The organism is uncultured Ruminococcus sp., from assembly GCF_934476685.1.
Taxonomy (GTDB): domain Bacteria; phylum Bacillota; class Clostridia; order Oscillospirales; family Ruminococcaceae; genus Hominimerdicola.
Genome location: NZ_CAKSNX010000004.1, coordinates 1 through 115,343 on the forward strand (window position 1 = coordinate 1; position 115,343 = coordinate 115,343).

General features: G+C 38.6%; 106 protein-coding genes and 1 other annotated feature (1 of these 107 running past the window's edge). Of the genes, 70 read left to right on the forward strand and 36 right to left on the reverse strand.

Features of this window, described 5'->3' with window-relative positions:
• Positions 1–98 precede the first annotated feature (98 nt).
• The 9 genes from Q0E19_RS05585 (at position 99) to Q0E19_RS05625 (ending at position 8,414) form a co-directional block, all read left to right on the forward strand.
• Entirely contained in the window at positions 99–1,265 is a 1,167-nt protein-coding gene (locus tag Q0E19_RS05585) for a recombinase family protein (RefSeq protein ID WP_294408085.1), read from the forward strand.
• A gap of 89 nt (positions 1,266–1,354) precedes the next feature.
• Complete coding sequence (locus tag Q0E19_RS11915) at positions 1,355–1,546, forward strand: zinc ribbon domain-containing protein (RefSeq protein ID WP_365904750.1); 192 nt, start codon at positions 1,355–1,357, stop codon at positions 1,544–1,546.
• A 39-nt stretch (positions 1,547–1,585) separates the two neighbouring features.
• Entirely contained in the window at positions 1,586–2,026 is a 441-nt protein-coding gene (locus Q0E19_RS05595) for a hypothetical protein (protein ID WP_294408088.1), read from the forward strand.
• Between the two features lie 183 nt (positions 2,027–2,209).
• Positions 2,210–2,500: a helix-turn-helix transcriptional regulator gene (locus Q0E19_RS05600; RefSeq protein WP_294408089.1), complete on the forward strand. Its 291-nt coding sequence runs from the start codon at positions 2,210–2,212 to the stop codon at positions 2,498–2,500.
• Between the two features lie 15 nt (positions 2,501–2,515).
• On the forward strand, positions 2,516–3,886 hold the full coding sequence (locus tag Q0E19_RS05605) for an FxLYD domain-containing protein (protein ID WP_294408090.1): 1,371 nt from the start codon (positions 2,516–2,518) through the stop codon (positions 3,884–3,886).
• Positions 3,887–3,900: 14 nt separating this feature from the next.
• Positions 3,901–4,440, forward strand: a complete 540-nt coding sequence (locus Q0E19_RS05610; protein WP_294408091.1) for a zinc ribbon domain-containing protein — start codon at positions 3,901–3,903, stop codon at positions 4,438–4,440.
• Complete coding sequence (locus Q0E19_RS05615; protein WP_294408092.1) at positions 4,440–5,084, forward strand: zinc ribbon domain-containing protein; 645 nt, start codon at positions 4,440–4,442, stop codon at positions 5,082–5,084. Before Q0E19_RS05610 ends, Q0E19_RS05615 begins: the two co-directional genes overlap by 1 nt.
• Positions 5,085–5,354: 270 nt before the next feature.
• Positions 5,355–6,188, forward strand: coding sequence for a hypothetical protein (locus tag Q0E19_RS05620; protein ID WP_294408093.1), 834 nt, complete (start codon positions 5,355–5,357; stop codon positions 6,186–6,188).
• Between the two features lie 183 nt (positions 6,189–6,371).
• The gene (locus tag Q0E19_RS05625) at positions 6,372–8,414 is read left to right on the forward strand and encodes a type ISP restriction/modification enzyme (RefSeq protein WP_294408095.1); all 2,043 of its coding nucleotides are present in this window, start codon (positions 6,372–6,374) and stop codon (positions 8,412–8,414) included.
• Positions 8,415–8,567: 153 nt separating this feature from the next.
• Here Q0E19_RS05625 and Q0E19_RS05630 read toward each other — a convergent pair whose 3' ends face one another.
• Positions 8,568–9,716: a cellulase family glycosylhydrolase gene (locus tag Q0E19_RS05630; RefSeq protein WP_294408096.1), complete on the reverse strand. Its 1,149-nt coding sequence runs from the start codon at positions 9,714–9,716 to the stop codon at positions 8,568–8,570.
• A gap of 114 nt (positions 9,717–9,830) precedes the next feature.
• On the opposite strand from Q0E19_RS05630, the gene Q0E19_RS05635 reads away from it, so the two are divergent.
• The 5 genes from Q0E19_RS05635 to Q0E19_RS05655 all read left to right on the forward strand — a co-directional run bounded on the left by Q0E19_RS05635 (position 9,831) and on the right by Q0E19_RS05655 (position 15,268).
• Positions 9,831–10,613: an AraC family transcriptional regulator gene (locus Q0E19_RS05635; protein WP_294408097.1), complete on the forward strand. Its 783-nt coding sequence runs from the start codon at positions 9,831–9,833 to the stop codon at positions 10,611–10,613.
• Between the two features lie 234 nt (positions 10,614–10,847).
• Complete coding sequence (locus tag Q0E19_RS05640) at positions 10,848–12,230, forward strand: carboxyl transferase domain-containing protein (protein WP_294408098.1); 1,383 nt, start codon at positions 10,848–10,850, stop codon at positions 12,228–12,230.
• Between the two features lie 29 nt (positions 12,231–12,259).
• The gene (locus Q0E19_RS05645) at positions 12,260–12,622 is read left to right on the forward strand and encodes a biotin/lipoyl-containing protein (RefSeq protein WP_294408099.1); all 363 of its coding nucleotides are present in this window, start codon (positions 12,260–12,262) and stop codon (positions 12,620–12,622) included.
• A gap of 42 nt (positions 12,623–12,664) precedes the next feature.
• Positions 12,665–14,062: an oxaloacetate decarboxylase subunit alpha gene (locus Q0E19_RS05650; protein WP_294408100.1), complete on the forward strand. Its 1,398-nt coding sequence runs from the start codon at positions 12,665–12,667 to the stop codon at positions 14,060–14,062.
• Positions 14,063–14,140: 78 nt separating this feature from the next.
• A complete protein-coding gene (locus Q0E19_RS05655) occupies positions 14,141–15,268 on the forward strand; it encodes a DUF4317 domain-containing protein (protein WP_294408101.1) in 1,128 nt (375 codons plus the stop codon).
• A 70-nt stretch (positions 15,269–15,338) separates the two neighbouring features.
• Here the strand turns inward: Q0E19_RS05655 and yicI are convergent, their stop codons facing one another.
• Positions 15,339–17,684 (reverse strand): alpha-xylosidase, encoded by a 2,346-nt coding sequence (gene yicI / locus Q0E19_RS05660; RefSeq protein ID WP_294408103.1) that lies wholly within the window; start codon positions 17,682–17,684, stop codon positions 15,339–15,341.
• Positions 17,685–18,129: 445 nt separating this feature from the next.
• Positions 18,130–19,392, reverse strand: a complete 1,263-nt coding sequence (locus Q0E19_RS05665; protein WP_294408105.1) for a CapA family protein — start codon at positions 19,390–19,392, stop codon at positions 18,130–18,132.
• A gap of 200 nt (positions 19,393–19,592) precedes the next feature.
• Here Q0E19_RS05665 and rlmD point away from each other — a divergent pair, with 200 nt between their 5' ends.
• The 4 genes from rlmD to Q0E19_RS05685 all read left to right on the forward strand — a co-directional run bounded on the left by rlmD (position 19,593) and on the right by Q0E19_RS05685 (position 25,165).
• Entirely contained in the window at positions 19,593–20,765 is a 1,173-nt protein-coding gene (gene rlmD, locus Q0E19_RS05670; RefSeq protein WP_294408106.1) for a 23S rRNA (uracil(1939)-C(5))-methyltransferase RlmD, read from the forward strand.
• 27 nt (positions 20,766–20,792) lie between these two features.
• Positions 20,793–21,728, forward strand: a complete 936-nt coding sequence (locus Q0E19_RS05675) for a MoxR family ATPase (RefSeq protein ID WP_294408108.1) — start codon at positions 20,793–20,795, stop codon at positions 21,726–21,728.
• Between the two features lie 4 nt (positions 21,729–21,732).
• The gene (locus Q0E19_RS05680; RefSeq protein ID WP_294408109.1) at positions 21,733–22,929 is read left to right on the forward strand and encodes a DUF58 domain-containing protein; all 1,197 of its coding nucleotides are present in this window, start codon (positions 21,733–21,735) and stop codon (positions 22,927–22,929) included.
• Positions 22,930–23,035: 106 nt separating this feature from the next.
• On the forward strand, positions 23,036–25,165 hold the full coding sequence (locus tag Q0E19_RS05685; RefSeq protein ID WP_294408110.1) for a transglutaminase-like domain-containing protein: 2,130 nt from the start codon (positions 23,036–23,038) through the stop codon (positions 25,163–25,165).
• Between the two features lie 45 nt (positions 25,166–25,210).
• On the opposite strand, the gene Q0E19_RS05690 is transcribed toward Q0E19_RS05685, so the two are convergent.
• The 14 genes from Q0E19_RS05690 to Q0E19_RS05755 all read right to left on the reverse strand — a co-directional run bounded on the left by Q0E19_RS05690 (position 25,211) and on the right by Q0E19_RS05755 (position 39,511).
• Positions 25,211–26,980, reverse strand: a complete 1,770-nt coding sequence (locus Q0E19_RS05690; protein WP_294408112.1) for an ABC transporter ATP-binding protein — start codon at positions 26,978–26,980, stop codon at positions 25,211–25,213.
• Positions 26,981–28,744 (reverse strand): ABC transporter ATP-binding protein, encoded by a 1,764-nt coding sequence (locus Q0E19_RS05695; protein WP_294408113.1) that lies wholly within the window; start codon positions 28,742–28,744, stop codon positions 26,981–26,983. It lies immediately after the preceding gene.
• 395 nt (positions 28,745–29,139) lie between these two features.
• A complete protein-coding gene (locus Q0E19_RS05700; protein ID WP_294408114.1) occupies positions 29,140–29,994 on the reverse strand; it encodes an ATP-binding protein in 855 nt (284 codons plus the stop codon).
• Positions 29,995–30,104: 110 nt separating this feature from the next.
• Complete coding sequence (locus Q0E19_RS05705) at positions 30,105–30,353, reverse strand: hypothetical protein (RefSeq protein WP_294408115.1); 249 nt, start codon at positions 30,351–30,353, stop codon at positions 30,105–30,107.
• A gap of 2 nt (positions 30,354–30,355) precedes the next feature.
• Positions 30,356–31,495 (reverse strand): phosphodiester glycosidase family protein, encoded by a 1,140-nt coding sequence (locus Q0E19_RS05710; protein ID WP_294408116.1) that lies wholly within the window; start codon positions 31,493–31,495, stop codon positions 30,356–30,358.
• On the reverse strand, positions 31,492–32,544 hold the full coding sequence (locus Q0E19_RS05715; protein WP_294408118.1) for a bifunctional glycosyltransferase family 2/GtrA family protein: 1,053 nt from the start codon (positions 32,542–32,544) through the stop codon (positions 31,492–31,494). Before Q0E19_RS05715 ends, Q0E19_RS05710 begins: the two co-directional genes overlap by 4 nt.
• 133 nt (positions 32,545–32,677) lie before the next feature.
• The gene (sigE, locus tag Q0E19_RS05720; RefSeq protein WP_294408120.1) at positions 32,678–33,400 is read right to left on the reverse strand and encodes an RNA polymerase sporulation sigma factor SigE; all 723 of its coding nucleotides are present in this window, start codon (positions 33,398–33,400) and stop codon (positions 32,678–32,680) included.
• 18 nt (positions 33,401–33,418) lie between these two features.
• Positions 33,419–34,249 (reverse strand): sigma-E processing peptidase SpoIIGA, encoded by an 831-nt coding sequence (locus Q0E19_RS05725; protein ID WP_294408121.1) that lies wholly within the window; start codon positions 34,247–34,249, stop codon positions 33,419–33,421.
• Positions 34,250–34,387: 138 nt separating this feature from the next.
• Positions 34,388–35,797 (reverse strand): aminopeptidase, encoded by a 1,410-nt coding sequence (locus Q0E19_RS05730; protein ID WP_294408123.1) that lies wholly within the window; start codon positions 35,795–35,797, stop codon positions 34,388–34,390.
• A gap of 71 nt (positions 35,798–35,868) precedes the next feature.
• Positions 35,869–36,570, reverse strand: a complete 702-nt coding sequence (locus Q0E19_RS05735; protein ID WP_294408124.1) for a lytic transglycosylase domain-containing protein — start codon at positions 36,568–36,570, stop codon at positions 35,869–35,871.
• Complete coding sequence (gene coaE, locus Q0E19_RS05740) at positions 36,571–37,164, reverse strand: dephospho-CoA kinase (RefSeq protein WP_294408126.1); 594 nt, start codon at positions 37,162–37,164, stop codon at positions 36,571–36,573.
• Positions 37,161–38,180 carry an L-threonylcarbamoyladenylate synthase gene (locus Q0E19_RS05745; RefSeq protein WP_294408127.1) on the reverse strand — a complete coding sequence of 340 codons (1,020 nt, stop codon included), beginning with the start codon at positions 38,178–38,180 and terminating at the stop codon, positions 37,161–37,163. The genes coaE and Q0E19_RS05745 overlap by 4 nt, the downstream gene beginning before the upstream one ends.
• Before the next feature lie 2 nt (positions 38,181–38,182).
• Positions 38,183–39,262 carry a peptide chain release factor 1 gene (prfA, locus tag Q0E19_RS05750; RefSeq protein WP_294408128.1) on the reverse strand — a complete coding sequence of 360 codons (1,080 nt, stop codon included), beginning with the start codon at positions 39,260–39,262 and terminating at the stop codon, positions 38,183–38,185.
• 60 nt (positions 39,263–39,322) lie between these two features.
• On the reverse strand, positions 39,323–39,511 hold the full coding sequence (locus tag Q0E19_RS05755; RefSeq protein WP_294408129.1) for a DUF951 domain-containing protein: 189 nt from the start codon (positions 39,509–39,511) through the stop codon (positions 39,323–39,325).
• Positions 39,512–39,784: 273 nt separating this feature from the next.
• Between Q0E19_RS05755 and Q0E19_RS05760 the strand changes: the two genes are divergently transcribed.
• Positions 39,785–40,951 (forward strand): FprA family A-type flavoprotein, encoded by a 1,167-nt coding sequence (locus tag Q0E19_RS05760; RefSeq protein WP_294408130.1) that lies wholly within the window; start codon positions 39,785–39,787, stop codon positions 40,949–40,951.
• Positions 40,952–41,003: 52 nt separating this feature from the next.
• Here Q0E19_RS05760 and Q0E19_RS05765 read toward each other — a convergent pair whose 3' ends face one another.
• The gene (locus Q0E19_RS05765; protein ID WP_294408131.1) at positions 41,004–41,306 is read right to left on the reverse strand and encodes a hypothetical protein; all 303 of its coding nucleotides are present in this window, start codon (positions 41,304–41,306) and stop codon (positions 41,004–41,006) included.
• Between the two features lie 229 nt (positions 41,307–41,535).
• On the opposite strand from Q0E19_RS05765, the gene Q0E19_RS05770 reads away from it, so the two are divergent.
• The 7 genes from Q0E19_RS05770 to pyrE all read left to right on the forward strand — a co-directional run bounded on the left by Q0E19_RS05770 (position 41,536) and on the right by pyrE (position 51,399).
• Entirely contained in the window at positions 41,536–42,531 is a 996-nt protein-coding gene (locus tag Q0E19_RS05770) for a LacI family DNA-binding transcriptional regulator (RefSeq protein WP_294408133.1), read from the forward strand.
• 97 nt (positions 42,532–42,628) lie between these two features.
• Positions 42,629–44,083 (forward strand): sodium:alanine symporter family protein, encoded by a 1,455-nt coding sequence (locus Q0E19_RS05775; protein ID WP_294408134.1) that lies wholly within the window; start codon positions 42,629–42,631, stop codon positions 44,081–44,083.
• A gap of 223 nt (positions 44,084–44,306) precedes the next feature.
• A complete protein-coding gene (locus tag Q0E19_RS05780) occupies positions 44,307–45,755 on the forward strand; it encodes an extracellular solute-binding protein (protein ID WP_294408136.1) in 1,449 nt (482 codons plus the stop codon).
• A gap of 59 nt (positions 45,756–45,814) precedes the next feature.
• On the forward strand, positions 45,815–47,251 hold the full coding sequence (locus Q0E19_RS05785) for an extracellular solute-binding protein (protein WP_294408137.1): 1,437 nt from the start codon (positions 45,815–45,817) through the stop codon (positions 47,249–47,251).
• Positions 47,252–47,427: 176 nt separating this feature from the next.
• Positions 47,428–48,135, forward strand: coding sequence for a response regulator transcription factor (locus Q0E19_RS05790; protein WP_294408138.1), 708 nt, complete (start codon positions 47,428–47,430; stop codon positions 48,133–48,135).
• Positions 48,110–50,671, forward strand: a complete 2,562-nt coding sequence (locus Q0E19_RS05795) for a HAMP domain-containing sensor histidine kinase (RefSeq protein ID WP_294408139.1) — start codon at positions 48,110–48,112, stop codon at positions 50,669–50,671. The genes Q0E19_RS05790 and Q0E19_RS05795 overlap by 26 nt, the downstream gene beginning before the upstream one ends.
• 71 nt (positions 50,672–50,742) lie before the next feature.
• Positions 50,743–51,399, forward strand: coding sequence for an orotate phosphoribosyltransferase (gene pyrE, locus Q0E19_RS05800; RefSeq protein WP_294408140.1), 657 nt, complete (start codon positions 50,743–50,745; stop codon positions 51,397–51,399).
• Between the two features lie 282 nt (positions 51,400–51,681).
• Here the strand turns inward: pyrE and Q0E19_RS05805 are convergent, their stop codons facing one another.
• Together Q0E19_RS05805 and Q0E19_RS05810 are read right to left on the reverse strand one after the other, a co-directional pair.
• A complete protein-coding gene (locus Q0E19_RS05805; RefSeq protein WP_294408141.1) occupies positions 51,682–51,834 on the reverse strand; it encodes a hypothetical protein in 153 nt (50 codons plus the stop codon).
• A 94-nt stretch (positions 51,835–51,928) separates the two neighbouring features.
• Positions 51,929–52,510: a M15 family metallopeptidase gene (locus Q0E19_RS05810; protein ID WP_294408143.1), complete on the reverse strand. Its 582-nt coding sequence runs from the start codon at positions 52,508–52,510 to the stop codon at positions 51,929–51,931.
• A gap of 109 nt (positions 52,511–52,619) precedes the next feature.
• Between Q0E19_RS05810 and Q0E19_RS05815 the strand changes: the two genes are divergently transcribed.
• Positions 52,620–53,759 carry a stage II sporulation protein P gene (locus tag Q0E19_RS05815; RefSeq protein ID WP_294408144.1) on the forward strand — a complete coding sequence of 380 codons (1,140 nt, stop codon included), beginning with the start codon at positions 52,620–52,622 and terminating at the stop codon, positions 53,757–53,759.
• 85 nt (positions 53,760–53,844) lie between these two features.
• Positions 53,845–54,690 (forward strand): helix-turn-helix domain-containing protein, encoded by an 846-nt coding sequence (locus Q0E19_RS05820; RefSeq protein WP_294408145.1) that lies wholly within the window; start codon positions 53,845–53,847, stop codon positions 54,688–54,690.
• Between the two features lie 56 nt (positions 54,691–54,746).
• Here the strand turns inward: Q0E19_RS05820 and Q0E19_RS05825 are convergent, their stop codons facing one another.
• A complete protein-coding gene (locus tag Q0E19_RS05825) occupies positions 54,747–55,940 on the reverse strand; it encodes an ATP-binding protein (RefSeq protein ID WP_294408146.1) in 1,194 nt (397 codons plus the stop codon).
• Between the two features lie 231 nt (positions 55,941–56,171).
• On the opposite strand from Q0E19_RS05825, the gene Q0E19_RS05830 reads away from it, so the two are divergent.
• Complete coding sequence (locus Q0E19_RS05830) at positions 56,172–57,278, forward strand: SGNH/GDSL hydrolase family protein (protein ID WP_294408147.1); 1,107 nt, start codon at positions 56,172–56,174, stop codon at positions 57,276–57,278.
• Between the two features lie 2 nt (positions 57,279–57,280).
• On the opposite strand, the gene Q0E19_RS05835 is transcribed toward Q0E19_RS05830, so the two are convergent.
• Positions 57,281–57,715: a hypothetical protein gene (locus Q0E19_RS05835; protein ID WP_294408148.1), complete on the reverse strand. Its 435-nt coding sequence runs from the start codon at positions 57,713–57,715 to the stop codon at positions 57,281–57,283.
• Positions 57,716–57,902: 187 nt separating this feature from the next.
• Positions 57,903–58,137, forward strand: a binding site (T-box leader).
• Positions 58,138–58,203: 66 nt separating this feature from the next.
• Between Q0E19_RS05835 and tyrS the strand changes: the two genes are divergently transcribed.
• Complete coding sequence (gene tyrS, locus Q0E19_RS05840; RefSeq protein ID WP_294408149.1) at positions 58,204–59,424, forward strand: tyrosine--tRNA ligase; 1,221 nt, start codon at positions 58,204–58,206, stop codon at positions 59,422–59,424.
• A gap of 56 nt (positions 59,425–59,480) precedes the next feature.
• Here tyrS and Q0E19_RS05845 read toward each other — a convergent pair whose 3' ends face one another.
• The 4 genes from Q0E19_RS05845 to Q0E19_RS05860 are packed head-to-tail and all read right to left on the reverse strand — an operon-like array spanning position 59,481 to position 62,156.
• Entirely contained in the window at positions 59,481–61,085 is a 1,605-nt protein-coding gene (locus tag Q0E19_RS05845; RefSeq protein ID WP_294408150.1) for a DUF4173 domain-containing protein, read from the reverse strand.
• Positions 61,072–61,464: a DUF2809 domain-containing protein gene (locus tag Q0E19_RS05850; RefSeq protein WP_294408151.1), complete on the reverse strand. Its 393-nt coding sequence runs from the start codon at positions 61,462–61,464 to the stop codon at positions 61,072–61,074. The genes Q0E19_RS05845 and Q0E19_RS05850 overlap by 14 nt, the downstream gene beginning before the upstream one ends.
• A 12-nt stretch (positions 61,465–61,476) precedes the next feature.
• Positions 61,477–61,677, reverse strand: a complete 201-nt coding sequence (locus tag Q0E19_RS05855; RefSeq protein ID WP_294408152.1) for a helix-turn-helix transcriptional regulator — start codon at positions 61,675–61,677, stop codon at positions 61,477–61,479.
• A gap of 11 nt (positions 61,678–61,688) precedes the next feature.
• Complete coding sequence (locus Q0E19_RS05860) at positions 61,689–62,156, reverse strand: DUF2975 domain-containing protein (RefSeq protein ID WP_294408153.1); 468 nt, start codon at positions 62,154–62,156, stop codon at positions 61,689–61,691.
• A 327-nt stretch (positions 62,157–62,483) separates the two neighbouring features.
• Here Q0E19_RS05860 and Q0E19_RS05865 point away from each other — a divergent pair, with 327 nt between their 5' ends.
• The 7 genes from Q0E19_RS05865 to Q0E19_RS05895 all read left to right on the forward strand — a co-directional run bounded on the left by Q0E19_RS05865 (position 62,484) and on the right by Q0E19_RS05895 (position 69,060).
• Positions 62,484–64,280 (forward strand): L-fucose isomerase, encoded by a 1,797-nt coding sequence (locus Q0E19_RS05865; RefSeq protein WP_294408154.1) that lies wholly within the window; start codon positions 62,484–62,486, stop codon positions 64,278–64,280.
• Between the two features lie 23 nt (positions 64,281–64,303).
• The gene (locus tag Q0E19_RS05870; protein ID WP_294408155.1) at positions 64,304–65,773 is read left to right on the forward strand and encodes a rhamnulokinase family protein; all 1,470 of its coding nucleotides are present in this window, start codon (positions 64,304–64,306) and stop codon (positions 65,771–65,773) included.
• A 7-nt stretch (positions 65,774–65,780) separates the two neighbouring features.
• Positions 65,781–66,215, forward strand: a complete 435-nt coding sequence (locus Q0E19_RS05875; protein WP_294408156.1) for an RbsD/FucU domain-containing protein — start codon at positions 65,781–65,783, stop codon at positions 66,213–66,215.
• Positions 66,216–66,238: 23 nt separating this feature from the next.
• Positions 66,239–66,925, forward strand: a complete 687-nt coding sequence (locus Q0E19_RS05880; protein WP_365904690.1) for a class II aldolase/adducin family protein — start codon at positions 66,239–66,241, stop codon at positions 66,923–66,925.
• A gap of 142 nt (positions 66,926–67,067) precedes the next feature.
• Complete coding sequence (locus tag Q0E19_RS05885; protein WP_294408157.1) at positions 67,068–68,180, forward strand: bifunctional chorismate mutase/prephenate dehydratase; 1,113 nt, start codon at positions 67,068–67,070, stop codon at positions 68,178–68,180.
• Positions 68,181–68,193: 13 nt separating this feature from the next.
• Positions 68,194–68,667, forward strand: coding sequence for a 2-C-methyl-D-erythritol 2,4-cyclodiphosphate synthase (gene ispF, locus Q0E19_RS05890; RefSeq protein ID WP_294408158.1), 474 nt, complete (start codon positions 68,194–68,196; stop codon positions 68,665–68,667).
• A 72-nt stretch (positions 68,668–68,739) separates the two neighbouring features.
• The gene (locus Q0E19_RS05895) at positions 68,740–69,060 is read left to right on the forward strand and encodes a hypothetical protein (protein ID WP_294408159.1); all 321 of its coding nucleotides are present in this window, start codon (positions 68,740–68,742) and stop codon (positions 69,058–69,060) included.
• A 46-nt stretch (positions 69,061–69,106) separates the two neighbouring features.
• Here the strand turns inward: Q0E19_RS05895 and rlmH are convergent, their stop codons facing one another.
• The 5 genes from rlmH to Q0E19_RS05920 form a co-directional block, all read right to left on the reverse strand.
• Entirely contained in the window at positions 69,107–69,592 is a 486-nt protein-coding gene (gene rlmH / locus Q0E19_RS05900) for a 23S rRNA (pseudouridine(1915)-N(3))-methyltransferase RlmH (RefSeq protein WP_294408160.1), read from the reverse strand.
• Positions 69,589–70,374, reverse strand: coding sequence for an MBL fold metallo-hydrolase (locus Q0E19_RS05905; RefSeq protein ID WP_294408161.1), 786 nt, complete (start codon positions 70,372–70,374; stop codon positions 69,589–69,591). The genes rlmH and Q0E19_RS05905 overlap by 4 nt, the downstream gene beginning before the upstream one ends.
• Positions 70,367–71,188, reverse strand: a complete 822-nt coding sequence (locus tag Q0E19_RS05910) for an HAD family hydrolase (protein WP_294408162.1) — start codon at positions 71,186–71,188, stop codon at positions 70,367–70,369. Before Q0E19_RS05910 ends, Q0E19_RS05905 begins: the two co-directional genes overlap by 8 nt.
• Positions 71,189–71,270: 82 nt before the next feature.
• On the reverse strand, positions 71,271–72,557 hold the full coding sequence (locus Q0E19_RS05915) for a UDP-N-acetylglucosamine 1-carboxyvinyltransferase (RefSeq protein WP_294408163.1): 1,287 nt from the start codon (positions 72,555–72,557) through the stop codon (positions 71,271–71,273).
• Between the two features lie 396 nt (positions 72,558–72,953).
• Positions 72,954–74,237: an LCP family protein gene (locus Q0E19_RS05920; protein ID WP_294408164.1), complete on the reverse strand. Its 1,284-nt coding sequence runs from the start codon at positions 74,235–74,237 to the stop codon at positions 72,954–72,956.
• A 256-nt stretch (positions 74,238–74,493) separates the two neighbouring features.
• Here Q0E19_RS05920 and Q0E19_RS05925 point away from each other — a divergent pair, with 256 nt between their 5' ends.
• The 4 genes from Q0E19_RS05925 (at position 74,494) to gatB (ending at position 80,587) form a co-directional block, all read left to right on the forward strand.
• Positions 74,494–75,771, forward strand: a complete 1,278-nt coding sequence (locus tag Q0E19_RS05925; protein WP_294408165.1) for a diaminopimelate decarboxylase — start codon at positions 74,494–74,496, stop codon at positions 75,769–75,771.
• A 179-nt stretch (positions 75,772–75,950) separates the two neighbouring features.
• The gene (gene gatC, locus Q0E19_RS05930; protein WP_294408166.1) at positions 75,951–76,229 is read left to right on the forward strand and encodes an Asp-tRNA(Asn)/Glu-tRNA(Gln) amidotransferase subunit GatC; all 279 of its coding nucleotides are present in this window, start codon (positions 75,951–75,953) and stop codon (positions 76,227–76,229) included.
• Between the two features lie 20 nt (positions 76,230–76,249).
• Positions 76,250–77,701 carry an Asp-tRNA(Asn)/Glu-tRNA(Gln) amidotransferase subunit GatA gene (gatA, locus tag Q0E19_RS05935; protein WP_294408167.1) on the forward strand — a complete coding sequence of 484 codons (1,452 nt, stop codon included), beginning with the start codon at positions 76,250–76,252 and terminating at the stop codon, positions 77,699–77,701.
• Between the two features lie 15 nt (positions 77,702–77,716).
• A complete protein-coding gene (gatB, locus tag Q0E19_RS11920; RefSeq protein WP_365904696.1) occupies positions 77,717–80,587 on the forward strand; it encodes an Asp-tRNA(Asn)/Glu-tRNA(Gln) amidotransferase subunit GatB in 2,871 nt (956 codons plus the stop codon).
• Positions 80,588–80,641: 54 nt separating this feature from the next.
• Here the strand turns inward: gatB and Q0E19_RS05950 are convergent, their stop codons facing one another.
• The 5 genes from Q0E19_RS05950 to Q0E19_RS05970 are packed head-to-tail and all read right to left on the reverse strand — an operon-like array spanning position 80,642 to position 86,459.
• Complete coding sequence (locus tag Q0E19_RS05950; RefSeq protein ID WP_294408168.1) at positions 80,642–81,316, reverse strand: uracil-DNA glycosylase; 675 nt, start codon at positions 81,314–81,316, stop codon at positions 80,642–80,644.
• The gene (locus tag Q0E19_RS05955) at positions 81,316–81,534 is read right to left on the reverse strand and encodes a hypothetical protein (RefSeq protein ID WP_294408169.1); all 219 of its coding nucleotides are present in this window, start codon (positions 81,532–81,534) and stop codon (positions 81,316–81,318) included. Before Q0E19_RS05955 ends, Q0E19_RS05950 begins: the two co-directional genes overlap by 1 nt.
• A 20-nt stretch (positions 81,535–81,554) precedes the next feature.
• Entirely contained in the window at positions 81,555–84,266 is a 2,712-nt protein-coding gene (locus tag Q0E19_RS05960; RefSeq protein ID WP_294408170.1) for a transglutaminase domain-containing protein, read from the reverse strand.
• Positions 84,267–84,281: 15 nt separating this feature from the next.
• Entirely contained in the window at positions 84,282–85,472 is a 1,191-nt protein-coding gene (locus Q0E19_RS05965; protein ID WP_294408171.1) for a DUF58 domain-containing protein, read from the reverse strand.
• 18 nt (positions 85,473–85,490) lie between these two features.
• A complete protein-coding gene (locus tag Q0E19_RS05970) occupies positions 85,491–86,459 on the reverse strand; it encodes a MoxR family ATPase (RefSeq protein ID WP_294408172.1) in 969 nt (322 codons plus the stop codon).
• A gap of 188 nt (positions 86,460–86,647) precedes the next feature.
• On the opposite strand from Q0E19_RS05970, the gene Q0E19_RS05975 reads away from it, so the two are divergent.
• The 29 genes from Q0E19_RS05975 to Q0E19_RS06115 form a co-directional block, all read left to right on the forward strand.
• Positions 86,648–87,598, forward strand: coding sequence for a stage III sporulation protein AA (locus Q0E19_RS05975; RefSeq protein WP_294408173.1), 951 nt, complete (start codon positions 86,648–86,650; stop codon positions 87,596–87,598).
• On the forward strand, positions 87,574–88,065 hold the full coding sequence (locus Q0E19_RS05980; protein ID WP_294408174.1) for a stage III sporulation protein AB: 492 nt from the start codon (positions 87,574–87,576) through the stop codon (positions 88,063–88,065). The genes Q0E19_RS05975 and Q0E19_RS05980 overlap by 25 nt, the downstream gene beginning before the upstream one ends.
• Before the next feature lie 34 nt (positions 88,066–88,099).
• The gene (gene spoIIIAC / locus Q0E19_RS05985; protein ID WP_294408175.1) at positions 88,100–88,297 is read left to right on the forward strand and encodes a stage III sporulation protein AC; all 198 of its coding nucleotides are present in this window, start codon (positions 88,100–88,102) and stop codon (positions 88,295–88,297) included.
• Complete coding sequence (locus tag Q0E19_RS05990; RefSeq protein WP_294408176.1) at positions 88,297–88,683, forward strand: SpoIIIAC/SpoIIIAD family protein; 387 nt, start codon at positions 88,297–88,299, stop codon at positions 88,681–88,683. The genes spoIIIAC and Q0E19_RS05990 overlap by 1 nt, the downstream gene beginning before the upstream one ends.
• A 16-nt stretch (positions 88,684–88,699) precedes the next feature.
• Positions 88,700–89,830 (forward strand): sporulation protein, encoded by a 1,131-nt coding sequence (locus Q0E19_RS05995; RefSeq protein ID WP_294408178.1) that lies wholly within the window; start codon positions 88,700–88,702, stop codon positions 89,828–89,830.
• 1 nt (position 89,831) lies between these two features.
• The gene (locus Q0E19_RS06000; protein WP_294408180.1) at positions 89,832–90,329 is read left to right on the forward strand and encodes a hypothetical protein; all 498 of its coding nucleotides are present in this window, start codon (positions 89,832–89,834) and stop codon (positions 90,327–90,329) included.
• A complete protein-coding gene (locus tag Q0E19_RS06005; RefSeq protein ID WP_294408182.1) occupies positions 90,310–90,870 on the forward strand; it encodes a stage III sporulation protein AG in 561 nt (186 codons plus the stop codon). The genes Q0E19_RS06000 and Q0E19_RS06005 overlap by 20 nt, the downstream gene beginning before the upstream one ends.
• Before the next feature lie 24 nt (positions 90,871–90,894).
• Complete coding sequence (locus Q0E19_RS06010) at positions 90,895–91,440, forward strand: SpoIIIAH-like family protein (protein WP_294408183.1); 546 nt, start codon at positions 90,895–90,897, stop codon at positions 91,438–91,440.
• Between the two features lie 172 nt (positions 91,441–91,612).
• Positions 91,613–91,960: an Asp23/Gls24 family envelope stress response protein gene (locus Q0E19_RS06015; RefSeq protein WP_294408184.1), complete on the forward strand. Its 348-nt coding sequence runs from the start codon at positions 91,613–91,615 to the stop codon at positions 91,958–91,960.
• A 94-nt stretch (positions 91,961–92,054) separates the two neighbouring features.
• A complete protein-coding gene (gene nusB, locus Q0E19_RS06020; RefSeq protein WP_294408185.1) occupies positions 92,055–92,471 on the forward strand; it encodes a transcription antitermination factor NusB in 417 nt (138 codons plus the stop codon).
• Complete coding sequence (locus tag Q0E19_RS06025; RefSeq protein ID WP_294408186.1) at positions 92,471–93,424, forward strand: peptidase M22; 954 nt, start codon at positions 92,471–92,473, stop codon at positions 93,422–93,424. Before nusB ends, Q0E19_RS06025 begins: the two co-directional genes overlap by 1 nt.
• Complete coding sequence (gene xseA / locus Q0E19_RS06030) at positions 93,424–94,641, forward strand: exodeoxyribonuclease VII large subunit (RefSeq protein ID WP_294408187.1); 1,218 nt, start codon at positions 93,424–93,426, stop codon at positions 94,639–94,641. The genes Q0E19_RS06025 and xseA overlap by 1 nt, the downstream gene beginning before the upstream one ends.
• Positions 94,638–94,826, forward strand: coding sequence for an exodeoxyribonuclease VII small subunit (gene xseB, locus Q0E19_RS06035; RefSeq protein ID WP_294408188.1), 189 nt, complete (start codon positions 94,638–94,640; stop codon positions 94,824–94,826). The genes xseA and xseB overlap by 4 nt, the downstream gene beginning before the upstream one ends.
• Complete coding sequence (locus tag Q0E19_RS06040) at positions 94,819–95,712, forward strand: polyprenyl synthetase family protein (protein ID WP_294408190.1); 894 nt, start codon at positions 94,819–94,821, stop codon at positions 95,710–95,712. Before xseB ends, Q0E19_RS06040 begins: the two co-directional genes overlap by 8 nt.
• Before the next feature lie 41 nt (positions 95,713–95,753).
• Positions 95,754–97,610: a 1-deoxy-D-xylulose-5-phosphate synthase gene (dxs, locus tag Q0E19_RS06045; RefSeq protein ID WP_294408191.1), complete on the forward strand. Its 1,857-nt coding sequence runs from the start codon at positions 95,754–95,756 to the stop codon at positions 97,608–97,610.
• A 22-nt stretch (positions 97,611–97,632) separates the two neighbouring features.
• On the forward strand, positions 97,633–98,400 hold the full coding sequence (locus tag Q0E19_RS06050; RefSeq protein WP_294408193.1) for a TlyA family RNA methyltransferase: 768 nt from the start codon (positions 97,633–97,635) through the stop codon (positions 98,398–98,400).
• A gap of 6 nt (positions 98,401–98,406) precedes the next feature.
• Positions 98,407–99,294, forward strand: coding sequence for an NAD(+)/NADH kinase (locus tag Q0E19_RS06055; RefSeq protein WP_294408194.1), 888 nt, complete (start codon positions 98,407–98,409; stop codon positions 99,292–99,294).
• Positions 99,291–99,749, forward strand: coding sequence for an arginine repressor (gene argR / locus Q0E19_RS06060; protein WP_294408195.1), 459 nt, complete (start codon positions 99,291–99,293; stop codon positions 99,747–99,749). Before Q0E19_RS06055 ends, argR begins: the two co-directional genes overlap by 4 nt.
• A 14-nt stretch (positions 99,750–99,763) precedes the next feature.
• On the forward strand, positions 99,764–101,431 hold the full coding sequence (recN, locus tag Q0E19_RS06065) for a DNA repair protein RecN (protein ID WP_294408196.1): 1,668 nt from the start codon (positions 99,764–99,766) through the stop codon (positions 101,429–101,431).
• A 146-nt stretch (positions 101,432–101,577) separates the two neighbouring features.
• Positions 101,578–102,345 carry an FAD-dependent thymidylate synthase gene (thyX, locus tag Q0E19_RS06070; protein ID WP_294408198.1) on the forward strand — a complete coding sequence of 256 codons (768 nt, stop codon included), beginning with the start codon at positions 101,578–101,580 and terminating at the stop codon, positions 102,343–102,345.
• Entirely contained in the window at positions 102,342–103,007 is a 666-nt protein-coding gene (locus Q0E19_RS06075; protein WP_294408199.1) for a deoxynucleoside kinase, read from the forward strand. The genes thyX and Q0E19_RS06075 overlap by 4 nt, the downstream gene beginning before the upstream one ends.
• Before the next feature lie 13 nt (positions 103,008–103,020).
• A complete protein-coding gene (locus tag Q0E19_RS06080) occupies positions 103,021–103,920 on the forward strand; it encodes a phosphatidylglycerol lysyltransferase domain-containing protein (protein ID WP_294408201.1) in 900 nt (299 codons plus the stop codon).
• Positions 103,921–103,939: 19 nt separating this feature from the next.
• Complete coding sequence (locus Q0E19_RS06085; protein ID WP_294408202.1) at positions 103,940–104,485, forward strand: DJ-1 family glyoxalase III; 546 nt, start codon at positions 103,940–103,942, stop codon at positions 104,483–104,485.
• An 11-nt stretch (positions 104,486–104,496) separates the two neighbouring features.
• The gene (locus tag Q0E19_RS06090; RefSeq protein ID WP_294408203.1) at positions 104,497–105,087 is read left to right on the forward strand and encodes a 5-formyltetrahydrofolate cyclo-ligase; all 591 of its coding nucleotides are present in this window, start codon (positions 104,497–104,499) and stop codon (positions 105,085–105,087) included.
• On the forward strand, positions 105,080–106,612 hold the full coding sequence (mltG, locus tag Q0E19_RS06095) for an endolytic transglycosylase MltG (RefSeq protein WP_294408204.1): 1,533 nt from the start codon (positions 105,080–105,082) through the stop codon (positions 106,610–106,612). The genes Q0E19_RS06090 and mltG overlap by 8 nt, the downstream gene beginning before the upstream one ends.
• 8 nt (positions 106,613–106,620) lie before the next feature.
• Positions 106,621–107,838 (forward strand): U32 family peptidase, encoded by a 1,218-nt coding sequence (locus tag Q0E19_RS06100; protein WP_294408205.1) that lies wholly within the window; start codon positions 106,621–106,623, stop codon positions 107,836–107,838.
• 213 nt (positions 107,839–108,051) lie between these two features.
• Positions 108,052–109,035, forward strand: coding sequence for a site-specific tyrosine recombinase/integron integrase (xerA, locus tag Q0E19_RS06105; RefSeq protein WP_294408206.1), 984 nt, complete (start codon positions 108,052–108,054; stop codon positions 109,033–109,035).
• 239 nt (positions 109,036–109,274) lie between these two features.
• Positions 109,275–112,595: a glycoside hydrolase family 9 protein gene (locus Q0E19_RS06110; RefSeq protein WP_294408207.1), complete on the forward strand. Its 3,321-nt coding sequence runs from the start codon at positions 109,275–109,277 to the stop codon at positions 112,593–112,595.
• Between the two features lie 278 nt (positions 112,596–112,873).
• Positions 112,874–115,343: the 5' portion of a X2-like carbohydrate binding domain-containing protein gene (locus tag Q0E19_RS06115; RefSeq protein ID WP_294408208.1), read on the forward strand. The gene runs 665 nt beyond the window's last position; 2,470 of the gene's 3,135 nt are visible here — the first part of the coding sequence; it begins with the start codon at positions 112,874–112,876; its stop codon lies off the right edge, out of view.

Below are 115,343 nucleotides of genomic sequence, written 5' to 3' on the forward strand. Positions count from 1 at the left end.
GGTTATCTCTCTCCTGTTCAATTCAAAGCTTCCCATTCGGCTAAATAATTTCTGTACTATTTGGGGGTGACAATACAATTTCAAAGAAGATCCGTTCCATGGTACGCCAAAAAGGCAACAGCGGTCAGCATATCACATCAAAACTGCCTTATGGGTATTACAACACTCATGAGAACAAACAGGATTGGCAGGTGGATGAGGAAGCTGCAGAAGTTGTCCGAGAAATATTTGAACTGTATGTACATCATGCAATGGGAACAAAGCAGATCGCATTGCAGTTGCAGGCTGAAAAACGTATTGGAGTGGAATACCACAAGAAAATACGAAAAGGGATTGCGGTTACTGCTGAGAACATTTATTTGTGGAACAGCGGAACGATTGCTGCTATTCTCAAGCGTCAGGAATACATCGGTGATACGGTCAATTTTCGCACACAGATTGCTTCTTACAAGAATAAGACTGTGATCTACAACGAAAGTGACAAGATCAAGATTTTTCCCGACACACACCCTGCAATTATCAGTCGTGAACTGTTTCAGATGGCACAGGACAGACGTGAAAAAACAATACGTCATCCATCAAGACCGCATAAGTATCTTTTTGGTGATTACCTGTATTGTATGGACTGTCATGCAAGAATGCACGGCAGAAGATGTGGGACAAAAAGCGAAAACGCTCTTTATTGCTATGAGTGTACAACTTACAGGAAAAGCAAAGGGTGTTACTTCCACGGTGTTCCTGAGAAATATCTTGAAGCTGAGGTCTTACAAGCGATTCAGAGCGTGATCTATAAGGCAAATGCCAATCCTGATGAATTCTACAAGACCATTCAGAAACGTGTTGAGAAGAAGTCTGACGACTGTAAAGCGGTTATTTTGGCGGAGCTTGAAAAATCCCAGCTTCGTATTACGGAAATTGATAAGTACATTCAAGGCTTGTTTGAGGCAAAGGTCAGAGGTGAAATAGATGGCTCACTGTTTGCAAGCTTGAAAAGGACTTACGATGAAGAAAAAGAACAGCTTAACGCATTGGTTGCAGAACTCATAGGAAAACTTCATGAGAAAAATGAGTCTGTCAACAAGGTCAAGCTGTTTATGCAGGCAATCAAAAAGTATGATGCCGTTACAGAACTCACTCCGCAGGTATTGGCTGACTTTATTGAACATATTGAAGTCGGCAAATGTCAAAACACAAGTAAAAAGCTGCCTTTTTCCAAAAGAAATAACGCAGTTTCGGTGTTTTTCTGGGGTGTCGGCATCTTTTAATTGGGAAATGGTGAGTTCCCTAAGCGTATTACGACCAGTATTATGTGGATGGCAACCACGAGGCAATCATCAGCCCTGCGGTGTTCGACATGGTGCAGGCGGAGCTTGCCAAGCGCACGAAGGGCGGTTCACGGTACAGCGGAGTGAGCATCTTCTCCAACAAGATAAAATGCGCCGACTGCGGCGGCTGGTACGGCTCGAAGGTCTGGCATTCCACGGACAGGTACCGCAGGGTCATCTACCGCTGCAACCGGAAGTATAGCGGAGATGATAAATGTTAGACTCCCCACGTCACGGAGGAAGAGGTCAAGGCGGCTTTCGTGTCGGCGTACAACCAACTGGTCACGGAGAAAAAGGAGATCATCGCCAAGGCGGAGATCATCCGCAGGACGCTGTGCATCACCGATGCCCTGCAGGAAGAGAAAGGCAAGCTGGAGGAAGAGATGGCGGTGCTTGTGGAAATGACGCAGAACATCGTGGCGGAGAACGCCCGCGTTGCGCAAGACCAGGACGAGTACCAAAAACGCTACAACGGGCTGGTCAGGCGGTATGATGAAGCCAAGGCTCGGTACGATGAAGTGCTTGCAGCCATCTCCGCAAAGGAAGCGCAGAGCGAACGGCTGGTGAACTTCATCAAGACACTGAAAGCGCAGGACGGCACCATCAGCGACTTTGACGGCAGCCTTTGGGGCGGTATGGTCGAGTTCGTCACGGTGGGCAGGAACAAGGAAATCACGGTCACCTTCCGGGACGGCACGTAGATACAGGCATAACTGAATACGAGCATTCAAGGCACTCGGCTACGGTCGGGTGTTTTTTGTTGAAAAAAAGAAATATTGAAATATGCATAATGTGTAAATAATACACATAATGTATTGGCAGAACCCTTTTTGTGTGATACAATCCTATTATTATAGATGGAATTTTGGGGAGGTGAAAGATACGTGAATGAAGAAAAAAGGAATGAGTTGATTGTAAATATGACCGATAACCTTCCTACTCTTAGAAAGAAAATGGGAATTACCCAAGAGGGTTTGGCAGAGAAAATCGGTGTAAGCCGCAGTACAATCGCAACGATAGAAAGAAAAAAGAAAACAATGACCTGGAATATGTTTCTATCGCTTGTATTGATTTTTACTAAAAATAGTGAAACGGATAAACTGCTCTCTGTTATGGGAATTTATACAGATGAGCTGAATGAATTTATAAAGAATGATGGACCGGCAACTATATAGGATAGGAGAATGTATATGAAACAGGAGAAGATTATTATTGATGTGAATGCTCACATCACAAACATTGCATGTACGATAGGGGCTGATGGAGATGCTTCAAAGGCTTTGATATCGTTTGATAATCTTGGCTATGGGGTAATTACTGCCGTAAAGTTCAATGCAAGGGGCTTTAACTCTTTTGGTGATGTTGTTCAGATTGGAGAAAAGGATAGGTTCTTTCTTATAATCCAAGACATCAGCATTGAGAAAAATTCAACAGCTAAAGATCTAAAGGCAAAATTACCGAATGGTGATATTCGCCGTCTTGAACTGGAGGAATGTCAGATTTGCTATGCCGATGGCTCTGTGACAAGTTATGTCGGTAAAGATGACAGAGAGTTTGATGTTGATGTATTTGATGAATACGGTACTGATAAAGAATCTGTTGCGGCTATAAGAGACATCGTATCTGCTGATGCTAAATACGTACCGCAGGATTTTGAGGATGGATGGTTATGTAGTTGCGGGAGGTGGAACACGGCTGAACGCAGCGATTGTTCAAGGTGCGAGGTAAAGAAGCATACAATATTTCAAATTACGGATGCTGATTTCATCACCGATTTGATTGCCAAGCACCATAAGAATGAAGAAGACCGACAAGAGAAGGCACGTCAGGAAGCAAAAGAAAAAGAAAAAGCCACAAAAAGCAGAAATATTAAAATCGGAATCGGTGTAATTGTTGGGATTCTTTTGGCGATTCTTGTCGGACATGCGGCTATTATGTCGAGTAGATCAACATATCAATCTGAATCTGCTATGAAAGCTGCGTTGCAGGGAACCTATACACTGTATGATGGCTACAAGGCAAAATACCAAATCCATATTGATGGAGACACCGTTTATAAAAGATGGTGTAACCTTGGGAGCGACGATGATTTAGATTACAAAGTGACTTCTTGGAATTATAAGAATGGTACTGTGGATACATCTTACAAATCCATTATTGTCACCAGTTCCGGCGATATCAAGTACGATGGAGATATCTACGAAAAAGGTGGTTCGTGGTCATCCACCGCTGCAGGATCCTCTTATTCTTCAAGTTATTCTTCGAGTTACAATTATGAAAGCGGTTATTCTGTTTTGAAAATTACCGTGGACAGTGTTACAAGTAACTCCGGATATACGATTTGCACAGGCAGTGTAAAAAATAATGGAACGAAAACATATAAATATATTGAGGTGAAGGGAGCATTTAAGGATTCCAGCGGCAATGTGGTGGATACTGATTGGACATATGCAGCTGGCTCAGAAGGATTGGCTCCGGGAGAATCTACGACTTTTAGATTGTCTGTTACCAAAAAATCAAAGATAACTTCTTGCTCAGTGAGCTTGTTGGATTATGATTGATGGAGGTGGATTGTATGTTTTGCTTAAAATGCGGAGAAGCAATACCGGATGGAAGTTCTGTTTGCCCTCACTGTGGTGCTAATTTGATTGAAGAAGAAAAAGAGCAGGCGATTGTTTATGCATCGCAGAAAGAATCAGAAGAAGTAAGCGAACAGACGAAGACGCATAAAAAGATTCCCAAGGGTGTATTAGTGGGTATTGCGGCAATTGTGTGCGTTATTGTCATCGTCTTTATTGTAAATGGCATCAATCAGGCGAATCTAAAGAAGGCGTTAGTTAAGGAGTGGTATGATGTTGACGGCTCTATAATCAAGGTGCTTGATATAGATGAGGATGAAATGGAATATCGCCTTGAAACAGGTTATCGATGGATGGACACTTCACTCGGTACTTATGACTGGAAACCGGTTAGCGGAAATAAGATAAAAATAAAACGGTTTGGGGACAAGTATGAAACCTTTACTGTAGAGTTTAATGACGATAAGGATGTGTTGAAGATTTCGCCTGCAATCACAAGCACAGATTCAAGCGAAACCTGGTATCACTTAGACTAATGGGAAGAGATGAAGATAATATGTTCTGTTTGAAATGTGGAGAGGCGATACCAGACGGAAGTGAAAAATGTCCTTTGTGTGGTGCTGAATTGAAATCAGAAAACAGCGAACAGGCTGTGGTTTATGCCTCTCAAAAAGAACCACCGGAGTCTTCTGTTGTCAATGAAGCAGAGAACAATTTAAAGAAGTCGTTTATTGGAGTTATGATTGCAGCCGTTTGCTCGTTCATATTCTTGTCTATAAATTACATGAGTGTAAGCATAAAACTCCTGTATTATGGTTCCTCAGATACAAACTATACAGGATACTATCTGACAAAGTGCTTGGGTGGAACTGCAAGATTATCAGGTTTGATGGTCATACTTCTCATTATTGTCAATATAGCGACCATTATTACAGCGATCATCGGTATTAAAGGCTCGATGATGAATAAGGACAATTTGAGAAAAATAATACTCATAGAGGACATTCTTTACATAATATCAACTGTGGTTCCTTTGTTTCATATGATGAATCTTTTGAAAGAGTTTGATTCGTCTCTTTCATCAACAGGAATTGGCATTGGCTGTTATTTGAATATTGTGGTTGCTGTGTTTATGATTATTATGTACATTTCAATTTTTTCTAAAAAATTGCATGCTTGAGTGCGATATGCCGAGGCTGACCACCTCGGCATATTAATAATTTCGGTTGGAAAGCTTACTATCTATGGCTATAACATACGAGCAATATATGAAAACAAGACCACATATAGTGCTGTTAGGAGCTGGCGCAAGCTGTGCCGCTATACCAAACGGGGATCGAAATGGCAAAAAATATCGGCGATGAATTGGTTCATTCAAAAGCTCAATTTGACAGATGTCCTATCCGGTCTCTCTTTGAACACAACTTCTGACAACTTAGAAGATATCTACATGGAAATTGCTGAAAAAGCGGTTCATGAAAATGATTATGACAAAGTAAAGGATGAACTGGAAAAACGGATTTACCAATATATGTCTGATTATGTTATTCCCGATTCACCAACAGTATACGATTTCCTTCTTTTAAGTCTGACTTCCAAGGATTTAGCCGCTACTTTTAACTGGGATCCGCTTTTGGTGCAGTCCTATACAAGAGTCATGGGATATACGAATAATTTACCTGAATTAGCGTTTTTACATGGTAATGTGGCTGTTGGATACTGTAAAGATGATAACGTTATGGGAAATATTGCAAAACCGTGCAAGTGTGGAAAACCGTTGACTGGAGTAAAACTTTTATATCCCATAAAGAAAAAGAACTACCAAAGCGAAGTTGCAATATCGAAATCATGGAAAACATTGCAGAATGCTCTTTCAGTTGCATATATGGTGACTATCTTCGGCTATAGTGCGCCTAAAAGCGATGTTGAAGCCGTGGCTATGCTAAAAACAGCATGGGGGTCTATTGATGACAGAAAGTTGGAAGAAATTGAGATTATAGATTTACGCCCGGAAGATGAAGTGCTTGATTCCTGGAGCGAATTTATACATACGCACCACTACTCCTACCATAAAGATTTCTTTGACACAACTCTTGGAAGATGTCCACGAAGAAGCTGTGAGGCTACATTCGACAGGTTAATGAATTGCCGCTTTTTGGATGGCAGCAAAGGATTTAAGAGTAATATGGATTTCGCAACGATAGAAGCGTTTGTAACTCCGCTGATTGACGAGGAAAGAGAAAAGAAACTGAGTAAAGAAATGCTCTCAAATCCATATATCTAACAGTATTTATTCGCTTTGATTGTGTGAGGAGTGCAATATGTACGCACAAACAGCCCGAAAACCGAATCCCTTACTCCGTAACGGTGCAACGGCATCGTTACGAGGGGTGTGCAAAAATGCACACGGGGGTGTTCATCGTTAAGGGGTAGAAATAGGCTGCCGTTATGTTGTATCAAATTAGACATGGCAACAGATCCCGCAACAGGTACGGGAACATTCCTGCGGCAGACCATTCTGCAAATATATGATAATTTCAGAGCCAAGCACAAGGGCGAGAGCGAGGAGCAGATCAAGAAGGCATGGAACGAGTATGTCCCGAAACACCTGCTGCCCCATCTGAATGGCTTTGAGCTGATGATGGCTCCCTATGCCGTTGCGCACATGAAACTGGCTATGGTGCTGAAAGATACAGGCTATGATTTCGGCGGCGATCACCGTCTGAATGTGTTCCTGACAAATTCGCTGGAAGAAGCCAATGGAATGGTAGAAGTGTTTGATGATGGAAGTGTAATGATTTCCATGTTTGATGATCCGCTTGCATTTGAATCGGCAGAAGCGAATCAAGCCAAAAAGAATAATGGCATCAATGTAATCATTGGTAATCCGCCATATTCTGGAATCTCATCAAATAACAATGCTTTTATTGCTAAACTAATAGAAGATTATAAATATATTGATGGTAAACATTTCAATGAACGTAAGCATTGGTTAAATGATGATTATGTCAAATTTATTAGGTATACTCAATCACTAATCGAAAGAACAGGAAGCGGAATTCTTGCTTATATTTGTCCTCATGGATTTTTAGATAATCCAACATTCAGGGCTATGCGTTGGAATTTGTTGCAAACCTTTGATAAAATATACGTATTAAATCTTCACGGCAACATCAACAGGGGAGAAAAATGCCCTGACGGTAGCAAGGATGAAAATGTATTTGATATTGAGCAAGGCGTGTCTATAAATATTTTTATTAAAAATCAAAAAAACACGTCTAAATCAAAAATAAATCATACTGATTTGTATGGTATCAGAGAGTTAAAATATAAATATTTACAATCAAAAGTCATATCTGATATTGCATGGAAAAAGGTTGATGCGAATAGTCCATACTACCTATTTGCTCCAAATTCAATCAGCGAAACCAACGATTATTGGGAATGGATAAACATTGATGAACTATTCATAAAGAATACTACGGGAATTGTCACTATGGGTGATGAGTTCATTGTTGCTGATACAGCAAAGTGTATCGAAGCAAGAATCAAGGATTTTATTGAAACTGAATATACGACAACAGCGTTTAAAGAAAAATATCATCTTGGAAAGAATTATCCCGATTTCGCCTTAAGTAACAAAAAACATATTGAATATAGTAATGATAAAATAATCAGACTTTGTTATAGACCGTTTGACAACAAATATACATATTATGATAGAATGCTAATTTGGAGAGCAAGAGATGACGTATCCCCATTATTTTCAATAGGTGACAATATAGGACTAATAACTGCAAGAAGTAATAAAGCTAAAGATTGTAGCCATTTTTTTATAGCAGATTGTATGTCTGAAGCCAAATGCGGAGAACGAACCACTCAATCAGCTATTTTTCCACTTTACTCATTTACTCACGATTTTACTACGAACAGATTAACAAGGACACCAAACTTAAATTCAAAGATAGTATCCTCTGTATCTAAATCATTAGGGTTGCCATACAAACCTAACTCTGATGGAAACGAATTTGATAGTTTTGCACCGATTAACCTACTTGACTATATTTATTCTATTGTCTACTCTGCCAAATATCGTGAGAAATACAAGGAATTCCTGAAAATAGACTTTCCCCGTGTGCCGTACCCTACAGATCAGGAAACATTTTGGAAACTGGTCGAGATTGGCGGCAAGCTGAGAGAATGCCACCTGATGCATACCGAGTTCGATACCGCAGCTTACAGCTTTGTCGGTGACGGTACAAACGAGGTCGTCAAGCTCGAATACAAGAACGGCAGGGGGTACATCAGCAAGACGCAGTATTTCGACACTGTACCGCAGGCACAGTGGGAGCAGTACATAGGCGGTTATCAGCCGTTGCAGAAGTGGCTCAAAGACCGCAAGAAGACTATGCTCTCCACTGAGGACATTGAGCATTACAAGAAAATCATCGCAGCTCTCAGGCTCACCGAGGAGCTTATGGCAGAGATAGATAAGGTTGTGGAATTCTGATATGATGTAAAAAGGACAGATGCTTCTCTTGTGGAAGTATCTGTCCTTCTTTGTTATAGCCTGCTGTAAAGGTCTTGCTTATAGTAGTTGTGATAAAACTTCTATATGGGTGCAATCCTTTTGGATTTCGCTTTTTTATATAAACTTATTTTGTTATTTTCCATTCGGATAAACAAGATTTGTATGATTCTTTTCAAAAGCCTGCGTTGCTTCCTGAGTAAGTCCGTATTCATACCAGCTGTGGTCTTCTTGTGACTGCATCCATACCATTACGCCCTGCCAGCCATTTTCGTAGGCTATCTCATATTTCTCTGTAAGACTGTAACCACATTCAGCAGAGTCGTCATTTGAAGTTTCGCCAACAAGACATGGTTTTGTATTGTCCAGACCAAACTCTTCAGGAGTTGTGTTAAATGGAAAACCAAAATATTGCTTCTGCCACATATAGTAATGTGTACTGTAAAAATCTACATATGCATTTTCGTTGGCTGTTAATTCTTTGAGGTAATTATCTGATATCTTATTTCCGTCATAATTGTCGGAATTATATTTTATTATACCCATTCCGACCGTAACAAGAGTGTCTGAATTTTCGTGAATAGTTGCGGCGCATTTACCGAAAAAGTATGAAAGATCGTCCCATGGAAGCTGTCCGCATTCTTCATTTTCATAAACCCAGTCAGGCTCATTCATAATATCTATGGAAAACAGATATTCATTTTTACTGTATCTGCTGCAAAATTCTTTTACATATTTTTCAGCAAAATCATCTACGGCAGCTTTGCTTTGCAGCATAGTGCGCCATCTTTCAGGGCTTCCTGTATCACCTTTGCAGTGGTCAAAAGAAGTGAGGGTAGCCATAACATATACCTTGTGTTTTTCAGCTATCTCAAATAGTTTGTCAAGGTCAGACCAATGTCCCTTGTTTATATTTTTGATTTCTCCGGTCGATTTTAATCTGACAATGTTTTCGCCAGTGCAGTTGACCCATATTCTGGTGCAGTTTATGCCGTCCTCTGCAAGTTGAGAAAAGGTTTTATCCCATGCGTCATAATCCATACTGCCAGTAAAGTCATTCCAGTTATACCATGGTGTGTTTACGCCATTGATCCAAAGCTGTTTTCCGTTGACCATAAATTTAGTACCATCAACAGTCACTCTTGCAGATACTGTATTTTCAGGCTTGTCTGCTGAACCTGATGAGCTGCTGTCAGATGATTTGCCGCAGCTTACTATACTTAATCCCATTGATAAGCATATGAGAAGAGCAGCCGCTTTTCTGATAATGTGTTTAAATTTCATATATGTACCTCAGTCAATTTTATAAATCTATGAAATATTATAAGTGCTTGACATTAAGATGTAAATGATATATAATCAGATTAATTTAACATATTATCAGATAGGAGCAGTATAATGTTTGAGATCTTTAAAATGGGCTGTGATTCATTTCAAGGGCAGGAATTTAAGGTCGATCGTCCGAACGGTTTCGGAGCAGGGTGCTACCTTTTGCTTTATATAAAAACTGAAGCATATGTTATTACTGATGACGGAGAATATCATAATACAGAACCGGGAACTTTTATCCTGTACAATAAAATGTCGCATCAGCGCTACGGAATAAGCAGCGATGGATATATCAATGACTGGATGCAGTTTGATGCAGGAAAAGCTATAATGGACAGCCTTAACTTTCCTTACGATATTCCTATTTATATAGGCAGAAATCTGCCCATTGCAGAACTGTTTCGTATGATAGGGGAGAATTATTTCGGCAGCGGTGATTTGGGTATGCAAACCTGCTCGTTACTTTTGAACGCTATGCTTAATATGGTGGCTGATTATCAGCATCAAGGTTTAACATATAATCATTATTACTCAGAACTTCTGAATTTGCGAAGAGAGATATATGACCACCCTGAATATAAATGGCAGATCAATGAGATCGCAGAGAAAATGCATTTGAGTTCGGGATATTTTCAGCAGATCTATAAGGATACATTCGGCAGCAGTTGTGGTACTGACATTATAAATAGCCGCATTGAAACGGCAAAATATCTCTTGAAATGCTCATCGCTTGCTATATATGAGATAGCTGTAAGCTGCGGTTACAGCAGTGATGTTCATTTTTCACGTCAGTTTAAACAAATAACCGGCTATCCGCCGTCAAAATACAGACAGATCAACGTAAACTCTTAAGTGATTTTTAGCAGATATCAGGTGAATTATGCTATTTATTGTGCAAAATGCTTAATAAAAGCCTGTATAAAAAGGCAGTTATAATACTAAACGTAAAATATCAGAAAAAGGCGAAATTTACTCTTGTAAATCCTGAAGAAAAATAGTATAATATTATATGTGTAATTATGATAAAATCTCAGCAACTAATCATGCATTTTATCAATAAAAATTATTTGAAATGGAGGAAACTGTATGTCTGAAAATATCAACACTCTGGCAGAACTTTCAGCTGCATCACTGGCTTCAAGTCCTGCGAGAACAAGACTGACATATCTGTTTGACGACGGAAAATTCACTGAGCTTGACGCTTATGTCAAGGACGGCTCGGAGCTTACCGGAGTTATTACTGCGTTTGGTTATGTGGAGGGCAATCCTGCATATGCTTTTTCGCAGAATATTGACGTAAAGAACGGCGCTGTTACTGAAGCGGCAACTAATAAAATTGCTAAGGTATATGACCTTGCAGCTAAGACAGGTGTTCCTGTTGTAGGTATTTACGATTCATTCGGAGCTGACGTAAGCGACGGAGCAAAGGCTCTTAAGGCATACGGTGAGCTTCTTATGTGGTCTTCAAACCTTTCTGGTGTTGTACCTCAGATCGCAGTTGTAGCAGGTGTATGTGCAGGCTGTGCAGCAATGCTGGCTGAGTCTGCTGATTTTACAGTTATGACTAAGGACGCTCAGCTTTATGTTGCTCCTAACTCAGACATAAAGGATTCTGCTGAAAATGCAGCTAAGAATGGTACAGCTTCTCTCGTTTGTGCTGATGATAAGGAGGCTGTTGAGGCAGCAAAGAATATTCTTCTCAAACTTCCTCAGAATAACCTTTCACCTGTACCTATGTATGAGTTTGCTGATCCGACAGGTATCCCTGCTGGCGACGCTGAGTCAGTTGCTGCTGCAATATGCGACGGCGACAGTGTGCTTGAACTGAATGCTGATTACGGTAAGGCTGCTTATACTGCTCTCGCTTCTATCGGCGGTGCAACTGTTGGTATTACAGCTACAAATAAAACAAATGACGCTCTTACTTCAGATGATTGCTCAAAGATCGCAAGATTTGTAAGAATCTGCGACAGCTATGCTATTCCTGTTATCACTCTTGTAGATACAGAAGGATTTGCTGCAAATGACGCTACTGAAGTTCAGGGTGCTGTTAAGAATATGGCTAAGCTTGCTCATGCTTATGCTGAGGCAACTACAATAAAGATCTCAGTAGTAATCGGCAAGGCTTATGGTCCTGCTTACATAGCTCTCGCAGGAAAGGGTGCTAACGCAGACATTTCATATGCAGTGCCTTCAGCGGTTATCTCACCTCTCAATCCTGTTACTGCTGTTGAGTTTATGGAACATGATGAACTCAAGGGTGCATCTGATCTTACAGCTGAGAGAAAGGCTCTTGCAGATAAGTATGCTGATACAAAGGCAAGCGCTTCATATGCTGCAGTTTCAGGCTGTGTAGACGGAATTGTTGAACCTGCTCAGATAAGAGAGACTCTTATCAATTCTATCGAGATCATGGCAGGCAAGAGAATCTCAAGACTTCCTAAGAAGCACAGCAATATTCAGCTTTAATTAAAATCTAAGAATAGGTGGTATTAATTATGAAAAGATATAATATTACAGTAAACGGTAAGGCTTATGACGTTGCAGTAGAAGAACTCGGCGCAGATGCATCAGCAGCTCCTGTTGCAGCAGCACCGGTAGCCGCAGCTCCAGCTCCGGCAGCTGCACCAGCAGCACCTGTTGCTGACGGCACAAAAGTTACAGCTCCAATGCCTGGAACTATCCTTGACATCAAGGTAGCAGTAGGCGATACAGTTAAGTCTGGTCAGGCTATTTGTGTACTTGAAGCTATGAAGATGGAGAATGATGTAAATGCTCCTTGCGACGGTAAGATCCTCAGCATCAATACTACAAAGGGCTCTGCTGTTGAGACCGGTGCAGTTCTCGCTGTTATCGGCTAATACAACTCCTGAATAATTTCGTAAGAAAGGATCGATTAATAAATGGCAAAGCTTAAAATTACAGAAACCGTCCTCCGTGACGCTCATCAGTCTCTGCTTGCTACAAGAATGTCAATGGACGATATGCGTCCGATTCTCTCAACAATGGATAAGATCGGATTTTATTCAGCTGAATGTTGGGGTGGAGCAACATTTGACTCATGTATAAGATTCCTTAACGAAGATCCATGGGAAAGACTTCGTATCCTCAGAAAAGAAATGCCTAATACAAAGCTGCAGATGCTTTTCAGAGGTCAGAATATGCTCGGCTATCGTCACTACGCTGATGACCTTGTTGAATATTTTGTACAGAAGTCTATTGCAAATGGTATCGACATCATCAGAATTTTTGACGCACTTAATGATATAAGAAACCTTGAAACAGCTATCAAGGCTGCAAATAAGGAAAAGGGACACGCTCAGGTAGCTATTTCATATACTCTTGGTGAGGTATTCACACATGAGTATTATATGAACTATGCTAAGCAGATCGAAGAGGCTGGTGCTGATTCTATCTGTATCAAGGATATGGCAGCTCTGCTTACACCTTATGAGGCTGAAACACTTGTAAAGGATATCAAGTCAGCTGTAAAGATCCCTGTTCAGCTCCACACTCACTATACTTCAGGTCTTGCTTCTATGTGTATCCTTAAGGCAGTTGAGGCTGGTGTTGACGCTGTTGATACAGCAATGTCACCTCTTGCACTTGGTACATCTCACGCTCCGACTGAGTCTATCGTAGCTACTTTCCAGGGTACTGAGTATGATACAGGTCTTGACCTTGTAAAGCTTAATGAAGTAAGAGATTACTTTATGGGCCTTAGAAAGAAGTATATTGATAACGGCCTTCTTGACCCTTCAATGCTTGCTACAAATACAAATGCTCTTCTCTATCAGGTACCAGGCGGAATGCTTTCAAATTTGCTTTCACAGCTCAAGCAGGCTGGCAAGGCAGATCAGCTTGAAGATGTTCTTAAGGAAGTTCCAAAGGTTCGTAAGGATGCAGGTTTCCCACCACTGGTTACTCCAACTTCACAGATCGTTGGTACACAGGCTGTGTTCAATGTAATTATGGGTGAGAGATATAAGACAGTTACTAAGGAGTTCAAGGGACTTGTTAAGGGCGAATACGGAAAGACACCTGTTGCTATCGACCCTGAGTTCCAGAAGAAGATTCTTGGCGACGATAAGCCTATTGCTTGCCGTCCAGCTGACCTTCTTGAACCTGAGTTTGAAACTATGAAGAAAGAAGCTGCTGAGTGGACTGAGCAGGAAGAAGATATTCTTACATATGCTATGTTCCCGAAGGTTGCTCCTAAGTTCTTTAAGGACAGACGTGATAAGAAGTATGGCGTAGACGGAAAGAATTCCAACGCTGAAAACAAGGTTCATCCTGTATAATTGCTTGAATTTTTAGCGCCTTGCATATTTTGCAGGGCGCTTTTTGTAATTACATATTTCTTTAATTCGGAGGTTATAATGAACAAGAAAGAAATTGCAGAAATAAAAAAGAACTTTAGTGACGACTGTGGATTTTTTACAGTAAATCACGTTGTTACAGCTTTTGTGGACGCAGAGAAGAATATCAAATGCAAAACAAATCAGCTCTACAACATTATTCCGCAGGACGAATCAGAGCTGATAATGATAAATCTGAAAAAGGTACTAAGCGGCAGGATAGGTGCAAACCTTCTTGAATACGGATTTCCGAAGGACGCTTATCTGGACGGCGGCGCACAGCATTTTCTATACGATACACTGACAAGCAAACTTGTCGATGATGAAGCTGTGGATAAATTCCTTAATGCAATAGTTGAAAAGGTGGAATATATATCAACATATACCATTTTTGCTGCGCATTGTACGTATTCGGTTTTAAGCAAGAACAAGGCAGGTGACCTTGATGAAGAAGCTGACACAGATTATAACTTCATCATAACGGCTATTTGCCCTGTAAATCTGCGTATAGATGGTTTGATCTACAACGAAGAAAACAATTCTATCGCGAAGAAAGAATCCAGTGACAGGATAGTAGAGCTGCCAAGCGACGGATTCGTATACCCACTTTTTAATGACAGGTCGGCTGATGTGAACGGAGTGCTTTATTACACGAAGAACGCAAAGAAACCTAACGTTTCTATGATAGAAGATCTTCTCGGCTGTGAGTTTGTTATGACAGGGCAGAATGAAAAGGAAACCTTTCATTCGATCCTGAACAACGTGGTAGGCGATGAACTGGACTATGATCTCATTACTACTGTAAACGAGAAGATCCAGACATATATAGATCAGAACGCTCATGAAACTGAGGTCACAACTATTGACGATCATAAGCTTTCATCAATTCTGTGGGAAGCAGGCGTAAGTCAGGAAAAGCTTGAAAATCTGCCGAAGGTGTATGAATCGGCAGTAGGAGATAAGTCTTTGACGGCTGTAAACATTGTGGATAAGAAAACAGTTCTGACTGTTCCAAGTATTACTGTTAATATCGGTAAAGATGCAGTTGATAAAGTAAAAACACAGATAATTGACGGCAGAAAGTGTCTGATAATAGCACTTGATGATCCTGAGATATCTGTAAATGGTTTGGAAACTAAAGTTGAATAACGCACAAAGGCAGGAGAAACGATGATATTTCTCCTGCCTTTGTTTTTTATTTGATTGGTAGAAAACTCAATTAAAGGTCGATAATTACCTTACCGCTGCCCATTGAAGGATTAACCTCAACTACCTTATCAGTGTTAGCAATGCTTATCTTGAATGAAGCACTTGTTTCTGTGTACTCACACTCGATCTTGCTGCCGTTTCTTGTGGCTTTAAGCTCAAATATCTTGTTTGCTTCTGTATCGTAGATAGGAGCAACAGCTGTCTTTCCGTCTTCAAGCTCATAAATTGTGAAGTTTGTGCCGCTGAGATAATCATACTCAATATCTCTTACAAAGTTACCATATGCAATAATGCTGTTTGGCTTAGCAAGAGCAGGGATCTCAAAGTATGAACACTCGTGTGTATACCACTTGCCGCCTTCAAAGACCTTGCCTGTGATGATATCTGTCCACTTACCCTCTGGTACATAGTACTGAGCAATACCCTGATCGTTGAGGATAGGGGCAACAAGTATGTTGTCGCCGAACATATACTGTCTGTCAAGTGTAAGGCAAGCAGGATCATCTGCATAATCAATAACCATTGCTCTCATTACAGGTACGCCGACTTCATGAGTCTTTATTGCCTGTGCCCAGAGATATGGCATAAGCTTGCCCTTGAGCTTTACAAAGAATCTGAGTACATCGCATGATTCTTCATCGAAGAGCCATGGCACTCTGTAAGACTGGTTTCCGTGAAGTCTTGAATGTGAGGAGAACATACCGAATGCAGCCCATCTCTTATAGATATCAGGAGTTGCAGTAGCCTCAAATCCAGCCATATCGTGTGATGTATAACCAAATCCTGAAATGCAAAGTGAAAGGCATCCTCTTACAACCTCAGCCATTGAGTTGTAGTTACCAGAGCAATCGCCGCCCCAGTGAACAGGGAACTTCTGACCGCCTGCTGTTGCAGAACGTGCAAACAGACAAGCCTTATTCTCACCAAAATATTCCTTCAGAACATTAAATACACACTCGTTGTAAAGATATGTATAGAAGTTGTGCATCTTGATCGGATCTGAACCGTCATAATATACAACGTCCTTTGTAGGGATTCTCTCACCAAAGTCTGTCTTGAATGTGTCAACGCCCATTTCGCAAAGCTTTTTGAGATATCCTGAATACCACTTGCAAGCCTCAGGGTTCGTAAAGTCTACGATAGCCATACCAGGCTGCCATTCATCACACTGGAATACTGAACCGTCAGTTTTTTTGATGAAGTAACCGCCCTTAACACCCTCGTCAAAAAGACGTGAACGCTGTCCTACATATGGGTTGATCCATACGCATGAGTGAAGTCCCTTATCCTTGTGAAGTCTTTCAAGCATACCGACTGGGTCAGGGAACTGCTCTTTATCCCATTCAAAGTTACACCACTCAAAACCCTTCATCCAGAAGCAGTCATAGTGGAATACCTGAAGAGGAATATCTCTTTCAGCCATACCGTCAATAAATGAAGAAGTTGTTTCCTCGTCATAGTTTGTTGTAAATGAAGTAGTGAGCCAAAGACCAAATGAGAATGCAGGAGGAAGTGCTGGCTTTCCTGTAAGGTCTGTATAGCCTTTAAGTACATCAGTAAGGTTATCACCGCCGAATACAAAGTATTCAAGTGATTCACCCGGAACTGTCATTGATACCTTAGAAACTGTATCAGAGCATACCTCATATGATACCTTATCTGTGCTGTTTACAAATACACCATAACCCTTTGATGATACATAAAAAGGAATTGATTTGTAAGACTGATCTGAGCAAGTACCGCCGTCAGCATTCCAGATCTCAACGTTAGAACCGTTCTTTGTGAATGTAGTGAACTTTTCGCCGAAACCGTAGAAATATTCGCCTACCTGTGTATCGAACTGTTCTCTGATATATGTTCTGTGTGGATCAGCAGGGTAGCTCCAGAATGTATCATCAAGCTGTGTCTGAAGTCTTGCCTGCTGCTTGTAAGCGCTTTCAAAAATAACGCCAGCAGATCTCCAACCGCCGCTTGTAAGTTTCTTATCCTTGTAGTAGTATGTAACGCTCCATGCTTCCTTAGAAACAACGACCTTTGTGTCACCTGTTACAAGAACAGCTTCCTTATCATTGATAGTTACCTGTGGCTTGTAGTTACCCTCGTTAAGCACAAAGTGAGGACCATTATCTACATAACCCTTGTGGTGTGTAATGTTTACCTTTACGCAGTTTTCCTGAGTTGAAGTGTATGCGATCTCAAGATTTGCACTTCCGAGCATCATTGCTCTGTTGTATACAACAAAAGGTGTTGCAACAACAAGAAAACCGTTTTCAATTTCTTCGATCTCGAAAGCCTGATTAGCATAGTTTACTTCATAGCCTCTCTGATTGAGCCAGAAACCATCAGCAAATTTCATAAGTATAAACCTCCCATAAATTTTAATCCATATAAAAATATTAAATAATGAAACCGAAATGACAATTCATTCTATTTGGTTTCGCTACATATATTTTATAGCATTTTTGCTAAAATTGCAATAGTAAAAAAATAAATTGTACGATTTTTTTATCTTTTTATAGCATTTTTTGCTGAACTTTTTGTAAATTGATTAGTTTATTATATGAGATTATTAATATCAATGTAAACCTTTTCACGTTATCAAAGGCTATCATATTTTATATTGTGATTATAGATAAATACGGCTGTGCATTTTTGTATGATACTACAAAAAAGACACGCTTGAAAATTAAGCGTGTCTTTGAGCTTGACATGGAGTCAACTCCATGTGTTAATATGTTTTTGTAATAGTATTATTCAATAAAAAGTATTATTCAATAAAAAGTATTATTCAATACAAAGTATTATTCAATACTTAGAAATTCATCAGGAATGTATGACAGGCATTGTTCAACAGTTTCTCTGGTAAAGCCGTATACATAATTCCGTGCAAACAGATCATCTGTGTATTCAGCATAAGGATATACCGCACAGTTATACCAGTCACCGTCATAGGAATCTGCTTCAAAATGTGAAATTATCGGGATAGCTTTTACATTCTCAAAGCTTATTGTGCCTGTATTAGGATCTTTGATAACATTCATTTTTCCGATTATACCGACAAGGGATTTTACATCATACATAGTAGAAATGAAATTTCCTAGTCCGTAATACACAAAAGCCTTTGAACCGTCAGGCTTGTCTATGTATTCGCAGGTACTTATCGTGTGTGCCTGTGTACCTATGATAAGGTCTGCACCCCACTCAACAAGCTTTGGAGTCAGTTCGATCTGCTGTTCATTAAGCTCATTCATTATCTCTGTTCCATAATGACAGGAAACAACTACAACGTCTGCGATCTTGTCAGCCTCTTCGATCTGCTCCTTGATCTTATCCTCTTCTTCAAGATATATGACCTTACCTTCATCACCGTCAAGTGTTATGTAGTTCGTATGCTCCATATAGCCGAGAAAAGCAAATGTTATGCCGTTTACCTCCATTGTGCGTATATCGTCAGCATCTTCTTCGGAGCGGTATGCACCATAGTGGATAACGTCCTTTGTGTCCCAGTAGTCAAGGGAACTTATAAGACCTTCTGCACCTTTATCAAGCACATGGTTATTTGACATTGATATTACGTTAAATCCCATATCAACAGCTTTATCACCAACTGCCGTCGGACTTACGAAATATGGGTAGCTCTGCGGTTCATAGGCGTCTGTTACAAGAGTTTCCTGATTTATGATAGCAACGTCTGTGCCTTGAATATATTTTGTAACGTGTTCATATGCCTGTGTAAAATCGTATGTTGAACCGCCGCCCAGCTTCAGCGCTTCATTATAAATATTGTCATGAATGAGGTTATCACCAACACAAACCAGTGAAACCGAATAGGAAGGTTCTTCTTCCTTATCCTTTTTCTTTTCAGGTTTGGAAGTATCATCTTTAGGTTTTATTTCTTCTGGTGCAGCGGTTGTAACAGCTTTTACAGTTTCCTTTCCTCCGTCAAGCTTAGCAAGATCCTGTGTTCCTATTTGACTGCATCCGACGCTGGATACACAGAACACAGCGGAGAGCAAAAGTGCTGCTGCCCTTATTTTGCGTGATTTGATTTCCATATGCTTCATGGATAAGACCTCCGAGTTTTATATGTACATATTATTTTGCATTTATTATTTATAAGTGTATCACATTTTACTGCTTTTTTCAATAGCTTTCAGCATTTATTTTAACAGCTTGTCCGCTATTTTTATTGACACTAACTTTTTTTAATGTTATACTTAAATAGTAATTAAAATAACAATAAAAACAGAAAAAGGAAAATATCATGAGTAAACATATTAAAGTAAGCAATTCAACAGGAGAACGTTTTTGCAGTGTATTTAAGCGTTGCGGAGGATGTCAGCTTGATAAGACATATACCGAGCAGCTGGAATGGAAACAGGCAAAAGCAGACAGAATGCTTTCAAAATTCTGCAAAGTAGATCCTATTATAGGTATGGAATGTCCATACAACTACCGAAATAAGATTCAGACCGTGTATAAACTTAATTCGTCCGGTCAGATAATTTCGGGAGTTTTTCAGTCATCTACAAAGGGCCTTACTGCTATTGAAGATTGTATGCTGGAAGATATAAGAGCACATAAGATAGTGAAAACGCTTAAAAGCCTTATGAAGGATTTCAAAATACTTCCTTATGATCTGTCAAGCGGCAGGGGACTTTTAAAGCATACTCTGATTAGGACTTCGGATAAAACAGGTCAGGTCATGCTTGTTCTTGTTACAGCAGGTCCTGTGTTTCCCGCAAAGCATAATTTTGTAAATGCTCTTCTTGCCCGTCACCCTGAGATAACTACCATTGTTCAGAATATTTGTACCAATACTACTCCGCTGACATTGGGTACGAGAAACATTGTGATGTATGGAAAAGGCTATATTGAAGATGAACTTTGCGGCTGTAAATTCAGAATTTCTCCTGCATCATTTTATCAGGTGAACCCAAGTCAAACAGAAAAATTGTATACAATAGCTGTTGATTCAGCAGGTATCAAGGAAGGAACAAGAGTAATTGATGCATACTGCGGCACTGGTACTATCGGCATGATCTGTGCTGCCAATGGTGCAGAAGTTGTTGGTGTTGAATTAAACAAGGCGGCTTGCAGAGATGCAGCGGATAATGCCAAAAGAAACGGTATTGATAATATAAGATTTTTCAATGCTGATGCTGCGGAGTTTATGAAAGAAATAGCCAATGACGGTATGAGCTGTGATGTTCTTGTAATGGATCCGCCAAGAGCAGGCGCAACACAGGATTTCATAAATGCAGCAGGGAAGCTTGCCCCTGAGAAAATCATCTATGTTTCCTGTAAAATAGAAACATTGGAGCGTGACTTGAAAATGTTCCGCAGACAGGGTTACCGCATAGATAAAATCCAGCCAGTGGATATGTTCCCGCATACCACAGGAATAGAAAATGTAACTTTACTGACAAAGAAATAGATAAAAACTTAATGAGGGGGACTTTAAATGAATGAACAAATCAAACAGTTAGCTGATAATATTGAGCAGGTCATTGTCGGAAAAAGAGAAGCAGTAATAAAAATAATAACTGCTATGCTGTGCGGAGGTCATGTCCTTATCGAGGACGTTCCTGGCGTAGGAAAAACGCAGCTGGTATCAGCACTTGCAAGATCTGTTGACGGAAAGTTTAACAGAATACAGCTTACTCCTGATGTAATGCCTTCAGATATCGTAGGATTTTCTATGGTCAATCAGCAGACAAAAGAACTTGAATATAAGGAAGGCGCAGCAATGTGCAACTTTCTTCTTGCCGATGAGATCAACAGAGCGTCGCCTAAATCACAGTCCAGCCTGCTTGAGGTCATGGAAGAGCATCAGATATCTATCGACGGTAAAACACATACCTTGCCAGTACCTTTCATGACACTTGCAACGCAAAATCCCGTTGAAACATACGGAACTTATCATCTGCCTGAGGCTCAGATGGACAGATTTATAATGAAGATATCAATGGGATATCCTGCGTATGAAGATGAACTTCAGATAATGGAAAATGGCGAATCTATGAAATCAGCAAAAGATCTTGACGCTGTTATGAGTACGGAGGAGATCGAAAAGCTTATAAAACAGGCTGCTGAAGTAAATGCTGCGCCAAGCATAAGAAAATATATTCTTGACATTGTAACTGCTACAAGAAATTCAGATTATCTCAGATTAGGTGTATCTCCAAGAGGCAGTATCGCACTTTTGAGAGCGTCAAAGGCTTATGCTTTTGTTATGGGCAGAAACTATGTTACCCCAGATGATGTAAAGGCTGTTATGACAGATGTACTAGCTCATAGGCTGATGCTTTCACCGAAAGGCAAGTCTGCTTTTGAATCCGACAAAGATGCTTTGCAGGCAATAGCAATGCAAGTAAATTCACCTGTATCAGCGGAGTGATCGCATGATGAGATCAATAAAAAGTTTTTTAGGATATCTTTTTTGTCTTGCAGTTGCAGCCTTGCTTGCATATGAAATAAGCGGCAGCGGAGGAATATTTATAATCGTCCTGCTTGTAATAGCCTTGGTCATTTCTGCTGTATCGCTGCTTGTGACAGTTAAAAAGATAATAGTTGATCTGCAGCTGTCTACGGATATCGTTTCAAAAGGCGACTCTTTTGACGCTCAGATAAAGCTTGATAAGGGCTCATTTCTTCCGTCATGCTTTATTGAGGTGACAGTTGGCTTTACAGGCAATATAGCATCCGCTGAATATAACGGTCAAACGGACGAGTATGCAAGCAGCGTTAAAATAAAAACTGTATGCGCCGTTCGTGGTGACACGATAGTAGAAATACCGCTTAGAGCAGAGTACAGCGGCTGCGGTGAGGTTTTTATACAGTCAGTTGTTCTGACTGATTATCTTGGCATATTCAGTAAAACGCTGAAAAATGAATATAGATCCCTGCCTATTAAGGTCATACCGAATATACCCGATACTGGATCTCAGACAGAGGTGCTGAGATCCACGTCAGAAAATATTTCATATGACGACAGTGATGAAGAGTCGAATGAAACAGCACAGGGCATAACAGGTGTGGCAGGATATGAACATCGTCAGTATGTCCCAGGTGACCCTATAAAACGTATAAACTGGAAACTTTCATCCAAAAGAGACATATTGATGATAAGGCTTGATGAAAAGGTAACTTCATCAAGTCAGGTATTTGTGCTTGATTACCCGCAAAAAGAAAATGCTGACCGTGACTATATAAAAAATGCAGATCTTATTATAGAAGCGTCACTTGCTATGCTGTCTATGCTGCTCAGAAATGGTTTTGAAAGCGATTTCAGCTTTTGCTTGGATCAATGGGAAACGGTACAGGTCAACGATGAAAAAGCCTTGCAGTATGTTCAGGAACGTCTTGCGGGAGTAAAACCATATTCTCCTCAAAAGCGTTTCCCGGATCAGAATATAAATAAAAAAGGCAAGTCAATGATATGTTTTACTTCCTGCACTGGAGATATGACAAAAGAATTATCAGTGCTGCTTGAAACTTTTAACGGTTCGCTTGTAGTTACAAAGAACAGCGGTGTTGGAAAAATCACGTCCGATATGTGGGCGGTAAATGATGAGTTTGAATTTAACAAACTTAAATAAAGGGGGATAATAATTGACTGTATCCAATAAATATAAATTATCATGGCAGAAAATTATGAATGCCCTTAGTAAATACTTTTTGCCTTTAATGCTGGGTGCTGTGGTAATGCACATTATATTTACCACATATATGAAATTTTATATAACTGCTACAACAGTTCTTTACGTAATATATGAAGCATTGCTGTTTGCAATTTTTGAATGGCTGAGGAAAAAGAAGATACTTAGAGGGTTTGTATATATCGGAATATCTTTTGCTATACTGTTTATCAGCAGGCAGCTAGTTTATTCCGGTGCATATTCAACGGGAATTTCTTTTATAGATTGGTTTTATGTAAACAGTCAGGAAGTCGGTGATGTTGCACAGTATCAATATTTTGTATTCATAGGAATAGGATTTTTTATTACTTCTATCTTATATTATTTCACAGTATACAGATACCGTGTCTTTGGTACTATGCTTGTTATACTTTTTCCTTTTGTGATATATGGAAAAAGAGCGGACAATATGACCACGTTTTGGCTGACCTTAATGCTTACAGTTTTTCTTGCACTTATGGTGCATCAGCGTATCATTACTTCTGACAACAAGAATAATACTAAGATAAATGTGCATTACACAGTAACTATCCTGCTTTTTGTCACGCTTACAGGTGCATTGGCAATGCTTGTTCCAAAGCCTGAGTATAAGTCAAGACTGGAACTTGATTCAAGCTTTTTTGATATGGATGTAACATCTTCAGAAACTGCGTATGATGATCTTAATGATTATTCATCACCACGTTATGGAGCCAACCCGACTGGTGAAGTGCTTTTCAGAATGAGAACTTCTGAAAACGAGGACGTAGTGTATCTGCGCAGACAATCTTTTGATGTATTTCAGGATAACAGGTGGGTAAATAATGATAATTTTTATGATTATGACATTTCAGAGCCTGATCTGGATAACGAAGTAAATTCTCCTGATTATGTGTACAGACTTATGAAAGGGCTTGCACAGACGGGTAAGTATGAGGAATATGGATTGACTTCCGATCTTTTTCATAATGACGCTGAATATTCGGTTTCTTCTTGGGTGAGTCTTTCAAGTTCGTCATACAGTCCATCATATATACCTGCTCCGCTGATGATACACACCGAACCTCTGACATTTGCCGAGAGAGATGTTCATGGTGAGGTATATTATAATTTTGACGTCCAAAATTATCGTGGTCTGGGTGCAAGCTATTCATATATTGTTGAGGGACAGAACGAAATAAATTATCTGTCGTCCCTTTCAATGGATTGGGATAAGTTTCTTTCTCTCTTGTCTGTCGCTGCTGGTAATGGTGATATAACTTATTCTCAGTATCTGAACATTATGGAGGTTTATACTAACTATACATCTGTAAGTGATTATTCTGATGAGATGAAAGATCTTGCTTTGCAGATAGTTGAGGGAAAGGATACCGAATATAGCAAAGCACAGGCATTTGTAGATTATTTTGAAAACAATGGCTTTGTTTATGATCTTGAATATGAGCCTGATGATGACTCTATTGACTATTTCCTGTTTAACAGCAAGACAGGCAGTTGTACAAGCTATGCTACCGCAATGACACTTATGGCAAGAATAGCAGGTCTGCCAGCAAGATATGTTGAAGGCTTTGCTGCATATGAAAAGGACGATGAAGGTGTATTCATAATTCGTGACAGCCATGCTCACGCTTTTGTAGAAGTGTATATTGCAGGGGCAGGCTGGGTCACATTCGATCCGACAGTTCCCGGATATATGCAGGATTACTCACAGAATGATAACAATACAGGTGCATTCATAACCGCATTTGTAGATTATTTCAGCAAAATAGTATTGTTCCTCGGAGCAATATTTGTTCTAGTTTTCATTATACTTCTGGATAGAATAGCAGAGTTTATTTTTAGAATTTCACTCGTTTTCAGACGTACAAATGATGATAAAATAATTGCTGTATACAAGAGGATAATACATTTGCTTGAGCTTAAATCAAATGAAAAGCTTAAAGGAATGACACCACATGAGCTTTGCAGTTATGCAGCTGAAAAGTATAATGCAGATATAAGCGGCTGTATTGAACTCTTTGAAAGCGTTTGCTTTGGCGGATATAAGGCTGATGATGCTGAATTTAAGCAGATGTATCAGCAATACAAGACAGTATGGAAGCAATTATCACGCAAGAATAAGAAAAAAGCTGAAAAGCAGCAAATTGCTGCAAAATAATAAGAACAACGCACACTAGTCATACCAGACCAGTGTGCGTTGTTTTTATATATGCTGTGATGTGTACAGGTGGTAGTAGTCACCCTTTTTAGCCATAAGTTCATCGTGGGAACCACATTCTGTAATGCCTTTATTGTTGATATACATTATTCTGTCGCAGTTCTTTATAGTTGAAAGACGATGAGCTATGATAAATGATGTTCTGCCCTCAAGCAATCTCTGAAGTCCCTGCTGCAGCAGACGTTCAGTTCGTGCGTCAATGGAAGATGTTGCTTCGTCAAGCACTAATATTTTAGGGTCACAAAGCAGCGTTCTTGCAAAAGCAATGAGCTGTTTTTGTCCGCCCGACAGCTTTGAGCCACGTTCATTTACCTCGGTTTTATAACCATATGGCATTTCACTGATAAACTCATCTGCACATACAGTTTTGCAGGCTTGTACAATTTCATCTTCCGTAGCGTCAAGACGTCCGTATCTAACATTGTCATAGATCGTTCCGCTGAAAATAAAGCTGTCCTGTAACATTATACCCATTTGCGAGCGCAGTGAATGTAAAGTGACTTCGCTTATGTCCTGTCCGTCAATAGTTATCTTTCCTTTTTGAACATTATAAAATCTCGATATAAGAGAAACTATTGTAGATTTTCCGGCACCGGTAGGTCCGACAAGTGCTATACTTTCACCAGCCTTAACATCAAACGAAAGATTTTCAAGAACATTTTTACCTTCTTCATAAGCAAAAGTAACATTATCAAATTTAATATTTCCGACGATCTCCTTGATATCTGATGCGCCGTCTTTATCATCAACAGTTACAGGTTCATCAAGAGTTTCAAAAATTCTTTCAAGATATGCAATATTATTTATAAAGTTATTGAAAAGGTTTGAAAGATTAAGTATTGGCTGCCAGAAACTAGATGCATAGCTGGTCATTGCGGCAATAGTACCTAAAGATATACTGGCAGGTGACATTACCAAAAGACCTATTGCAAAAAGTGCCGCTCTTACAAGTGTCGATATATTGTCTACGCTCGGCCATACAAGGTTTGAATAGGTCACAGCTTTCATCCAGCTTTTTCTGTGACGGTCGGAAAGCCTTTCAAATATTTCCTGATTTTCTTCTTCTCTAGTAAAAGCCTGAGTTATTCTTGCACCGGTGATGTTTTCCTGAAGATAAGCATTCAGGTTGGAACTCTTATTTGAAACATCCTGCCATGATTTACGCTGTTTTTTCTTTATAAGCATAATTACAGCAGCAAACAGCGGTACACCTGATAATACAACTAGAGTAAGCTTTACATTTACAAAGAGCATAAATATCAGTATGAAAAGCATATTCAAAGATTCAAGTATAACGTTAATGACGCCATTTGAAAGCATATCAGAAACTGAGTTGACGTAGTTTACGACCCTTATAAGTATCTTTCCGTGCGGACGGTCATCATAATACTGAAAAGGCAGTTTTTGCAAATGTGCAAACAGATCAGTTCTGATGTCAAAAATAATATCCTGTCCAACTACGGTCATTATTCTTGAGCGTATGTTGGAGAACGCAATAGATATCGCAAGCGTAGCTGCCAGCAGCAATGATAGCAATACAAGCTGACCAATATTTTTCTGAGGTATTGTATGGTCGAGAGCATATTGTGTTATCAGCGGACCTAAAAGACCTGAGATTGCAGCAAATACGCTGAGTACAAGTGCAAGTATCATTTTATCCTTGTACTTTTTCATATATTTAAAAGAACGTTTTAAATGACGAAAGTCAAAAGGCGTTTCAAGCACTTCGTCAACATCATATCTGTTTCTTGCCATTTAAACCGCCCCCTTTTCAAATCCTTCGTTCTGGAGCATATAAACTTCGTAATAGTAGCCCTTTTGTGCCAGAAGTTCGTCATGCGTACCCATTTCTTTTATCTTTCCGTTTTCAAGAATTATTATCTTATCAGCATTCTTTGCAGATGAAATTCTTTGAGCAATTATAATTTTAGTGCAACTGAAATCTAGATTTTCAAGGCTTTTTTGGATATGTGCTTCGGTTTCCATATCTACTGCGGAAGTTGTATCATCAAGTATAAGTACGGACGGCTTTATTGCTAATGCTCGTGCAAGTGATATACGCTGTTTCTGTCCGCCTGAAAGTCCAACACCACGTTCGCCGATGAGGGTTTCGTATCCATCAGGCATCTTTGTTATAAAACTGTCAGCCGCCGCAAGCTCCGCATATTTCTTTACATCTTCTTCAGACATATCTGAATCGCCGTATGCAATATTTCCGTCAATGGTATCTGAGTACAGTAAAACATCCTGCGCCGCCATTCCGATATTGCTACGAAGTTGTTTAAGTTTATAAAGATGTACATTTGTGCCGTCAACAAGTACCTCACCAGAACTGCAGTCATAAAATCTTGGAATAAGATTTATAAGCGTAGTTTTTCCTGAGCCTGTTTCACCCATGATAGCAACCGTTTCTCCTGCGTTTACCTTGAAAGAGATATCATCAAGCACTTTTTTAGAATTGTATGCAAATGAAACGTTTTTAAATTCTATTTCACCTTTTAATCTTTCTGAGTGCTGTACAGCGTCAGATCTGTCTACGATCTTTGGTTTAGCATAATAGATTTCAATTATTTTCATTGCCGATGCCATAAAACGCTGCAAGTCATTAACATAAATACCAAGGTTTCTTACAGGCTGAGCTATTGCCCATATAAGTCCTGAAATAGCAATATATTGTCCCATTGTAAGAGAACCTATGATAAGAAAAATTCCGCCGCCGAGAAGCATTATAACAGAAAGTACGTTTGCAAAGCTTTCCATATAAGGTGAGAATTTAAGCCAGAGCAGGGAAGCCTTTTTGTTTGCCTCTGAAAAGTCTTCGCTTGATTTTAAGAATTTTTCCTTTTCATATTCTTCTCTTGCAAAGGCTTTTACAACTCTGTTGCCTGAAATATTCTCCTGTGCGTCTGTGTTCATTTTTGCAAGCTTTTCACGCTGCGTCACATATACAGGACCCGAAACCCTTTTAAAAACAACTGTGACCGCAAAAATAAAAGGTGTGACTGCGAAGAGCAGCAAAGCCATCTTCCAGTTTATGATGAAGAAGTAAACCATTGATGCAGTGAAAAGGGAAAAAGATTCTACAATACCTTTAAATACCCATGAAACGGCATGGCGAACCATATCAAGATCACCCGTTAGACGTGTCATAAGATCGCCTGTTCGGTTTTTATCATAGAAATCCATATCCTGTGTCTGAACCCGCTTAAACAAATGATTTCTTATCTTTACTATCATTCCCTGAGAAGATATCTCGTAGGTCATATTACAGCCATACTGACAGACAGTACGGATCAATGTAAAAACGATCATTCCTATCAGCAGCATTATAAAACCATGTCTGTCATTTGCAAGGTTTTCTGCTGCATTTTCACCGGTTATGTAACGATCAACTATCTGCGAACTGAAATAAGGCGTAGTAAGATACAGAACATTACAAGCCAGTGAAAGTATAAGCGCAGCTATGTATACTTTCCTGTAACCCTTCAGATTATGCCACAGCCATTTTATCTGAAACATATAAACAACCTCCTTTTAACTTCATAACTTCTAAAATTACAATAATTGATAATGATGCCGTTAACTAATTTTTGAATTGCAATATAAAAATATGAAAGCAACATCATTTTTGATCTTAGGTAATTATATACTCATAAATCATCATTGTCAATAGATTTTCTGAATTTTTTATAGGTGAAAATAACGAAATATAACCTTGATGTATGTGCATTTTTCATCTTATACTACAAAATGTTATTATATATAAATAAGACAAAAATAAAATACAATGTTAATCGTTTACGATAGATATATGATTAAATTAATATTATATATATAAAACTATTAACACTATAATATAAAAAGCACAGCTTTCTACTCACTGAAATAGAAAGCTGTGCTTAAGCTATTATGCTTTAAATTTTATTTGTAAAACTGTCGTATCTGTCAAGAAATTCATGACGCTCGCCGTTTTGCGAATATGCGATTATGGTGCGAAGATTTACATTATATACGCTCTTAAAAATATTGTTCTCAATATTAGAGTTAGTGTGACGGAAACGTGTCATAAGCTCCTTGGTGTTTTTCTTCCTTTCAAGATAATGCTTTATCTGCCGGTTGTCAGAAAAAACTGTATCACAGAAAATGCCCTGAGTAAGTTCAAGTGAGTTATATCTTACAAAGTCATCAAGAAATTCTTCTTTGACCATATACATAGGTCTTATTACCTTGACATTTTTATTTTCATCAAAGGTGATTTTCGGCATTGGAGTTTCCACTTTGGCATCATATACCATACTTGAAAAATTGTATTCTATAACATCATCAAAATTATCAGCCAAAGCAAGCTTATTACAGCCAAGTTCCTGCGCCTGATCTAACAGCACGGTTAGTCTAAGTTTTTCATATTCGCTGATTACATTTTCCGCAGTCAGAGCTTTTTCCACTATATTTTTTGAAAATGTTTTTACAGGGATATCAAGTTTAGCAAATGTGTTAAGTATCTTACTTTTTTCTTCCTCTGAATATCCCGTATCAGCAAAAATATACTCAATGTCAAACTTTACTGCGGAGTAATGCTGCAAATGTTTCATGCAGATCGCCATGACCAATGAACTTTTTCCGCCTGACAATGCCAAAGCTATCTTGTCGTTTTCTTCAATAAGACTATAATCTTTAAGACCCATAACAAACTTGTTCCAAAGATCTTTTCGGTATTTTTTTATTACACTGCGTTCAGCAAGCTGAGCGTATGATAAATTTCTTGCCATAAATACATATCCTTTCAAATCAATAATATTATTATACAACATAAATCCTGTTACGTCAATAAGCCATTAACATAAAAAGTCGCTCCGAATATATCAGAGCGACCATTGTATCATTCATATTTATCTTCTTTTTTGCAGTTATTGCTGTCTGCTTTAACAGAGTCATATTTTCTTTCGTAGTATACATTCATAATTGAAGTTATGATAGCAAGTATGCAAAAAATCAGTAAGAGCTTGTTAGAAGCTTTTCTATTAATAAAATTCATAACAGGATTAAGTATGTCAAGTATCCAGAATACGATAAACATTCCTGCAAGAATAATCGTTATATGAGGAAGTATCCTGTTTATACGTTTCATAATTACCCTCCAATGTAAATAATATCGCTTATGTCACGTCCGCCGCCGTCAGGCTGGTTGATAATTTCGCCGTCAAAATACATCATTGCTGATTTTCCGCCATCAAGGTTATATGCATATTTGCAGCCTTCGTCAGACATTATGGCGGCCAGTTCGCTCAAAGTTGCTCCTTTGGAGTATCCTTCATTTCTTCCGTCTACTGTGACGAAAATATAATGACCAGGTTCACAGTATCCTATTGCAGAACGTGGATTACTGCTGTTAAGATAAGTCGTTGTATTAAAAGATGATAGTACATTTCCGTTTCCGTCTAAAAGCTGCGGTCCAAAGCACCAAGCCTGCCATGCGCCTAGTGCTATAACGGTATCTGCGTTGAATTCGTCAGCAGAATAGGTCTTTACTGTTCCGTCAGTGAACAATACGCATACATCGGCATCATTAAGGTTATCTCTGTATTTTACACCGTTGCGTATAACGATACCTTCTTCGGTATTTCCATAGAAATCTCCGTTTATTGCCCATATTGCATCATGCGTCCGAGCCATTTGACTAACATTTGACTTGATATTTTTTCCGTAAGTATCATTAGCAAACGCTGTCTTTATAACTCCGGCATTTGTAACATAAACGTCTGCAACGTAATATGTTATCTTTTCGCTGCCTTCACCGACTGATTTTTTATAAATGGTTATCTCAGCATCATCTCCCGTATAGCTGTCTATTTGTTCAGAGGTGACACTTGCGTTTGTAATACTGCTTATTGCATTCTGATCGGATTCATACTGGTCTGTGCCTGTGTTATCATACCAGTTAGCAGTAGTCCTTTTCGGCTTTTTTTCTGTCTGAGGTGCAGTAGTTGTTACTGTCGGCTGAGATGTTGCAACTGAACTGCTATCCTGAGATGATGTTTCAGAATCATCAGAACTGCTGTCCGTATCAGAATTTTTGCTTGCTGACGGAAGTTCAAAAGTATTTTCCGTCTGACTGTCAACCTGTGCAACAACTGTTCCGTTTGTGTTGCCCGAATGCGGCATAACATAATCAAAAAGCATAAATACTCCAACAGCCGCCGCCATAAGTATCGTGTCTGTGATTATCATTGCCCATACTGGCATTCTTCTGCTTTTGCTTGCGTTTTTCATTTTGCAGATTCAATTCCTTTCTCTTCTTTTGCAAAAACGAAAGATCTTTGAATTACCCAGTTAAAGAAAAACAGGATAATTTCTATTATGATTTTGGCTATAAACTTGTTCTTTATCAGATATGATGTACAAAGCTTCAGCAGTACAGTGTTAAGTGTCAATATTCCGGCCGCAACAAGAAAATATTTGCCCGCAGTTTTTACAACACTGCCTTTGTTTTTAAATACAAATTTTTTATTCAGTGTGAAATTAAAGCATGAACTTATTATTCTTGCACCGATATTTGACTTTGTAACACTGTTTGTTAAAATAATAAAACCACTGTAAAAAGTATAGTCCACAAGGAAACTAAGGAGGGACGAGCATGAGAATTTCAGTATGTCTTTATATATCCTGAATGAATCTTTTATAGGATTGAAATGTGATGTTTCGTTTTTGCCTATGTAAACAGTTTCTATCGGGACTTCGAAAAATTCTATATGTTCTCTTGCACACTCTAAAAGCATATTCATTTCAAATTCATATCGTTCACCCTTTATACCAAGCATAAAAGGAATAAATTTATCTGTGAATCCTCTGAGTCCTGTCTGCGTGTCACTTACCTTTACACCTGCTGCCAGAGCGAATACAAGCTTAGTAACATTATTTCCGAATTTACTCCTTGCAGGTATCTTGCCTGTGAATTTACGGCAGCCCATAATAAGCTTGTCCGGATTTTCCGTTAACGCTGCGGCAATGCGTTTTATATCATGTATTTTGTGCTGTCCGTCAGCGTCAACTATAATTATCCCAATATTATCATCATTGCTATCAGCGATAAATTTCAGAGCTGTTTTAATACCTGCGCCTTTTCCTCTGTTTACTTCATGTTTAAGAATAGTAGCTTTTTCAGAGGCTTTTTCAAATAATTCATCTTTATCCTTTCCGCTGCCATCGTTTATAACGACAATTTTATAATCGGTCTGAGATGATATATCATCTATTATTCCAAGCATTTTTTCATCAGGTTCATATGCTGGTATAATAATATAAAATTTCTGAGGCGACATATTTTCCCTCTTTTCATACAAATTTATACTGTACTCTACAGCTTTACACATTATTATAGCACAGATACTTAAAAAATACAATAATTTCGTTTGATTTTGCATGAAAAAAAGCGGCATTTTACAGCCGCTTTGGTCAGCATATCTTTTCAAGATTGCTTCGTATAGATTTTATTATTCTTTTTTCAAGTCTAGAAATATATGATTGTGAAATACCTACTGTATCAGCTACTTGCTTTTGTGTCATTTCCTTGCCGTTTACAAGACCAAAACGCATTTGCATTATCTGTTTTTCTCGTTCGTCAAGCTTGTCTATCTCTTTTTTCAGCAGCTGTCTTTCCACCTCATTTTCTATACCTCTGTTTACCGTGTCATCATCTGTGCCGAGAATATCTGAAAGCAGAAGTTCATTTCCGTCCCAGTCGATGTTAAGCGGTTCGTCAATAGATATTTCATTTCTGTGCTGAGAAGATTTTCGGAGAAACATAAGTATCTCGTTTTCAATGCACCTTGACGCATATGTAGCAAGCTTTATATTTTTTTCGGGACAAAATGTCTTTACCGCTTTTATAAGACCGATAGAACCTATAGAAATAAGATCTTCCATACCTATCCCTGTTGATTCAAATTTCTTAGCAATGTATACCACCAATCTGAGATTGTGTACTATTAAAAGTTCTCTTGCTTTTTTTTCGTCAGTTTTTAAAAGTTCAAAAGTTTCTGCCTCTTCATCTTTTGTCAGCGGGGGAGGGAGTGAGTCAGCACCATTGATGTAATCTACACAGTCCTGAACATTTGATCCTGTAATTTTTGTGATTAAAGATGTGATCTCTCTTTTGATCTGTTTTAATATACCCATTTCTGCTCTCCTTTGGTTTTATTTTAAAAGTGTCGGGTCAAAGATGGCTCGTGATCTTGTATCATCTGATCTTAATATCCCCACACAGCATTTTATGTCAGTTTCATTTCCCATGTCATCTATAATAGTAACTTTTCCTTTTGATGTAACAGCCGCAAGTCCGCTGCCGTTCAGAGTGTTGTAAGGAACAAATCTGAAACCCACATTCTGGTACAAGCTGATATCATCTAGGTTATAATAGTCATACATTTCATTGCAGCAAAACAATACAACAGGTTCACCTGTAAAACTGTCGCATAGTCTGTTTCCTGTATCTGCCACAGCGGACAAACATACTGTATAATCTCCGTTTTGATATACTGCTTTATAGCATACAGATCTGTTATGAAATCTTCTTACAATATATTCGTATAACGTAAGAAGCAGATATGCGGATATAACGGCAGCTATAAGCTTGAAAAGTGAGATATCAAAATATGTAGTGTAATTTTTTACATATATGATTTTGCTGTCTGATATCTGCCAGTATATAAAGATCATACCTGTGTATGCGATCCTTATTGCTAAGTAAATGAACAATGTTCTGAAAAATTCAGTCGCCTTGTTAAAGCGTACAGCCGTCAAAAGAGTTAAAATAATCCCGATCCATTTTATGATCGTTATTATCACAGCAGAAATATATGTTGAACCGTCCATAATTATAACAAGCGAAAACAGACCGCCGATCAATGATGATACTGTAAATCCTGCGTTTGAAATACTTCTGTGGGTGATACGCTGTAAAGTTCTGAGGTAAACCAATGTCATAATGCAGTTTGAGATTATTAATATATCAATATATATCTTCATCAGTCCACCTCCTATGTTTCTATTATATCTGTTGGCAAGAAAAAATAATGTCGCAGTCTGGGACTTGTATCTTTTAAAATAAAAAAAATCCTGCTGTACAGAATTAACTGCACAGCAGGAAAGTGGTTTGTATTAAATTTAGTCTGCAAAGAATACAGAGAAAGCCTTATATGCCATATAGGTGTCAAGTTTAGAAGTTACTTCAAAAGGAGCGTGCATTGAAAGCACAGGTACGCCAACATCTATTACGTCGAAATTGAGGTTAGCGATATACTGAGCGACAGTTCCGCCACCGCCGCCGTCAACCTTTCCGAGTTCGCCTGTCTGCCATATAACATCGTGAGCGTCAAAAAGATTTCTTATTCTGCCAACAAATTCAGCAGATGCGTCAGATGTTCCGGATTTACCTCTTGAACCTGTAAACTTTGTTGCAACAACACCATAGTTGATCTGAGAAGCATTTCTAATCTCGAATGGTTCAATGAAAGTAGGGTCAACAGCGGCATTTACATCAGCAGAAAGACACTCAGAAGCTGAGATAACTGTTCTACCGTCAATACCATACGGCTTAGCAAGGTCAGCAATAAAGTATGGCAGATAAGAGCTGTTAAGACCGGTATTTCCGTCACTGCCTGTTTCTTCTTTATCTGTAAGAACCGTCATGCAGGTGTAATCAGGATCATTGCAATCAAGAATAGCCTGTAATGCTGTATAAGCGCAAACTCTGTCGTCCTGACCATATGCGCCTACCATACTTCTGTCAAAACCAACATCACTTGCTTTAAATGCAGGAACAGCTTCAAGTTCAGCAGAAACAAAATCATCTTCAACAATGCCGTACTTGTCAAAGAGCAGCGACATGATATTAAGCTTGACCTTGTTTGATACCTTATCGTCTTTAAAAGGTCTTGAACCAATAAGCAGATTAAGCTCTTCACCCTTTATGATCTGCGGAGCAGGTCTTTTCATCTGAGAATCTGCAAGGTGAGGAAGTATATCTGTAACGCAGAAAACAGGATCGCCCTGATCTTCACCAATTCTTACTGTAACTTTTTCGCCGTTGCCTTTTACAACAACTCCATGAAGTGACATAGGAACAGTTGTCCACTGATACTTCTTTATACCGCCGTAGTAATGTGTTTTGAACAGGCAAAGTTCCTTGTCTTCATAAAGCGGATTTTGTTTAAGGTCAAGTCTTGGAGAGTCAATGTGTGCTGCTGCCAGTCTTACACCATCTTCAAGTGATCTTTTACCCATAACAGTAAGTATAACTGCCTTTTCACGATTTACAAAATAGATCTTTTCGCCTGCGGCATATTTTTTGCCAGCCTCATATGGCTTAAAGCCCGCTTTTTCAGCAAGGATTACTGTCTGTGCGGCAGCCTCACGCTCTGTCTTGGCGTTATCAAGAAATGTCTTGTAGCCTTCGCAGAAAGCGTCAGCCTTATCAAGCTCATTATCGGAAATGCGGAGAATACCGTTTTTCTTATTGGAGAGCAGCTTGTCAGCTAAAAGCTCTCCGGCTGTTTTCTCATTGTTTTTATCCATTTTATGTTCCTCCTGTCAGAATAAAATATATAAGCAGACGATTTGCTGTTAAAGCAGATCGCTGCTAAAAATCAATTATTATCGTTATACAGATCTGAACTGTTTCTGCTGCTCAGAACATCTTTATATCCCGAATATGCTTTCTTGATTTTATTTACATAGTGTGCAGTCTGGTCATTTTCGTCAGGAATATCATTAACGTCAAAATTTTCAGCACTTATCGTGCCGTCTTCAAGCCAACCGTCAACAAGTCCCATTCCGCAATGGTATGCAGCGGCTGTAAGTTCTATTGAGCCGTCATATTTATCCATAAGATAGCTTAAATAATAAGTTCCATACTCTATATTAAGTTCCGGATCATACATATCATCATAGCTATGGTCACGCTCATCATTAAGTCGGAATTTTATCCAATCATAAGCGTCGCTCATAAGCTGCATAAGCCCTCTTGCTCCTACTGATGATTCTGCGTTAGGGTCAAAATTGCTTTCAACTTTTATCACAGAAAAAACCAGCGTAGGGTCAACGTCGTATTCATTGCTGTATTTTACAACATACTCTTCGTATTCAGTAGGGTATGTAAAACCATTAGGCGTATAGTCATCGACTTTATTTTTAAGTTCATCAAGACCGTTGAGAAGATTTTTTTTGAATACAGAACCGGCTACAAATATCAGAAGAATAAGAACTAAAGCAGCCAGAAATACAGCGCCTGCGTTAAGCTTCTTTTTCTTTTTTCGTTTAGTTGGTTTTCTTGCGTTGGAATTAGCCATTTAATTTTCCTTTATGATCTTAATTATCCTTTCCGTTTCAAGCAAAGCAGCTTCTGCGGAAGAATTATTGTAAATAACATAGTCACAGTGTTCTTTAAAGTATTCACAGCTGTGCTGAGAATTAAACCTGTTTTTTATCTGCTCTTCAGATATTCCGTCACGTTTGAGTATGCGTTGAAGACGAATATTTTCATCAGCTGCCACAGCAACTATAACATTACACAGCTTATCAGCACCTGCTTCAAATAAAGTAGGTGCGTCAAGTAAAATATATTGACACTCTTTTGACAGTTTATTTATCTGAAAAAAGATCTCATCTGTGATGTATGGGTAAATGATATTGTTAAGCGTTTCAAGCTTATGCTTGTCGGAAAATACGGACCTTGCAAGCTTTTGCCTGTCAAGCTTAAAAGCTTTATCAAAACATTCAGGAAAAATTTCCGCAAGTGCATGATTACATTCGCTTCCGTCCTGCTGGACTTTCCTCGTAACTTCATCGCAGTTTATAACAGCAAATCCGTTGCTTTGAAATGCTTGTGATACCATAGTTTTTCCTGCACCGCTTTGACCTGTAAGACCTACTACTATACTCATAATCTTATCACTCTGAATGCAGCTGCACGAATAAGTCTGTTGTATACCGCAAGACCGACTCCGTTTTTGGAAGGACATCTTGCGAAAACCTTTACTGCATTGAGTCTGTCAAGTTCTCTGAGTGAGCCAAAAAGATTTCTTGCCTGCTCTTCATCTGTGCTGCCATAAACAACATACGGTAAACCAAGACCGTCAGCATCATTTTTATCAAACACCAGCAGGGTAGTGTCATTATCACTGTTTTCTTTTACATATTCACGATATGCATCAAGTGTTCCTTCGAGAATGGTAATTTCCGCTTTTGGTGCATAGTGCTTGTATTTCATTCCAGGTGAGGCAACTTTTGCATCTGCTGCAACTATCTCAGTTACACCCTTATCGATAATAACATTTTCCGTTATTTCCTTTAAATCATCTACTGAAATAAATCCGGGACGAAGCAGACGTATGCTGTCCCTGCCCTCAAAGCATATAACTGTTGATTCTACGCCAATGCCGCAATGTCCTGCGTCTACGATAGCAGGTATTCTGTTTTGCATATCGTTGTAAACGTGCTGTGCAGATGTTGGCGATGGGCTGCCCGAAAGATTAGCCGACGGCGCAGCAATAGGAAATCCACAGGCTGAAATTATCTTTCTCGCAGTTTCATTGGAAGGCATTCTTATACCCACCGTGTCAAGTCCGCCGCTGGTTATCATTGGCACTCTGTCGGACTTTGGCATTATCATAGTCAGCGGTCCAGGCCAGAATTTCTCAGCACAGTTTATTGCAAGTCTTGGTATCTCTGTTACAAGTTCTTCAATCTGTGAAAACTCAGAGATATGAACTATAAGCGGATTATCCGCAGGTCTGCCCTTTGCTTCAAATATCTTTTTTACAGCGTCCTCATTCGAAGCATCAGCACCAAGTCCATATACCGTTTCAGTAGGTATGCCGACCACTTCACCGCTTTTCAGCAATTCTGCTGCAAGTTCAATAGAACGGTCGCTGTTATCCAGTATTTTTGTATCAAACATTACTATTCTTCTTCCTGTTTAGCAAGCTTTGCAGCCTGATCTGCTGTTGCGAGTGCATCTATCACTTCGTCAAGGTTTCCGTTAAGCACCTGTTCAAGTCTGTATATTGTAAGACCGATCCTGTGATCTGATATTCTTCCTTCCGGATAGTTATAAGTTCTTATTCTTTCAGAACGATCTCCTGTACCTACCTGTGAACGTCTGTTAGCAGCGATCTCATCATTCTGTGCCTGCTGCTTCTGGTCAAGAAGTCTTGAGCGCAGTACCTTTAAAGCCTTGTCTTTGTTTTTAAACTGCGAACGTTCGTCCTGACATTCTACGACCATTCCCGTAGGGATATGTGTTATTCTTATTGCAGAAGATGTTTTATTGATATGCTGTCCGCCGGCACCTGACGAACGAAAAACATCTATTTTAAGATCCTTTTCTTCGTTCAGATCAAGTTCAACTTCGTCAGCCTCAGGCAGCACAGCTACTGTAACAGTAGAAGTATGCACTCTGCCCTGTGATTCTGTTTCAGGAACTCTCTGTACTCTGTGAACACCGCTTTCATATTTGAAACGTGAATATGCGCCCTCACCTGAAACGCTGAAAGTTATTTCCTTGTAACCTCCAAGCTCAGTTTCATTAGCATTCATTACTTCAATACTCCACTTTTTCTGTGCAGCATACATTGAATACATTCTGAACAGTGAATTTGCGAATAAAGCAGCTTCTTCTCCGCCTGCACCGCCTCTTATCTCGATAATAACGTTTCTGTCGTCATTAGGATCTTTAGGCAGAAGCAGCAATTTAAGCTCTTCTTCAAGTTTTGCCATATCTTCTTTAGACTCTTCGTACTGAGCCTGTACCATTTCCTTGAAATCCTTGTCAAGTCCGCCTGCCTCAGTAAGCTCTACCGCTTCATCAAAAGCATCTTTTGCCTTTTTGTATTCACCAAGCTTTTCAACTATCGGTTCAAGAGTTTTGTATTCTTTCATAAGCTCGGTATATTGTTTATTATCGTTTACGACCTCAGGCTGCATAAGTCTTTCATTGATCTCGTTAAATTTATCTTCAAGTGTTTTCAGCTTTTCAAACATAGTTATTTACTCCTTGATATTATTAATGTCTAGTTTATTTTAAGATGTCTTGAAGTGCAGCTATGTTTCAGCTTCTCTGATAACACTTTTTACATTCTTTTCGGCTTTGCTGCGGGGAATCATAAATTCACGTCCGCATACGGTACAGTGCAGTTTGAAATCCATGCCGGATCTCAGCACAAGCATCTTAGTGCCGCCGCAGGGGTGCTTTTTCTTCATTACAAGTATATCGCCCTTAATGATATCCACAACTTTCACCAATCCTTTCATTAAAGATTATTTTACAGCATACAAAGCTGCTGTATCCATATATTCTTACTTATTATATCACATTTTTTTATAAATAGCAATAGGCTGTATGATAAATGGCGTTGATTGAAAATTCAGCTTTAAAATTTGCGGCCGCATATAGTGATTTTTTAGCAAATCTATTGACAATACTAAAAGCGTGTGATACAATGTAATTGTACTGATTTGGTATATTTAATGGTATATCATGTTTATATTTGTGGAGGTATGATTATGGCAGATGTTAAAATTTCAGACAGCATTATTTATATTGGTGTAGATGATAAAGATATAGATCTTTTTGAGAGTCAGTATGTAGTTCCTAATGGAATATCATACAATTCGTATGTTATCATTGATGAAAAAGTATGCGTTATGGATACTGTCGACAATCGAGCTACTGATAAGTGGTTTGCTAATCTTGAAGCAGCACTTAACGGCAGAACAGTTGATTATCTCGTAGTTCAGCATATGGAACCTGACCATGCTGGAAATATTGCAAGACTTGCAGAGAAGTATCCGGATATGAAAATTGTTGGAAATGTCAAGACATTTAATATTATGAAACAGTTTTTTACCATTGACGGACTTGATGAAAAGGCAGTTACAGTAAAGGAAGGAGATACTCTTTCACTGGGCAGCCATACACTCACTTTCGTTATGGCACCAATGGTACACTGGCCTGAAGTTATGGTAACTTATGAGCAGAGTGAAAAGGTTCTCTTCTCAGCAGACGGATTTGGTAAATTCGGCACTCTTGATACAGATGAAGACTGGGCTTGCGAGGCAAGAAGATATTACTTTAATATCGTTGGAAAATATGGCGCACAGGTTCAGGCTCTCCTGAAAAAGGCGGCAGCTCTTGATATTGATATGATACTGCCACTTCACGGACCTATCCTTAAAGAAAACCTCGGATACTATATCGGACTTTACAACACATGGTCAAGCTATGAGCCTGAATGTAAGGGCATATTCGTTGCATATGCGTCTATCCATGGAAATACCGCAAAGGCAGCTGAAAAGCTTGTGGATATGCTTAAAAAGAATGGTGCGGAAAAGGTTTCATCGGCAGATCTTTCAAGATCAGATATGGCAGAATGTATCGAGGATGCTTTTAAGTATGATAGAATGATACTTATGGCACCATCATATGATGCAGGTGTTTTCCCTGTAATGGAAGATTTCCTTATGCACCTTAAAATGAAAAATTATCAGAACAGAAAGATCGGTATAGTTGAAAATGGCTCATGGGCGCCTACTGCTGCAAGAGTTATGAAAACATATGTCGAGGGATACAAGAATATTACTCTTGCAGAACCGATAGTAACTATAAAATCATCACTTAATGAACAGTCAGAAAAGGCTCTTGAAGAGCTTGCTTCTGAAATGACAAAGTAATCTGAATAAACGAACAGCCTGCCGCTTGAAACGACAGGCTGTTATTATGTTATCAATAACCGATAGATTTTCTTATGCTTTTGAATTTCTCAAATTCCTCAGTCAGATCTTTATGACAGTTTTCAAGTCCCTCAGGTGAAAAATCCTCATGAAATTCAGCAATGAGTTTCTCGACTTTATCTATGCATTTTGTACCATACCATACAGATACATAAAGCTCGCTTTTCTTCTCATCGTCAGCTTTTCGCTTTATCGGCACTATCCTGTAATTGAAATTTGTATATAAACTTCCGCTCCACACGTTCTTTTCATCAAAAAATGTAAACGTAGGCACATCAAAATAGCCATGCAGCATCAAAATCAACTCCTCAATGACAGTATATCATAAAACAAATAAATTTTCAAGAGAAACAGCCGTTATTGTAAAATATGAATTTGTTTTTACAATGCAATGTTGCCAAAAAATATTTAGTAAATTTGTTTGTTATACATATTGGACAAAAGTAAATAATGTGATATAATTAATAATAAATATGTGATAATATTATAATATTGACTTTGCACAAGAGAGGAAATATCAGAATATGAGTACAACGATCAAGGATGTCGCAAGAGAAGCAGGGGTATCTGTTGCAACCGTTTCAAGAGTGCTTAACGGCAGCTGCAATGTTTCTGAGGACTCTGCAAAGAAAGTTAATGAAACTATCGAAAGACTTAATTATTCACCTAATTTTCTGGGACGTAACCTGAGAAAGTGTGAAACAAATGTAATATTGTGTATTATGCCAACGTCTGAGCATTCGCTGTATTCCAAAATAGTTATGGGTATGCAGTCATATGCAAGTAAAGTCGGATATGATATAATAACAGCGGTTTCTTACGGAACTTCCGCTGCTGAGATCAGACAGATGAATATGCTGTTCAACAAGACCGTAGACGGAGTAGTCTTGTTAGGTACGCAGTTTGATGCAGAGGCTCTCAACAATCTTTCAAAGAACTATAATGTTGCTCTTTGCTGTGAAGGTGTTGTGGGAGCAGATGTTCTTACTGTTGCGGTAAATGATGAATGTGCGGCTTATGACGCTGTAAATGCTCTTATCAAGAAAGGACATAAGGATATCGCTTTCATAGGTACTAATTCTGAGGGTGTTTCGTCTGTTGCAAGAGAAAATGGATATAAGCGTGCGCTTGCAGATGCAGGTATTGAATACAGAGAAGATTTTGTCTATAAGGAAACCTATGATTACGACTGCGGTGCAAGGGCTTTTGAAAGCTTTTATAAACTTGACAAGAAACCTACCGCAATATTTGCTGTTTCTGACCTGCTTGCAATTTCAGCAATACATAAAGCTTCTGAAATGGGTGTAAAAGCAGGTAAGGATATTGCGATAATGGGCTTTGATAACATTTCGATGTGTGAAATGATGATACCTACTGTTTCAACTGTTGAGCAGCCTTGTGCGAAAATGGGAGAACTGGTCATTGCAAAGCTTATAGAAAATATGAATTCATCTGTTAAGGATAATAAGTATTATACTGTCGAACATAAGATAATATTAAGACAGTCTACCGGAGATTGAGTTTGCTGGTGCAATAAAAACCATTTAAGCTGCACAATTCCTTAAATATTGTGCAGCTTTTTATTTTAATAAAAATAACGAAAGGATATTGAAAGGAATGGATAAATTCACACAAATACTAAAAACTATCGATAATGCTGTGTGGGGAATACCGCTGATCGTGCTTATAATGGCTGTTGGCATATACCTTACCATCAGACTTGGATTTCTCCAGATAGTGCATCTTCCGAAAGCACTCAAATTTATGTTTAAAAATGAGGGCGGAAGAAGCAAGGGCGAGATATCAAGCTTTGCGGCATTGTGTACAGCCTTGTCTGCTACTATCGGAACGGGTAATATCGTAGGAGTAGCAACAGCTATCGGAATTCTCGCCGGAGGCCCTGGAGCATTGTTCTGGATGTGGGCAGCTGCCTTGTTCGGAATGGCTACTAAGTATGCAGAAGGTTTTCTTGCCATAAAGTTTCGTAAGATCGACAGCGACGGTCACGTTCTTGGCGGACCATTTTACTATATCGAATATGGTATGGGCAAAAAGTGGAAATGGCTGGCTAAAGTTTTTGCATTCTTCGGTGCTTGCGTCGGAATTTTTGGTATAGGTACTTTTTCGCAGATAAATGGTATCTCATCAGCAGTGCAGACTTTCTTCGATCCTAACCTTGAAAATACCGTTCAGATCTTCGGCAGAGATTACAGCTGGGCTATTGTTATTTCTGGAATAATTGTAACGATATTTGCTGCCCTTGTAATTATCGGCGGAATAAAAAGAATTTCAGGTGTATCACAGATAATCGTTCCTTTTATGGCTGTTATCTACATAGTTGCGTGTCTTACCCTTATAATCATCAATGTTGAAAAGCTTCCTGCTGCATTGGAGTGCATATTCAAAGATGCTTTTAGCTTTAAGGCTGTAACAGGCGGAACACTTCCTATGCTGTTTGTCGCAATGAGGAACGGTGTTGCAAGAGGTATATTCTCAAATGAGGCAGGACTTGGTTCTGCACCTATCGCAGCAGCTGCTGCGCAGACAAAAGAGCCTGTTCGCCAGGGACTTGTTTCAATGTGCGGAACATTTATTGACACGATCATCGTATGTACAATGACAGGGCTTTCCATTGTAATGATGGGCAGCTATCAGGCTATAAACCCTGCAACAGATAAGTATTATGAGGGTGTAGATGTTACTATCCATGCCTTCCAGAACGGTTTCAGCTTCCTGCCTGACTCTGTTCCGTCATTTGTTTTGATGGTATGCCTTGTTTTCTTTGCATTCACTACTATCCTTGGCTGGAATTATTATGGCGAAAGATGTCTTGAATATCTTTCTAACGGAAATATGAAAGCCGTTAAAACTTATCGTTATCTGTATATTCTTGCAGTTTTCATCGGACCTTACCTTACAGTTGAGGCGGTTTGGACAATAGCAGATATCTTCAATGGTATGATGGCACTTCCTAACCTTGTGGCTATATTGGCTCTGAGTGGAATAATCGTAAAGGATACAAAACGATACAGTTTGAAGTATTCAAGAGCAAAAAGAATAAGCAAGCTTTGATCTTTGCGTATTTATAATTTTTATACAGCTCCCTTTTGATATCTCAATTGGGAGCTGTTATTGTCTAAATCAATAAATTTGAAATTGCGTTTTTGACTAATCTTACAAATATAATGTTAAATAATTTTTAGTGGGTTATTTGTTATTGACAACGATTACATGAAATGATATAATCAAAATTAAAGAAATATTTTTTCATTTTTTATATTGGAGGAAAATACAGATGAAAAATTGGAAACGCATATTTTCTGGAGCTGTTGCTTTAGTTTCTGTTTTAGGCATTGCATCCTGCGGAAACTCAGGCTCTGACAGCAAGAATGAATCTAGTTCGTATGTTGATAAGGTAAATGTTGCAGATACAGATGATATTAGCGGTATTGTTCAGAATATCGAGCCGATACCTGACGGTGCTGACGGAGAGCTCAAGTGGCTTTCTTATTTTGATATCAATCCTACGAGAAAAGCTCCTGAGAAGAGAACAGACCTTACACTTTTTGAAGGCAAGGGCGGTTCTATCAAGTATGAGCAGGTATCTTCCGTAGAGAAGTATGAACAGCTTGCAGCAAGACTTATGGCTAATGATCCACCTGATATGTTCTGGTATGAGCAGAAGATGACTTTCCCTGCTAACTGCATAAAGGAAATGTTCCAGCCTATTGATGATATCATTGATTTTGATACACCACTCTGGAGCGGTGTAAAGAATACCGCTGACCAGTTCACTCTTAACGGCAATCACTATGTTGCACCTGTAAAGTTCGTATCAAATTCAGTTCTTACATACGATAAGGATATGATAAGCGCAGCAGGTCTTGAGGATCCATATGATCTCTATATGGACGGCGACTGGGATTGGGATACATGGTATGATATGATGGACGAGTACTGTAAGGGTGCATCTGCAGACGAGGAGAGATACGGCGTAAACGGTTGGTTTGCACCATTCATATTCCAGTCTACCGGAAAAACTCTTATTCAGTATGACGCTGAAAAGGATGAATATGTATCAAACCTTAATGATGCAGATTTTACCCGTGCAGCAGATCTTCTTTATAACATCAAAAAGAACAATATGTATTACCCTGATTGGGTCGGTCAGTCAAGAGATGCTTTTAAGAAGAATATTCTTTTCTACGCTATGGGACCATGGGCTTCTATCGAATCACATACTCCTAAGGAGGGTGATAACTGGGGCGTAGTTCCTATTCCAAAGGATCCTAACGCAGACGGTCTTTATACAACTGTTGAGATAAACGCATATATGTGGGTAAAGGGTTCTGAAAAGAAAGACGCTATGAGATGCTGGTCTGAATGTGCGAGAATAGTTAATGTTCAGGATGAGTATATACAGACAGAAAAGGATAAGTTCTTTGAGAATAACCCTTATTGGACAGAAGAAATGTATGATATGGCTTATAATGAAGTAACTTCTGACAAGTATACTCAGCTTATCGACCCTGGTTATGGTATCTCTACAACACTTTCCGATGATGACGCTGCAACAAATGATACCAAGGAAGCAGTTATACCTTACCTCTATACTTCAGTAATGAAGGAAGATGAAAACGGCGCTCAGTATACATGGACTCAGCTCCGTGAAGCATATTCAACAACTGTTGAATCAGAGCTTAAGACATTTAACGAAGCATATCATAAGTTTATCGGTAAATAATCTGAATTTTAAATATGGCAGGTGTACTCATCTGCCATATTTTTGTATGGAGGATATATATGAATATAAAGAAATATACAGCGCTTACTGCGGCTTTGGTTCTGGCTTTTTCGGCAGTCAGCTGTGGAAAATCAAATGATTCATCTGCACAGACCAGTTCATATTCAGAGAAGATAGAAGTAATAGACAGCAGTGCAGATAGTGATAAAAACTCTGCATATAATTCGGTAGAAGAACTGAACGGTGAAGAGGGCGAACTTGAATGGTTCTCATATTATGACCTAAATCCTACCAGAAGTCAGCCTGAAAGAAGTACGAGCCTTGCACTTTTTGAAAACAAGGGCGGCAAAATCATTTATGCACAGACCAGCTCAATGAAGAAATATGATGACCTTGCAGCAAGACTTATGGCTGACGATCCGCCTGATATGTTTGCTTATGAGCAGAAAATGACTTTCCCTGCTAACTGTGTAAAAGAAATGTTCCAGCCTATTGAAGATGCGATCGACCTTGATGATCCGCTGTGGGCAGATGTTAAAGCAACAGCAGATGATTTTACTCTCGGCGGAAAGCATTATGTACTGCCGATAGCATATGGCGCCTTATCTGTAATGACATATAATAAAACTGTTATTGAGGCAGAAGGTTTTGATGATCCGTATGATCTCTATATGGCAGGGGAGTGGGATTGGAATTCATGGTATGACCTTATGGAAGAATACTGTGAAGGCGCACCTGCTGATGAAGAAAGGTATGGAATAAATGGTTGGTTTGCTCCATTCATTTTCCAGTCCACAGGTAAAACTCTTATAAACTATGACGCTGAGAATGATGAGTATACAGCTAATTTGTTTGATCCTGACCTTGAGCGTGCAGCGAACCTGCTGTACGATATACAGAAAAAGGGTTATTACTATTCAGACTGGGTAGGTTCAGCCACCGAAGCATTTAAAAAGAAAATACTTTTCTATGCTATGGGTGATTGGGCAGTAACACCAAAGGAAGGTGATAACTGGGGTATTGTACCTATGCCGAAAGATCCTAATGTAGATGAGCAGTATACTACCGTTTCTATAAATGCATATATGTGGGTTCGTGGTTCTGAAAAAGCCAAGGCATATAGAGTTTGGAATGAATGCTCAAAGCTTGCACAGGACGATCCTGAGTACAAGGAGATAGGAAAGAAAAAATTTTTTGAGAATAAGCCGTACTTTACAGATGAAATGTATCAGATAGTATATGAAGAGGTTATCTCAGATCATTTTATTAAATTGAATGATCCTGGCTACGGAATTTCTACTGCTCTTTCTGACGATGACGCTGCGACAAATCCTTCAAAAGAAGCTATAATCCCATTCATGTACTCTTCCGTTATGAAGTCTGATGACAGCGGTAAGCAGTATACCTGGTCGAAACTCAGAGAAACTTATAAATCTACCATTGATTCTGAGCTTGCTCAGTTCAATGAGTCATATCACAAATTTATTGCTGAATAAATAATATTAAGCTCTGTCACATTAGCTGACGGAGCTTTTTTACTGTTGAAGAAACCTTGTAAATTTATTTGCAATGTGTTATAATGTGTAGTATTAAGAAATTCTTAAGGATTTTGTTGCCCTGTTTTTAAGCAATTTATTATATTATTTTATTGTAGACGAAAGGATCGTGCCTTATGGAAAATTTAAGTCCTACTATTCTGGTTGTAGATGATGACAAGGATATAGTCAGAGCTATTGCAAAGCTTCTTGAAATGGAGGGTTATAACGTCGTTAAAGCTTATGACGGTATTGACGCTTTGGAAAAACTAAGCGAAAACAGCATACAGCTTATTCTTATCGACGTGATGATGCCTCGTCTTGATGGGCTTTCAGCTATGATGAAGATAAGAGAGAAAAAGAATATACCAATACTTGTTTTATCAGCAAAATCAGAAGATACAGATAAAGTGCTGGGACTTTCTATGGGTGCGGACGATTACATAACAAAGCCATATAATCCGATGGAGCTTGCTGCCCGTGTAAAAAGCAATCTCCGCCGATATATGCAGCTTGGAGCAATAGACACAAAAAACAAAACGGATACCTTAAAAATAGGCGGTCTGGAGCTTGACTGTGGTGCAAAAACGCTTACTGTTGACGGCGAACCTGTCAAGCTCACCGCTACGGAATTAAAGATCCTTGAACTGCTTATGCAAAACGCAGGAAGGATATTTTCAGCAGAAGAGATCTACCGAAAGGTCTGGAACGAAGATGCATACGCAGTGGAAAATACTGTAATGGTGCATATCAGACATATAAGGGAAAAGATCGAGATAAATCCGAAAGTGCCAAAGTATCTTAAGGTGGTGTGGGGTATTGGCTATAAAATTGAAAAGATCTGATACGAATGATATAAATAAAGAGAATAAGCTGTTATCCCTGCCTCTAAGGATAATAGCTGTTATTCTCGCCTGCCTTTTTGCCGGAACAGCTTTGACGGCAAAAAGTTATTCAATGCAGCTCGGAATAGAGAATTTTGAACCGGAATATTTAAAATCAGACGAATATCATACCGATGTAATGAGTATGTATGAACAGCTTTGCATAATTTCCGCCTGCTATCTGAGCAACGTTGATTCTGAATGGAATTTTCAAGGCGCAAAAACGCTTTTATCGGATCTGCAATATTATATGGATTATAATGGATACAAGTATAAGAAAACCGATAAAGGCATACAGCCTGAGTCCAGTATGTTCAACTACTATGTTTCTTTTCAGAAAGAGGACGGCAGTTTTGTTTATATGACAAATGTTGATGATCCTTTTTCTGAACTTGATATCATGTCTGAGGACGAAACTATTGATTGGTTAAAATCGAAAAACTCTAATTACATATTAAGACGAAACGGATTTGTTACAAGCGACAATGTTTCGTCAGGTGATATACTAACTTATATATTTCCAAATGCAACCAGCGGTTATTATCAGAATGAGTATATTGATTTTTCTGATTCTTATGATATAGAATCTTATCCGAGTAATTTTGTACCGGTAGGCGGCTGGTACTATGACAACTTCGGAAGATATTTCTATAATTTTGGAAATGACGATCCGATCAGATTTTATTCTTATGCTAAAAATACCACTGACGGTCAGATCGCTCGTGAAGGTATCGCAACGGAGATCTACGATTCTAAGGAAGATAAGTATTATTATTCAACTAATGATGACTATTATTATGACGAATATTACGATAGTGATGAGTGTTATGATGTTGATGAAGAAACCTATGCCAATTATGGTTTGTATTTAGAAGACACTGATAAATATAAAGCATATGGCGGCGATGATAATGCCATAACTGTTTTTATCAGCCCTAAATCAGATGTTATAAAAACAGCGGCAGCTAACTATACAAATGTTATTCGACAATACAGAAATTCACAGATATGTTTTGGCTTGTCTGTTTTTGCTTTTGTACTGCTTGCGGTATACATAATTGCAGTGTGTGGATTTGATACAGATGCTGACTCCGTATTGAAATGGAAAAAGCTGAAGTTTTTTGGAGAATGCCCTGTTGAGTTATATATAATTATCTTTATAGGTTTTCTGAGTGTTTTGGATATACTCACGGATAATTATATGTCTGTTATAATATGGTTCAGCACAATGCTGAGCATGAAAAAAAGCGGAATTGTAATTTTCGGATCTATCATAGCAGCAGTAATGTTCCCAATGATATTCTCTGTAATGCAGATAGCCGAAAAATTCAAAACTCATACGATCAAAAAGAATATTTTTATTCTAAATCTGTTAAATAAAATAAGATCAAAGTATGAAAACAGTGCTTATTATGCAAGATATCAGAAAAAGTCCATGGGACAAAAGTTTGCAAAACGATCTATAATAGTTCTTGTCGTTATTGCATTCTTTATCGTGATGCTTTCTGAATTTAACACAGAAAGCGATGTTTTTATTATTTCATGTTTTATTTCCTTAATAGTTGTGTGCGTATGTGAGTTCAGAAATCTGAAACAATATAAAGACCTTTCTAAAATCAGCGAACAGATCAGAGCTATCGGTTCTGATGAAGATAAAAATATTGAAATTTCAAAGAACTCTGTTGTGTATAATGATTCTGTTATGCTGACGCAAATTTCAGATAAGGTAAAGACTTCAGTTGAAAATCAGATCAAATCTGAAAGAATGAAGATCGAACTTGTGGCGAATGTATCACACGATCTGAAAACCCCGCTCACGTCAATAATCAGCTATATAGATCTTCTTAAGAAAATGGATCTTGATGATGAAGCGGCTGCTTACGTTCAGGTCCTTGACAAGAAATCTCAGAAACTTAAAAGTATCGTGGCAGATGTATTCAGTCTTGCAAAAGCCACCAGCGGAATCGACGTAAATCTTACTAAACTTGATTTTGTTATGCTCTTTAATCAGGCTCTTGCTGATGAATATGACAAGATACAGCAAAGCGGAAGAACAATAAAAACTGATATCAGCCAGACTAAGGCTTACGTTATGGCAGATGGTGATAAGCTTTACAGAGTGTTCCAGAACTTAATGGATAATGCGCTCAATTATTCCCTTGATGGTTCAAGAATTTTCTTTGAAATCAAAAATGAGAACGATAATATTATGTTTATATCCAAGAATATCTCTTCCTACCCCATAGAGTTCACAGCGGAGGAGATAGCAGAACGTTTTGTAAGAGGAGATAAATCCAGAACGGACGGCGGAAGCGGTCTTGGACTTTCCATTGCGAAAAGCTTTACAGAAGCCTGCGGCGGCGAGTTTAAAATCGAGCTTGACGGCGATATGTTTAAGACAGTTGTGTCTATGCCGATATATAATGACGAACCTGATGATATATTAGCTTTGCCGGAAAACAGTGAAGACCGACCTGAAGAACTCAGCAGTTTATGATTTTAGCTCTTGCATAAAAGTACAAAATATGATATAATATCTTTAGTTTAATTGTTCGGAGGTATAAGCATATGACTTACAAAGAAGAGTTTATAAAATTTATGGTTGACAGCGGTGTTCTCACTTTTGGTGATTTTACACTTAAAAGCGGAAGAAAAGCACCATATTTCATTAACTGCGGAAATTATAAGACAGGTGAGCAGCTTGCTAAGCTTGGCGGCTTTTATGCTGACTGCATAGCTGATAATAAGATACCTGTTGAAACACTTTTCGGGCCTGCATATAAGGGTATCCCTCTTGCAGTATCTGCTGTTATTGCACTCGCAACAAAGTATAATATTGATGTTTCTTACTGTTTCGACAGAAAGGAAGCAAAGGATCACGGCGAAGGCGGAATGTTCGTTGGTAAGAAGCTTACTGACGGCGAAAAAGTAATCATCATCGATGATGTTATGACTTCCGGTAAGGCACTCAGGGAATCAATGCCTAAGCTTAAATCAGCTGCTGACGTTAATGTAACTGCAATGGTGATTACTGTTGACAGAATGGAGAAAGCCCTTGATACAGAACTTTCAGCAGTTCAGCAGGCATATAAAGATTTCGGTGTAAAGGTTTATTCTATCGTTAATATCAATGATATTATTAAGGCTATTGAAGACGGCGTAGTCGAGGGTAAGGAATACCTGCCTCAGATGATCGAATACAGAAGCAAATACGGCGTCGAATAAGGCAATTCCCAATAGTTACATTTTGAAATCATTTGTAACAGTGTTGTAGCAATATGTAACACCTCTGTTCTTGAATAATTTATGAAACAGGATTATAATATTACTTGTAGAACAGAGAAAGAAAAAAAGAATGTAAACACTAAGATTATTACTCTTAGCTCGTTTCATCCTCTCCAAAATTTTTACACAAGCAAAAGGCAGTCATATGGCTGCCTTTTTGTTTTATAAATATAAAATAAAAATCTGCATAAGGTTCGTTCAAAGCCTTATGCAGATCAGTCGTTACTGGATTCCACATTCCTCGTAATCTTTCCATTTTTCATAATGTTCTTTCTCTTCTAAATATTTGTATACAAAAAGAGCAGTAGAAGCTATAACAAGTATAAGCGTACCCATAAGCGCCCAAAACGATTTTTTCTGTGAACTCTTTGACATAGTAAAACGTCCTTTCATAATTTATTGTAATTATTATACTACATTCTGTTAACAAAGTCAATGACTTCACTATCTTTTCATTATAGTTTTTACTTTATCTCATAAGATATTTGTCAGAATAGAAATGCAGAAATTCTTCAAGACATAACCCGCTTGAAGATATTATTTTAGCAGCTTCTCTGCCTACATAGCGATAGTGCCATGGTTCAAAGTCGATACCTGTGATCTGTTCTTTCATTCGCGGGTATCTTAAAATAAAGCCGAATTTTTCTGCGTTGAGTGATAACCAGCGCCCTTGTGCGCTCCTGTGAAAATTATCTTCTACGTCATCTGCTGATTCTGTACCAAGATCAACAGCAAGCCCTGTATTATGTTCACTTGATCCTGGGTATGCCAGTGTTCGGCTGATTTTTTTTATTGCTTCATCATAGCTTGCACCGCTCCACATCTCCAGTGAAATGCTTCTCTCCCAAAGCATTTGCTGATAATCGGGAGATCTGTATCCTGAAATAACCTTGATCTTTATATTTTCTGAGTCTGCCGCTGTGAGCATTCTTTCAAGCTGCTTCCCTGCCTGTTCCTCAAACAGTTTACCTTGCACTTCATAAAACTTTAATGTGTCGGCGTATTCAACAGGTACATTATTAAATTTATCTACAAGTATCAGATAGTTCATATATACCTCCCCATATAGCATTTTATTTATATATAATATGCAGTCAGATCAATTTTGTTTCGGAATATAAAAGCCTGTCCCGAATATAATTAATCAAGAGGTGTTTGATATGGAACTGAAAAAAATATTGCTGAGATCACTTTGTGTCTTTACGGCGGTGTTTCTTATACCTTTGGGTATATTTTATGTGGGTAGGAATGCACAGAAAATATCATCGTTTGCGGAGATCTCTGCGGCTCTGATAATGGGAAAAGAGAGCAATTATAACAACAAAATATCTTCGGGCAATTATAGCAATTTTCCCAGAGGTACTGAGCTTTCTGCGTCAACGTGCTGGGATATTGATATGGCAAGAGAAGAAACTGAGCCTCCAGCCAAAACTTCAGAGATACCAAGCCCGCTGCCTGCGGAAGATGTATCCGATGCAATACCATATCCGACTGATCTCAACGATCATGACGGTGTAATAGAGAATTTTACATATTCATATTACAGCGGTACACAGTATTTTGACCTAGATAACGGCGGACAGGTTCGTAACTGTACAAATATACCAAATTCAGACCTCTATGAACTAAGCAAAGACGCTTTGCCTTTTGAGATAGATAAAAATTCCGATGAACCGCAGATACTTATTTACCACACTCATGCAACTGAAAGCTTTGAACCTTATGCACGGGATTGGTATGATAAATCATTTAGCTGTAAAACTACTGAATGTGATAAAAATATCATTTCTGTGGGGGATAAGATTTGTGAGCAGCTGGATGCAGCAGGCATACCATATATTCATGATACACTTGTTCATGATTATCCCAGCTATGACGGTTCATATCAATCCAGCAGGCTTGCTGTAAGCGAAATTCTTAAAGAATACCCCTCAATAAAAATATGTCTTGATATACACCGTGACGGTATCGAACGTGAGGACGGAACAAGGATAGCGCCTGTGACCAACATAGACGGCAGGGAAGCCGCTCAGATAATGATAATATCCTGTGCAGATGACGGAAGCGGAAATATTCCCGATTATGATAAAAATTTCAGATTTGCCTGCGCTTTGCAGTCAGCGCTTGAAAGTGATTGGAACGGTCTGACAAGGCCTGTGCTTTTTGATACAAGATTTTATAATCAAGATCTGACAACAGGAAGTCTGCTGATAGAAGTCGGAAGTCACGGTAATTCTCTGGATCAGTCACAGTATTCAGGAGAACTGATAGGAAAAACTCTTGTGAAATTTTTGCAATAATTTACTCAAAAAATCAAGCAAAACTTATTTGTTTCTGTTATAATATAACCATAGTAACGTTACTGAACAAAATGGAGTGGATAATATGAAAATAGAAAATAACCGACGCAATGGTAATTTTACGATTTTTACAACGGCTCTTGAATATGTCGAAGAAAATCTTGGCGAAGAATTTTCTCAGGAGGATATTGCAAGAGAGTGCTGTTGTTCATTATCCACGCTGCAAAAGCTGTGGAGATACTGTACCCATATGAGTATAAAGGAATATATCACAAAGCGAAGAATGACCTGTGCAGGAAGAGATCTGCTCAACACAGATATAAACGTGCTTGATATCGCAGTGAAATATGGCTATAACTCTCATGAGGTGTTCACAAGAGCATTTTCAAAGGTATGGGGTATGTCGCCTACGGCTTTTAAAAACAACTGGAAAGGATACTGTGGGTTGTGTCCGAAGATCAATCCAAGTTTTATTGAGGGAGATGAATATATCAATATGAAAAAATTCGATATTTCTGAGCTTTTTGATTATGTTAATGACAGAGTTGAAACATATGTGCTGTGTTTTGATATTACAGGACTTCATGCTGTTAATACGGATATCAGCAGGGAAGCAGGCGACAAGATGATACTTGAAACCCTGAAGAGAATTGCCGAGGTCTGCACAGACGATATGATCGCACTTAGGATCGGCGGAGATGAATTTGTGATACTCAGTGGTCTTGATAGTAAAGAAGAAGTTGAGGCGCTGGGAAAGAAGGTACTTTCTAAAAACGGAGAAATAGTAAAATACTCAAAAGGTGAAGTACCGTTATCTCTTCGTGCAGGTGCGTTCAAAATCAAAAAGCCGCTTAAATATTCCGGCGTATGTCATGATTTTGAGATAGTTATGGATAAAGCCCGCAGCAGCGGAGAGATTGAATTTGCATAAAAATAAGGGTGAACAACAAAAGCTGTTCACCCTTATTTTTTAGTAAGATTATTATTTTATTCTTCGCAGCCCTTTATGTACTCTACAAACTGCTTAGCAACTCGTGGTGAACGTCCGCCTCTTGCAAGTGCGTAAGCCTCAGCCTTAGTCGCCAAAGTATCTCGGTCTGTTGTAAGCTGATACTGATCTGCAAGCTTATTTACAACGTCAAGATAGATCTTCTTGTCAGGCTTCTGATAAGTGATAGTAAGACCAAATCTGTCTGACAATGATAAAAGCTCCTGCATTGTATCTTTGAAGTGGATCTCATCTCCCTCTCTTGATGAGAATGTTTCACGAACAAGATGACGTCTGTTAGATGTTGCATATATAACAAGATTAGACGCAGTAGAAGATACGCTGCCCTCAAGTATTGCTTTAAGTGCTGCAAAATCATCATCATCTTCGGTAAATGAGAGGTCATCAATAAAGATTATGAATTTAAGTGGATTTTTGCTGATAGTTTCAACTATTGCAGGAATTTCGTGAAGCTGCTTTTTCTTAAGTTCAATAAGACGAAGTCCCTTGCAGGCGTAATCATTGGCGATAGCTTTTACCGTTGAGGACTTACCTGTTCCGCAGTCACCATAAAGAAGTACATTATTAGCAGGCTTGCCTGCAAGCAGAGCTTCTGTATTAGCAATAACCTGACTGCGTTCATTTTCGTAATTATGAAGATTTTCGATCTTGATGTCATCTGGAAATTCAACAGGTGTGATAACTCCGTTCTTGATAACGAAAACATGATACTGTGAGTAAATGCCGTATCCATACTCATTGATCGCATGGATCCTGTCAGCGTAAATTTTTGAGAAATCAGTTTCTGATGTAAGATAATGAGGAAGAAATCCGTCATAATCTATGTTGTCTGTGAGTTCTTTGCAAGGGATAGTTGCGATCTCTTCGATCAGCGCAAGCTCGTTTGCCAGACATTCTTCAAGCAGAGTTCCTGTCGGCTTGCCCTCGCCCTTTCTCAGCATAAATAGATTTTCATTTTCAAGAACAAGTTTGAGAATATATTCTGTAAGATTTTCTGTGTGAGCAAAAAGTTCTGCGGTAAAATCAGCATAAGCTTCTATTGCATCTTCTGTGGAAGAATTAACGCAGGCATCAATAGCATTAAGAAATTTGCTGAACACAGGCTGTTCACGCAGGCTTTTAAAAATTACAAGTGTTTTTGTCTGAATAAGCAGATCTTTTAAATCGTGCATAATATCATACCTTTCGATTTGTTTTGTTACTTATAAATTATATAACTTTAAAGCTTGTTAGTCAACATTAATTTTGCACGATTTGAAAGGTAATGGAAACAATTTAATTGGCATACCTTTCAACTTTTTATCTATTTCATTCATAAACTGAAAATATAATTATGTATTTACAAGAATATAAGTTTGTGTTATAATATATAGCAGAAAGTAAAATTAACAGGAGTGGAATTTATGCTTGATAAGAATAATGCTATTGCAGAACTTGGAAATATCGGATATATGGCAGAAGTGTTTAGAAAAATAGAAACTGAAAACTCATTAAATATAGTTTATATCGGAGGTTCTATAACTCAGGGCTGTAATGCTGATCCTGAAGAAAACCGTTATGTAAATTTATCTGCTAAATGGTGGAATGAAAAGTTTCCTAAGGCAGATGTAACTTTTTTTAACGCAGGTATCGGTGCGACAACTTCGCAGTTTGGCGCAGCAAGAGCTGAATCTCATGTGCTGTCCTTAGAACCTGATGTTGTGTTTGTAGAGTTTTCTGTAAATGACAGTGATAATCTGTTCTTTATGGAAACCTATGAGAGCCTTGTACGCAAGCTGCTTATGCACGATTCTGTCAAAGCTGTAATACTTATCAATACACTTTTTTATGATACAGGAAAAAATACGCAGGGAATACATAATGCAGTGGGAATGCATTATGAGCTGCCGATAGTAAGCGTGAGAGATTATATTTATCCTGACATAGCGTTAGGCAACATTAAAAAGGAAGATTATACGCAGGATATGCTGCACCCTAACAACAAAGGTCATAAGATGATGGCAGATCTGATAGTTAATCTTCTTGATAATGAATATGAAACTTATAAAGCAATCGGCAAAAATGCAGTAAAACCCGAACTTCCGGAACAGCTTACAGCCTGTCGCTTTATTGATGCGGAGATATATCAGAATACAAACAGCAAGCCTGAACTTAATGGTTTCACAGCTGATACACATAGATCAGATTATTTTTCTGACCCTTTCAAAAATGGTTGGACTGCCGGAAAAGCAGGATCGTCAATTAAATTTGAGGTCAGCGGAAATATTATTATGCTGCAATGGAAGCGTACAATTAAGCATCCTGCGCCTATTGCGGCGGCAATAATTGACGGCAATGAAAAATATGTTCTTGACGCTAATTTTGAAGAAACATGGGGCGATCTTTGCGCTTTAACAACACTGACAGAAACTGCGGGAGCAGGGAAGCATACTATTGAAATAGTTGTTGAGGAAGAAGGCTGTGAGGACAACGAATTTATGCTTATATCAGTTATAACAGCTGACAGGTAAAATCAAACTGCCGCTCTTTCGGCAGTGATTTCAGCAGTGTGTTCATTAAATATTTTGTGCCTTATAAAATTATCGGTAATAACGCCTAATACAGACAGCACAAACCAGATTATAGTAAAAGGCAGACATACCTGACCGTCAATATTAAGCGGCATATCACTGTAACTCCAGATATTCATGCCTAATATATGATTTAAAAGCTCTCCAGTAAAAAATTCGGCAGAGGTTATAAAAAGTGCGGATATTATCAAAAGTGTTATCATTCTTATATTGCCATTTCTGTAATCACCATTCAAAATGTGTATTACCAGAAACGATAACCCACCAAGTATTCCCATTGAAATATGTGTAAAGCCTCTGTTTATTATCTCCATAGAGCCGTAGCAGAGAGCGCCGACAGCGAATATTGTTATGATCTTAAGTGCTTTTTCCGACATTTATTTCACCGCTTTCTTAAATGTGTGATCCGTAGATTTCCTAATATTAAAATGCACATTTTTTCGGCTTTTAAAACTCAGACGCACTAAGATTTTTCAGGAAAAGTATAGAAAAATGATTATTTGATTTTTGTGCAGTTGGTACTTGACAAAATATTGACGCTGTGATATAATGTGTTGTAATATGTTAAATGCTGTGACGGGAACAAGTAGCTTCTTCAAAACGTTTAAGAGAGCTTCCGGTCGGTGTGAGAAAGTACGTTGTGTTGAATGTGAATACATCTCTGAGCTGATTTTGCGAAATCAAGTAGTGAAATACGGGTGCGCCCGTTAAAGCGCAGCGGCTTCGCAGTTCTCTGCCGAGTCTTAAAGGTCGGGATTCCCGATAAACTGAGGTGGTACCACGATAATTCGTCCTCTGATAAGCTTTTGCTTGTCAGAGGATTTTTTATTATAAGTACATTATATTTATTTATGGAGGAATAAAAATGACATTATTTGAAGAACTTCAAAGAAGAGGACTTCTTGCTCAGCTTACTGACGAGGAGGAAATCAAGGAACTTATCAATGCCGGAAAGGCAACTTTCTATATCGGATTTGACCCGACAGCAGATTCTCTGCACGTTGGTCACTTTATGGCACTTTGCCTTATGAAAAGACTTCAGATGGCAGGAAATAAGCCTATCGCTCTGCTCGGCGGCGGAACAGGAATGATCGGTGACCCATCAGGCAAGACTGATATGAGAAAAATGCTCACAAAGGAAACTATCAATCATAATGTAGAATGCTTTAAAAAGCAGATGAGCAGATTTATTGATTTTTCTGACGGTAAGGCTCTTGTTGTAAATAATGCAGACTGGCTGCTTGATCTTAATTATGTTGACGTACTTCGTGAAGTCGGCGCTTGCTTCTCGGTAAACAAAATGCTGACATTTGAGTGCTATAAGCAGAGAATGGAAAGAGGACTTACTTTCCTTGAGTTCAACTATATGATAATGCAGTCATATGACTTCTACAAACTGTTCACAGACTACGGCTGTAATATGCAGTTTGGCGGCGACGATCAGTGGGCAAATATGCTTGGCGGTACAGAACTTATCAGAAAGAAGCTCGGTAAGGACGCTTATGCTATGACCATAACACTTCTTCTTAACTCTGAGGGCAAGAAGATGGGTAAAACTGAAAAGGGTGCTGTATGGCTTGATCCTGAAAAGACATCACCTTATGATTTCTACCAGTACTGGAGAAACGTTGCTGACGCTGACGTTATCAAGTGCCTTAAAATGCTGACATTCGTTCCTATTGAAGAGATAGAAGAAATGGAAAAGCATATGGAAGGTGCAGAGTACAACAAGGCTAAGGAACTTCTTGCTTATGAGCTTACAAAGCTTGTACACGGTGAGGAGGAAGCTAACAAAGCTGACGCTGCAGCAAAGGCAATATTTGCAGGCGGCGGTGACAGTGCTGATATGCCTTCAACAACTCTTACAGCAGATGATGTTGATGCTGACAACAAGATCGGTATTCTTACACTGCTTGTAAAGTGCGGACTCTGTCCTTCAAATGGTGAGGCAAGAAGACTTGTAACTCAGAACGGTATTGCAGTAAACGGCGAAAAGTTTACTGATCCAAAGGGACTTGTAGATCTTTCAGAACCTGTTACTATTAAGAAGGGTAAAAAGATTTTCCATAAGGTACTTCTCGGCTGATCTATAAACATAACTAAGAACGGGTAATTTGAAACTATCAAATTACCCGTTTAATATTATATCCTTTGTTCTATCAAAATTGCCGAAAGATTGAACCGACAGTATATATCCTCTTCAAGAGGTCTTTTTATATCATTTATAAGATCATCATAAGTGTATTTATAAGTTTGAATACTATAATAGTCATTTGCATTTTCATTAGCTGAAACATTAGATGAAAGAGTATTTTGAAGTATTTCTTTATATTTTTCATCAAGCAGGACTGATTCCGCATCAGCAGACATATCTTTCATTACTCTTATGTCATATGATGTTAGTGTATCAGAAAGATGATCCATATTGTATCGTGTAATAAGAGCGTCGGGACGAGAAAAGCATAATAAAGCGAACATTATGGTAAAAGCAGCTGCACCAAAGGTCATGCATTTAAAATCTTTTTTGAACTGCTTTATGATAACAAAAATAAACATTATTGCAGTCAGCACCATAAACCATGTTGTGTAAACTCTGAGCTGTGTAAGACCATAATTGTTGATGTACATTATCATCTTGCTTATGGCTGTGCTTGTTATCAGAAGAGTAAATACTGAGATAGTAACTGTATAGAATTTCAAAGCCTTTGGCTTTTCTCTGCCGCAGTTTTTTGAGAAAAAGCTTATAAAGAATATTACAGCTGCATTGATAAGTTCAATAGCAAAAAGCTCAAAGAAACCTTTTCTTGCATACTCAGCATAGCTGTAATTTTCGGGAAGAGTACCCATGAAAGCTGAGAGAAAGTAGTTAGCTTGTGAAATGAAGAAAATAATATACAGCAGGCATATAGGTGTGATTGCAGTATAGATCATTGTATTATTTATTTTCCGAGCGTCAGCACACAGCCTTTCACACTTTTCCTCATCCATAGGAGTTACCTCATCTGGGTGAGTATTAGCATAGAGCATTCCGTAGATATATCCGCCTATCGGAATAGAAACACATACTTCCAATAACAAAGTCCACATATTCTGAGCATGAACAAAGTTCATAACATTGATAAGTATTCGTTCCACACCTCTATCTGCCGACATCAGCAATGCGCCTACGACACAGGTTAGCGGTACAGCGAAAATAAGACCTATGATAATCAGTTTTGCACTGCTGCCGAATTTTGAATTTTTTACTGTTGAGTTTATCGCCTTGTATTCTTTTGAGAAATGCATAAAAGGATATTGCAGCGCACTTTTTATCAGTTCGATAGGAAAGAATCTTCCGAAAGCTTTGCTGCCCGTGCCGACAGAGAAAGCAAAATATGTTATTCCTGCCGTCATGAAAATAACATCTAGTGATTTTATAAATTCATTCGCTGTTATGGCAAAAACAAAACTGAATAAGTATAAAACAGCAGCGCATAGTTTGTTAAAAGCGCAAAATGTTTTGCCGCTCTTGCACATAAACAATATTATTGCTGTTATGATTGTAATGTACAAAATTGTAGTGAAAATTCCTGTAACATTCCACAATACGAGGTGAGTAAAAAAGAAAGCGAGCAAAGCCACTGCAAATGCCATTATCTTTTGGAGCTTTGTAAATGATGGTTCGTTTACTACTGTTTGCTGAGCATAATCATATGAAAGAGTCATTCCAATATTTGTTTCATTGGAAAAGTTATCATTGATGTTCATAGTTACATCTCCTTTTATTATACACATTTTCAAATCTGAGATAGACATATATAATAGCCATTCCTGCAAGGTAAGCGAAAATATCAGGAATATTGCCATTTGTACCTATAATAACGGCAAGCAAACTGTCTTTAGGAATACCTAACAAACCGCATATATCTATGTACTGTAATAACTCGACAAAGCAGGCGAAAATAAAAATCATAAGCGGCAGAGTGTAATGGCACTTATCTGTAAATATACAAATAAAAAAGTAGATCACACAAACAACAAGCACATCACCAAGGTTGTTTCTTATAAAACCTGTCGCAAAAGCACCTATGATGATCTCTGTTATCAGCAGTACAAAGAAAACAGCTGCGTAAAAACTTCTTTTCATTTTTTGCTCCATTTAAACGTGTTCAAGTATATCGCCGGGCTGACATTCAAGCACTTCACAGATCTTATCCAGCGTTGAGAACCTTACCGCTTTTGCTTTTCCTGTTTTGAGTATAGAAAGATTTGCAGGAGTTATGCCGACTTTTTCTGCAAGTTCACCCGATGACATTTTACGTTTTGCCATCATAACGTCAAGATTTACTATAATAGCCATTTTGCACCTCGCTAGATCGTAAAGTCATTTTCGGACTTTATTTCTACTGCCTTTTCAAAAACATTTTTCAGCACACGCATTACAAGTCCAAGAAACAATGCGAAAAATCCTGCAAAGAAGAATGAAAATCTCCATATGCCAAATATACAGAATGTAATTCCCGCAAATACGCAGCACCAAGAAATAATTCTTAAACACTTTGTGTTCTGTTCGATAAAAACATCTTCGTTATTAATGTTTCTCAGCAAGATCCTCAAAGCGTTTGCTGCACATAGAGCAAATACATCACAGATGTAGAGCATTACACATACCGGTACAAAAGCACTGCCTTTAATTAAACCGACCTCAGCCGAAATGCTGTCATACCATTTTGATATTGCAGGTACACAGACAACAGCCGATATCAGCAGGAACAGCAAAGCATACACCAGAATTCTTGAAAGCATCAGAGATCTTGTTTTAGACCAACTTGTTATCATAGGAAAAATTCCCCTCTCATTTTTATTGATGTCATTATATCATATGGATTTCTATTTGTCAATATAAAATTATCGAAAAACAATATATTAATCTTGATATTCGATTAAAGATCATATGCATATATTATTGATTTTGCGTCGCTTTCTAATATTTTCAGCTTAATTGATCAATCTTGCTATCCAGCAATATAGTGCTAATATATCAATATTGTACAAATGATTGGCTGCTATTTCTCTTTTTTGTCAAATGCTTTTTTTGAAAATGTGTGGTATAATGAATTTGCATTATGGTAATCGTTATCATACATATTTCAGGAGGTAATAATTATGGCAGAAAACAGATTTGTAGAAGAATATCCTGTAATAGGAATACGTCCAACCATCGACGGCAGAAGGGGAGCGTTGAACGTCAGAGGTTCGCTGGAAGAGCAGACAATGAATATGGCTAAGTCTGCGGCAAAGCTTTTTGAGGAAAACTTAAAATATTCAAACGGAGAGCCTGTAAAGGTAATAATCGCTGATACAACTATCGGAAGAGTTGCCGAAGCTGCGGCTTGTGCTGATAAGTTTAAAAGAGCAGGCGTTGACATTACTCTGACAGTTACACCTTGCTGGTGCTATGGTGCAGAAACTATGGATATGGACAGAAATACGATAAAAGCAGTATGGGGCTTTAACGGAACTGAACGTCCGGGAGCAGTTTATCTTGCTTCAGTTTTAGCAACCCATGCGCAGAAAGGACTTCCTGCATTCGGAATTTACGGTCATGATGTATGTGAAGCAGACGATATGGAGATACCGGCAGATGTAAAAGAAAAACTTCTCAGATTTGGACGTGCGGCGGTAGCTGCTGCTACGATGAGAGGTAAATCTTATCTTCAGATAGGTTCTATATGCATGGGAATAGGCGGATCCATAATTGACCCTGCATTTATAGAGGACTATCTCGGCATGAGAGTTGAATCTGTTGATGAAGTTGAAATAATAAGACGTATGACAGAAGAGATCTATGATAAAGCCGAGTATGAAAAAGCACTTGCTTGGACAAAAGCCAACTGTATCGAAGGCTTTGACAAAAACCCTGATGAACTGAAAAAATCTCCTGAGGAAAAAGAAAAGGATTGGGAATTTGTCGTAAAAATGATGTGCATAATCAAGGATCTTATGAACGGCAATAAAAATCTGCCAGTCGGTAGAGAAGAGGAAATGGTAGGTCATAATGCCATTGCAGCAGGTTTCCAGGGTCAAAGACAGTGGACAGATTTCTATCCTAACTGCGATTTCCCTGAGGCAATGCTCAATACAACTTTTGACTGGAATGGCGCAAGAGAGCCATATGTACTCGCAACAGAGAATGATGTTCTTAATGGTCTTGGAATGATGTTTATGAAACTGCTGACTAATAGAGCGCAGATCTTTGCCGACGTAAGAACATACTGGTCACCTGAGGCTGTAATGAGATCAACGGGCTATGAACTTGAGGGCAAGGCAAAAGAAGCGGGCGGTTTCATACATCTTATCAATTCCGGTGCTGCCTGCCTTGACGCTAACGGACAGGCTAAGGATGAAAATGGCAATGCTATTATGAAAGAATGGTTCAATATCACAGAAGAGGATCAGAAAAACATTATGGCTGCAACAACATGGAACTATGCTGACTGCGGATATTTCAGAGGCGGCGGATTTTCCTCACGTTTTGTTACAGATGCTGAAATGCCTGTTACAATGATCCGTCTTAATCTTGTAAAGGGACTCGGACCAATGCTCCAGATAGCAGAGGGCTGGACGGTTAAACTGCCTGAAAAAGTCAATGATATCCTTTGGAAGAGAACAGACTATACATGGCCTTGCACATGGTTCGCACCAAGAGTTACAGGTAAGGGTGCATTCAAGACAGCTTATGATGTAATGAATAACTGGGGTGCAAATCACGGTGCAATAAGTTATGGTCATATAGGAGCAGACCTTATTACGCTGGCATCGATACTCAGAATACCTGTTGCTATGCATAATGTGCCGGAAGATGATATTTTCCGTCCTGCTGCATGGAATGCTTTTGGTATGGATAAAGAGGGTGCTGATTTCAGAGCTTGTGCAAATTATGGCCCACTGTATAAAAAATAACTCTCTGAAAAGGAGCAGATAAAATGAAAAAAGTTCTCGCCATAGATTTTGGTGCGTCAAGCGGACGTGCTATGATCGGTAATTTTGACGGCAGCAGGATCACGCTGGAGGAGATACATCGCTTTTCAAATGACCCTGTTATAGTTGGCGACACAATGTATTGGGACGTATTGCGGCTTTTTCATGAAATAAAGCAGAGCCTTATAAAATCCAAATCATATGGAAAGATCGAAAGTCTTGGAATAGACACATGGGGCGTTGATTTCGGCTTGCTTGACAAGAACGGAAGATTGCTCGAAAATCCTGTGCATTACAGAGATGCACGAACAAAAGGATTAGCTGAAAAAAGCTTTGAAACCATTCCTAAAGAAGAATTTTATAAGGTAACTGGTAATCAGTTCATGGATATAAACACAGCTTTTCAGCTTATGTCCATTGTTAAAGAACGTCCTGAGTTGATCGAACGGGCAGATAAAATGCTTATGATGCCTAATTTATTCACCTATTTTCTTACCGGCGAAAAGGTAACAGAGCGTTCTATTGCCTCAACTTCTCAGCTTTACGATCAAACCACTAAAAACTGGGCGTTTGATATTGCGCAAAAGCTTGGGATAAAATCAAGCCTGTTTACAAATATCGTGCCGTCAGGCAGCGTCATAGGAACGCTGAGTAAGCAAATAAGAGAAGAACTTGATATCGGTGATATGAAAGTTATTGCAGTATGCGGACACGATACACAAGCTGCTATGGCTGCTGTCCCTGCAAATCAGAAAGATTTTGCTTTTCTTTCATGCGGCACTTGGAGTTTGCTTGGTACAGAGCTTGATGAACCTGTGTTGGACGAAAGCTCACTCAGGCTTAATGTGACAAATGAGGTCGGATACGGCGGAAAAACTTCTTTCTTGAAAAATATAATCGGTCTGTGGCTGATACAGGAAAGCCGCCGTCAATGGCAGCGTGAGGGTAAAGATTATTCATTTGCGCAGCTTGAGGATATGGCTAGAAAGGCTGAACCGTTTAAGTGCTTTATAGATCCTGATGACGAACTTTTTATCCCGTCAGGCAATATTCCTAAACGTGTGAGAGAATATTGCCAAAGAACTGAGCAGTATGTTCCTGTTACAGACGGCGAAGTAATGCGCTGCATATATGAAAGCTTGGCGATGAAATATCGTTCGGCTATTGAAGAACTTGAAATATGCACTAAAAAGAAGTATAATATCCTGTATATGATCGGCGGAGGAACAAAGGATAAATTTCTTTCACAGCTTACTGCGTCCGCCTGTGGAATAAGAGTTTCAAGCGGCCCTGTTGAGGCTACCGCACTGGGTAATATTATTGTTCAGCTGCTTTCATCTAGAGATATCCCTGACATAGAAAGCGCAAGAAAAATAATTGCAAACTCTGAGCAGATATTTACCTTTGAGCCTGAAAATGCCGATGAATGGGAAAATCAGTTTATGAGATTTTATAATATAATTACTAAGAGGTGATATAAAAATGCTTAAAAATATACCGCCTATACTTTCACCCGAACTGCTTAAAGTTCTGTGTGAAATGGGGCATTCTGACAGAATAATAATTGCTGACGGAAATTTTCCTGCTGAAAGTATGGGCAAAAATGCCAAGGTAATACGATGTGACGGTCATGGTGTACCTGAACTTCTCGACGCTATCTTACAGCTGTTTCCGCTGGATACATATGTAGAAAAACCTGTGAACTTAATGCAGGTCATGGCAGGAGATACTGCAAAAACTCCGATATGGGACGAGTATAAGAAGATCATTTCAAGATATGACACTAGAGGTTCGTCTGCGGTAGGAGAGATCGAAAGGTTTGCGTTTTATGAACAGGCTAAAACTGCTTATGCTATAATTGCAACGGGTGAAAAAGCCGTTTATGCAAACATTATGCTGCAAAAAGGCGTAGTCTGATACAAATGAAAGGAATGAATAATATGTACGAAGATATAAAACAGGCAATGGTTGAGGTATGTCATAAAATGTGGCAGAAAGGCTGGGTAGCTGCAAATGATGGCAATGTAACAGTTAAGGTTGCCGAAGGCAGATATCTTGCAACTCAGACTGGTGTATCCAAAGCCGATATCACACCTGACAAAATCGGTCTTATTGATGATGAATTTAACATAATCGAGGCTGTTGAAGGCTGGAAACCGTCATCAGAGGTAAAAATGCACCTTAAATGCTATCACGACAGACCTGATGTTGGTGCAGTAGTTCACGCACATCCTCCTGTTTCAACAGGATTTGCGTGTGCACATCTTCCTATTGACGATTACTGTATGATAGAAACTGTAATTGCAGTGGGTTCAGTTCCGCTTACACCTTACGGAACTCCGTCTACATATGAAGTGCCTGAGGCTATTGAACCTTATCTTCAGGAGCATGATGTAATGCTGCTTGAAAATCATGGTGCTTTGACAGTTGGCGCAGATCTTACAACGGCATATTACCGCATGGAAACTCTTGAACTTCAGGCGCAGATCTCACTTGTAGCAAGACTTCTCGGCGGTGTTAAGGATATTTCAAGAGAAAATATCGACAGACTTATAGGAATGCGTCCTAAGTACGGTGTAACAGGAAAGCACCCTGGATATAAGAAGTATCCTCAGAATGATGAATAAAGGCTGAATTTAAGGAGCAGATATTCTGCTCCTTTTAAATTGTAAATTAATTCTTATTTTTTGACCAAATCATACTTTACTACTTGAAAACTGTGCATTAGTGTGGTAAAATGAATTGAATATATTTTTTAGGAGATTAAGTATGGATTTAGATGAACTTCGCAGTAATATAAATGATATAGACAATCAGATACAGGAACTTTTTTTTAAACGAATGAATCTTTGCTGTGATGTTGCGCAGTATAAGATAGATAATGATCTTCCTGTTTTTCAGGGCGCAAGGGAACAGCATATACTTGATAAAGTGGCTCAGAAATCGTCTGACGATATGAAGGGCGGATCAAAGGTGCTGTTTCAGACAATAATGGACATTTCAAAGTGCTATCAGTATCAGCGCTTTTTCGCTCAAACTAACAAGATCGAATACAAAAAGCTTGATCTGAGCGGACATCATAAGGTCGCTGTTCCGGGTACAAATGGTTCTTATTCTCATATTGCCTGCTCAAATCTGTTTGATGATTATGAGCCGATATTCTTTGAAGACTTCGATGAGGTTTTTACAGCCGTTGAAAACGGAGAAGCTGAGTTTGGTATTCTACCAATTACAAATACAACGGCAGGTGCAGTTGAGCGTACATATGAGCTTATGAAAAAGCATGATTTTAAGATCTGTGCGTCTACAAAAGTCAAGGTGTCGCATTGTCTGGCTGTGCGCAAAGGAATAAAATTTGAGGAGATACGTTCTGTTTATTCTCATGAACAGGGACTTCATCAGTGTTCTGATTTTGTTGAAGAGAATGGCTTTAAAACTCACAAGTACGCAAATACAGCATTGGCAGCTTGTTATATCAAAGACAGCGATCAGCCATATGGTGCGATCTGCTCTGAACAGTGCGCAAATGATCTTGGACTTGACATATTAAAACGTGATATAGCAAATGCAGCATATAATTTTACTAAATTCATACTTATATCAAAAGAAACACTAAAATCAGAAAATGCAGATACTATATCAGTGTGCCTCGTGCTGCCGCACCAGTCATCAGCTCTTTATCGTTTGCTTACAAAGTTTTCTGTTGCAGGTCTTAATCTTTCGATGATCGAAAGTATGCCTGTTGCTAATACAGATTTTGATGTAGTATTCTATCTTGATTTTCAGGGTGCTATCGACACTCCTGAGGTCGCAAAGCTGCTGAGCGAACTTGATTCCGAACTATCGTATTTCAAGTTTTTAGGCAACTATGAGGAAATGTAATAAAGGAGTTATTATGAGAATTGGTCACGGATATGACGTTCATCGTCTTAAAGAGGGAAGAAAGCTTATAATCGGCGGAGTTGATATTCCTCACGACAAAGGTCTTGACGGTCACTCCGACGCAGATGTTCTTGTTCACGCAATTATGGATTCAATGTTGGGTGCGTTGGCTCTTGGCGATATAGGCAAGCTTTTTCCTGATACAGATGAAAAGTATAAAGGTGCAGACAGTATGAAGCTTTTATCAGAGGTTTCCTCAGTTATCGCAGAACATGGTTATAAGCTTGTAAATCTTGATTCTACGATATGTGCTCAGAAACCAAAGCTTGCACCGCATATTTTGTCCATGAGAAATAATATTGCAGAAGTTTTAAAATGTGATATTTCACAGGTGTCCGTTAAAGCCACTACGGAAGAGAAACTGGGCTTTACAGGCGAAGAACTTGGAATATCAGCAACGGCTGTTTGCCTGCTTGAAGAAGTTTAAAACTTGTAAGTTTTCCGAATGTAATATTATTTGGTGTAATGGTAAAACTACTTAAAAAGGAGGTTTTACTATATGCCGAATAATGAAAAAGATACTCTTGCAGAGTATCTCAGCAAGGATTCCGAAGGACGTGCGTTTTTTGCTGAACTCTCACCAAAACTGAGAGCTGTGCTGCTGAAAAAGGATATATCTGCTTTTGAGCATTTAAGATCATGTTCAGAAAACTATGGCAGCAACAGCAAGGAATTTGATGAGGAATGTTATAACTATTATAACCCTGCCTGTTCTGCTAATGACTGCACAGGTCTTATACCAACAGGTTCTGACAAAACAGCGGGGGATTTTGATGAGTTTAAAGAGTTATATCCATTCTCAGTTCCACCGCAATCTTAATAAAACAAAAAACGAAAGATAGGGAAGTTCCTTATCTTTCGTTTTTTTATTTGTGATACTTGGTATGATTTGAGATCTGAAATCCTCTGTAAATTTGCTCTAAAAGCATTATTCTTGCAAGCTGATGCGGAAAAGTCATTTTTGACATCGAAAGCTTAAAATCACATTTTTGCTTGACAGACTGTGCTATCCCGAACGAAGAGCCGATTATAAAGTTGATCGTTGAAAATCCGTTTGTGCCGCAGTCTTCTATCTTTGCTGAAAGCTCTTCACTGGATATTATTTTACCTTCAATGCACATCGCAATATTGTATGTATTGCTGCCGTCAATGTATTTAGCCATTGATTCAGCCTCGTTATCGAGCGCAGCAAGCTTTTCTTTTTCAGAAGGGTTATCAGACAGCCTGCTTTCGTTGAGTTCTACAATATCAAGTTTACAGAACGCAGACAGCCTTTTAGCATATTCAGCAGCTGCATCACGCCAGTATTTCTCTTTAAGCTTTCCAACGGTAATAAGATTTATTTTTATCAAAATGTCACCACCATTCCATTTCCCTCAGGTTTTGCTACCTCCAAAATATAATCACGGTTACGATCAAATTTGGTCAGTGAGTTTACAGCCGATCTTTCAGCCATGTCAGGTGTATTGTTTTCACGGCTGAGGTGTCCGAGAATAAATTTTGACACTCCGGACTTTACAAGTTCTGAAAGCTGATTTCCGCAGTCATCGTTAGACAAATGCCCATTGTTCGATGCTATGCGCTGCTTTAAAACGTAAGGATAGCTTCCGTTAAGAAGCATTTTTTTATCATAATTTGATTCAAGCAGCACAAGCTCACACTTCTTTAATTCAGAATCTATTTCATTAGTAACATACCCAAGATCGGTGCATACAGCACATTTCTTCCACGAAGGAGTTATTATACTGTAACCACAGCTTGCAGGCGTGTCGTGCGGTGTAGAAAATGCATAGACTGAATATCCGCCCACTTCATATTCCATATTATCTATTTCTATAAGCTCGCTGTTAGCGGAAACCTTATCTTCTTGAGCAAGTATTTCAAGATTTATTCTCTGAGCATATACAGGAATTCCGTATTTTTTTGTAAGCACTTTAAGTCCCTGAATATGGTCGCTGTGAGTGTGAGTAATAAAAATGCCCTGAACAGCTTTTGGCGATATGCCATTATTGTTCAGCGAATCGCATATTTTTTTGCAGGATACACCTGCGTCTATAAGTATCCCGCAGTGTTCGTCACCTATATATGTACAATTACCGCTGCTTGATGAAAAAAGCGGATATATTCTAGCCATTAAAAATTTCCTCCAGATATTTAACTACTCCATTTTCCGTGTTGGCGGCAATTACTTTGTCACATTTATCAAGCACCGCCTGATTTGCATTTTTTACAGCGATCCTCACATCTGATGCTCTGAACATTGGCAGATCGTTTGTGTTGTCACCGAATACCGTGATTTTGTCGTATCCATATTTACTGCGCAGATATTTTATTCCATTCTCTTTTGAAGCGTTTGACGAGAATACTTCAAGATACCACATTTCATCACTGTAAATATCATTGTAATATGTGAGTTCAAGACCATTGATCTCTTTTAGTGCCTCACACATAGGCGCAAGCTTTTCTTTTGAATCTATAAAAGTGAAATAAATAACGTCATCAGATATTCCCATAAAATCATCTGTATTTTCAAATGCTTTATAATACTTGAATTTTCTTTGCTGATAAAAGCTTTCCATAGCTTTATTAGTTAGCTTTTCGTAGTATGTAAGCATCTCATTCTCGGCTATCGTATACATAAAAGCCGACAGTTCAAGTTCACGCATTTTTGAAATAACAGTATTCTTTAAATCAGATGACAGCTTGTTTATCAAGTCATATTTGTGATGCACAGGATCATATATGAGAACACCGTTCATAAGTATCATCGGTATGCTCAATTCAATTCCGCCGATAATTTTTCTGACGGTTGCTATGGTCCTTGCTGTTGCGATAGTGAAATTTAATCCATTTTTTATCAGAGCATTGAGAGAATTTGCAGTATACTCTGAGATCTCAGCATTTTCATTCAGTAAAGTTCCATCAAGGTCAGATACAAAAAGCTCCATTTTTCCTCCTTAATATGAAATGGCTCAAAAAAGCAGTAATCGTTCAACGGTTACTGCTTGATCGTTCGTTATTTATAATATATCAGCCGCTGAGCTTTACTGCTTCAACATCTGGCTTGATAACTCTCTTGATGTCTGCTCCCAATCCTCTGAGCTTTTCATCAATGTTTTCATATCCTCTTTCAATATAGAAAATATTATCTATCTCGGTCGTACCCTGAGCAGCAAGACCTGCGATTACCATTGCAGCACCTGCTCTAAGGTCTGTTGCGGAAACAGGCGCTCCCTTGAGCTGACCTACTCCCTGAATAACTGCTACCTTGCCGTCAACAGAAATATCTGCTCCCATTCTGCGAAGTTCAGCAACATATCTGAAACGATTATCAAAAATATCATCTGTAACAATACTTGTTCCCTCTGCCATGGTCAGTAAAGTAGAAAACTGTGGCTGCATATCAGTAGGGAAGCCTGGGTGCGGCATAGTTTTGAGAGATGTTTTCATCAAAGGACCGTCAACCCATACATGAACGCTTTCATCGTTTTCCTCAACATGAACACCGCACTTGCGAAGTTTAACGGTGATAGATTCAAGATGCTTTGGTATAACATTAGCGATAGTTACATCACCTTTTGTGGCTGCGGCAGCTACCATATAAGTTCCTGCTTCGATCTGATCCGGAATAGTAGCATAAGTTACACCCTTAAGGTATTCAACACCTCTGATCTTGATAACGTCAGTACCTGCGCCTCTGATATCAGCGCCCATAGAGTTAAGAAAATTAGCAAGATCAACAATATGAGGCTCTTTTGCTGCATTTTCAATAACAGTCATACCTTTTGCCTTTACAGCGGCAAAGATAGCGTTCATCGTAGCACCAACAGTAACAAAATCAAAGTAGATCTGATTTCCGATAAGAGAATCAGCCCATACATGATTTGAACCATTGATTATCTCGTCCTTTGCACCAAGCGCATTGAAAGCTTTCAAATGCTGGTCGATAGGTCTGTCACCTAAGTTGCATCCGCCTGGCATAGGAACATAAGCCTCATGGAAACGACCAAGAAGAGTGCCGAGAAAGTAGCTTGACGCACGCATTGTTCTCGCAAGTTCTTCCGGAACTTTTGGCTCGGTAATGCTTCTTGTATCAAAATAAACCGTGTTTCTGTCTTTTAACTGAATGTCTGCACCCATATCTCTGAGTATTTTCAGACATTTTGTGATATCGCTTATTTCAGGGACATTTTCAAGAATACAAGGTTCATCACAAAGAATAGTTGCTGCAACAAGTGCAACTGCGGCATTTTTAGCGCCGCTTATATTTACCGTACCACGGAGCGGAATACCTCCGTTGATGACGAATTTCTCCAAAATCAACACTCCTTAATGCACATCGGTATACAAATCTCTCTTTATTATCTTATTTACTTTTTCACCGTAAGTGCAATTTAATGATTATATATAGGCAGAGGATAGCGCACAAAAAACTCGTTATCCTACATCAAAGTCTTAACATTAATACTTATTTATTGTATCATAATCTAAGAAAAAAATCAATAGTTAAAGCTTCATTTTTAGAAAAAAAGGGATTTTTTTTGTATCTTTGTGCTTACATATTACAATTATGTTACAAATCATTCGTATGTATGTTCGTTTTTAAGTAATATCGCAGTTTCTGGTATTGGATTTTTTTTATGAGTACAAATATCTTCTCTTATGTATATACAAAAAAAAGCAGGAATACATTGTGCATTCCCGCTGTGATGTTTAATACTGATCGTATATATTTTCGCCAAGATATCTTATGTTTGCATTGAAGTCAATTCCGAGAACAGCCATTCCTCTGATAGTAAGATTCCACCATGTGTTGTCAGCAGGAACTCTGCACTGTACTCTGTCATATCCGAGATATGTTGGTGAGTCAAGTATCATAGAGAACAATTCGTCTTTCTGAAGATTTGTTGTGAGGTTAGGAAGGATCTCATCAAGCAGATCTCCAAGTTCAGTTATGCTGAGATCACTTGTATTTTCAATGATCTTTTCAAGTACTGTTCTCTGTCTTTCAGTTCTGCCGAAGTCAGTGCCAACGTATCTTATTCTTGAATATGCCAATGCCTGAGCGCCGTTAAGCTTATAATCTCCGCCTGATGACAGCTTGTATTTGTCACCGTTCTTTACTTTATTAAGGTACATATTGAGATATTCGACTTCATCATCATTTACATGGATATCAACGCCGCCTACAAGGTCAACGACTTTTGTGAATGAGCTGAAGTTTACCTGAACGTACTTGTCGATCGGTATTTTGAAGTTTGACTCAATAGTGTCTATCAGCAGATCAGGTCCGCCGTATGCATAAGCGTGATTAAGTCTTGTATATTCAACGCCCGGAATGCTTACATATGTATCTCTCAAGAAAGAGGTCATGATGATCTTTTTAGTCGAATCATTGATCGAAACAAGTATCATGCTGTCCGATCTTCCACGGCTGTTCACATCTCTTGCGTCTGTTCCGATAAGAAGAATATTAGTTACGTTTTCATCATTAAAGTCGTAGTTATAAACTTCTTCGGTAGTTGATACTGTTGTGTTTTCAGTAACATTTGAACTCTTGCTGCTGTCTGACTTCTTTGAGCTGTCAGATTTGCTTTCTGTGTTTTTCTTGATCTGCTCTTCAAGTGAATCAATATCCTCCTGCGGAGAGTCAGGTTCAGAAGTAATATCATCGTCAGGCTCTATCGAAGATAAAATCTCGTAACTGCTGTTATCATCAACGATATTGACCTTGTTGATATAGTGATAAATAACACCGACTCCTATGCCGACCACAGCACCGGCAAGAACCAAGATAATAAGTAAAACTATCAGCAGAACTCTTAGCTTGCTGCTCTTTTTCTTAGGCTTTTTTTTGCTTTTGCTGCTTTTATCCGAACTTTTTTCGTCCTCTTTAAGCTTTCCGTCAGGATCGTTGATATCATAAAGCATTCTGCTTTCAGAATCAGATTCATCTATCAGAGCAGCTTTACTGTTTTGCTTTTTCTCATCTGACATAATTAGCCTCCTTTAACTTTCAAAACTTTTGCATATTTCTTATTATAACGTATAACCTTCGATAAATCAAGGATTTGTAAATAAATTTGTGCTATTTATTTGTTATTTTAGTTGTATCTTTAATGCAATATGTCAAAATATACAATATTAGTAGGATAAATTCAAAAAAAACGGAATACTCTTGACTATTTATACGAAAAATGTTACAATAAACTATATATTAAAAGTATAAATTTAAGTCAAAGGAAGATTTAAAATGAAAAAACCATTTATTACAAAGGAACAGGCGGAGGAAATCATTGCAAAGTATCCAACGCCTTTTCATATTTATGATGAAAAGGGAATAAGAGAAAATGCAAGAAATCTTAATAAGGCTTTTAGTTGGAATAAAGGCTATAAAGAGTATTTTGCAGTAAAGGCTACGCCTAATCCATATATACTGAAAATTTTACAGGAAGAAGGCTGCGGAGTTGACTGCTCATCTCTTACTGAACTTATGATGAGCGAATGCTGCGGTTTTAAGGGCAGCGATATAATGTTTTCATCAAACGTTACACCAAAGGCTGACTTCCTTAAGGCAAGAGAACTTGGCGCATATATAAATCTTGACGATTTTACTCATATCGAATATCTTGATGAACTTTGCGGTATTCCTGAAACTATCTGCTGCCGTTACAATCCGGGCGGACATTTTTCTATTGAAAATCAGATAATGGACAATCCCGGTGAGGCAAAGTACGGCTTTACCCACGATCAGATAATCGAAGGCTTTAAGATCCTTAAAGAAAAGGGTGCAAAGCATTTCGGAATCCATGCTTTTCTTGCATCAAATACAGTTTCAAATGCATATTATCCTAAGCTTGCAAGAATTCTTTTTGAGCTTGCTGTTGAACTTAAAGAAAAAACAGGCGCTGACATCAAGTTCATCAATCTTTCTGGCGGTGTAGGAATTGCCTATGAACCTGACAAGCCTCAGAATGACATTTTTGAGATCGGTGAAGGTGTGCACAAGGCATTTGATGAGATACTCGTTCCTGCAGGTCTTGGTGATGTTGCTATCTTTACAGAGCTTGGCAGATATATGCTCGCTCCGTATGGTCACCTTATTACTACCTGCACTCATCATAAGCATACATATAAAGAGTATGTTGGCGTTGACGCTTGTGCCTGCAACCTTATGCGTCCTGCTATGTATGGTGCATATCATCATATAACCGTACTTGGAAAGGAAAATGCTCCTTGTGACCACAAGTACGATGTAACAGGTGGACTTTGCGAAAATAATGATAAATTTGCAGTTGACAGAATGCTACCTGAGATAGATACAGGTGATATCCTTTGCATTCACGATACAGGCGCTCATGGTTTCTCAATGGGTTATAACTATAATGGTAAGCTCCGTTCAGCTGAGATACTGCTCAAGGAGGACGGAACAACACAGCTTATCAGACGTGCTGAAACACCTGCTGATTACTTTGCAACATTTGATTTTTCACACATACTTGATAAGTATTCAAAGGATAATAATGATTAAGTAAAGATGCTTAGATCCACAGATACGCTGCTGTATCTGTGGATTTCTATTATTTTATTTAATAAAATCTGAATTTGAGTAAAAAATGCTTGCAATCATGGCGAAAGTGTTGTATAATATTATATTGAGTTGGTATGTAATTTCGTACCGCAGCTTACAAAGAAAGGTAAGGGGTTCTTATGGATACAAATTTGGTTAAATATCTTGCCGAGCTTGGTAAATTGGAATTTTCTGATGAAGAGCTTGAAAAGGTTTCCGGTGAAATGACCGGCATTATCGATCTTATGGATACCATTAAAGAAATTGACGTTACTTATGATGATACTAAGGATAATCATAATGTTTATCTGAATGACATCAGAAAAGATGAAGTTGCAGCGTCAATGCCGACCGAAAAGGTTCTTCAGAATGCAGTAAATCAGAATAACTGCTTTGTAGTACCAAAGGTAGTAGAATAATATATAGAAGGGTAGTGTTAATGTTGGATATTTCTTCAATGAATCTTCGTGAGATGCGTAAAGCTCTCGACGAAAGATCCGTTTCATCGCAGGAGCTTACTAAAGAATATCTTGATAATATAAAGAAATATGACGATAAGCTTGAATGTTATATCACAGTTACCGAAGATATAGCTATGGCTCAGGCTGAAAAAGCTCAGGCTGTTATTGATAAGGGCGAGGCTAAAGCGCTTACAGGTATCCCTATGGCTATAAAGGATAATATCTGTACTGAGGGAGTAAGAACAACTTGTTCATCAAAGATACTTGAAAACTTTATTCCTCCTTATAATGCAACAGCTATGGAAAAGCTTGATTCTCAGAATATTGTTATGCTCGGAAAAACTTCACTTGACGAGTTTGCAATGGGCGGTTCTACACAGACTTCCGCTTTTAAGAAAACTAAGAATCCTTATAATACAAACTGCGTTCCTGGTGGTTCTTCAGGCGGATCTGCTGCAGCAGTAGCCGCAGGACTTGCTCCGGCAGCACTTGGTACAGATACAGGCGGATCTATCAGACAGCCTTCTGCTTTCTGCGGCGTAACAGGTATCAAGCCAACATACAGCCGTGTTTCACGTTACGGTCTTGTTGCATTTGCATCATCACTTGACCAGATCGGACCTATCGCAAAGAACTCTGCTGACTGTGCAGTGATACTCAATCAGATCTGCGGATTTGATCCACATGACGGTACAAGCTCTAAAAATGCTGTTCCTGATTTTTCTGCTAAGATCGGTCAGTCACTTAAAGGTATGAAGATCGCTCTGCCTAAGGAATTTTATGCAGACGGTATTGAAGATGAGGTAAGAAATGCAGTTCTTAAGGCTGCGGATGAATATAAAGCAATGGGTACAGAGCTTGTTGAATGCTCGATGCCTTCACTTAAATATGCTGTTCCTTGCTATTATCTTCTTGCCTGTGCAGAGGCTGCGTCAAACCTTTCAAGATATGATGGTATCAAGTATGGTCACAGAACTGCAAAGGCTGACAGCTATGAAGAGCTTATTATAAAGTCACGTTCAGAAGGCTTTGGCGAAGAGGTCAAGAGAAGAATCCTTCTCGGTAACTACTGTCTTTCAAGCGGATATTATGACGCTTATTACAGAAAGGCTCTGGGACTCAGACAGCTTATCAGAAAAGAATATGATGATATTTTTGATAAGTGTGATGTTATCCTTACACCTACCACACCTGCTGTTGCATACAGCCCTGAAAAGACAGCTGACCCAGTACAGATGTATCAGGCTGATATTTGCACTGTAACAGTTAATATCGCAGGACTTCCTGCTGTATCTACTCCATGCGGATACAATGCAGAGGGTATGCCTATCGGACTTTCAATAATCGGTAAGAAATTTGACGAGCAGACAGTTCTTCAGGTTTCAGACGCATATGAACAGGGCTTTATACCTGTTGCACCAAAGCTTTAAAAGGAGGAAAAGACAATGGAAAAATGGAAAACCGTCATAGGTCTTGAAATCCACGCTGAGCTTCTTACGAAAACAAAGATTTTCTGCACCTGTTCGGCTGAATTCGGAGGCGAACAGAATACAAGATGCTGCCCTGTATGTACAGGTATGCCGGGTACTCTCCCTATCTTAAATCAGACAGCAGTCGAGTATGCAGTAAAAGCAGGTTATGCTCTTAACTGTGAAATAAATAAGTTCTCTGTATTCGACAGAAAGAACTACTTCTATCCTGACCTTCCAAAGGCATATCAGATATCTCAGCTTTACAGACCTATCGTTGGTCCTGGATATGTGCCTATTGAAGTAAATGGTGTAAAGAAGAATATAAGAATTAACCATATACATCTTGAAGAGGACGCAGGTAAGCTTGTCCATGACGATTTCAATGGAATTTCAATGGCTGACTATAACCGCTGCGGCATTCCACTTATCGAGATAGTAACTGAACCTGATATTTCTTCTGCTGAAGAGGCAATGGCTTTTGTTGAGCAGATATCGCTCCTTCTCCAGTATGCAGGCGTTTGCGACTGTAAAATGGAACAGGGTTCACTCAGATGTGACGTAAATATTTCTCTTATGCGTCCTGACGCTAAGGAGTTCGGTACTCGTGCCGAGATCAAGAACATCAACTCTATAAAGTCAGTTGGACGTGCTATCAAGTATGAAGAGAAAAGACAGGCTCTTCTCTTAGAGGCTGGCAAAAAGGTCGTTCAGGAAACAAGAAGATATAATGCCAACAGAGATAAGACTACATCAATGCGTTCTAAAGAAAACGCAAATGACTATCGTTATTTCCCAGAGCCTGATATTCTTCAGGTAAACCTCACAGATGAGCAGCTTGAAGAGATCAGAGCTAAGCTCCCTGAACTTCCAAATCAGAGAATCAAAAAGTATATCGAGCAGTATGGGCTTTCAGAAGTTGATGCAAATATCCTTATTCAGTCAAAGGTTATTTCCGACTTCTTTGAAAGCGCAGTAAAAGCTTATAATAATCCAAAGAGCGTTGCCGCTTTCGTACTTGGCGAATTTATGAGAAGAATCAACCTTGGTGAGATAGATGTAAACAACATCAGTTTCACAGCAGAGGATTTTGCACAGCTTGTTGAAATGGCAGATACGGAAAAGGTATCTAAGAATGACGCTAAGACAATTTTCAGAGAAATGGTTGAAAACGGCGGCAAGCCAATGGATATCGCCAAGGCTAAGGGAATGATAATTACAGTTGATACCGCTAAGGTAGAGGCTGGCATCAATGATATCCTTTCTGCTAACTCAGCTCAGGTAGAGCAGTACAAAAATGGTGAAACAAAAGTATTCGGCTTTATTATGGGTCAGTGTACAAAGGCGCTCAAAGGCGTTGCAACACCTAAGATAATCAAGGAAATACTTGAAAATAAGCTTAAAGAACTCTCAGCCGGCTCTGCTGAAAAAACTGAGGAAGCTGAAACAGAAAACAATGTTATTGACGCTTCAAAGCTTACAAAGTATGAAAACAGCAATAAGTATGTTCCAAATTCAAACGGAAATATGCTTATGATCGGTATTGATGACCTTAAGAAAGAGTTCACTCTTGAAGATGCAGTTTCTAATATGGGCAAGACTGTTGAATTTACAGGCTGTGTTCATAAGATAAAGAAAATGGGCAGCATTTCATTTATTCTTGTAAGAACTTCAAGAAATGTATTCCAGACAGTATATTCTGCTGATAAGTGTTCAGATTCTATCGAAGGTCTGAGAGAAGGTTTCTTCGTTGATGTCAAGGGTACAGTAAACAAGAATGAAAGAGAATTTACTGGCGTTGAGATCGTTCTTGAATCTATCAAGCTTATTTCAACTCCTGCAGCTGAGATCCCGCTCAAAATATCACAGGGTAAACTCAACTGTACTATTGAAGTAAATCTCGATAACAGAGCTGTTTCTCTCAGAAACCCATATGAAAGAGCTATTTTCAAACTTCAGGAAGGTCTTGTGCAGGGTATGCACAAATTCATGAGAGAAAATGACTTTACGGAGATACATTCACCTAAGATAGTTGCACAGGGCGCTGAGGGCGGTGCAAATATTTTTGCACTTGACTATTTTGGCAAGCACGCATTCCTTAACCAGTCACCTCAGTTCTATAAGCAGACAGCAGTTGCATTCTTTAACAGAGTATATGAGATCGCACCTGTATACAGAGCTGAAAAGCACGCAACATCACGTCATATCAACGAATATATCGGTCTTGACTTTGAAATGGGTTATATCGACAGTATGTATGATGTAATGAAAATGGAAATAGCAATGCTTAAGTCTATGTTTGAGTACTGCAAGGAAAATTATCAGAATGAGATCAAAATTCTCGATGCTGATATTCCTGAAATAGGCGAAGTTCCGTCTATTAAGTTTGCAGATGCTATTGAACTTCTCAGAGGCGGAGAAGGTTCTGGTAAAAAGTTTGACCTTGACCCAGAAGATGAAGTTAATCTTGGTAAGTATGCTAAGGAAAAGTACAATTCTGACTTTATTTTCGTAACTCACTTCCCATCATCAAAACCTCCGTTCTATGCTATGAATTCAAGAGAAGATCCAAGAGAGGCATACAAGTTTGACCTTCTGTTCAGAGGTCTTGAGATCACATCAGGCGGTCAGAGAATACACGATTATGATGAACAGGTAGCTAAGATGAAGGCACAGGGACTTGACCCTGAAGATTTCAAGAACTACCTTGAAGCACATAAATACGGACTTCCACCTCATGGCGGACTCGGTATCGGTCTTGAAAGACTTCTTATGAAGCTTCTTAACAAGAACAATATCCGTGAAACATCTATGTTCCCAAGAGATATCAACAGACTTATTCCGTAATATACCAAAAGAAAAATCCTTTGCTGAAATTTATCAGCAAAGGATTTTTTATGTTTATTTGTTGCTTATCTGCCAGTTGATAGGCTCCATTCCGTTTGTTAAAAGAAAATGATTGACTGCCGAAAAGTGTCTGCATCCGAAAAATCCATTATAAGCAGAAAGGGGAGAAGGATGCGCTGCTTTAAATATACCATGAATAGGGTTGGTTATCAGCGGTTCTTTGGTCTTTGCATTTCCGCCCCAAAGTATAAAAGCTATCGGTTTATCACGCTCATTTAGCTTTCGTATGATCTCATCAGTCAATTGTTCCCAACCCTTACCTCTGTGTGAATTAGCCTGTCCTTCACGAACAGTAAGAACTGTGTTTAGCATAAGAACACCCTGTTTCGCCCAATCGGTAAGTTCTCCGTTATTAGGCGGAGCGATACCAAGGTCATTCTGCATTTCCTTAAAAATATTCTGCAGTGACGGAGGAGGCTTAACTCCCGCTTTTACAGAAAAGCAAAGACCATGCGCCTGACCAGGACCATGATATGGGTCCTGACCGATAATCACAGCTTTAACATTTTCATAAGGTGTGTATTTCAGAGAATTGAAAATATCATACATATTCGGATAAACATTATAATGAGAATATTCGTATTTCAGAAATTCTCTCAGTTTCAAATAGTAATCCTTCTTGAATTCATCTGCAAGTATATCATCCCAGCTGTTGCCAATGTGTACCATCAGAAAAGCACCGCCCCAACTACTATTCCCAGTATCATTACAGCAACGATAGCAAGGACTAAAATTCTGAGTATCATAGGCTTTGAACTATCCTCAGGAGCGGAAGCATATGCTTTGGCTCTTGGCTGTTCGGTTGGTGCAGCTGCCTGCATTTTTGCCTCCTGAGCTGCAATGTTTTTTGCAGGATTACCATATCTGTTTTTCTTTTTCTTTGCCATTTTAAACGATCCTTTCCTAATTAATATAAACAGTAAACGTATTTAGCTGATATCATATCGAACTGCGACAGATTTGTTTTTACAACTTCATCGGCTATAAATTTAAGTATCTTTTCAGCATTCTCAGCATCTTCTTCTGATACGCCAGCAGCACTCATCTGTGCCTTTACTGCAATGGAGCAAATTGTCTTTAATTGCTCGTCCAGCTCATTGATATGCTTTGTATGACATATCTCCAGCAGTACATCACAAAGCTGCATATCAGATAAATTCTTGTCTGACTTTACTCCAAGCAAAGCAAGATATTTTAGTGTGTATCTGAAAATTTCAATAACACGCTTGTTCAGATCAGCTTGCGTACATTTTTGCTCCATGATATGAAGCTTGTGTTTTCTGTTAGCCGCAATAACTCCCACCGCAAATGCAAGGCCAACTATTATAAGTAATATTGATTTTGCAGCCGCAGATGCTTGCTCATTCTCAGAGCTGTTTATGCTGCTGACAGCTCCGACCTTTTTTGTTGTAGCCGCTGTGCTTGATGAGTCATCAGAAGTATACGACGTACCTGTACCGTTGTTTCCGTTTGAGGAATTTTTTTCGCTAGTGTTATTGGACGGCGCAGGAGCAGTTGTCTGTGTACCGTCATTCTGACTGTCGGGTACGGAACTTGTATCAGTATTTATAACTGCTGTTGTTGTCACGGTAGTAGTCTGAGTTTGAATTTTTTTCTCATTTTCACTGAGGTTAGGATTATCGTCATCATATCCCGGAGTAAATTCTGCTGGGACCCAACCGACATTTTCAATAAACACTTCAGCCCATGCATGAGCACATTGGTCGGGGACAATGGTTGTATATCGTCCGCTTGAATCAGGTGATTCGTTCTGCTGTGACGGAAGTATCATATAGCCTTCAACATATCTTGACGGATACCCGAACATACGCATCAGCTCAACTCCCACTGTTGCAAAATATGTACAATATCCCTCTTTCTGAACAGTAAGGAAGTAGTCGATAAAATCTTCTCCCTTCGGTGTACTTCCAGGCTGGAGATTATATTTATAGCCTGCCTCATCGAAATAATACTTTATCACCTGATATATTTCGGAAAATGAATGACCATCAGCATTTCCGTCAAAATAATTATTCACAATATCATTGTAAACATTTTTCAATGATTCAATATCAGCAGTTCCCATGTACGTCTGTTTTACATAATTGCTGTACGCTTTCATTGCACTAGATGTTTTATCATCATATTCAAAAAACTGGCTGTTTGAATCCAAAAATTCTGCTTTCATCGGCCATTCTGATTGACCGCCTATAACGTCGGTTGTATAGTATTTTAACGTGTATTCTTTTTTGCTGCTTTTGATTTTTATGTACGAATCATTGAAATGGTACATCTCATCTCCATAAGCCTTACCTGCCTCGGAATATTCCGTAGCGTACGGAGCATACACAAATTTCGGAGATGCACTTCGTACAGTTACATCTATTGAGGCAATAGATGTCGCCTCACTTTTTACAGTATCAAGTACCTTGTAAGTGTAATCCTGCGGCCATATTCCAAGCTTATCGAATTTATCGGTAAAATCATCGGAGCTTTTGTCTGACGGATATGCTGTCCACGAATTGTTTTCATATTTTCCAGCAACATATCCCTTAAGATACATTGTGCTGTACAGCTTTGGTGTTTTGATTTTCAGCGCAGTAGAACCGTTAAAGCTTATTCCATTGCTTACACCAAGATTGCCGCCGTTTGTACCGCCTACTGTCGTTACGCCATATAATACCGAACCGCCGTCAAGATCTGAAAAGAAATCATCAAGATTTGAAACGTCGAAATTTGTCAGAGCGTTGTGCATATTGTATCTGAGGCTGTCAAATGATTCAGGTCGCTTGTACCCAAACAGCATTGAAACCAATATAATTATTATAAATACAACAGCTGTGATAAGGCTGACAAAAGTCATAAATACAGGGTAAAAAGCCGCCTTTGCATTGTGTGATGTAAAGAAAAAAGTTTTAGAACGTTCATGTACGGCAAATGTATTTTTTCGTCCCGCCTTATTAGTAGTATGGTTAATTATGTGCATTGCCAGAAGCGTTATCCAGCTGACAATAAGACCTACTACTGCAAGAGTGCCGCATTTCATTCCCTGATACATTCCGACCTCGAAAATCGGGAATGTAAAAATAAACATAAGAGGGAAGTCGATTCGATAAACGCAGGCAATAGTCAGTCCTAAAGCTATTACAAGAGTAAGAGCCATAAAGAAAAAGAACATACAGTCAGGCTCAGCTCTCATACCGTTTTCAATATTTGAATCCCATGAGCCCGGCGAAATATTTGCCAGCCGCATATAGTTGCTGACAGCTATAAAGAAACCATTTTTTACATATCTGCGTCCTATAAATAATATTCCGACATATATTCCCGTCATTATAAGTGAGCAGCATTTCAGTATTGAATATTTAGATTTAAAAAGGCTTACTGCAACTACTGAAACCATGCTATGAAACAATATGACCGTAGCTAAAACGTTTCCGCCTGTAAAACTGTCAGCCATAGACATAGTGCTTAACACACATACAAAAGCCAGCAATATCCGCAGTATCAGATAACTTTTTGTTGTATGTTCATGTTCACATTGTAGCAGTATATCGCCGTCTATACAAATACCGCTGCTGTTTACAAGACCAACGTCCTTGTTGTTTTTATTTCCCATTTTGTCACCTTTACATTAAAAACAAATATCTTCAAGCGATTGTGCGATCATATTTTCCTTTATAGGAACGATCTGTGCAAATTCATCATAGCCGTCATCGATATTTGTATCTGTTATAAGCATATATGAATACTTGAATGCAAGATCATTTTCTTTCATTATCATGGAAATATTCTCGTTATAATCGGTCGAAAAATACATAAGATGTCCGCATTTATATCTTTCAGTTTTATCTATATAACTTAAAAGCGGAAGATTTTTTTCTTTGCATATAGATGCTTTAAGGAGCATACTGACGAATAATCTGTGTGTGTCATCATCAACAATATTCATGCTGACAAGCTCTAAATGTTCGCTGTCATACCACATCACCTTATGGGGAGTGTTATTCTCCGATAAATAACATGATACAGCTACTGCCGATTCTATAATAGTATCGTACTTTTCAAAGCTCATTTTCTTGCTTTCAGGCATAAACAGATCTATCATCAATATTATTGAATTAGCTATCGGCAAAGAGTAGTCCTTTACCATAGTTTTGTCCTGCTTTGCAGAAAGCTTCCAATGTATCCTGTTTATCTTGTCACCGTCAACATATTCATGAATATCGAAAATCTCCGACGGATCGTCACCTTTTGAAGTTTTGGAGAACTCATCGGTTTCGAGTCCCATTTCAGAATAATTGTTTATAGGATTATCAATAGGGATATGATCCGGAACTATTGTAAAACTGCATTCACTGTGGATATCTTTATACTTTTTGTATTTAAGCTTGAATTTAAACAGCTTGAGCATATCCACCACTCTGCAACGTTTTATTCTCACAAAGATATTTCCGTAATGCATTGCCGAAATATGCATTGTAAGATACTGCGTTTCCTCAGGAAAAACAGGAGTGTTTACCTTTACGATATTTTTGTTTCCGTCAAGTGAATTTTTGTATTCAAGCTCTATTATGAGATTTGCAACAGGTAGCTTTGTTTCGTTAGTTACTTTAAGCACAAGCGGTATCTTTGAAGACTTACCTGCGCTGCTGTGAACTGTGACAAATTCGACCTTTATCCGCTTTGACATATATTTTCCGATTATAAAAAGTATTATCGGAATTGCGGACAGAAACACTAACAGATAAAATGAAAAATCAGGTTCATACAATATGTAGAAAAATACTGATACGATCACCAGTACCAAATAAATAATAAGCATTGGCAGATATATCCTCCGCTATTTATTGATCCTTGGGACCTGAACAGTTGATGTAATGTCTTTAAGTACCTGTTCATCAGAAATTCCGTTTATTTTTGCTTTTGAATTAAAAATAAGTCTGTGAAGCACAACGTCCTTGAAAGAGTAAATAACATCGTCAGGCACAACATAGTTTCTGCCCTTTAGCAATGCTGTTGCCTTTGTCATTCTGAGCAGGGCGATAGTTCCTCTTGGCGAAAGTCCTAGCTTAATGTACTGATGATTTCTTGTTGCCTCAGCAAGTCTTGCTATGTACTCAAAGATCTGATCTGCAACGTATATCTGCTCGACCTGACTTCTTGCGTGTATTATATCCTCAGCAGTTACAACAGGCTGTACACTATCTATCGGAACAAGATTTTGTTTTGATTTAAGCATTATGACTTCGCTTTCAAGATTAGGATAACCCATAGTAAGTCTTACGATAAATCTGTCCATCTGTGATTCAGGCAGCATTTGCGTACCGATCGAGCCAATAGGGTTCTGCGTGGCAATAACGATATATGGATCTGGAGCTTTATATGTCACTCCGTCAACAGTTACCTTTCCCTCTTCCATTATTTCCAGCAGCGCTGACTGAGTTTTTGAAGATGTTCTGTTTATCTCGTCCGCAAGAAAAAGATTTGTCAGAGCAGCACCCTGTTTGTATTCAAACTTCTGAGTCTGCTTATTAAGAATAGTAAATCCTGTTACGTCAGTCGGAAGAACGTCAGGTGTAAACTGAAGTCTTTTGTAATCAAGTGACAAAGCCTTTGACAAAGCAAGCGCAAGCGTTGTTTTTCCAACGCCTGGTATATCTTCGATAAGTACATGACCACCGGCAAGAATAGATAAAAGAACTTTTATAATAATATCGTCTTTACCTATTATTACTTTTTTGACTTCATTGAATACGTCCTGCGTCATATTCAACGCTTTGATCTGTTCCTGTGTTAAATTTGATTTCATAATAAGTTCTCCTTGTTTTGTTCATACATATACATAAATTATAACATATTTTGTACTGTAATTCAAGGTTTAAAGTCAGTATATTTGCACAATTTTACTTTCGCATATATGTATTAATTAACAAATCACAAGTAATAATCCTTCTAAGACAAGCATATTATTAGACATAACCACAAAGGAGAGATAATATGAACGGAAGTAAATTAGATTCAGCTGTAAAAATCCTGCCGCAGAGTTTGCGCTCAGCAATATCTCAGATCACACCTAGCAGCAAACAGCAGATAAACGAGATAAGGCTTCGCCTTTACAAGCCGTTGACAATTTCCACTTTTAGCGGAGAGTACGCTTTAAGCTCAGCAGGGGATCTTGTTGACACAATGTCCAAAGATGCGGTAATGGTATATGAATATGATATAGAAACAGTGATTACAAGGGTATTTAAAAACTCTCTGTACAGCTATAAAAACGAACTTACAGCGGGATATATGACTTATGATGGCGGCTGTCGTATCGGGTTTTGCGGAACGGCAGTGGTAAATACAGATAACAGGTGCAGCATTGAAAATATAAAAAATATATCGTCGGTAAATATAAGGATACCCCGTGAGATCGTAGGCTGTGCTGATGAAATTTACACTTCGATGTTTTCAGACGGACTTAAAGGGCTTCTCATCTGCGGCGCACCGGCAAGCGGAAAGACAACGCTGCTTAGAGATCTTACTCGTCTGATAGGGAATAGATATAAGGTTTCGCTTATTGACGAACGAGGTGAAATAGCTGCATCTGTAAAGGGCAAAGCACAAAACGATATAGGTGTTCTTACAGATGTATTTAATTCTTACAGCCGATACTATGGGATAATGACTGCTGTGCGTGTGATGTCGCCTAAAGCTATCGTTTGTGACGAAATAGGTTCGGACGATGATCTTATAGCTTTAAAATATGCAGTTAATTCAGGAGTTAAGATCATAGCCTCCTGTCATACAGACAGTGTTGACGATATAAAGAGCAAACCGATAATTTCAGAGTTGATCAAATACGATGTATTTGATTACTGCGTTTTTCTTGGCAGAAACGGTAAAGTCGAAAAAATAACAGATATGAGGAATAAAAAATGTTTAAGCTTGCAGGCTGTCTGATGCTCATAACTGCAGGTGCTTATGGCGGATTTGCAGCGTCAAATGACCTTAAAAACCGCTGTGAATACATAAGACAAGCACTAAAACTTACAGAAAGTATTGAGATATACCTTAACTCTGACTATTTAACAGCTGAGGAAATGATCGAAAAACTAAAGGGCGACAACTCTCTCAATCAGCTTGATTTGAAAAATTACTACTTTCATGATAATATTACGGCAGAATTAGCTGAACATATCAGACAGAATAAATCATGCGGCTGTTATGACGCAGCTCTAAAACTGGCAGACTTCTTTGAAGATTTCGGCAAGACAGATCTAAATGGTCAGAACTCAAAAACACAGGTATTAAAAAATGAGCTTACACAGCTTTATAAAGAAAATACAGATAAGTATGAAAAAAATCACAAACTGTATCAGGTGCTTGGCATATCTGTCGGAGTGTTGACGGCACTTGTGCTGATATAACAAAGGATCATAAAACTGGAGGCGCAGCAAAGCTATGGATATTGATTTTATATTTAAAATTGCAGCAATAGGCATAATCGTTGCCGTGCTTAATCAGCTTCTGAAACGTGCCGAGCGTGACGAACAGGCAATGATGACAACTCTTGCAGGTCTTGTTGTTGTACTTATGATGATAGTTAATCAGATAGGTGATCTTTTCGATACTATTAAAAAGATATTCGGATTGTACTGATGGACATTGTTATTGTTATAGGGTTTTGTATAGCTGCAGTCTGTGCCTGTAAAATAATCGAAAAAACAGGTTCAGAAATAAAAATATTTATGGTCTTTGCAGCAATGGCTGTTATATTTTTAAAGACATCATCGTCGCTCGGTTCAATATTTGCGCAAATTAAATATCTGTTTTCACAAGGCAGTATAGATGAACAGTACATAAAGATTCTGTTTAAAGGTCTTGGAATTTGCTATATAACAAAATTCGCCTGTGACTACTGCCGTGACTGCGGAGAAAATGCTATCGCAGGACAAGCTGAACTTGCTGGTAAGATAGCATTGCTTATGATATCGCTTCCGCTTTTTAACGCTCTGATAAATATAGTAAGTTCACTGTTGTTTTAAAATAGAGGATATAAAAATGAAAAAGCTTATATTAACGCTTATCCTTTGCGTTATATTTACCATAATATGCCCTGGTGCGTATGCACAAAGTGAAGATGATGATTTTGCAGAAATAAAAGATCAGATAAGTCAAGAGCTTAAAGCCGCATCAGATGACGATACAGCTGATATACTAAAAAAAGAGGATATATCAGTGGAAAACCCTGACAGCATAAGCGATTTCAGTATAAGCTCGGTCTTTTCTGAACTTTTCGATATGTTTAAAAGCAGTCTGCGCACACCGATAGTTATGCTAGGCAAAATAATGGCGATCTCCCTTGTTTATGCTGCGCTTAAATGTATGTACCTTGATAGTTCACCGACAGACAAAGCTTTCGGAACTATCTGTGTTCTGGTAATGATAATAGTGATGTCGGATTCTGTATCATCATCAATAGGATCTTTGAAGAGCAGTATTGAAAACATAAATAATTTTATGATATCATACATACCCATATTTACAGCTGTTACTGCGGCAGGCGGACATACTGTAACAGCTGGCAGTTACAGTGCTGCTACATTGCTTGTATGCGAAGCTGCGGCATTTGTTGTATCTAAAATAATGATGCCTGTTGTTTCTGCCGTACTTGCTTTAACTATCATTTCTGCAATAAATCCGCAGCTAAAGTTTGCAGGCATAGCTGAGTCATTCAAAAAACTTACGGTATGGCTGCTCGCCACGGTTATGATGATCTTTTTAGGACTTATGTCTATTCAGGGCATCACCGGAGCATCGGCAGATAATCTTGCAGCTAAGACTATACGTCTTGCCGCCTCCAGCATTATTCCGGTAATAGGAGGTTCAGTTTCGGAGGCTTATACTGCTGTAAAAGGCAGTATGGGTGTTATTCGTTCGGCAACAGGTAGTATAGGGATACTTATAATTTTTTTCATGGCTATAAAACCCTTTATTGCTGTTCTCACGATAAAAGCTGCTGTGTGGACTGGAAAAGTAGTAAATGAACTTCTTGGATTGAGTGACACAGCTGAATTCTTAAAAAGCATAAATTATATCCTGTCCATTGGGATAAGTATACTGATAGCATTTTCAACGGCTTTTATTATATCTACTGCCGCAGTTATGTCGGCAGCTGCGGGAGGTATATAAAATGGATCTGATAAAATCAGCTGTTTTTATTGCCTGCATAATGGGTGTAATAAGCACATTCCTTGATATTGCAGCGCCTGAGTGCAGTCAGAAAAAACAGCTTTTGACAATAGCGGGCATTATCACACTTCTGGCAGTATGTTCAGTTTTTACGGGTAAAGGATTTAAGCTTAGCCTTGACAGCTATTCTTTTGATAATGAAGATACTTATTATTCGGATCAGATAAATTATAATACTCAAAATGCTGTACTTTCAGCGGCTCAGAAAAAATATGAGGAATATTTTCTGGATAAGCTTAATAGTAATAGTATCAGGACAGAGAAAATAGATGTTAAACTAAGTTTAAACGAACAAGATGAGGTGTATGCAGAGTATGTGTATATTACATTACATAATGAATCTGACAGTGAGCGGGCATCTGAGCTTGTAAAACAGGATCTTCCTGATACAGAAATACTCTTTAAAACGGAGAATGACAATGAAATTCAAGATCAATAAGGAAAATTTCAAAAATCTTTTAAAAAAAGAAAACAGGTTAAAGCTTATTGCCGCACTTGGAATGATCGGCGTTCTGCTCATTATGCTTTCAGAGTTTATCCCTTCAAACAGTAAGGAGTCATCTTCTGATAAGCAGGAAAAAGCAGAATACAATATTTCAGCAGATGAAACAGAAGCATATAAAACTCAGATACAGAATGAACTTAAAGAACTGCTGGAGCAGATAGACGGGGTAGGAGAGTGCAGCGTTATGCTTACAGTAGAAGGTACTACCGAGTATGTATACGCAGAAAATGTAAGCAAATATACTGATACAGATTCAAACCGAACAAGCGATAAATATGAAAATGACATAGTTTTTATAGAAAAGGACGGTGAAAAGCAGGCTTTGGTAAAAAAAATCGTAAAGCCGAAAATAAATGGCGTACTGATAGTCTGTAAAGGAGGTGGAAATGCAAAAATAAATGAAAAAGTTATTAATGCTGCGGCTACGGCGCTTAATATATCCGCCGGTAAAATATGTGTAGAAGCCAAAATATAACATCACAGAAAGAGGTATGAAAAAATGAAAAAGCCAAGTTTTATAATCGGTAAAAAGCAGATCGTTCTCGCTGGTATGACGCTTATGCTGGGAATAGCGATCTATGTAAACTATGCGGTATCGTCATCGGGTCACGAAATCAAGACAACAGGAAAAATGGAAAACCAAAGCGTGAATTACGGTGACGCAGAGCTTGTCAGCGCAGACGAGGCAGGAGATGATTATTTTGCACAGGCAAGGATCGACAGAATGACTGCCCGTGACAAGGCAGAAGAAACTCTGAAAAATATAATCAGCGGCGGTGATACCACTGATGAAGAGAAAACTGTTGCTGAAGAAGAGGCTGAGGCAATGAGTGGGTTGATAGAATCGGAATCAAAGATAGAAGCACTGATAAAAGCAGCGGGCTTTTCGGATTGCGTATGTTACCTTGACGGTGAAAACGCCAATATAGTGGTAAAAGCAGGCAGCGACGGACTTGTTGCCAGTGAAGCAGCACAGATAAAGGATATACTGCTCAGTGAAGTATCTGTGCCTGCCGAAAACATAAGAATTTTTGACGTTGCATAAAAAATCTCCCTTTAAAAAGTAGGTATTGTCAATGTAAAGAACTATCACAGGTCATAAAGAACTTCTGTAAAAAAAAATCCTGCAAAAATACTTGTAACATCAAGTGAAATATGTTATAATATATGTAATTATACAAAGCACTATTCAGTATTTTTTATTGGAGGGTTTATAAATGACAGAAGGTTCAAAGAAAGTTGAAAAAAGTCTTCACATCAGCCAGGACGTGATCGCTCAGATAATCACAAACTCAGTTGAGGAGATCGACGGCGTTTATGGCATTGCTCCGGTTATGAAAACCCCACGTCAGCTTTGGTTCAGGCAGGAAAATTTCGGGAACATAAGGATAGGTCTTGTAGATGATGTTCTTTCGGTTTCTATCGGAATTATACTTGATAATGGGTCAAAGGCTGTTGCTTCTGCCGAGCAGGTGCAGGAGAAGATAAAAAGTTCCGTTCAGACAATGCTTGGTCTTACTGTTGCAAAAGTTAATGTAACGGTATGTGGCGTACATTTTGAATAATAAAGGCTGATCGTTTCGTAATTTCGGAACGGTCGGCTTTGTGCTGTAAAAATGATCCGATAAACGGATAAATAAATATAAAGGAAGTGTTTATGTGGCTAAAAGAAGAGAAGTAAGACATGCCGCTTTTCTGCTGTCATTTGAAAAAATGTTTTTAGATGATCCTCTGGAGAGCATTTTTGAAACAGCTGAAGAAATAGATGAGATATTAGTAAACGATGAAGTGAAAAATCTGGTTGAAAATATTTTCGCAAAACAGGAAGAACTTGATGAGATAATTGCAAAGTTTTCAGATAAAAGAGCTGTAAGCAGAATACCTAAGATCAATCTTGCAATACTCAGACTTGCTATATATGAGGCTCTTTATGATGAGAAAGTACCTGTGAATGTTGCGATCAGTGAAGCTGTAACATTGGCGCAGGCATATGCTCTTGAACCAGATATTGCATTTGTAAACGGTGTGTTGGGCTCATTTTCAAAGAGTCTTCCTAAGGAAGAAGATAACAAGTAATGGGAATTTATCTAGGCATAGATACAAGCAATTATACAACATCATGCGCACTTCTTGATACAGACAAACGACAAATTTTGTCTATGAAAAAGCTTTTGCCTGTAAAAAAAGGTGAGCGTGGATTAAGGCAGTCCGATGCAGTTTTTCATCATACAGTACAGTTGCCTGCGCTTATGAGAGATCTTTTTGATAATCAAGAGTTCAGAAATATAAGACCTGAAGCCGTTTGCTATTCAAGATCTCCACGACTTACAGAAGGCTCATATATGCCATGCTTTCTTGTGGGAAAATGCGTTGGTGAATCTGTTGCAGCGGCAAATGGGATAGAAGTGTATTCTACATCTCACCAGATCGGACATATTCTTGCGGCATTATATTCCTGCGGACGGCTGGATCTTATAAAAAAAGGTGAACCTTTTCTTGCTTTTCATGTCAGTGGTGGTACTACTGATTTACTGCTATGTAAGTATGATTCTGAAAATATACTTGATATTACAGAGGTTGGTACGTCACTTGATCTGAAAGCAGGACAGTGCATTGATCGTCTTGGCGTTAAGCTTGGACTTGATTTTCCATGCGGTGCAGAACTTGAAAAGCTTGCATCAAAAAGCAGCAGGAAATTCAAAATCAAGCCAACTATAAAAGATTGCAGCTGTTGCTTATCAGGACTTGAAAATAAATTTACAGATATGCTTAAAAGCGGCGAAAGCTCCGAAGATACAGCTAAATTCTGTCTTGATTTCATATATGAAAATATAAGTGCAATGACAAAAAATGCTCTAGAAAAATACGGTGATATGCCGGTAATTTTTGCAGGCGGTGTTATGTCAGACAAACTTATCAAAGATAGACTTATGGCGGAGTTCAGATGTTTTTTTGCTGAACCTCAGCTGTCATGTGATAACGCCGTTGGTGTTGCAGTTTACGCAGCTTTAAAGAGAGGAATGATCTGATGAGTTCTGTTTTAACTGTATCACAGCTTAACAGATATGTGTCATTTAAAATTAAATCTGATCTTAAGCTCAAAGGCATAGCCGTTAAAGGTGAAATATCGAATTTCAATCTTAATTATAGATCAGGACACGCTTACTTTACAGTTAAAGATAAGGAAAGTGCTGTAAAAGCAGTTATGTTTTCTTCTAATGCATCAAAACTGAAATTCATTCCCGAAAACGGAATGAGTGTACTTGTGGTAGGCAACCTTGAAGTTTATGAGCGTGACGGAGTATATCAGATCGTTGTAACTGAACTTATGCTGTTGGGTGCGGGTGCAGTTCACGACCAGCTCCAGGCTTTAAAAGAAAAGCTTAAAAAAATGGGTGTGTTTGATATCAGTGCAAAACGCACTATTACAGCTAAACCTAAGAAAATAGCCGTTGTTACTTCACAAAATGGTGCTGCTTTGCAGGATATAATTAATATTATCCAAAGACGGTATCCTGTTTGTGAATTAAATGTTTTTCCTGCGTTGGTGCAGGGGGCGGCAGCGCCAAAATCCATTGCGGATGCTCTTTTAAAAGCAGATAACAGCGGAGCTGATACTCTTATTTTAGCGAGGGGCGGTGGATCTGATGAAGATCTTATGGCGTTTAATACAGAAAGCGTAGCAATGGCTGTATTTAACTGCAAAACTCCTGTTATTTCGGCTGTCGGTCATGAAACAGATACAACGCTTGCGGACTATGCAGCGGATATGCGTGCGCCTACACCATCGGCAGCAGCAGAACTTGCTGTGCCTGATATGCAAGGATTGATAAATAATATTGAACATTTAAAGCGCAGATTATCTGTAAATTATGAAAATCTGTTAAGAGCAAAGGAAAATGAGCTGAATAATCTGACTATAAAAATCAAATCATTTTCGCCTGCAAACATTATAAAAACTGATGAAAACAGACTTGACTTTGCTTGTGAAAGGCTTAATGAGCTTATAAGCAGGCGAATTGAGCTGCTGACTATAAAAATTGACAGCTATGTACTAAGACTTAACGCACTTAGTCCTTTTAATGTTCTTAGCCGTGGATATGCTATCGTGGAGAAAAACGGAGAACCTGTTATGGGGATAGACAGTCTGAAAAGCAGTGATACAGTTACTCTGCGATTAGATGACGGTGAAGCTGCGGCTGTTATTACAGATGTAAAACAATTACCGAAAGGCGGATATAAATGAATTTTGAAGAATCAATGGCCAGACTTAACGAATTGGTAGGACTGCTTGAAAATGATAAGCTGCCTTTGGATAAAGCTCTTGACTATTATAAAGAAGGAATGGATCTGTCTGTCGAATGCAGAAAAACGCTTGAAAATGCTAAGCTGACAGTTAAAACTATGAACGGAGCAGATGAAAATGACTGAAAATAATAAGCTTTTAATGCAGGCTTATATTGAAAAAATTGAAGATAAACTAGCTGAGTTTACGCAGGACAAGCCGGAGATACAGGGCATAGTTTCAGAGGCTATGGAGTATTCTCTGAGTGCAGGCGGAAAACGGCTTCGTCCTATTCTTATGCTTGAATTTTATCGTATGTGCGGTGGAAATGATCTTGATTCAATTCTTGAGATTGCCTGTTCAGTAGAACTTATCCACACATATTCGCTTATACATGATGATCTTCCTTGCATGGACGACGATGATTTCAGAAGAGGAAAGCCTTCATGTCATAAAGCTTTTCCTGAGGATATCGCCCTTCTTGCAGGTGACGCTCTGAATACCCTTGCTTTTGAGGTCATTTCCGAAGCTGCTATCGCAGGCAAGATACCTGCTGAAAAGGCCGTTATGCTGATTTCTGTACTGTCAAAAGCGGCAGGCAAGGACGGAATGGTAGGCGGTCAGGTCATTGATCTGCAAACTGAAAATGAGGAGATCGATATTCAGACTCTTAATCTTTTGCAGAGCAAAAAAACCGGTGCGCTTATTGAAGCGGCTTGTGTTATGGGAGTTATACTTTCAGGTAAATTTGAATTTATACCTGCTGCTGCCGATTATGCACAGGCTGTCGGAAGAGCATTTCAGATAGTTGACGATATACTCGATGTTACAGGTACATTTGAAGAGCTTGGAAAGCCTATCGGAAGCGATGAGGATCAGCATAAGAATACTTATGTTACACTTTTGGGTCTTGAAAGATCTCAGCAGATCGCAAAACAGCTTACTGTACAGGCACTCAGCAGTCTTAGTCAGTTTTCTAACAATGAATTTTTATATGAACTTACTAATGATCTGCTTGAAAGAAGATCTTAAAAGTATCATAGTAAATTTTCGTGATTGGAGATTAGTATAAAATGTCGGAAATTAAAAATCCCGATCTATATAAAATGAATTTACCGTACGATCTGAAAAAGCTCACTGTGGAGCAGTGTAATGATCTGTGCGGTGATATAAGAAAATTGCTTATAACCACAGTTTCTGAAAATGGCGGACATCTTGCGTCAAATCTTGGAACAGTGGAGCTTACAGTAGCTTTACACAGAGTATTTGATTCACCTGCTGACAAGATCGTATGGGACGTTGGTCATCAGGCTTATACACACAAGATACTAACAGGAAGAGCAGAGCAGTTTTCTACTCTCAGAAAAAAAGACGGAATTTCGGGCTTTTGCCGTCCTGATGAATCTGAGCATGACGCTTTTGTAAGCGGTCACAGCTCGACTTCGATTTCAGCCGCACTTGGCATAGCTACTGCCATGAAGCTTAATGGTGACAGAACTCATCATGCGATAGCTGTAATGGGTGACGGAGCTTTTACGGGCGGAATGATTTATGAAGGGCTGAATAATGCAGGAAAAAGTGACACGAATATTATAGTTATACTTAATTATAATGAGATGTCAATTTCAAAAAACGTTGGCGGAATGGCTAAATATCTGTCGCAAATGCGAACTAAAGAACGCTACAAGAAAACCAAAAGTGCTGTTGAACGTGTTCTTGATGTTACACCAGTTATTGGAAAGCCGATAAAAAAAGCTGTCCGTGAATCAAAAAATGCTTTCAAAAACATAATACTGCACAGCACTATGTTTGAAGAGCTTGGGTTTACCTATATTGGTCCTGTGGACGGGCATAATATAGAAGAATTAGAGAACGCACTTGAAGCTGCAAAAGCTTTGAAAAGACCTGTTTTCATTCATGTGAACACAGTAAAGGGCAAAGGCTATGCTCCAGCAGAAGAAAATCCCGGAGAATATCATGGCGTAGGTTCTTTTGAAATATCAACAGGAAATCCTGATGTCGTTCTCGCTGACAGCTTTTCATCAGTAATGGGAAAAGAACTGTGTGAGCTTGGAAGAAAGAATAAAAAAATATGCGCAGTTACAGCTGCAATGAAATACGGAACAGGCTTGCAGTACTTTGCTAAAAACTTTCCTGACAGATTTTTTGATGTGGGAATAGCAGAGGAACACGCTGTAACATTTTGCGGCGGACTTTCTGAAATGGGATACATACCAGTTTTCGCCGTGTACTCAACATTTCTACAGCGTTCATATGACCAGTTAATACATGATCTGGCAATAATGAGAACTCATGCCGTTATCTGTGTAGACAGAGCAGGTATAGTCGGCAGCGACGGAGAAACACATCAGGGAATTTTTGATGTATCTTTTCTTACAACGATTCCGGATACAGTAATATACTCTCCATCTAATTATGATGAACTCAAACTATGCCTCAATAAGGCTATAAACGATGAAAAAGGCATAGCAGTTGTAAGGTATCCGAGAGGGAATGACAACTCCGTTTATGATAAGAATAAAACAGTCACTTCGTATGTTCACAATAAATTTGGCGGAAGAAATCTGATAGTGACATATGGACGTTTATATAATAATGTATATGCGGCAACTGAAATATTGAGAAACTCTGATATATGCTGTGATACGTTAAAACTTATAAACATTTTTCCGCTTAAACAGGAAGTTGCTGACATAATATCATCTTATGATAATGTATTTTTCTTTGAAGAGGCATATTGCTACGGTTCTATATCAGAAAAATATTCAGCGATTTGCGGCAATATTTATTCTTATGCAATAGATGATTTTATTACTCATGGTGAATGCAGCGAGCTTTTTGAAGATCTTGGATTTACACCGGCTAAAATTGCAAAATCAGTAAAGGACATCATTGAAAATGCGACTTGATATATACTTGACAGAACACAATTTGGCTCAGAGCAGAGAACGTGCAAAGAAGCTTATCAAAGATAACCGTGTAAAGGTGAATAGCTTGATATGTGCAAAACCGTCAAGAGAAATACTTGACAATGATATTGTAGAATGTGATGATAGTAAAAGTGATTATGTCGGAAGAGGACTTATCAAGTTAGAAACTGCTTTTGAAAATTTCAATATAGATATTACTGGCAAGATATGTGCTGATATAGGTGCATCAACAGGCGGTTTTACGCAGTTTATGCTTAGAAACGGCGCTAAACAAGTTTATGCCATAGACGTTGGACATGGACAGCTTGATATATCTTTAGTAAATGATCCGAGAGTAGTGAATTGTGAAGGCGTAAACGCAAGGTACTTGACACATGATTTCTTTGAAAAGAAGCCTGAATTTATAAGTGTAGATATTTCTTTCATATCACTAACTTTGGTTTTGCCTGCTTTAGTTAATTGTCTGACTGATAATGGTGATATGGTCGTACTTATAAAACCACAGTTTGAGGCAGGAAAAGCTGCTTTAAATAAAAAAGGAATAGTGAGAGATAAAAAAGATCATATCAGAGTTATTGAAAATTTACTTATGCAGTTTTCTGGTCTTGGACTTTCGGTTGGCGGTATTGTTTCTTCCGCAATCCAAGGCGGCGACGGAAACATTGAATATCTTGCTTATCTTAGAAAGACACATTGCCAAAGTTCAAAAATCGACACTAAACAGCTTGTAGACAATGCTTTTAATCTTTTTGCAAACAAAAAGGACTGACAAATTATGAAAATATATCTGTTTCCTAATCTTAGTAAGACTAATTGTACCAAATATACTGTTAGCACCTGCGAAATACTTCATAAATATGGTATAGAACTGTACATCAGTGATGCATACAGAAGTGATTTTTCGGGCATAAGTTTTCTTAACTTTGATGATGAAGATAAGTGTATCGCAGAATGTGACATTATAATTGCAATCGGTGGTGACGGAACTATACTCAAATGTGCGGTAAAAGCTTCTGAGTTTAAAAAGCCTATTTTGGGTATTAACTGTGGAAGACTCGGCTTTATGGCATCACTTGAACATTCGCAGCTTCAACTTCTTGAAAAGCTTTCAAAAGGTGATTACACGGTAAGCAAACGTATGATGATAGATGTTGCAGTAAAAAATGACAGCGACAGTGAAATACTGAATTTTTCTGCGCTTAATGATGTTGTTGTGGATCGTGCTGACGATTGTAAGATAGCTGATTTTGAAGTTTCTAAGGAAGGACAGCTTGTTTCTTCCCTTCGTGCTGACGGTGTTATATTTTCCACACCTACGGGGGCAACTGCATATTCAATGTCAGCGGGAGGTCCTATAATTGAGCCTGATATGGAATGTATTGAATTCACTCAGATATGCGCACATTCACTTTTTGCAAGATCTATGATTTTTTCTGCTGACAGCTGTATTCAGGTCAAATGTCATACTTCTTCTGATGCTCATGTAAATCTTGACGTTGACGGCAGCAAAGTGTACAGACTTACAAGCGGTGATTCAGTAGTCATAAGAAAATCATCAAAAAACGTAATGATAATCGACATAAACGGCGGCAGCTTCTTTTCTTCGGTGAATAGTAAACTTATGCGGCCACTCAAAGACGTATCAGAGGAGTTGTTCAGATGAAATCTCAGCGTCACGAACTTATCCTTCGACTTGTTCAGGAAGAGGTAATAGATACTCAGGAAACTTTGCAGAAAGTTCTTGAATCACACGGATTAAAAGTTACTCAGGCAACGCTTTCAAGGGATATAAAAGAGCTTGCACTTATAAAAGTGCCTTATGAAAAAGGCAGCAGATATTCTGTGCCTAAGCTCAATACCGATAAGCTGAAAAAAGACGGAAATTCTTTTTATTCACTTGTTTCCGATGCTGTCGTTTCAGTAGATTATGCACTTAATACTGCTGTGATCCGCTGTCATACAGGAATGGCTCAGGCTGTGTGTGCTAAACTGGACAGTGCTGCACTTGAAAATGTTGTCGGAACGATCGCAGGTGATGATACGATTTTTATTTTAATGCGTACTGAAAAGGATGCAGATGTGCTTGTTCGTGAACTTAGATCAATAATATCACAATAGCAGGGGCGAAGTTAATGTTAAAGGAACTTTATATAGAAAATCTGGCTGTTATTGAAAAAGCCTCAATAGATCTTACTGAAAATTTCAATGCATTTACCGGTGAAACGGGAGCAGGTAAGTCCATTCTTATCAACGGAATAAATGCCATTTTAGGTCAGCGCATAACTAAGGATATAGTGCGTTCGGGTACAGATAAGGCGATCATTTCTGCTCTTTTCACTGATCTTGGAAAGAATGTTACAGATAAGCTTGAAGAACTTGGATTTGATGCCGAGGACGGTCAGCTGTTTTTGACAAGAGAAATACGTTCTGACGGCGGCAGTGTTGCCAGAGTCAATCAACGTGCAGTAAATGTATCAGTTTTAAAAGAAATAGGAGCGCTGCTGGTCAATATCCACGGACAGCATGATAATCAGATACTTATGGCGCCAGAAAGGCATATTCAGATACTTGATGACTATGCTGAATCTCAGCCGTTGATAGACGACTATAAGAAATCTTTCAGAGAACTTCAGCTTATTGCCAAAAAGATTAATAAGCTTAGGATAGAATCAGAAAAACGTGAATCAAAGCTGGCTGAACTCAATGAATTTATTGAAGAAATAACTGCTTTAAAAATAACAGATGCTGATGAAGAAAAGCAAATCGCAGCAGAGCTTGAACTCTCTAAAAATGCAGTAGCCATATCTGAGGCTCTGTATGCGGCAAATATGATATTAACTGGTGATGATGATAATTCCGGTGTAACGGAACTTGTCAGTGATTCTGTTTCAAGGATCGAAAACTACACGGATATTATGAGCGAGCTTGCACCGCTTACAGAAAGATTAAATTCGGCAGCTATCGAGCTTGAAGATATCGCTGAAGAGCTTTCTTCGCTGCTTGAAAGTTTAGATGTCGATCCAAGAAGGTTTGACTGGCTTAATCAGCGTTCTGACGAACTGCGCCGTGTTTGTAAAAAATATGGTCCTGAACTTTCTGATGTGCTTGATAAATTTGAAAAGGCACAGACAGAGCTGTCTGAACTTTCGGACAGTGAGCAAAGTATCGAAGCACTGATAAATGAAAAAAATCATCTTCTTGCTGAAACTTCTAAAAAAGCAAAAGCATTGTCTGAATACAGAAGAAATGCTGCTGAGCGTTTCGTAAAACAAGTTACTGAAGAACTTGAGTTTCTTAATATGCCTAACGTCAAACTCGTTGTAGATCAGACAGCAGGGAAGCTGACTGTCAACGGAATGGATAATATAGAGTTTCTTATTTCAGCCAACCTTGGTGAAGATCCTAAACCTATTGCTAAAATAGCATCGGGCGGTGAGCTTTCAAGAATAATGCTTGCTCTCAAAAATGTAATTGCTGAAAAGGATTCTATTGCTACGCTGATATTTGACGAGATCGACACAGGCGTCAGCGGAAGAGCGGCACAGAAAATTGGTCTTAAATTAAGACAGATATCAAGGATCAGACAGGTGCTATGCGTGACCCACCTTGCACAGATAGCTGTAATGGCTGACAATCATTTGCTTATAGAGAAAAATGTGGCTGACGGAAGAACATCTACATCTGTACGCAAACTTGATTTTGAAGGCAGAAAACGTGAGATTGCAAGAATTATGGGCGGAGATAATACCTCTGAACTTATGCTAAAAAATGCAGAGGTACTTCTAAATTCAGTTAAATAGTCAAAAGGCAGTGAAATATCTGCCTTTTTTCTTGTTAATGACTGAAAAATATAATTTTTAGTTGACTAAAAAGATAAATAATGATATAATGTATTATAAGTGTTAGTATACTTTTTAATGGCTTAACTGCGAAAGGATCTGAAAAAATGAAAGTAACGCTTATATCTCATACACCTGAACCTGAAAAAGTAATTGCAACTGCTGCAAAGTTATGCTATTCCAGCAGTGATATCGGTTCTCTCCGTGATGGTCTTACTGACGAAAAAACAGCTGATTTTATTAATATGCTGGCATCTATAGGGCATGAAAGTCCTATGGAACACGTTTCTTTTACGTTTGGTATCGAGGGTGTTTCCCGTGCGTGTACTCATCAGTTAGTCAGACATAGAATCGCATCGTATTCGCAGAAAAGCCAGAGATATGTAAATGAAAGCGGCTTTGATTTTATCATGCCGCCCGAAATAGAAAAAGTACCTGAGGCTAAAGCTGAATTTGAAAAGCAAATGAACAGCTTAGTCGAAAGCTACAATAAAATAGCTGAGATCCTTACTGATAAACATACTCAGACATTCTTGGAGCAGGGTCTTGACGAAAAACAGGCTGTTCAGAAAGCTAAGAAAAAAGCTTTTGAAGATGCAAGATTTGTTCTGCCTAATGCCTGCGAAACAAAGATAGTAGTTACAATGAACGTAAGAAGCCTGTTTAACTTCTTTAAACACCGCTGCTGCAACAGAGCGCAGTGGGAAATAAAAGCGGTGGCAGACGAAATGCTCAGGCTTTGCTGTCAGGTAGCTCCGAATGTGTTCAAAAAAGCAGGTCCTTCCTGTGTTATGACAGGAAAATGTCCTGAGGGGAAAATGAGTTGCGGAAAAATGAAAGATGTGGTTCGTCAGTACGAGGAAATGAAAAAATGAAAAAGTCAAAGTTGATAGTTCTTGAAGGTCTTGACGGCAGTGGTAAAACTACTCAGTTTGATAAACTTACTGAATATTTTACCGAAAAAGGAGAAAAAATAAAAGCGATCAGTTTTCCCGACTATAATAATCCGTCATCAGCACTTGTAAAAATGTATCTTAATGGTGAAATCGCAGATAAAGCGGAAGATATAAATGCTTACGCTGCGTCAAGTTTTTATGCTGTGGACAGATATGCAAGCTATAAACAATTCTGGGAAAATGACTATAAAAATGGTTCGTTTATTCTTGCTGCAAGATATGTTACATCAAACTGCATTTATCAAATGACAAAGCTGCCTGCTGAACAGTGGGACAGCTATATAGAATGGCTTGAAGACTATGAATATGAAAAGCTGGGACTTCCTGAGCCTGATGCTGTGATATTCCTTGATATGCCGATAGAAATATCACAAAAGCTTATGTCTGAAAGATATAATGGTGACGAAAGCCGCAAAGATATTCATGAATCCAATATTGCCTATCTTAATAAATGCAGAGAAGCTGCGCTTTTCACTGCTAAAAAGCAGAACTGGAAGATCATCGAATGCAGTGTAAATGGTGAACCCAGAACTATTGACGAGATATTCAGGGACATAATTGGGGATATTGAAAATTTGTAAAGCAGTGTGATTTATGTTCGATTTTAGAAAAATACAGCTTAGTGATAAAGAAGCAGTAAATGAAAAGCTTGCTGTTTCCGATTTCAGAGGCTGTGAATACTCATTCGCAAATAATATGGCATGGCAGCGTCTTAATGATACGCTGATATGTTTTTATAAAGATTTATATATATGCTGTTCGTTTGAAGACGGACAGCCGTATATCACATTTCCTGCGGGAGTCAAAAGTGACGATTCAGGAAAAGAAAAATATATCCAGCTTTTTTCTGAGCTAAAAAAATATATGGAACAGCAGGGAAGACCTCTGATCGTTTCATCTGTAAATACAGAAAATCTTGAATGGATAAAAGAATACTACGGTGACAAGATCACTTGGGAATATAACCGTGACGGTTCTGATTATATTTATAATTCTTCAGACCTCATAAATTTAAGCGGTAAGAAATATCACGGAAAACGAAATCATATAAAGCGTTTTATGGAAAACGCTTGGAAATTTGAACCGATAACAAGTGATAATCTTGATGACTGCATTTTATTTTCTACGCAGTTTTATAATAACAATGAAAATGACTACTCAGCAATAATTGAACAATATGCAATAGATCTTTTCTTTATGAACATGGACTACCTTAATTTAAAAGGGGGAGTTCTTAAAGCGGATAACCGAATAGTTGGCATCACCATAGGTGAACAGCTTAATTCTGATACGTTCGTTGTTCATATTGAAAAAGCCTTAGCTGATGTTCAGGGAGCATATCCTATGATATGCAATCAGTTTGCAAAAGCAAATGCGGCTGAGCTGAAATATATAAACAGGGAAGAGGATCTCGGACTTGAAGGTCTGAGGAAATCAAAGCTATCCTATAAACCTGCTTTTATGGTAGATAAGTATACAGTATATTTCAAATGATCCGAAGGGAGTTTTTTTGATGGTTTATATTTTTCTTGCTGATGGTTTTGAAGAAATGGAAGCACTTGCACCAGTCGATATATTAAGACGTGCTGGGGTAAAGGCATTTACAGTAGGTGTTGGCTCTGAGTATATAACCGGCGCACATGGCATTACTGTAAAAACAGATCTTACTGTTGACAGTATAGTTTTAAATGACGAGTTGGAAATGATAGTTTTGCCGGGAGGTATGCCGGGAACAACTAATCTGGAAGCAAATCCTGATGTGCTTGCAGCGGTAGATTTCTGTGCTGACAATAACAGATATATTGCGGCAATATGCGCAGCACCAAGCATTTTAGGTCATAAAGGATTACTTAGTGGTAGATATGCAGCTTGTTTCCCAGGATATGAAAAAGAGCTTAATGGTGCATTGCTTTCAGCAAGATATGTTGCTGTTGACGGCAAGTATATCACAGCTAAGGGTGCAGGATGCAGCCTTGAATTCGGACTTAAGCTTGTAGAACTGCTTTGCTCACGAGATAAAGCTGAAAAACTCGAATCAAGTCTTCAGTGCAAGAAATAACAAGAAATAAAATGATGAATAAAAGTGATCTTAGAAAACATTATAAAGCATTAAGAAATAGTCTGACTCCTGCTCAAAAATCTTTGCTTGACAACAACATTGCAAAAAGATTTTTAGGTTTGTCGGAATATCTTGAATGCAGTGATCTGCTTGTATATGTTTCAGAACAGATAGAGGTAGATACAAAGCAGATCATATCTGAGTCCTTAAAAAATAAGCGTTTGCTTTGTCCGAGATGTGTGATCGGTACAAACCTTATGCATTTTTACGTTATAGACAGTTTTGATGATCTGGAAAAAGGCGCATATGGAATATTAGAACCTATGCAGAAATGTACTCGTGTTGATGAATTCAGCAATGCTGTTTGTATCGTACCAGGTCTGTCATTTGACAGCAATGGATTCAGGCTTGGCTTTGGAAAAGGATATTATGACCGATTTCTTTCAAATTTTAACGGAACAAAGATCGGTCTTTGCTATGAGTGTTGCTTAAATAAAGAAATTCCATGTGATGAATTTGATCTACCTGTCGATATATTAGTTACAGAGGACAGGGTAGTGTATTATAACAACAAACGAAAGGATGATAAGTTAAATGGGTAAGGGTTTAAACCTTGATGAAATTCTTGGCGAATATAGCGGTAAGGCGAAAAAATCCTCAAAGATAGATTTAGACGATCTTGATATTTCATTTAAAAGTGATGATATATTGCCAAAAACTGAAAAAAGTACTGATTCTGATGAAAAGGTAAATAAACTGCTTGGTTTTACTGATGATGTTTCAAGTGCATCAGATGAAGAAATTCAAGAAAACGATAAGGATCAGCAAACAGTTGAGAATATACATACTTCAAATGAAAGTAAAGCTGAAAATACTAATTCAGATGATCTAAAGCTTCATTTTGGCAGAACAGGTGAGATGCTTGTCAGTGATCCAGAAGATAAAAACACTGACAAGGTCGATGAACCTAAGCTTCGTTCAACAAACAAGAATAGTAAAACAGATAAGTCTTCAAAAGCACCAGCTAAAAAGAAGAAAAATAAGAAAAAGAAAAAATCACGCTTTAACGGCAGTATTTTTGGCGGTATTATAATCGTAACTATTATACTCACTGTTTCAATGGTGCTTGCTGTCGGCGGTATAACCATTGGTATGGAATACTATGGCATAGGAAAAACTGATAATGACATATCCTTTAATATTCCTGAGGGGTCTACTAATGATGAGATAGCAGATCTTATGGTGGAAAATGGTGTAATTAAGAATAAAAAGCTTTTCCTGCTTGCTATAAAGATACAGAAGCCTGCTACAATATATCCCGGTGATATCACACTTCAGCCTTCGCTCGGATATTCTGCTATAATCAGCAGACTTTCAGTAATGAGAGAATCTTATGATTCCGTAACTATCACATTCACTGAAGGCGAAAATCTTCTTGACATAGCAAATAAGCTGGAAGAGAACGGCGTTTGTGCTGCTGACGACTTTATTTTTGAGTTCAATAAAAATCAGGGATTTGATTTTGAAAGCAATATAACTGAAAAAGAACGTGAAAATTCATTCTATGCTATGGAAGGATATTTCTTCCCAGATACATATGATTTCTACGTTGGTGATACAGCCAGCAACGTTACCCGTGTAGTCAGAGAGCATTTTGAAAGCAAGCTTACAGATAAGATGTTTACAAGAATGGACAAACTGGGTCTTGACCTTAATCAGACAATGACATTGGCATCTATTGTACAGCTTGAGGCTGAAAATACAGATGAAATGCCTAAGGTAGCTTCTGTATTCCTTAACAGACTTAATGATCCTGATACATTCCCTATGCTCCAGTCAGATACAACTACAAAGTATATAGAAAATGTAATTTCAAAGCAGTCTGATAACCAGTCTACCATTGAACACTATACTGATTACTATGATACATATCACTGCAAGGGATTGCCAGCAGGTCCTATATGCAACCCAGGACTTGACGCTATAATGGCTGTACTTTATCCTGAAGAAACAGATTACTACTACTTCTGTAATAACCTTGAAACAGGAGAAACATTCTACGCTAAGACTCTTGAAGAGCATGAAGAAAATCTTGTTAAGGCAGGATTGGCAGAAGAAAAGGATTGATAAGATTTATGTCTGATATTTTAGAAATTTTATCTCCAGTCGGAGATATGGAGTGCCTGCACGCTGCGCTTGATTATGGCGCAGATGCAGTTTACCTTGGCGGTACCGCTTTCGGAATGAGAGCGGCATCAGCCAAATTTGACCCGCAAACACTCAAAACAGCTTGTGATTTAGCTCATGAAAAAGGCAAAAAGGTATATCTTACTTGCAATACACTACCTAGAAACAATGAGATCATACACTTTGAGGGCTTTGTAAAAGATGCAGAGGCAGCTGGAGTTGACGCTTTGATAGCTAATGATATAGGTGTTTTCTCATTAATAAAGAAGTACACGCCTGATATGGAGATACATATTTCTACGCAGGCTGGAATTGTAAATTTTGTCACAGCCAATGAATTTTATAATATGGGAGCAAAGCGAGTAGTGCTTGCAAGAGAGCTTTCGCTTGAAGAAATAGCAGAGATCAGAGCTAAAACTCCGAAAGATCTTGAGATCGAGTGCTTTGTTCATGGAGCTATGTGTGTAAGTTTTTCTGGAAGATGTATGCTTTCGCAGTATCTGGTAAATCGTGACGCTAACAGAGGAGAATGTGCGCAGCCATGCAGATGGGGATATCATCTTATGGAAGAAAAACGTACAAATGAGTTTTATCCTATTTTTGAGGATGAAAAGGGAACATACATTCTGAATGCAAAAGATATGTGTATGATAAATCACATTGATAAGCTTGCAGAAGCTGGCGTCGATAGCTTTAAAATTGAGGGCCGTGCAAAATCTTCGTATTATGTTTCTGTAATAACTAATGCATATAGAAAAGCAATGGATATCTATAATGCAGATCCTAAAAACTTTGAATTGCCGCAGTGGCTCAAAGATGAAGTGTTCAAGGTAAGCCATAGAGCATACTGCACAGGATTTTTCTTTGGTCATCCAAAGGAAAGCCAGTATTACGAAAACAGCGGATATATCAGAGAGTATGACGTTGTAGCGATCGTTGATTATTGTTCAAATGGAATGATATACTGTACACAGAAAAACAAGTTTAATAAAGGCGATGAGGTCGAAATACTTTCACCGATCGGTGAACCTGAAACCATCACAGTTGATGAAATGTTTGATGAGTACGGAAATGAGATCGAAACAGCAAATCATGCAGCTATGAAGATGTTCATAAAGTCATCAAAAGTTTTTCCAAAGAACTCAATTATAAGAATTAAACGATAATTTGATTTTATCAGGCAGAATAAAATTGTTCTGCCTGATTTTTTATTGACTTTTGAGCAGGTAAGTGGTATAATAGGTATAGAATAAAAATGGCACTAAATCAAAATTTAGTGCCATTTAGAGTGGGGCTAAAAGGTGTGAAACCGTACCGTGTGCGCCGCCCATACTGTGGGGGCTGAGTGTTTGAAAAATCAGAAAGGTATGTGAATATCAATGAAAAAAGAATATAAAAATGATTGTCCAAAATATTTAAGTGATTTCCTTACGCATTTAAGTGTTATCGAAAACCGTGCTGAACGAACCGTTGAAGCATATTATATTGACCTTCGTGTGTTTTTGCGATTTCTCAAAATAAACAATAACATCGTAGATCCTGAAAAAATAGAATTTGAAAATATAACAATAGCTGACGTTCCATTTGAACTTATAAAAAAATTCACTCTTATGGACGCCTACTCGTATTTAAGCTGGCTCTCTGAAGAACGTGATAATCAAGCACTTGCTCGTTCAAGAAAAGTTTCGGCTCTAAAACACTTTTATGATTATCTGCACAATAAAGTTATGCTGCTGGAAAGCAATCCTATTGAAACTCTTGAACAGCCGCACAAAGGTAAAAGTTTGCCTAAGTATCTTTCTCTGAGTGATGCTCAGAAACTACTTATGTCTGTTGAAACCAAACATAGTGAACGTGATTACTGCATAATTACCCTTTTCCTTAACTGCGGTATGCGTCTTTCCGAGTTATGCGGACTTAACATAACCGATATTAACCTTGATAATAAAACTATCAGATTATTCGGAAAAGGCAGAAAAGAACGTATCGTTGCTTTAAATGATGCCTGCATAGCGGCACTCAAAGAATATTTACCTTATCGTGACACGACAGGAACAACTTGTAATGCTTTGTTTTTTTCAGCTAAGAAAAACAGGCTGTCTAAGCGCAGGATTCAGGCTATTGTTGAGGAATGTATCAATAAGGCTGGTTTATCCAACACAGGTGTAACTACTCATAAACTCAGACATACAGCTGCGACATTAATGTATCAGAATGGCGTAGATACGTTAGTCTTGAAAGAAGTTTTAGGTCATGAAAGCCTTGCTACAACGGAAATATACACACACTTAAACAATGAAAATATACACCAGGCTATTGAATCTAATCCCCTTGCAGAGATAAAACCACCTCACAAAAAGTAATTTAAACTAATAAAAAGAGGTTTATTAGTTTTTTATTTTGTTATCATTGCATAAAATTTAAAGATATTTTTGTTTTAAATGATAAAGTAAATTGTCTTGACAAATACCTTTTAACATAGTATAATTAAATTGTTCAAGTTAATTAATATATTTATAATGGCTAATTTAATTGGGGTATAATTAGTTAAATATTTCTTAATTAACTATGATCAAAAAAATTATATTGGGAGGTTTTTTCGATGCAGAAAAAAATCATGGCAGGCATACTTGCTCTCACTATGGCAGCTTCATCTTTTGCAGCCGTTGGAACTGGTGTTATGACTGCCGCAGCAACAACTTTGTCAAGCCAGGAACTTGGCGAATCTACGTTCAACAGCGGAAAGGGATTACCTTGGCACGTTTGTGAGAACGCAACAGGCAAAATGAAGTTCGATATCAGTGGTGGAACATATAACATCACCATTGTAAATCAGGGCGGTACTTCTCAGGCTGGTGTAGACAGATGGGATTGTCAGTTCCGTCACAGAGGACTTACTATCGAAGCAGGTCACAAATACCGTATCACTTACAGCCTTAAAGCCAGCAACTCCGGTCATATTTATGCTAAGATCGGTAACATGGTAAATGATAATCAGGAGCTTTGGCACGGTAACGGAACAGTTCTCAATATGCCTACTCTCGGCACAAATGCTACTCAGGAGCAGGTTGAACAGGCTCTGAAAAACGCAAGTTCAACATACACAACTATTGACTATGGTCAGGGTTGGGATTATTGGAAGAACGTTCAGATCCCTGCTAATCAGTGGGTAACATACGCATATGAATTTACTGCAGATCAGACTGTTAAGGGTACTGCTGAATATACCTTCCATTTCGGCGGTCAGGGCACTTACACCCCATGGGACTGCTTCCCTGCCGGTACTGTTCTTCAGTTTGATAACATGGCTCTTATCGACCTTACAGATAACAGCTCAAACTACGAGATCGAAGATGAGTATGTAAGAAATAAGATCCTTGTAAACCAGCTTGGTTACATCAAGGGCATGAATAAAAAGGCTACTCTTGTTGTTAACGCAAATGACAATACAGCTAAGACTTTCAAGGTTATCAGCGCAAAGACCGGTAAAACTGTTTACACAGGTAAGAGCACTCCAAAGGGTTACGATAATGACTCAGGAGATTATGTTCATATTCTTGATTTCAGCAGCTTTGATACAGAGGACGGCGATTATCAGGCTGGTCAGTCTGATAATGGTGCATACTACATTGAGTGCAATGGCGAAAAGAGCTATAAGTTCAATATTGGTTCAGCATCTGAAAATAAGTCAAACTGGCTATATGACGGACTTCTTGATGACGCACTCAACTACTTCTATCAGAACCGTTCAGGTATAGATATTGAGTCACAGTACATCACTTCCGGTGACAAGAATACACTGGCTCATTCAAAGGGACACAGCCCTGACATAGCTTATGTTCAGAGCAAGTGGGTAAAGAGCTACGCTAATGAAGGTGAGATCGAAAAGGGTACTTCTCTCGATGTTACCGGCGGTTGGTATGATGCAGGTGACCATGGTAAATACGTTGTAAACGGCGGTATTTCAGTTTGGACACTTCAGAATATGTACGAAAGAGCTAAGCTCACAAACAAGGATACTTCAAAGCTTGATGACGGTACACTTTCAATTCCTGAAAACAGCAACGGAGTTCCTGATATTCTTGATGAAACAAAGTACGAGATGGACTTCCTCCTCAAGATGCAGAGAGCTGACGGAATGGTTTACCACAAGATCCATGACTACAAGTGGACAGGCCTTGCAGTTGCTCCTTATGAGGACACACTTACAAGAATCGTTAAGCCTGTAACAACTTGTGCAACTCTTAACCTTGCAGCAACAGGTGCTCAGTCATATCGTCTGTGGAAGGATATCGACAGCTCTTATGCAAACAAGTGCCTTGAGGCAGCTAAGAAGGCATACAGCGCTGCTAAGCAGAATCCTAATATGTTCGCTCCTCTCGATCAGGCTATCGGCGGCGGTGCATATGGTGATACATACGCAGAGGACGATTTCTACTGGGCAGCTTGCGAACTTTATACTGCAACAGGTGACAAGACATACTACAATGATCTTAAGCAGTATAAGAACACAAACGCAGGTGCTTCAGCAGATGACAAGGCATTCAGCATTACCACTTCCCTCGTAGGCGGTGAGAACTCAAAGTCTAAGTCATCATTCAACTGGGGCAGCACAGCTGGTCTTGGAACTCTTACACTTTCACTTTACAGCGATATGCTTTCAAGCACAGAGGCTGCAACAGTAAAGAGCTCTATCACAAAGACTGCTGACGAATACATCAAGATCGAAAATGAACAGGGTTATGGTATCCCATATGAGCCAACAACATTCAAGGACGAGATAAACTGCGGCGATGAAGAGTTTGAAGGTTATGAGTGGGGTTCAAACTCAATGGTAGTAAACAACGCTATCGTTATGGCTTATGCAGCTGACCTGAACAAGGATAATTCAGATAAGTATGCAAACGGCGTCGTTTCAGCACTTGACTACATTTTCGGTAGAAATGCCGGTGAGTATTCATATGTTACTGGATACGGCGATCACGCTACGCAGTATCCACACCACCGTTACTGGTCATGGCTCCTCGACAAGACATTCCCTAAGGCTCCATCAGGCGTACTTTCAGGCGGACCAAACTCTGCTATGCCTGACCCATGGATCAAGGGCGCAGGTTATAAGCCGGGAACACTTGCTCCACAGCTTTGCTACCTCGATCATATCGAATCATGGGGCACAAACGAGTGTACTATCAACTGGAACGCACCTCTTGCATGGGTAGTTAACTACATGGAAGACTATACAAGCGCAGGAAATGACAGCGGAGATGAGCAGACAAAGAACATTTCTGACTGCACTATCACACTCGGTCAGACTTCAGCAGTTTATAACGGAAACGCTATCAAGCCTTCTGTAACTGTTAAGTCCGGTTCTACAACACTTAAGAACGGTACTGATTATACAGTTGCATACAGCAACAATATCAAGAAGGGTACAGCTGTTGTTACTATCACAGGTAAGGGCAACTACACAGGTACTGTTACAAAGAACTTTACTATCACACAGAGATCAACTAAGAACTGCGATATCACTCTCAGTTCAGATGAAGCATACTTCAGAGCAGTAAGAGTCAAGCCTGTCGTTAAGCTTTCTATCAACGGCAAGCAGGTTGACAGCTCTAACTACACAGTTGTATATCTGGATAACCTTTCAGTAGGTACTGCTACTGTTAAGATCACAGGTAAGAACAACCTCAAGGGTACAGTTACAAAGACATTCAAGATCGTACCACGTTCTATCGCTAACTGCACGATCAAGCTTGATAAGTCAGTAAGCGCAACAAAGCCTGCTGTAAGCGTATATATCGGAGAAAACAAGGTTTACTCAGGAAACTATACAGTTGCATACAAGACTGTAAATGGCAAGAAGTGTGTTGTTCTCACAGGTAAGAACAACCTTAAGGGTACAGTAACTAAGGTTATCTGATGATCTTATAATTTAATAGTACTTTATAAACCGTCGCATTTGCGGCGGTTTATTTTTGTCAAGTTTAATGGTTTAATATAGTTATATAGTTTATTAATCTTACAAATAATAATTAATTTATTTGTCTATTTATACGAATTTATTTTGCTAAAACGTTTTCCTGAAAGTTTTATGTTGACTTTATGATACACTTATGATAAACTTAATTATAGTTAATAAAATTAAATTAATTTATCTGACTACTATTAACAAAAAAACAGAATTGTGGAGGTTATTTTATGAAAAAAGCATTTAACAAATCAGCGGCGATCGTTTCTGCTGCTGCAATAATGCTGACAATGGCGCCATATGCTGAGTTTATTGGCAGTATGTCAGCAAGTGCAGCAACTGTACCGGAGGGCTTTGTTTACACAGAGGGAACAAAGTTTATGTGTGATGACGCACCTTATTATTACGGCGGCACGAACTGCTACTACCTCACATTTAAGTCAAAATATGCGGTAGACAGCGTTCTCAACGATTGCGAAAACAATGGTCTTAATGTAATCAGAATCTGGGGTAACATTGATGCTGGTACAAGAGTTAGCGAAGCAAGCAACGGCGAATACGCAAAGTTTGTAAACAGCGCTGATGGTTCTGGAGAAAAAGACGGTGTTTACTTCCAGTATTTTGACAAGGAATTAAACCGCCCTGTAATAAACGAAGGCGCTGACGGTTTAAGACATCTTGACTATGTTATCCAGCAGGCAGAAAAGAAAAATCTTAAACTCATTATTACTTTTACAAACTACTGGGAAGCTTTCGGCGGAATGGATCAGTACATAAAGTGGTGCAATGAAGCCGGTCTTGGAAATAACCTCAATCGTGATGATTTCTATACAAATGAAACCTGTAAGAAGTGGTACAAGGATTATATCAATGGTCTGCTTAACCACACAAACTACTACACAGGTGAAAAGCTTAAGGATTCCGAAGCAGTATTTGCTTGGGAACTTGCAAATGAGCCTAGATGTGAAAAGAATGACGCATACTGCAAAAATGATATCCTTTACAACTGGGCAAAGGAAATGTCAGCATACGTTAAGAGCGTTGACCCATACCACATGGTAGCTGTTGGTGATGAAGGTTTCTACAACTTCGACAGACAGTCTGAGCCATACAAATCCACAGTAGATTCAGACTACGCATTCTCAGGAAATCCTGGTGTTGACTTTGACAAGCTTATAAGCATTGATACTATTGACTTCGGTACACCTCACTTCTACTGCGATTCATGGAGCCTTAAGATCGACGGTGTAGGCAAAAACGGCGGCGACGATGATATGGACTGGCTCAAGCTTCATGCTCAGTCTGCTCAGAAAGCAAACAAGCCTGTAATTCTTGAAGAGTTCGGACTTAAGGACAGAGCTACCCGTGATTCAAAGTATCAGAGCTGGATGGATCTTATCACTGACAATGAAGAATACGAGTTCCAGGGATTCAACTATTGGATGATAGCTTCATGGATAGATGATGCGAAACAGGCATCATTCGGCGATGGCAAATATTATTATACAGATTACGACCAGTATACAGTTTATGGACCAGCTGAACTTGAAGCTGCAGTAGGTACGCCTGAGGCAAGAAATATTCTTCTTAAGGCAGCAGCAAAGATGGCAGCAAAGAATAAGACAAACTACTTCTCCCCTTCAACAGCTGATTATGATATTGCAAAGGGCGGAAATCTGAAACTCAATCTCTATGTTCAGAAGGGTTCTTTCAATTCCCTTACACTTGGAGGAAAAACACTTTCAAGCTCCAGCGATTATACATATACAAGCAAGGGAACAAACAGCAACGGTGTTGAAACAATAGAGATCACTATTAAGGAATCCGTTCTCAAAAATCTTGATCCAAGCAACTACACACTTAAAGCAAGTATGTCAGCTGGTGCAAGCCCTCAGTGTACAATTTCAGTAGATAATTCATCAATAAAATCAGCTGTTGTAACACTGAACACTACTGAGGTCGATAAGAACAGCAAGTATCCTACTTCCCTTTCAGCTCAGATGACACTTAACGGCAATACACTTAAAGGAATTCTTCTTAACGGCACACAGCTTGTATCCGGAACTGATTATACTGTTTCAGGCAGCACAGTAAAATTCACTACATCATTTATCAAGAAGCTTTCTGACGATTCAGCTACTCTTACATTTGATTTCTCACCATGCAAGGACGTAGATGTAGAGCTTTCTGTTAAGGATACAACAGGCAACGATGTGATAGATGATTTTGAGTCATATGAATCATCTGACGATCTTTGGAGCAGCTATTCAAGAAATCAGGGCGGTAACGATGTATCACTCAGCACAGTTACAAAGAACGGTTCTAAGGCTCTTGCATTCGGTTATAAGATCGATGATCCTAACTACTGCGGTATCATGAAGAGCATCGGTACAAAGGATATGTCAGCATACGAAGGCATTTCACTTTGGGTTCAGGGTGATAATTCAAACAATAACATTACAGTTCAGTTCAAGGACGCTAACGGCAACTTTTGGGAAAGCTATGTAACACTTGATTCTTCATCAGGAAAAACTGTAAATCTTCCATTCTCACAGTTTGTACAGCCTTCATGGCAGTCAGCCGGAGTAGCTATGGATACTTCCAAGCTCACAGAATTTGCGATCTATGCAGGCGGCAGCACAAGTGTTAAGTCTGGAACAGTATATCTTGACGACATATGCGGATATGTTTCAACTCCAG

Bases quoted from the DNA above. Each gene is read 5' to 3' on its own strand.
- Q0E19_RS05830 (WP_294408147.1), top strand. From the start codon at position 56,172: ATGCTTGATAAGAATAATGCTATTGCAGAACTTGGAAATATCGGATAT.
- Q0E19_RS05905 (WP_294408161.1), bottom strand. From the start codon at position 70,374: ATGGCTAGAATATATCCGCTTTTTTCATCAAGCAGCGGTAATTGTACA.
- mltG (WP_294408204.1), top strand. From the start codon at position 105,080: ATGGGTAAGGGTTTAAACCTTGATGAAATTCTTGGCGAATATAGCGGT.
- Q0E19_RS05690 (WP_294408112.1), bottom strand. From the start codon at position 26,980: ATGGCAAGAAACAGATATGATGTTGACGAAGTGCTTGAAACGCCTTTT.
- Q0E19_RS06015 (WP_294408184.1), top strand. From the start codon at position 91,613: ATGACAGAAGGTTCAAAGAAAGTTGAAAAAAGTCTTCACATCAGCCAG.
- Q0E19_RS05725 (WP_294408121.1), bottom strand. From the start codon at position 34,249: ATGAAGATATATATTGATATATTAATAATCTCAAACTGCATTATGACA.
- Q0E19_RS05610 (WP_294408091.1), top strand. From the start codon at position 3,901: ATGTTTTGCTTAAAATGCGGAGAAGCAATACCGGATGGAAGTTCTGTT.
- Q0E19_RS05880 (WP_365904690.1), top strand. From the start codon at position 66,239: ATGTACGAAGATATAAAACAGGCAATGGTTGAGGTATGTCATAAAATG.
- Q0E19_RS05810 (WP_294408143.1), bottom strand. From the start codon at position 52,510: ATGAACTATCTGATACTTGTAGATAAATTTAATAATGTACCTGTTGAA.
- Q0E19_RS05695 (WP_294408113.1), bottom strand. From the start codon at position 28,744: ATGTTTCAGATAAAATGGCTGTGGCATAATCTGAAGGGTTACAGGAAA.
- Q0E19_RS05650 (WP_294408100.1), top strand. From the start codon at position 12,665: ATGGCAAAGCTTAAAATTACAGAAACCGTCCTCCGTGACGCTCATCAG.
- Q0E19_RS05855 (WP_294408152.1), bottom strand. From the start codon at position 61,677: ATGGCTATTATAGTAAATCTTGACGTTATGATGGCAAAACGTAAAATG.
- Q0E19_RS05865 (WP_294408154.1), top strand. From the start codon at position 62,484: ATGGCAGAAAACAGATTTGTAGAAGAATATCCTGTAATAGGAATACGT.
- Q0E19_RS05645 (WP_294408099.1), top strand. From the start codon at position 12,260: ATGAAAAGATATAATATTACAGTAAACGGTAAGGCTTATGACGTTGCA.
- Q0E19_RS05895 (WP_294408159.1), top strand. From the start codon at position 68,740: ATGCCGAATAATGAAAAAGATACTCTTGCAGAGTATCTCAGCAAGGAT.
- Q0E19_RS05585 (WP_294408085.1), top strand. From the start codon at position 99: ATGGTACGCCAAAAAGGCAACAGCGGTCAGCATATCACATCAAAACTG.
- Q0E19_RS05925 (WP_294408165.1), top strand. From the start codon at position 74,494: ATGAAAAAACCATTTATTACAAAGGAACAGGCGGAGGAAATCATTGCA.
- Q0E19_RS05885 (WP_294408157.1), top strand. From the start codon at position 67,068: ATGGATTTAGATGAACTTCGCAGTAATATAAATGATATAGACAATCAG.
- Q0E19_RS05990 (WP_294408176.1), top strand. From the start codon at position 88,297: ATGGACATTGTTATTGTTATAGGGTTTTGTATAGCTGCAGTCTGTGCC.
- Q0E19_RS05700 (WP_294408114.1), bottom strand. From the start codon at position 29,994: ATGGCAAGAAATTTATCATACGCTCAGCTTGCTGAACGCAGTGTAATA.
- Q0E19_RS05770 (WP_294408133.1), top strand. From the start codon at position 41,536: ATGAGTACAACGATCAAGGATGTCGCAAGAGAAGCAGGGGTATCTGTT.
- argR (WP_294408195.1), top strand. From the start codon at position 99,291: ATGAAATCTCAGCGTCACGAACTTATCCTTCGACTTGTTCAGGAAGAG.
- Q0E19_RS05845 (WP_294408150.1), bottom strand. From the start codon at position 61,085: ATGAACATCAATGATAACTTTTCCAATGAAACAAATATTGGAATGACT.
- dxs (WP_294408191.1), top strand. From the start codon at position 95,754: ATGTCGGAAATTAAAAATCCCGATCTATATAAAATGAATTTACCGTAC.
- Q0E19_RS06040 (WP_294408190.1), top strand. From the start codon at position 94,819: ATGACTGAAAATAATAAGCTTTTAATGCAGGCTTATATTGAAAAAATT.
- Q0E19_RS05735 (WP_294408124.1), bottom strand. From the start codon at position 36,570: ATGGCTAATTCCAACGCAAGAAAACCAACTAAACGAAAAAAGAAAAAG.
- Q0E19_RS05980 (WP_294408174.1), top strand. From the start codon at position 87,574: ATGTTTAAGCTTGCAGGCTGTCTGATGCTCATAACTGCAGGTGCTTAT.
- yicI (WP_294408103.1), bottom strand. From the start codon at position 17,684: ATGAAATTTGCTGATGGTTTCTGGCTCAATCAGAGAGGCTATGAAGTA.
- Q0E19_RS05675 (WP_294408108.1), top strand. From the start codon at position 20,793: ATGAATGAACAAATCAAACAGTTAGCTGATAATATTGAGCAGGTCATT.
- sigE (WP_294408120.1), bottom strand. From the start codon at position 33,400: ATGGGTATATTAAAACAGATCAAAAGAGAGATCACATCTTTAATCACA.
- Q0E19_RS05825 (WP_294408146.1), bottom strand. From the start codon at position 55,940: ATGCACGATTTAAAAGATCTGCTTATTCAGACAAAAACACTTGTAATT.
- Q0E19_RS05960 (WP_294408170.1), bottom strand. From the start codon at position 84,266: ATGGGAAATAAAAACAACAAGGACGTTGGTCTTGTAAACAGCAGCGGT.
- thyX (WP_294408198.1), top strand. From the start codon at position 101,578: ATGAAAGTAACGCTTATATCTCATACACCTGAACCTGAAAAAGTAATT.
- Q0E19_RS05640 (WP_294408098.1), top strand. From the start codon at position 10,848: ATGTCTGAAAATATCAACACTCTGGCAGAACTTTCAGCTGCATCACTG.
- Q0E19_RS06000 (WP_294408180.1), top strand. From the start codon at position 89,832: ATGGATCTGATAAAATCAGCTGTTTTTATTGCCTGCATAATGGGTGTA.
- Q0E19_RS05995 (WP_294408178.1), top strand. From the start codon at position 88,700: ATGAAAAAGCTTATATTAACGCTTATCCTTTGCGTTATATTTACCATA.
- Q0E19_RS05860 (WP_294408153.1), bottom strand. From the start codon at position 62,156: ATGATAACAAGTTGGTCTAAAACAAGATCTCTGATGCTTTCAAGAATT.
- Q0E19_RS05805 (WP_294408141.1), bottom strand. From the start codon at position 51,834: ATGTCAAAGAGTTCACAGAAAAAATCGTTTTGGGCGCTTATGGGTACG.
- Q0E19_RS05850 (WP_294408151.1), bottom strand. From the start codon at position 61,464: ATGAAAAGAAGTTTTTACGCAGCTGTTTTCTTTGTACTGCTGATAACA.
- Q0E19_RS05615 (WP_294408092.1), top strand. From the start codon at position 4,440: ATGGGAAGAGATGAAGATAATATGTTCTGTTTGAAATGTGGAGAGGCG.
- gatA (WP_294408167.1), top strand. From the start codon at position 76,250: ATGTTGGATATTTCTTCAATGAATCTTCGTGAGATGCGTAAAGCTCTC.
- Q0E19_RS05970 (WP_294408172.1), bottom strand. From the start codon at position 86,459: ATGAAATCAAATTTAACACAGGAACAGATCAAAGCGTTGAATATGACG.
- Q0E19_RS05975 (WP_294408173.1), top strand. From the start codon at position 86,648: ATGAACGGAAGTAAATTAGATTCAGCTGTAAAAATCCTGCCGCAGAGT.
- Q0E19_RS05710 (WP_294408116.1), bottom strand. From the start codon at position 31,495: ATGAAAAACGCAAGCAAAAGCAGAAGAATGCCAGTATGGGCAATGATA.
- Q0E19_RS05730 (WP_294408123.1), bottom strand. From the start codon at position 35,797: ATGGATAAAAACAATGAGAAAACAGCCGGAGAGCTTTTAGCTGACAAG.
- spoIIIAC (WP_294408175.1), top strand. From the start codon at position 88,100: ATGGATATTGATTTTATATTTAAAATTGCAGCAATAGGCATAATCGTT.
- Q0E19_RS05745 (WP_294408127.1), bottom strand. From the start codon at position 38,180: ATGTTTGATACAAAAATACTGGATAACAGCGACCGTTCTATTGAACTT.
- Q0E19_RS06090 (WP_294408203.1), top strand. From the start codon at position 104,497: ATGATGAATAAAAGTGATCTTAGAAAACATTATAAAGCATTAAGAAAT.
- Q0E19_RS06075 (WP_294408199.1), top strand. From the start codon at position 102,342: ATGAAAAAGTCAAAGTTGATAGTTCTTGAAGGTCTTGACGGCAGTGGT.
- gatB (WP_365904696.1), top strand. From the start codon at position 77,717: ATGGAAAAATGGAAAACCGTCATAGGTCTTGAAATCCACGCTGAGCTT.
- Q0E19_RS05950 (WP_294408168.1), bottom strand. From the start codon at position 81,316: ATGGTACACATTGGCAACAGCTGGGATGATATACTTGCAGATGAATTC.
- coaE (WP_294408126.1), bottom strand. From the start codon at position 37,164: ATGAGTATAGTAGTAGGTCTTACAGGTCAAAGCGGTGCAGGAAAAACT.
- xseB (WP_294408188.1), top strand. From the start codon at position 94,638: ATGAATTTTGAAGAATCAATGGCCAGACTTAACGAATTGGTAGGACTG.
- Q0E19_RS05875 (WP_294408156.1), top strand. From the start codon at position 65,781: ATGCTTAAAAATATACCGCCTATACTTTCACCCGAACTGCTTAAAGTT.
- Q0E19_RS05955 (WP_294408169.1), bottom strand. From the start codon at position 81,534: ATGGCAAAGAAAAAGAAAAACAGATATGGTAATCCTGCAAAAAACATT.
- Q0E19_RS06025 (WP_294408186.1), top strand. From the start codon at position 92,471: ATGGGAATTTATCTAGGCATAGATACAAGCAATTATACAACATCATGC.
- Q0E19_RS05625 (WP_294408095.1), top strand. From the start codon at position 6,372: ATGGCAACAGATCCCGCAACAGGTACGGGAACATTCCTGCGGCAGACC.
- Q0E19_RS05765 (WP_294408131.1), bottom strand. From the start codon at position 41,306: ATGCTGCATGGCTATTTTGATGTGCCTACGTTTACATTTTTTGATGAA.
- Q0E19_RS05715 (WP_294408118.1), bottom strand. From the start codon at position 32,544: ATGTCGCCTCAGAAATTTTATATTATTATACCAGCATATGAACCTGAT.
- Q0E19_RS05635 (WP_294408097.1), top strand. From the start codon at position 9,831: ATGTTTGAGATCTTTAAAATGGGCTGTGATTCATTTCAAGGGCAGGAA.
- Q0E19_RS05815 (WP_294408144.1), top strand. From the start codon at position 52,620: ATGGAACTGAAAAAAATATTGCTGAGATCACTTTGTGTCTTTACGGCG.
- Q0E19_RS05760 (WP_294408130.1), top strand. From the start codon at position 39,785: ATGGCAGATGTTAAAATTTCAGACAGCATTATTTATATTGGTGTAGAT.
- gatC (WP_294408166.1), top strand. From the start codon at position 75,951: ATGGATACAAATTTGGTTAAATATCTTGCCGAGCTTGGTAAATTGGAA.
- Q0E19_RS05965 (WP_294408171.1), bottom strand. From the start codon at position 85,472: ATGCTTATTATTTATTTGGTACTGGTGATCGTATCAGTATTTTTCTAC.
- Q0E19_RS05705 (WP_294408115.1), bottom strand. From the start codon at position 30,353: ATGAAACGTATAAACAGGATACTTCCTCATATAACGATTATTCTTGCA.
- xseA (WP_294408187.1), top strand. From the start codon at position 93,424: ATGAGTTCTGTTTTAACTGTATCACAGCTTAACAGATATGTGTCATTT.
- Q0E19_RS05820 (WP_294408145.1), top strand. From the start codon at position 53,845: ATGAAAATAGAAAATAACCGACGCAATGGTAATTTTACGATTTTTACA.
- Q0E19_RS06010 (WP_294408183.1), top strand. From the start codon at position 90,895: ATGAAAAAGCCAAGTTTTATAATCGGTAAAAAGCAGATCGTTCTCGCT.
- Q0E19_RS06100 (WP_294408205.1), top strand. From the start codon at position 106,621: ATGTCTGATATTTTAGAAATTTTATCTCCAGTCGGAGATATGGAGTGC.
- Q0E19_RS06005 (WP_294408182.1), top strand. From the start codon at position 90,310: ATGAAATTCAAGATCAATAAGGAAAATTTCAAAAATCTTTTAAAAAAA.
- Q0E19_RS05870 (WP_294408155.1), top strand. From the start codon at position 64,304: ATGAAAAAAGTTCTCGCCATAGATTTTGGTGCGTCAAGCGGACGTGCT.
- pyrE (WP_294408140.1), top strand. From the start codon at position 50,743: ATGACTTACAAAGAAGAGTTTATAAAATTTATGGTTGACAGCGGTGTT.
- Q0E19_RS05665 (WP_294408105.1), bottom strand. From the start codon at position 19,392: ATGAAGCATATGGAAATCAAATCACGCAAAATAAGGGCAGCAGCACTT.
- Q0E19_RS06085 (WP_294408202.1), top strand. From the start codon at position 103,940: ATGGTTTATATTTTTCTTGCTGATGGTTTTGAAGAAATGGAAGCACTT.
- xerA (WP_294408206.1), top strand. From the start codon at position 108,052: ATGAAAAAAGAATATAAAAATGATTGTCCAAAATATTTAAGTGATTTC.
- Q0E19_RS05620 (WP_294408093.1), top strand. From the start codon at position 5,355: ATGGAAATTGCTGAAAAAGCGGTTCATGAAAATGATTATGACAAAGTA.
- tyrS (WP_294408149.1), top strand. From the start codon at position 58,204: ATGACATTATTTGAAGAACTTCAAAGAAGAGGACTTCTTGCTCAGCTT.
- Q0E19_RS05630 (WP_294408096.1), bottom strand. From the start codon at position 9,716: ATGAAATTTAAACACATTATCAGAAAAGCGGCTGCTCTTCTCATATGC.
- Q0E19_RS05780 (WP_294408136.1), top strand. From the start codon at position 44,307: ATGAAAAATTGGAAACGCATATTTTCTGGAGCTGTTGCTTTAGTTTCT.
- Q0E19_RS05785 (WP_294408137.1), top strand. From the start codon at position 45,815: ATGAATATAAAGAAATATACAGCGCTTACTGCGGCTTTGGTTCTGGCT.
- rlmD (WP_294408106.1), top strand. From the start codon at position 19,593: ATGAGTAAACATATTAAAGTAAGCAATTCAACAGGAGAACGTTTTTGC.
- Q0E19_RS05775 (WP_294408134.1), top strand. From the start codon at position 42,629: ATGGATAAATTCACACAAATACTAAAAACTATCGATAATGCTGTGTGG.
- Q0E19_RS05835 (WP_294408148.1), bottom strand. From the start codon at position 57,715: ATGTCGGAAAAAGCACTTAAGATCATAACAATATTCGCTGTCGGCGCT.
- Q0E19_RS05685 (WP_294408110.1), top strand. From the start codon at position 23,036: ATGCACATTATATTTACCACATATATGAAATTTTATATAACTGCTACA.
- Q0E19_RS05655 (WP_294408101.1), top strand. From the start codon at position 14,141: ATGAACAAGAAAGAAATTGCAGAAATAAAAAAGAACTTTAGTGACGAC.
- Q0E19_RS06055 (WP_294408194.1), top strand. From the start codon at position 98,407: ATGAAAATATATCTGTTTCCTAATCTTAGTAAGACTAATTGTACCAAA.
- recN (WP_294408196.1), top strand. From the start codon at position 99,764: ATGTTAAAGGAACTTTATATAGAAAATCTGGCTGTTATTGAAAAAGCC.
- Q0E19_RS11915 (WP_365904750.1), top strand. From the start codon at position 1,355: ATGGTGCAGGCGGAGCTTGCCAAGCGCACGAAGGGCGGTTCACGGTAC.
- ispF (WP_294408158.1), top strand. From the start codon at position 68,194: ATGAGAATTGGTCACGGATATGACGTTCATCGTCTTAAAGAGGGAAGA.
- Q0E19_RS05680 (WP_294408109.1), top strand. From the start codon at position 21,733: ATGATGAGATCAATAAAAAGTTTTTTAGGATATCTTTTTTGTCTTGCA.
- Q0E19_RS05790 (WP_294408138.1), top strand. From the start codon at position 47,428: ATGGAAAATTTAAGTCCTACTATTCTGGTTGTAGATGATGACAAGGAT.
- Q0E19_RS05920 (WP_294408164.1), bottom strand. From the start codon at position 74,237: ATGTCAGATGAGAAAAAGCAAAACAGTAAAGCTGCTCTGATAGATGAA.
- Q0E19_RS06080 (WP_294408201.1), top strand. From the start codon at position 103,021: ATGTTCGATTTTAGAAAAATACAGCTTAGTGATAAAGAAGCAGTAAAT.
- prfA (WP_294408128.1), bottom strand. From the start codon at position 39,262: ATGTTTGAAAAGCTGAAAACACTTGAAGATAAATTTAACGAGATCAAT.
- Q0E19_RS06110 (WP_294408207.1), top strand. From the start codon at position 109,275: ATGCAGAAAAAAATCATGGCAGGCATACTTGCTCTCACTATGGCAGCT.
- Q0E19_RS05605 (WP_294408090.1), top strand. From the start codon at position 2,516: ATGAAACAGGAGAAGATTATTATTGATGTGAATGCTCACATCACAAAC.
- Q0E19_RS05910 (WP_294408162.1), bottom strand. From the start codon at position 71,188: ATGGAGCTTTTTGTATCTGACCTTGATGGAACTTTACTGAATGAAAAT.